We start from the raw sequence: 112,061 nt of genomic DNA, 5'->3' as shown, positions 1-112,061 counted from the left end.
CGGCCTTGTGTCCATGCCGGCGAACTCGCCGGCGGGACCGCGCAGTGCGCCGAACTTCACGCTGATGTGCACTTTTTCGCGCGACACATCCTTTAGGGCCTCGCGCACCAGCATCTCATTGTGGCCCATGGCGTAGAAATCGCCGGTGTCGAGCAGCGTGATGCCGGCATCGAGCGCCGCATGGACCGTGGCGATGCTTTCGCCGCGATCGGCGGGGCCATAGACCTCCGACATGCCCATGCAGCCGAGACCAAGGGCGGAGACGGTCGGGCCGGTTGAACCGAGTTTGCGCTGTTCCATGATGGCTCTCCTCGAAAAGGCGGCAGGCTGATTGCGCCGCGTGACGAGGCCAGATATGCGCCTGACCGATTAGGCCGATAAGCTGGACAATCCAGAATGGCTTGTTCATCATAACGAACAATGGCCGAGCCCGATCTGCGTGATCTCGACGTCTTCGTGGCGGTTGCCCGCACCCGCAATTTCCGGCGTGCGGCGATTGAAATTCGCGTGTCGGTGTCGAGCCTTAGCCAGCGGCTGCGGGACCTGGAGGAGCGCCTTGGCGTCCGCCTGATGAACCGCACCACCCGCAGCGTCGCGCTGACCGAGGCGGGCGAGCTGCTGCTGTCCCGCATCGCTCCGGCGCTGCGCGATGTCGGCGATGCCCTGGATCAGGTCCGCGGCTTGCGCGAGGTGGCCTCGGGCCGCCTGCGCATCAACGCGCCGCCGCCGGCGGTGGACCTCGTGCTGGCGCCGATGGTCGGGCCGTTCCTCGCGACCTACCCGCAGGTCGATCTCGACATCGTTTCCGAAAGCGGCTTCGTCGACATCGTCAGCGCGGGCTACGATGCCGGCGTGCGTTATGGCGAGCACCTCGCGCAGGACATGGTGGCGATCCCGCTGAGCGGTCCGCAGAGCTACGTCGTCGTCGCATCGCCCGATTACATCGCGCGCCGCGGCACGCCGAAGCATCCGAAGGATCTGCTCGACCATGACTGCATCCGCGCCCGCTACTCGAGCGGCGTCATGCATGATCTGGAGTTCGAGAAGGCTGGCCAGATCGTGAAGGTCGATCCGCCGGCAAAGCTGATCTCGACCAACATGGGCCTTGCCATGCGGGCTGCGCTCGACGGCGCCGGCATCTGGGCGACGCTCGATGGCTACGTCCATGACGCCGTGACGTCCGGTGCGTTGGTCAGCTTGATGGAAGATTGGTGCGAGCCGTTTCCGGGCCCGTTCCTGTACTATCCGAGCCGGCGCCAGACCCCGCCCGCGCTCCGCGCTTTCATCGATTTCGTCGCGGATTGGCGGAAGCGCAGGACGAGCGGAGACAGTTGATCCTCATGGTGAGGAGCGCGGAACGCGCGTCTCGAACCATGCAGGCCCGGCTCCCGCCCGCGGCCATCCTTCGAGACGCCGCTTCGCGGCTCCTCAGGATGAGGACGGAAGGCTTGTCACGCAGTCGGTTGGAAACTCAGAGCATGCTCGGCAGCACGCGGTCCGGCGGCTTGTGCGCGTCGAGGAAGGTGCGGATGTTGATGATCACCTTCTCGCCCATCTCGACGCGGCCCTCGATCGTGGCCGAGCCCATATGCGGCAGCAGCGCCACCTTGCCGGCCTTGGCGAGCCGCACCAGCTTTGGATTGACCGCGGGCTCGTGCTCGTAGACGTCGAGGCCCGCGCCGCCGATCTCGCCGCCCTCGATCAGCTTGATCAGTGTGTCCTCGTCGGTCACCTCGCCGCGCGCGGTGTTGACGATGTAGGCGTCCTTGCGGATCAGCTTCAGCCGCCGCGCCGACAGCAGATGATAGGTCGCCGGCGTGTGCGGACAGTTCACCGAGATGATGTCCATCCGCGCCAGCATCTGGTCGAGGCTTTCCCAATAGGTCGCCCCTAACTCTTCGGCGATCTTCGGGGCCACGGGGCGACGGTTGTGATAGTGGATCTGGAGGCCGAAGGCGCGGGCACGGCGCGCGACCGCCTGGCCGATGCGGCCCATGCCGATGATGCCGAGACGCTTGCCGCCGATGCGGTGGCCGAGCATCCAGGTCGGCGACCAGCCGGGCCAGGGCTTTCCTTCAGTCAGGATCGAGGCGCCTTCGATCATCCGGCGCGGCACGGCCAGGATCAGCGCCATGGTCATGTCGGCGGTGTCTTCGGTCAGGACTTTCGGCGTGTTGGTGACGGTGATGCCGCGGGCATGCGCGGCCTCGACGTCGATGTTGTCGACGCCGTTGCCGAAATTGGCGATCAGGCGGAGCTTGCAGTCGGGCTGGTTGACGATGTCGGCGGTGATGTGGTCGGTGACGGTCGGAACCAGCACGTCGGCGGTGCGCGCGGCCTCAGCGATCTGCTCGGCCGACATCGGTGTGTCCTCGAGATTGATCCGCGCGTCGAACAGCTCGCGCATCCGGGTCTCGATCGAGTCCGGCAGCTTGCGCGTCACCACCACGAGGGGCTTTTTCTTCACCGACATGTCATGCCCTCATGAGGCGCCGCAAGCCGCCTCTGTTACCAAAGGCCGGCCGTTGAGGCCTCATTAACCCGGTTGTTCGACACTGCCTTTGCCGTGTCGTCCCCGGCGCTTCCTTCAAGCTCTCCCGACATTTCCGACCGGAAAATCGGGGCAAACTGGTTGTTCAAGTGTCCGTCCTCTCTAGCAGAAGGCCGGGCCAAGACAAGAACCACGGGTTAAGGCTTCGGGAACACGGGTGATGGGCTTGCGCGGCAGGTTCGAAATTTAGGGTGAGGGCCCGGCGCGGCGGGGCCCTCGACAGGAGACGGGTTGATGGCGTTGGGGCGTTTTTGTTCGGTGATGGCGCTCGTTTGCACCTGGTTGAGCGCCTCGGTCAGCCCCGGGCATTCGGCGAAGGACAGCACCCCCCAGACCGCGAGCGGCCTGCCGGTGCCGCGTTATGTCAGCCTCAAATCGGATCATGTGAACGTGCGCGCCGGCCCGACCAAGGACAACGACGTCGCCTGGGTCTACACCCGCGCCGGCCTGCCGGTCGAAATCACCGCCGAGTTCGAGAACTGGCGCCGGGTGCGCGATTCCGAAGGCGCCGAGGGCTGGGTCTATCATTCGCTGCTGTCGGGCCGCCGCACTGCGGTCGTCACCATGAAGCACAAGGACGACCTCGCCCCGATCTACGACCGCGCCGATCTCGACAGCGCGGTTGCGGCCAAGCTCCAGGCCGGCGTCGTTACGCAGGTCAAGAAGTGCACTGCAAACTGGTGTCGCGTCACCGGCAACGGCTTTGACGGCTGGATCCAGCAGGAGCGCCTCTGGGGCGTCTATTCGGACGAGCAAGTCAACTGACCCGAAGGGTCATCCCGGGATCTCGAGATTCCCCGATGCGCAATTGCGCATCTGAGGTCTGGTCCTTCGGACCATCCCGGAATGACAGCGTAAAACGACAATGGCCGGGACAAGCCCGGCCATGACGACAAATTCAGCAGCTTTGGATCGATCTTCAGCGCTTCTTACGCAGCCGCACGACCATGTCGATGCGCGCGATTTCGTAACCCTCGGGCACCTCCGGCATCTTGGACAGCGCCAGATGCGGATCCTCGATATCGACTAGCTCGTGGCTATTCTCGAGGTAATAATGGTGGTGGGTGGTGACGTTGGTGTCGAAATAGGTCTTGGTGCCGTCGACGCTGACCTGGCGCAGCAGGCCGGCATCGGTCAGCTGGTTCAGCGTGTTGTAGACGGTCGCGAGCGACACCGGCACCTTGGCCAGCGTCGCCTCCTCATAGAGCATTTCAGCCGTGAGGTGGCGAGCACCCTTGCCGAACAGGAGCCAGCCGAGCGCCATGCGCTGGCGCGTCGGACGAAGCCCCGCGGACTGGAGCATTTCGTTGACGTCGTGCCACGGGCAGCCGGTCAAGGCCGGCTGGCGGCCGGACAGGAGGGCGGCGGAATGGACGTCGTCGTCGTGATGGGGCGCGGGATTCTCGCTCATTTCCAGATTTCGGGCACGCGTGGACACTGCATCTATATGCAATATATGGACAGATAGATGCAGATGCAAGTTTCTCGCAACTAGAGAGGTTCTAATGAGAAATGGAACCGGGCGAGCAGGTGGTCACTTTACCTTCATGAGATCGCTTTGCCACCAGAAATGCCTGTGTTAGAGAGCCCGCGGTTCCGCTTGGCCGATTATGGCGCAGCCGGGCATTGAGGCCCGGCCCGCAGTCCATCCTGGCTCGTGGCTGTCGCGCCGGATGACGGGAATTGGCGCGGCTTTCCGAACGAAACGGGGCCCATTTTCGCCAGAAACGCCGCTCAATCGGGATTTGAACAGAGGCTTCCGCATGCTGAACAGGCGCAACGGCTACGAATATGAAGATCTGCTGGCATGTGGCCGCGGCGAGATGTTCGGCCCGGGCAATGCCCAGCTGCCGCTGCCGCCGATGCTCATGTTCGACCGCATCACGGACATCAACGAGACCGGCGGCGAGTTTGGCAAGGGGGTGGTGCGGGCCGAGCTCGACGTGAAGCCCGACCTCTGGTTCTTCGGCTGCCATTTCAAGAACGATCCCGTCATGCCCGGCTGCCTCGGCCTCGATGCGCTGTGGCAAATGGTCGGCTTCTATTTGGGCTGGAGCGGCGGTGAAGGGCGCGGCCGCGCCCTTGGCCTGAACGAGCTGAAGTTCAGCGGCCAGGTGCTGCCCGAGGCCCGTAAGGTTGTGTACAACATCGATATCAAGCGCGTGATGCGTTCAAAGCTGGTGCTCGGTATCGCCGACGGATGGCTTTCGGTCGATGACCAGATTATCTATCGCGCGAAGGATCTGAAGGTCGGCCTGTTCAAGCAGGGCGTGAGCCTGGGCTGAGCGCATCACCAAGAAAGACAACGATTTAGGCGAGGCTGTCATGAGGCGGGTTGTGGTCACCGGGATGGGTATCGTCTCGTCCATCGGAAACAACACCCAGGAAGTGCTTGCGAGCCTTCACGAGGCGAAGTCAGGCATTTCGCGGGCTGAGAAATATGCCGAACTCGGCTTCCGTTCGCAGGTGCAAGGTGCGCCGACGATTGATCCTGCGACGGTCGTCGACCGGCGTGCGATGCGCTTCCTCGGCCAGGGCGCGGGGTGGAATCATATCGCGATGGAGCAGGCGATCCAGGATTCCGGTCTGTCGCCCGAAGATATCTCCAACATCCGCACCGGCATCATCATGGGTTCCGGCGGCCCGTCGGCCCGCACCATCGTCGAATCCGCCGACATCACCCGCACCAAGGGGCCGAAGCGCGTCGGACCGTTTGCTGTGCCGAAGGCGATGTCGTCCACGGCCTCCGCGACGCTCGCGACCTGGTTCAAGATCAAGGGCGTGAACTATTCGATCTCCTCGGCCTGCGCGACGTCGAACCATTGCGTCGGCAACGCCTATGAGACGATCCAGATCGGCAAGCAGGACATCATTTTCGCCGGCGGCTGCGAGGAGCTGGACTGGTCCCTCTCGGTGCTGTTCGACGCCATGGGCGCGATGTCGTCGAAGTACAACGACACGCCCGCCACCGCCTCGCGTCCCTATGACGTCAACCGCGACGGCTTCGTCATTGCCGGCGGCGCCGGCGTGCTGGTGCTGGAAGAGCTCGAACATGCCAAGGCGCGCGGCGCGCGCATTTACGGCGAGATCGTCGGCTACGGCGCGACGTCGGACGGCTACGACATGGTCGCGCCCTCCGGTGAAGGCGCCGAGCGCTGCATGCGCATGGCGATGTCGACGGTGAAGACCAAGGTCGATTACATCAATCCGCACGCGACCTCGACGCCGGCAGGCGATCCGCCGGAAATCGACGCGCTCCGTCGCGTGTTCGGTGCCGGCGAGAAGTGCCCGCCGATCTCGGCGACCAAGGCGCTGACCGGTCACTCGCTGGGCGCAACCGGCGTGCAGGAGGCGATCTACTCGCTGCTGATGATGAACAACGGCTTCATCTGCGAGAGCGCGCACATCCAGGAGCTCGATCCCGTGTTCGCCGACATGCCGATCGTGCGCAAGCGCATCGACAACGTCAAGATCGGCACCGTGCTGTCGAACTCCTTCGGCTTCGGCGGCACCAACGCCACGCTGGTGTTCAGCCGGCTGGATGTGTGACGTCATTGCGGACGCACTGGTAGTTTTTTCGTCATGGCCGGGCTCGTCCCGGCCATCCACGTCTTTGCTACCGGTTGCGGAAGAACGTGGATGCCCGGAACAAGCCCGGGCATGATGGAGAGCGGAGAGTAATTGCGAGATGGAAGGTCTAATGAAAGGCAAGCGCGGTCTGATCATGGGCATCGCCAATGATCATTCGATCGCCTGGGGCATGGCGAAGGCGCTGCATGCCCACGGTGCCGAGCTTGCTTTCACCTTCCAGGGCGAGGCGCTGGGCAAGCGCGTCAAGCCGTTGGCGGAGCAGCTCGGCGTGGAATTGGTGCTGCCTTGCGACGTCGAGGACATCGCCAGCGTTGATGCGACCTTCGCCGTGCTGCGCGAGAAATGGGGCAAGCTCGATTTCGTCATCCACGCCATCGGCTTTGCCGACAAGAACGAGCTGAAGGGCCGCTACGCCGACACCAGCCGCGAGAACTTTTCGCGCACCATGGTGATCTCCTGTTTCTCGTTCACGGAGGTCGCAAAACGTGCCGCCGAGCTGATGACGGAAGGCGGCAGCATGATCACGCTGACCTTCGGCGCCTCGGAGCGCGCGATGCCCAATTATAATGTCATGGGCGTGGCCAAGGCGGCGCTGGAGGCCTCCGTGCGCTACCTCGCCTCCGATTTCGGACCGCGCGGCATCCGCGTCAATGCGATCTCCGCAGGCCCCATCCGTACGCTCGCCGGTTCGGGCATCGGCGAGGCGCGTGCGATGTTCGGCTTCATGCAGAAACATTCGCCGCTCCGCCGCGGCGTCACGCTCGACGAGCTCGGCGGCTCGGCGCTGTATCTGTTGTCGGATCTCTCCGGCGGCGTGACCGGTGAGATCCACTATGTCGATTCCGGCTACAACGTCATCTTGATGCCGAGGCCGGACGATTTGAAATCGTCAGAGTAGTTCGTAGGTTGGGCAAAGGCGCAGAGCGCCGTGCCCACCATTTCTCCCCGATCGCGCAGACGTGGTGGGCACGCTCCGCTTTGCCCACCCTACGAGAGTTGGTTTATCCCGCCGCGATCTTTTCCGCCCGCTGGAACGCCGGCCGCGCCATGCAGCGCGCGAGATAGGCATCGAAGGCCGGGCGGGACGGCACCATCTTGAACAGGCGGACCGCAAAATTCAGGCCGGAGCCGACCGTGATGTCGGCGGCCGAAAATTCCTCGCCGAGGATCCACGGTCCCTTCGCGAGCGCAGCTTCCAGCACGTCGAACACCTGCGTGGCGCTGCCCCAGGCCGCGGTCGAGGTCGGGATCTCGATCTTGGTGAAGATCTGGATGATGGCGGGCTCGATGCAGCCCGGCGAGAAGAACAGCCATTGCAGATAGCGCGCACGGCGCGGATCGGTCACGGCAGGCGCCAGCTTCGTCTCGGGATAGCAGTCGGCGATGTAGGCGCAGATCGCGGCGGCTTCGCCGAGCGCGGCATCGCCGTCGCTGAGCGCCGGCACCTTGCCCATCGGATTGACCTTCAGATAATCCGGCGCTTTCTGTGCACCGGTCGAGATGTCTGTCAGCACGCGCTCATAGGGCAGGCCGCTCTCTTCCATCAGCCAGAGCGTCGTGAACGAGCGCGAGCGGGGTGACCAATAGAGCTTGATAATGGACGGAACCCTCCGTGGGCGTGAGGCAAATTGCGCGCAATTCATGCCGCGTTTGCCGCGTATTCGCAACGCACTACGCCTAGGCAAGAGGTCAGCTGCGCGAACGACATGTTGGTCAACGCGACCGGTTGACGGTGGCGTTCCCAAGCAGCGCGCAGGCTGTCCTAGTGCCGGAGCAAGGGCGGCAATGTCTTGTCGAGACTTGCCGTCAGCATGGCACGCACGCCGTCGCGCAATACCGGATTATTGACAACATCAGCAGGCTTCTCCGGAAACATTGTCCGATCCAGCTCGCGCGACGGTCCACCAAGCGGATTGCGCAGCAAGCGGTCGACGTAGGTGTCGTCAGTCATCAAGGCCTGCGCTTCCTTGATCAACGTAAAAGTCTCGCCGTCGTAAACACGGATGTACATTATCGCGTAGAGATGCACAGATCCGTCGTAGGGGTACCGCGAGATTCCAATGCCGTATTCGCGATGCGTTCCGCCGTGCCGGTGCACGACGACATAACGTTCGCAACGGAGTCTTGGTGCGAGAAACCGAACGAAGTCCGCGATGTCTCTTTCGGCACGGTAGAAGAACGGATTTTGCTCCCGCCGGCCTCCAGATTTCAGCTCCTCTCTGGTGTAGGTGGCTCTGCGCACGGAGCTGCCGGGCGCAGCCGCGCGAACGCGGGACACGACGAGGTCGTCGAGTGCCCACGCGGTCACGGAGGCCCGCGAGTATTTGTCGAGGAACTCCAGGGGACCGAAGTTCTTGATCATGAAGAGATCGCCGGCGATCGGGATGACGCCGATCTGACATGGGCCGCTCTCTGCTGGTGTCGTTGGGGACGCGTTCGATGACTTGGCCGTGCTCGTCTTTGACGCAGCCTGGGCCCCGGCTCCCGCCGCCGAGAGCAGATGAGTCGCGACGATCATTGCGAAGGCCTGCATCGCCTTGATCATCGCTTTCTTGCGAGCTTGGCTTCCTTTCAGCATCGTCACTGCGCGAAATACGGCGGCAAGATCTTGTCCAGCCGTTTGGTCAGGAAGTCGCGCGTGGTGTCGCGCAGGGCGGTGTTGTTGGCGGAGTCCGCGGCCGTCTCCGGAAACATGGACTTGTCCACCTTCTGCAAAAGCTCGTTCGAAACGAAGTTGTCTGCCATATGCTTCATGACACCTTCGAACGTCACGGCAGGGCCCTTCATGATTTCGAAGGTGCGGCCATCGACCCATGTCACGCCGATATAGGCGAAGACATACGCGTAGGAGATGAGACCGACACCCCGGCTGAAGATGCCGACGCCGCTGAGCGACTGATTGGTCCCGTCAAGCTGTCCTTCGCTGCGCATGACGACGAGATAGCGCTCGCAACCGGCATTGCCCGCGACCTGCCGGATCAGGTTCGACAGCTCCTCGCGCTGATTGCGAAACAGGCCGGATTTGGGGTGGTAGTAGGAATCGAGTGCACCCTTGGCATAAGTGATCCGTCGCACCGGCGTGTTGCCTGCCGCGGCCCGCGCCCGCGCAAAGACAAGATCGTCAAGGCCCCAGGATACCGGGACTTCTGCGTAGTCGTTGCCGAACACGGTCAGACCGATCTTCTGGACGACAAAGATGTCCCCGGTCCCCGCAATCACGCCGACGCCACAAGGACCAGCAGTTGCCGACTCCGCAGGCTTGGCTGTCGCCTTCGGCTTCGTCGTCGCTTTCTTGGCTGTCGGCTTTGCCTGTGGTGCGGTCTGAGCGGCGGGAGCGGTGGTTGCGGGAGGGGTTTGCGCTGCTGCCGAAGTCAGGAAGGACAGCAGGATGAGCACCGGGGCAGCAAGTCGAAACATGGATTCCAAGGATCAGAGGCGGGAGGTCATCGGATACGCCACACTAGGGTGGGATCGTGACAACCGCAAGCTGCAGCCCGGGATCGCTGTCTATCCGGTGGGCCGCTGCCGCTTCCACCGATAATACTTCATCACGAACCCATTCGACGGCTCGATCTCTTCCTTCTCGAACACAAAGCCTTCGCGCTCGTACCAGCGCCAGGCTTTTTCGTTTTCACGGACACAGCGCAGGTACATCTCATCGGGCATTTGCGTGCGCGTGAAGGCGAGCAACTGGCGTCCCAACGATTGGCCCTGGTAGGTGGGCCCGACGAAAAGCATGTCGAGATAGAGTTTTGGCAGATGCAGGGCCAGCATGGCGGCGATCGTGCCATTGTCGTCGGCCACGAACAGGCTCCAGCCGTTCTCGGTCTCGCGCCTGATGCGTGCGCGCAGATTTGCTAGCAGGAACTCACTCGCCTCGGCGAGGCCGGTCGAGACCCAGCTTTCCATCCAGACGCGGCCGATCTCGTCATATTCGTCGGTGCGCGCGGGACGGATGACGGGATCAGACATTGGTGCTCTCGGTTCGATCTGCCCGCCTTGCGCAGGGGCTCGCTTGAATGATCCCGGCTATTCAGGAAAATTCCCGCCTACCCACGTTGGCCGCGCGTGGCTTGCCGCGGGCGCGCCTTGCCGGCCGACAGGCACACCACTTCGGAGATCTGCAGCAGCTGCCGCGCCAGCGGGCTGGTCTTGCGCCAGACCATGCCGATGGTGCGCGAGGGCTCGGGATCGCGGAAGCGCGACAGCGAGACCGAGGCCGATCGCGTCTCCACCGACACCGCCATTTCCGGGATCAAGGTGACGCCGATGCCGGCGCTGACCATCTGGACCAGCGTCGACAGCGAATTAGCATCCAGCATCTCGCGCGGCGGCGCCGATTGCATGTTGCAGAACGACAGCGCCTGATCGCGGAAGCAGTGCCCCTCTTCGAGCAGCAGCAGTCGCATCTCGCGCATCATCTCGCGCGATGGCACCGGTGTGCCTTCGTCGGAGCCCGGCCGCACCAGCAGGAATTTTTCGTCGAACAGCGCGACCTCGGTGAGCGAAGGCTCGGACACCGGCAATGCAACGATGGCCGTGTCGAGCCGGCCTTCCACCAGTTCCTGGATCAGTCGCGGCGTCATCGTCTCGCGCACGCGGATGTCGAGCTCGGGATGCATGCGCGTGAGATTTTTGGTGATCTTGGGCAGCAGATAGGGCGCGATCGTCGGGATCATGCCGATCCGCAGCCGGCCCGCAAACCGGTCCTGCGAGGCGCGTGCGAAATCGCCGAGCTCATCGACCGAGCGCAGGATGTCGCGGACGCGCGGTGCGAGCTCCTCGCCGAACCGGGTCAGCGCCACCTGCCGGGCGCTGCGCTCCAGCAGCAGGCCGCCGAGCGCCTCCTCCAGTTCCTTGATCTGCATCGACAGGGCCGGCTGGGAGATCGAGCTTGCCTCCGCCGCGCGGCCGAAATGGCCGTGACGCGCCAGCGCGTCGAAATATCTGAGCTGGCGCATCGTCACGTTGGCCATCAGAAAATCCTATCGCAGCGATCATTAAAGTCAACTTCCCCTGATCGAATGCGAAGCCTAGAGTAATTCTACCTGGTCAAAGGCGCGAGTTCGACGCCACCAGAGGAGGTATTCATGGATGACACTTCGAAGTGCCCGTTTTCGGGCGGAAAACCCACGCGCGTGAACCGCGACTGGTGGCCGACCCAGCTCAGCATCGAGATGCTGCACAAGAATTCGACCCTGTCCGACCCGATGGGCAAGGAGTTCGACTATGCCAAGGAGTTCAAGTCGCTCGACCTGAATGCCGTCATCAAGGACCTGACGGCTCTGATGACGAACTCGCAGGAGTGGTGGCCCGCCGATTTCGGCCACTATGGCGGCCTCATGATCCGCATGGCCTGGCACAGCGCCGGCACCTATCGCACCACGGACGGCCGCGGTGGCGCCGGAGCCGGTCAGCAGCGTTTCGCGCCGCTCAACAGCTGGCCCGACAACGCCAATCTCGACAAGGCGCGCCGTCTGCTCTGGCCGATCAAGCAGAAATACGGCCGCAAGATCTCCTGGGCCGATCTGATGGTGCTCGCCGGCAACGTCGCGCTGGAATCGATGGGCTTCAAGACCTTCGGCTTCGCCGGCGGCCGCGCCGACGTGTGGGAGCCGGAAGAGCTCTATTGGGGTCCTGAAGGCACGTGGCTGGGCGACGAGCGCTACAGCGGCGAACGCCAGCTCGCCGAGCCGCTCGGCGCGGTGCAGATGGGCCTGATCTACGTCAATCCGGAAGGCCCGAACGGCAAGCCTGACCCGGTCGCCGCGGCCAAGGACATCCGCGAGACGTTCGCCCGCATGGCGATGAACGACGAGGAAACCGTCGCGCTGATCGCCGGCGGCCACACCTTCGGCAAGACCCACGGCGCGGGCGATCCGTCGCTGGTCGGTCCGGAGCCGGAAGCGGGCGCGCTCGAGGATCAGGGCCTCGGCTGGAAGAGCAAGTACGCTTCCGGCCTGGCGGGCGATTCCATCACCAGCGGTATCGAGGTGACATGGACGACGACGCCGACGAAGTGGAGCAACAACTTCTTCGAGAACCTGTTCAAGTACGAATGGGAGCTGACGAAGAGCCCGGGCGGTGCGAATCAGTGGACGGCTAAGGGTGCCGACGCGATCATTCCTGATGCCTTCGACAAGTCGAAGAAGCACCGGCCGACGATGCTGACGACCGACCTCTCGCTGCGTCTCGATCCGGCCTACGAGAAGATCTCGCGTCGCTTCTTCGAAAACCCGGATCAGTTCGCGGACGCCTTTGCCCGCGCCTGGTTCAAGCTCACCCACCGCGATATGGGTCCGATCCAGCGTTATCTCGGCCCGCTGGTGCCGAAGGAAACGCTGATCTGGCAGGATCCGATTCCGAAGGTGAACCACGAGCTGGTCGGCGACCAGGACATCGCTGCGCTGAAGACCAAGATACTGGCTTCGGGCCTCTCGGTCTCCGAGCTGGTCTCGACCGCCTGGGCGTCGGCTTCGACGTTCCGCGGCTCCGACAAGCGCGGCGGCGCCAACGGCGCGCGCATCCGTCTGGCCCCGCAGAAGGATTGGGAGGTGAACCAGCCGGCTCAGCTCTCCAAGGTTCTCGGCAAGCTCGAAGCGATCCAGAAGGACTTCAACGCATCGGCAGGTGCGAAGAAGGTCTCGCTCGCCGACCTCATCGTCCTCGGCGGTTCTGCCGCGGTCGAGAAGGCCGCGAAGGATGCCGGCGTTGACGTGAAGCTTGGCTTCACGCCGGGCCGCATGGATGCTTCGCAGGAGCAGACCGACGCGGAATCCTTCGCCCCGCTGGAGCCGCGGGCCGATGGCTTCCGCAACTACGTCGGCAAGAAGCATCAGTTCCTGCAGCAGGAGGAAGCTCTTGTCGATCGCGCGCAGCTGCTGAAGCTGTCCGGTCCCGAGCTGACCGCGCTCGTCGGCGGTCTGCGTGTGCTCGGCGCCAATGCGGGCGGTTCGAAGCACGGCGTCTTGACCTCGAAGGTCGGAACGCTGAGCAACGACTTCTTCATCAACCTGCTCGACATGAGCGCGCAGTGGACGCCGGCGGCTGACGGCACCTACGAGGCCCGCGACCGCAAGACCAACGCGGTGAAGTGGACCGGCACGCGCGCCGACCTGATCTTCGGTGCGCACTCGCAGCTCCGCGCCTTCGCCGAGGTCTATGCCTCGTCGGACGCCAAGCAGCAGTTCGTGCAGGACTTCGCCAAGGCCTGGACCAAGGTGATGAACCTCGACCGGTACGACCTCGCGGCCTGATCCCCGGGCCTAAGCAAGCGACAAACAAAAAGGGCGGCCGCGAGGCCGCCCTTCGTGTTTCTGATGTGCGGATCGATTACTCGCCGGCGGCTTCGCGCGGGGTCTTCTCGCCGTCGCCGCCCTTGCCTTCGAGGTCTTCGCCGGTGGTCTGGTCGACCACCTTCATCGACAGCCGGGTCTTGCCGCGGTCGTCGAAGCCGAGCAGCTTGACCTTGACCTTGTCGCCTTCCTTGACGACGTCGGAGGTCTTCTGCACGCGCGCCGAAGCGAGCTGGCTGATGTGGACGAGGCCGTCCTTGGAACCGAAGAAGTTCACGAAGGCGCCGAACTCCATCACCTTGACGACGGTGCCGTCATAGATCTGGCCGACTTCCGGATCGGAGGCGATCGACTTGATCCACTTGATCGCGGCCTTCATCGCCTCGCCATCGGAGGAGGCGACCTTCACGGTGCCGTCGTCCTCGATGTTGACTTTGGCGCCGGTCTTCTCGACGATCTCGCGGATCACCTTGCCGCCGGTGCCGATCACTTCGCGGATCTTGTCGGTGGCGATCTTGAAGGTCTCGATGCGCGGCGCGTACTCGCCGAGCTCGGCGCGGGCGTTGGTGAGCGCCTTGGCCATTTCACCGAGGATGTGGATACGGCCATCCTTGGCCTGACCGAGCGCCACCTTCATGATCTCTTCGGTGATGCCCTCGATCTTGATGTCCATCTGGAGCGAGGTGATGCCTTGCTCGGTACCGGCGACCTTGAAGTCCATGTCGCCGAGATGGTCCTCGTCACCGAGGATGTCCGAGAGAACCGCGAAGCGCTTGTCTTCGAGGATCAGGCCCATCGCGATGCCCGCGGTCGGCCGCTTCAACGGCACGCCGGCATCCATCAGCGCCAGCGAAGCGCCGCAGACCGAAGCCATCGAGGACGAGCCGTTCGACTCGGTGATCTCCGACACCACGCGCGTGGTGTAGGGGAACTCGTGATGCGGCGGCAGCACCGGGTGGATCGCGCGCCAGGCGAGCTTGCCGTGGCCGATCTCGCGACGCTTGGTGCCGCCGAGGCGGCCGGTCTCACCGACCGAGTAGGGAGGGAAGTTGTAGTGCAGCAGGAACGTCTCTTTGTACGTTCCGGACAGCGCGTCGATGTACTGCTCGTCCTCGCCGGTGCCGAGCGTGGTCACGACCAGCGCCTGGGTCTCGCCGCGGGTGAACAGCGCCGAGCCGTGGGCACGGGGCAGCACGCCGACTTCGGCGATGATGTTGCGCACGGTCTTGGAATCGCGGCCGTCGATGCGCTTGCCGGTGTCGAGGATGTTCCAGCGAACGATCTTCGCTTCCAGCTCCTTGAACACGCCGCCGATGCGCAGCTTGTCGTATTTCGGCTCCTGGCCTTCGGGGAAGTAGTGAGCGATCACCTTTTCCTTGACCTTGCCGACCGCGGCGTAGCGATCCTGCTTGATCGGAATGGCATAGGCGGCGCGCAGCTCCTGCTCGACGAGGCCGAGCATTTCCTTCTCGAGCGCCGAATTGTCGATCACCGTGACTTCGCGCGGCTCCTTGGCTGCCTTCTCGGCGAGCTCGATGATGGCGTTGATGACCGGCTGGAAGTGGCGGTGACCGAACATCACGGCGCCGAGCATGATGTCTTCGTTGAGCTCCTTGGCTTCCGATTCCACCATCAGCACGGCGTCGGCCGTGCCGGCGACCACGAGGTCGAGCTGGGTGTCGACCATCTCGTCGAGCGTCGGGTTGAGAATGAACTCGTCGTTGGCGAAGCCGACGCGCGCTGCGCCGATCGGGCCCTTGAAGGGCGCGCCGGACAGGGTCAGCGCGGCCGATGAGGCCACCAGCGCCACGATATCGGGATCGTTCTCCATGTCGTGCGACAGCACGGTGACGATCACCTGGGTCTCGTTGCGCCAGCCGTCGACGAACAGCGGACGGATCGGACGGTCGATGAGGCGGGAGACCAGCGTCTCCTTCTCGGTCGGACGACCCTCGCGCTTGAAATAGCCGCCGGGAATGCGGCCGGCTGCGTAGGTCTTCTCCTGGTAATCGACCGTCAGCGGCAGGAAGTCGACGCCTTCGCGCGGCGCCTTCGCCGCGACGACGGTGGCGAGCACCACGGTCTCGCCATAGGTGGCGACGACGGCGCCGTCGGCCTGACGCGCGATCTTGCCGGTTTCAAGCTTGAGAGGGCGTCCACCCCAGTCGATCTCGACTGAATGCTTATTGAACATAGATGTCTTCTTTCATGGGTTCTCGAAAGAAGGACGGCCCGAAAAACAAAAACCATGCGCAAGATTGCGGGACGTTGATCGAAGCGGGCGATCAGCGTCCTGCGATCCTGCCATGGTTTTCGGATTTCGGATGGCGTCCATCCTTTCGGGTCATACGGGCGCCTTGCCCGTTGTGCCCAGCCGCCGGATTGCTGCTGGACTGTCAGTCGGCACGAACGCGAACACCGGATTGCGGTCCTCGCCCATCGTGCCCCGGATGCGAATCATCATCGGCTCGCACCCGACACGCACGCAGCCTCGATCAAAAACCTTTAAACAAACGCTTTCGCTCGAAACCGCGCACAAAAACGCGCGCCAGTGGCGCGCGCAGGAACACTTAACGACGAATGTTGTGCTTCTCGAGCAGCGCCTTGTAACGCGCCTCGTCCCTCTTCTTGAGGTAGTCGAGCAGCGAGCGGCGGGTCGAAACCAGCTTCAAGAGGCCGCGACGCGAATGGTTGTCCTTCACGTGGGTCTTGAAATGGTTGGTGAGGTTGTTGATGCGTTCCGACAGGATCGCCACCTGAACCTCCGGCGAGCCGGTGTCGCCGGCCTTGTTGGCATTCGTCTTGATGACTTCCGCTTTGCGTTCTGCGGCAATCGACATCGTCAATTTCTCTCGTTGCGACCGGTGCTGGCAGTCAGACCGGTCAGGTTGAACACACGCTTGGGGATGATTTCGCCGTTGCCGACTTCAGCAAGCGCCAATAGACGGCCTGCCACCGTGACATAGACTGTGCCGCTACTAGTGGGCGCATCCCGTCCGCGCAATAAAACGGCCTGACCCCGATGGAGCCTTGCCGCATCAGCCCGAGTGACGGCCAGTGCCGGGATGTCGTCCAGCGCGGTCTCAACGGGCATAAGCGCGTCGGCGAGGCTGCCCTCGCCGGACGCGGCTCTATCGCATAAAGCCTCCAACTGATCCAGCGGAATCATGTCGTTCTCGTCAAATGGGCCGACCAGGGTCCGCCGCAGCGCGCAAATATGGCCGTAAGTGCCGAGAATCCGGCCCATATCGCGGGCCAGCGCCCGGACATAGGTCCCCTTGCCGCACTCCGCCTCGAACACCGCCCGGTCGTTATCCGGTTGATCCACAAGGGCTAAATGGTGAATTTCGACCGGACGGGGGGCCAGTTCCACGATCTCGCCGTCGCGGGCCAGGTCATAGGCGCGCTCGCCCTGGACCTTGATCGCGGAATAGCGCGGCGGGATCTGCTCGATCACCCCGGTGAAGCGGGGCAGCAGGGCCAGGATGGCCTCCCGGGTCGGGCGCTGGTCGGAGGTCGCGGTGACCCGGCCCTCGATGTCGTCGGTATCGCGCTCCTCGCCCCAGCACACGGTGAACTGGTAGCGCTTGCGGCCGTCCATCACGAAGGGAACCGTCTTGGTGGCCTCGCCGAGCGCGATCGGCAGGCCGCCGGAGGCGAGCGGGTCGAGCGTGCCGGCGTGTCCCGCGCGCTTGGCGTTGAACAGGCGCTTGAGCACGGCGACCGCTTGCGTCGAGGTCATGCCGATCGGCTTGTCGAGCACGACCCAGCCATGGACGTCGCGGCGGTCGCGGCGCGGCTGGTTGCCCTTCTGCTTGTTGGCGCGGGGATCGTTGTTGACGCGGCGCGGCTCCTGATGCGGCTGGGAATCGCCGGCGAGATCCGCAAAATTATTTTTCTGCACGTCGCGCTGATCGGTCTCTTCGCCGCCGATCGTGCCGTGAGCCGGGTCCATCGTCATCGCTCTTCTTCCCGATCCGAATCCGGATCCTGTTCCAGGTCCTTCTGCACCGCAGGTGTTCGCAAAAGCTTCTCGATCCGTTCCGCTTCGTCGAATCGTTCGTCGACGCGGAAACGAAGGTCAGGTGCAAATTTCAGGTTAACGCGCCGCGCGACTTCGCCGCGCAGGAATTTCTTGTTGCGCTCGAGCGCCGCGATGATGACCTCGGTGTCGCGGCCACCGAGCGGCATCACGTAAACCGTTGCGAGCTTCAGGTCGGGCGACATCCGAACCTCCGGCACGGTGATGATGTGACCTTCGAGGTCCGCATCATGCACATTGCCTTGCGCCAGAATCTCGGCCATCGCGTGGCGAACCTGCTCGCCGACACGCAACTGGCGTTGCGAGCCGCCCGGCGCGGAACTTTTCTTCTGATGGTGGCGGGGCATGGTTGAAAATCACCTCGTCGTGCCCGCGTTTGGGACACGAGCATTGTCATTTGTCCTGTTGAAACGAATGCGGCGCGGATGGCCGGAATAAATCCGGCCATCGCACTCCCGCAATTTCAGCTCAAAAAGATCCGGGCGCTTCGGTAAGATTTGGACTTACAGGGAGCGCTGGATCGTCTCCACGCGATAACACTCGATCACGTCACCGGCACGCATGTCGTGGTAGTTCTCGAAGGCCATGCCGCATTCCTGACCGGACTGCACTTCCTTCACTTCGTCCTTGAAGCGCTTCAGCGTCGACAGCTTGCCTTCGTGTACGACGACATTGTCGCGGATCAGGCGCACATTGGCGCCGCGTTCCACGGTGCCGTCGGTGACGCGGCAGCCGGCGACCTTGCCGACCTTGGAGATGTTGAAGATCTCCAGGATCGCGGCATTGCCCAGCATGGTTTCGCGCAAGGTCGGCGCGAGCAGGCCGCTCATCGCCTTCTTCACGTCGTCCACGAGGTCGTAGATGATGTTGTAGTAGCGGATCTCGATGCCGTTGCGCTTGGCGGCCGCAGCCGCCTCCTTGTTGGCACGAACCGAGAAGCCGATGATCGCGGCGTTGAAGCCTTCCGCGAGCGTCACGTCCGATTCCGAGATGCCGCCGACGCCGGCATGCAGGATGCGGGCTGCGACTTCGTCGGTGCCGAGCTTCTCCAGCGAGCCGAGGATCGCTTCCAGCGAGCCTTGCACGTCGGCCTTGATGATCAGCGGGAATTCCTTGCGGCCCGCCGTCTTCAATTGCGACATCATCTGCTCGAGCGAGCCGCGCATGCCGGAGATCGAGGCAGCCGCGTTCTCGCGCTTCTGGTGCGCGCGATAGCTGGTGACCTGGCGGGCGCGGGCTTCGTTCTCGACCACCGCGAGACGATCGCCGGCCTCCGGCGGACCGTTGAAGCCGAGCACCTCGACCGGAACCGAAGGACCGGCCTCATGCACCGTCTCGCCCTGATCCGAGATCAGCGCGCGGACGCGGCCCATCTCGGCGCCGGCGACAATGATGTCACCGACACGAAGCGTGCCGCGCTGGACCAGCACGGTCGCGACCGGGCCACGGCCGCGATCGAGCTTGGCTTCGATCACGGTGCCTTCGGCCGGACGCTCCGAATTGGTCTTCAGGTCGAGGATGTCGGCCTGGAGCGCGATCATCTCGAGCAGCTTGTCGAGATTGGTCTTGTTCTTGGCTGACACTTCCACGTCGACGACTTCGCCGCCGAAGGATTCGACCTGCACCTCGTGCTGGAGCAGCTCGGTGCGCACGCGCTCGGGCTTCGCATCGGGCTTGTCGATCTTGTTGATGGCAACGATGATCGGCACCCGCGCCGCCTTGGCGTGGTTGATGGCTTCGATCGTCTGCGGCATGACGCCGTCATCGGCAGCAACCACCAGCACGACGATGTCGGTCACCTTGGCGCCGCGGGCGCGCATCGCGGTGAACGCGGCGTGGCCGGGCGTGTCGATGAAGGTGATCTTCTTGCCGCTTTCGGGCGACAGCACCTGATAGGCGCCGATATGCTGGGTGATGCCGCCGGCTTCGCCGGAGACGACGTTGGCATGGCGGAGCGCGTCGAGCAGCGAGGTCTTGCCGTGGTCGACGTGACCCATCACGGTCACGACGGGCGAACGCGTCTCGGTGTCGGTGGAATCGTCGGTGGCGTCGAACAGGCCTTCTTCAACGTCGGACGCGGCAACGCGCTTGACGGTGTGACCAAGCTCTTCGGCGATCAGCTGCGCAGTGTCGGCGTCGATCACGTCGGTGATCTTGTGAATCGCGCCCTGCTTCATCAGCATGCGGATGATTTCCACCGCGCGCTCGGCCATGCGGTTGGCGAGCTCCTGGATGGTGATCGCTTCCGGAATGACCACCTCGCGGATGAGCTTTTCCTTCGGCTCGTTCGCGGCATGGCCCTTCAGGCGCTGAGTGCGGCGGCGGAACGAGGCGATCGATCGCTCGCGCACGTCGTCGGCATTGAATGCGGTCACGACCGTCAGGCGACCGCGCTCCTTCTGCGGGCCGGGTTTGTGGGTGGGCTTGGGGGCTACCACGGGACGCGCGGCGCCGCCGGGACCGCGACGGATCTGGCGCGGACCATCGTCCTCGTCCGGTCCGGCTGCGACCGCGGGAGCGCGACCCAACGGGCCGCCTCCCGGCCTCGCGGTGGTCGTTCCAGGGCGCGCGGTGGTTGTTCCCGGGCGTGCCGTGGTCGTGGTGGTGCCGGGGCGTGCTGCGGGCGCGCCAGGACGTGGCGCGGGAGCGGCCGGGGCGGCAGTTGCAGGGCGCGCGGCTGACGCCGGCTGTTCGCCTTCGCCAAAACGCTTCTTGGCCTCGGTTTCGGCCTTGCGCTTGGCTTCCTCTTCGTGGCGGTGGCGCTCATCCTCGGCCTTGCGGCGGGCCTCGGCGGCTTCGCGCTCGACGCGTTCGGCGGCTTCGCGGACAGCGCGGCGCTGGGCTTCGTCTTCGGCCTGGCGGCGCTCTTCGACTTCGCGCACCTTGGCGTCGGCCAGCGCGCTGGCGCGGGCGGAACGTTCGTCCTCGGTCAGCGTGCGCAGCACCACGCCGGAGCCGGCGTTGCGGGGCGGAGCCGGGCGTGCCGGAGCGGGAGCAGGCGCGGCCGGTGCCGGCTTTGCAACAACCGCGGGAGCTTGCGGTTCGGGGCTGCCGTCGACGCGGCGCTTGCCGCGCTTCTCGACCACGACCTGCTTGCTGCGGCCATGGCTGAAGCTCTGACGCACAGTGCCCGTTTCGACGCGCGGCTTGAGCGATAGCGTCTTGCTCGGAACGCTCAGCTTCTTGTCGTCAGGGGTCTTGGTATCAACCATTCAGCAGTCCTAATCCTGATCTTTGTTAACGTTGTGCGTTGCCGCACCGTCCTATCGGGTCGTCGTTGTCTCTCAGAAATCCTGGCCGGGCTTTTCGGCAGTCTTGTCATCGTCCGCCATCCGGTATCGGACCAGCATCTGGCTACGTGACAGGAATGACTTGCTCGCCGGGCCCGCGAGCAGGGCAGCATGTATCACATTTGACCGGGTAAGTGCCAAATCCAATTCTATCGATTTCAACGCAGTGACGACGGGAATCTGCGGCTTGGCGCCGCGATTCCCGCCATTTTGACGTGCCAGCATGTCCAATTTGCGGATTCCGTCCGCGGCCCCGTCGCTGGCATGGATCAGGACCTCGGCCGTGCCTTCCCGCAGGGCGCTTTCGACCTTGCCGAAGCCGGCCACAATCTGGCCCGCCTTGGCGGCAATCCCAAGGGCTTCCGTCACGCTCCGAACCAGGAGCGCCTCGATGTCGGCGGGAAGCGTCTGGGGAGTGCGCAGCTCGCGCTTGAAGGCTTTGCTAAATTGGTGACGCCGCACGGCTTCCGCAACCACCTCGCGCGAGGCGGTGACCCACATGCCGCGTCCGGGCAGCTTGCGCTTGAGATCGGGAACTATGTCGCCTTGCGGCGAAATGACGAAGCGGATCAGCTCGTCGATCGGCCGGACCTCGCGACTGACCGCGCACATCCGCATGGTCGCGGACCTTTCGGTCCGCGGTCCATGGTCGAGATCGTGGTCAGTATCTGCGAGCATCCGGGCGACATTCTCCTTCGTCCTTAAGCCGGCTGATCTTCGGTCGCCTCGGCCTCTTCGGCGGGCTTCGCGAGATCGGCTTCGGTGATCCAGCCGGCTTTGACGCGGGCCTGCATGATCATGGCTTCGGCATCGTCACGGGAGATCTCGATACCGTCGAGCGCACCAGGGAATTTGGTCTGCTCGCCGCCTTCCTTGCGCTCGGTCCAGCCGACCAGGTCGTCAGTGGCGCAGCCGGCGAGGTCTTCGACGGTCTTGATGTCGTTCTCGCCGAATTTCACCAGCATCTTGGAGGTGACGCCCGGCACGTCCTTGACGGCGTCCTCGACACCGAGCTCCTTGCGCTTGGCCTCGATCTCGGCCTCCTGCTGCTCGAGATATTCGCGGGCACGGTTCTGGAGCTCTTGCGCGGTCTCCTCGTCGAAGCCTTCGATGCCGGCGAGTTCCTTGAGGTCCACCATCGCGAGTTCCTCGACCGAGGTGAAGCCTTCGGACGCCAGCAGCTGGCCGACGACTTCGTCGACATTGAGCGATTCCATGAAGACGCGGGTGGAGTTCTCGAAGTCGGCCTGGCGGCGCTCCGATTCCTCCTGCTCGGTCAGGATGTCGATGTCCCAGCCGGTGAGCTGCGAGGCCAGACGCACGTTCTGGCCGCGGCGGCCGATCGCCAGCGAGAGCTGGTTGTTGGTGTCGGGCACGACGACCTCGATGCGCTCGCGGTCTTCGTCGATGACGACCTTGGAGACTTCGGCCGGCGCCAGCGCGTTGACCACGAAGGTCGCGATGTCGGGCGACCACGGGATGATGTCGATCTTCTCGCCCTGCAGCTCGTTCACCACCGCCTGCACGCGCGAGCCGCGCATGCCGACGCAGGCGCCGACGGGATCGACCGAGGAATCGCGGGAAATCACGCCGATTTTCGCGCGCGAGCCGGGATCGCGGGCCACCGCCTTGATCTCGACGATGCCGTCATAGATCTCAGGCACTTCCTGCGCGAACAGCTTCGCCATGAACTGCGGATGGGTGCGGGAGAGGAAGATCTGCGGGCCGCGGGTCTCGCGGCGGACGTCGAAGATGTAGGCGCGGACGCGGTCGCCGTTGCGGAACACTTCGCGCGGCAGCATCTCGTCGCGGCGGATGATGGCTTCACCGCGGCCGAGGTCGACGATCACACTGCCATATTCGACGCGCTTGACGACGCCGTTGACGATGTCGCCGATGCGGTCCTTGAATTCCTGATATTGCCGGTCGCGCTCGGCCTCGCGCACCTTCTGCACGATCACCTGCTTGGCCGATTGCGCGGCGATGCGGCCATATTCCAGCGGCGGCAGCGTATCGGCGATGGTGTCACCGACCTGGGCGCCGGGATTGGCGCGCTGCGCATCCACCAGCGAGATCTGGTTGGAATGATTTTCGACCTTCTCGACCACCAGCATGTGGCGCGACAGCCGCAGCTCGCCCTTCTTCGGGTCGATCTCGGCATGAACGTCAGTCTCGCTGCCGTAACGTGCCCGCGCCGCCTTGGCGATGGCGTCTTCCATCGCCGCGATGACGATGCCGCGGTCGATCGATTTCTCGCGCGCGACGGCATCGGCGATCTGGAGCAATTCAAGTCGATTGGCGCTGACTGCCATGGCTAGTCTCCTTCGTCAGGCTCGATCTCGCCCCGCCGCGCGCGTTCGGCGGCCAGGCGGTGCTTCTTCGTATTGGTTGGTGCCGGCTTCTTTTTTTGCGGCTTGGTGTTCTTGGTGATCTTCGCACTGATTTCCGCGTGCGGTGCAGCCGGCGGCTCGATGCCGAGATCGCGGCGCATCTGGCGCTCCTCGGCCTTGCCGCGGCGCATGGATTCCGCGATCAGCTCGTCGGTCAGCACCAAGCGTGCCTCACCGATGTCTTCCATCGTCAGGAGAACGTCGGGATTATCGTTCGCCTTGACGTCGTCGCGATGCAGGTGCACGCGGTCGCCTTCGACGGCACCGAGCATGCCACGGAACCGCTTCCGCCCCTCATGGGCGACCGCCATGTCGATCTTCACCAGATAGCCGGAATAGCGCTCGAAATCCGAGCGGCGCACCAGCGGACGGTCGATCCCCGGCGAGGAGATTTCCAGCCGATAAGCGCGGTCGATGGGGTCCGCGACGTCGAGCACGGGCGACAGCGCCCGCGAGATCGCTTCGCAATCCTCGAGCTGCATCGAGCCGTCCGGCCGCTCGGCCATGATCTGCACGGTGCAGCCGGACTCGCCGGAGATGCGGATCCGCACCAGGCGGTAGCCCATGCCCTCGAGCACCGGACCTGCGACCGCAGACACACGTGCCGCCACGCCCGGCTCGACCACGAGCCTCGGCTCGGCCAGCAACTCGGCATCCGTGGAACCAGTGTTCGGTTCGGTCATATCAGGGGTCAAGGCGCTCGATGGTTAAGGCTTGGTTAAGGACTTGAGCAGGTTAGGATCTGCAGAGCCTGTTTCGGAACTCTTTATCCCGGCAGCTCGCCGGGCCGCATATCTTCCACCAAGCCGCGCTCAGGTAATAAAAAAGAGCGGGTCCTTTCGGGCCCACTCTCACTACGCGGATCGTATGAGAAGATGAATTGGCGCTGATATAGCCCTTTCCGTCCTCCCGGACAAGGCCCATCGCGGGAAAGACGAGGCTTTTTGCGCCCGGCCTGTGGCCCCCCGCGCAACGCTTCCTTCATCTAGCAGGCCTAAATTCCCTGATTGTGGGGCGGCTTGGACCAAGGGCGCACCCGCGGCGTGCCCTGTACGAGTTGCGTTTTCATGACCGCTGCCACGTCGCTCATTCCCGGACTGGACGAGATCGTCAAGCGCGGCGACCCCCGGCGTCGCGGTGAGATCGCGCGCGCCATCGCCCAATTGTTCTTCCAGGACGCCGAGAAGCTCCGTCCCGATCTCGTCGATCTCTTCGACAATCTGCTGATCGATCTCGTTCCGCATGCCGAGCTTGCCTCGCGCGTCGACCTCGCCGAGCGCTTCTCGCGCCTGAACAATGCACCGCCGCATCTGGTGAGCCAGCTCGCGCGCGAAAACGAGATCATGGTGGCGGGTCCCGTGCTGCGCCGCTCGCCGGTGCTCGACGACGCCGCTCTCGTCGAGATCGCGCGGCTGAAGGGTCAGGGCCATCTGCTGGCGATGACCGAGCGCCCCGCGCTGTCGGCTGTCATCACCGACGTGCTGGTCGAGCGCGGCGATCGTGACGTGGTGCGTCGCGCCGCGGGCAATGCCGGTGCGGTGTTCTCGCAAGGCAGCTATTCCGAGCTGATCAAACGTGCGTCGCAGGACGGCGTGCTGACGCTCAAGATCGGCCAGCGCAACGATCTCTCGGGCGAGCACCTGAAACAGCTGCTCGACGGCACGCTCGACGTCATCCGCCGCCGCCTCTCGAGCGTGGTCAATCCCGTGCGCCAGGTCGAGATCAAGCGCGCCATGGCGGCGATCGAGGAGGCCGCGCTGCCGCCGGGGCCGCGCCGCGATTTCTCGGATGCACAGCGCACGGTGTTGACCTTGCATCGCGAGGGTCATCTCGGCGAGAGCGCGCTGCTCGGCTTCGCCAAGGCGCTCAAATATGAGGAATCGATCGCCTCGCTCGCGGCGATGTCCGGTGTCCGCCTCTCGATCCTCGATCGCCTGGTCGCGGGCGACCGCTACGATCCGATCCTGATTCTGGGGCGCGTGCTCAATCTCGGCTGGCCCACGGTGCGCGCGCTGATCCTGATGTGGTACGGCCCGCATCGCACGCCGGCCGATGCCGATCTCGAGCAGGCGCGCGTGAACTTCACGCGCCTGATGCCGTCAACGGCCGAGCGCGTCGTGAAATTCTGGCGCAACCGCCAGACGATCTAATCAAAGTACGGATCTTCGTCGTCATGGCCGGGCTTGTCCCGGCCATCCACGTTCTTGCTGCCCACAGGAGGAAAGTACGTGGATGCCCGGGACAAGCCCGGGCATGACGATTATCGATGGATCGCGCAAAGAATCTATGCGCGCCTGAACCGCAGATATGTCGTCTTGCGCCCTTCGCGCGTGGCCTTCCGGCCGTAGCGCGTCATGGTGTAGCCGTCCCATGGCCGACGGAAATCGTCGGCGCATTCGGCGAGCCACTGAAAATCCGTCGACCGCGACAGATGCATCAGCGTCCACGCGCAGTAATCGTCGATATCGCACACGAAACGGAATTCGCCGCCCGCCTTCAGCACGCGTGCCATCGCGGCGATGGTGCGGTCCTGGACGAAGCGCCGCTTCCAGTGCCGCCGCTTCGGCCAGGGATCGGGATGGATCAGGTCGATCCGCGACAGCGATGCCGGCGGCAGCCAGGCCAGCAGCTCGGCGGCATCGCCCGCGAACAGGCGGATGTTGCCGATGTTGGCGGCCTCGATCTGCGCGAGGATCTTTGCCATGCCGTTGACATAGGGCTCGCAGCCGATGAAGCCGGTCGTGGTGAAGTTCTGGGCCTCGGCCGCAAGATGCTCGCCGCCGCCGAAGCCGATCTCGAGCCGCACATCGTCGGCCGCGGGATCGAAGATCTCATTGGCATTCGCCGGCTTCTCACCCGCGATGTCGAGCGAAAGATGCGGCAGCAGATGATCGATCAGCTCGGCCTGGTGCTGCCTGAGCTTGTGGCCCTTGCGGCGACCGAAGAAGGCGCGCTCGCTGTCATCGCGATCGGGATCTGATTTTCGTTCGCTCATCGCAGCGTCTGGTACAGGCGATGGAGCAGCCGCGCGCGGGGTTCGAGCGACGAGACGTAGATCTGCTCATAATGGGTGTGTGCGCCCTTGCCGTCGACGCCGAGTCCATCGAGCGTTGCGGTGTGGGCGGCGGTGAAATTGCCATCCGAGCCGCCGCCGGTGTGGGTGTCGATCAGCTCGAAGCCGATCTCGGTGGCAAGCGACTTCGCATGCTCGTACAGCGAGGCGCCTGCATTGCTCTTCTCGTAGGGCGGACGGTTGAGCCCGCCCGTGACCTTGACGGTGACGCCATCCGTCTTCGATGTCAGCCCGAGGATCTTGCCGACGAACTCTTCCGCGTCGGCAAAGCTTGGCACGCGCAGATCGACTTCGGCAAAGGCCTCTTCCGGCGTGACGTTGGGGCGGGTGCCGCCGCGCGCCACGCCGACATTTACCGTAACGCCGCGTGCCAGATCGTTCATCGCTTCCAGCGCCAGGATGACGTTGGCAAGCTCGCGGATCGCGCTGCGGCCATCCTGGGGCCGCGTGCCGGCATGTGCGGGCACACCCTTGATGAATACTTCGAATCGTCCGACGCCCTTGCGCCCGGTGACGATCTTGCCGCCGTCGCGCGCGGGCTCCGTCACCAGCACGTATTTGGCCTTGCGCCCTTCCGCCTCGATCAGCGCGCGCGAGGTCGGGCTGCCGATCTCCTCGTCGGAGGTGAACAAATGGGTGATGCCGAGCGGCGAGCGATCGCCGGCGGCGCAGAGCGCGCGAAAGGCGTGATGGGCGATATAGGCGCCGCCCTTCATGTCGTAGATGCCGGGACCGAACGCGCTGTCGCCCTCGACCTTGAACGGCAGGCGCTCGATGAATCCCATGGGATGAACGGTATCGAGGTGGCTCAGCACCAAAATGCCCGGCCGGTCCTGGCCCCAGGTCGAGCGTGCAGCGAGATGATCGCCGCAGCCATCGACGCCGGCGACGCGCTCGAGCGTAACCGGCAGATCGCGGTATTGCTCCGCGACCACGGAGATCAGCTTGTTGACCTGTTCAGGTGTGTCCGTCGGCGTCTCGATCTCCACCCAGCGGCGGATGCCATCGAGAATAGTTTGTGAATCGAACCAATTGGACTTGGTCATGAACGCATCTGTGCCTTTGAACCGCATCATCGAAGAGGGCGCGCACCAAAAACGCGCCCGCAAATGACGACATAGGCCAGATTTGACGCAGTCTCAAATCGGATTGAGCCGTCGCGTCAGCGTTTGTCGGGACCTTCGCGGGCGGCGATCTGCTCGACGAGATCGACGATCGAGCGGCGCATCTTCGAATCAGTGATTCGGGTGAACGCCTTGGTCAGAGCGAGACCTTCGGAGGTCGCGAGGAAGTCCGAGACATAGGAAGGCGAGGCGCCTTCGGCGAAGCCGTCCGGGCCAGCTACGCCGCTCGGTCCGCCCTCGAACAGGAACGACACCGGCACCTGCAGAATCTCGGCGATCTGCTGGATGCGGCTCGCGCCGACGCGATTCGTGCCCTTCTCGTACTTCTGGATCTGCTGGAAAGTCAGGCCCAAAGCTTCACCGAGCTTTTCCTGGCTCATGCCCAACATGATGCGGCGCATACGCACGCGGCTGCCGACATATTTGTCAACAGGGTTGGGCGCTTTCGACATTTCCTCAGCCTCCAAACATCACCTTCGGCGCAATCACAAGAATGCCTCCGGTGCCAGCAGCGTCAAAATCAAACCCTGTTATTGGGAAACATTGCGGAGAAATTTAGCAACGCCCACTGTCTTTTGCAGCCGGTGCAGAATGAGGAGGGCGCGTGCAGTCTGTCAACCGTGGGACTACGGTTGTCAAAGGATTCCGGTCGCGGCGGCCGCGAGGCGTGATCAGGGGTGCCGTTTGGCAACACGTCGGCGGACCGCCAGAAACACGGCTAGCGCAACGAGCATGGCTGCGGGCACGTCGCCCACCCGCGCATAGACGGTCGGCGGAATTGCGGCGGGCAGGTTTGCATCCAAAATGCCTTCGACGCCGAGGCCGAGGCTGGCAACGGTTCGTCCCACCGGATCGATCACCGCTGACACGCCGGTATTGGCGGACCGGACCAGCGGCAATCCGAGCTCGATTGCGCGCATCCGGGCCTGCTCGAGATGCTGATAGGGACCGGTCGATATGCCGAACCAGCCGTCATTGGTGAGATTCACGATCCAGCCCGGACGCTCATTGCGGCCGGCGACCTCGCCTGGAAAAATTGCTTCGTAACATATCAGCGGCAGCGCGGGCGGCGCGCCGGGCACCGATAGCGCATGTCGCACGCTGCCCGGAATGAATCCGCCGCGCACGCGCGTGAGTTGCTCGAAGCCGAGCTTCTCCATCAGGTCCTGGTAGGGCAGGAATTCGCCGAACGGCACGAGGTGCAGCTTGTCGTAGACCGAGAGCACGCTGCCGTCGTGATCGATCACGTAGATCGAGTTATAGGCGCGCGTGATCGGCGTGCCCCGCGGCAGGTCGGGGGCGCGAACCGAGCCCGTGATCAGCACCGTGCCCTTCGGCAGCAGCTCGGCGATTTGCGCCATCGCGTCGGCTTCGCGGGTCAGGAAGAACGGAAAGGCGGATTCCGGCCAGATCAGGATGGTGGCATCGCGCACGCCGGTGGATTGCGGCCCCGAGGCGCGGTCCGACAGCGCCAGGTATTTCTTCATCACCTCCGCCTTGGCAGCGTAGTTGAATTTCGCATCCTGCTGGAGGTCCGGCTGCATCAGGCGCAGCTTCACGCCCGCGACCATCGTGGTCGGATGCAGCGACAGGCGGATCGCGCCGAAGATGCTCATGACAATCAGAAGCGCAATCGCAGCAGCCGGCGCGCGCCATGCCGGGCGGCGATCGGGCGTGCGGTCGATCAGCGCCGCGGGACTTGCGAAGATCGCGACGCTAAGGAACGTCATGCCCCACAGGCCGATCAGCGACGCCGTCTGCGCCAGCGGCAGTGGTTCGGACAGGGCATAGCCGAACGCGTTCCAGGGGAAGCCGGTCAATGCGTGACCGCGCAGCCATTCGGCGATGGTGAGACTTGCGGCGAGCGCGAGGATGCGCGTCGCATCCTTGGTCCAGAGCAGGCGGGCTAGCGCGAATCCGATCGCGGTGAAGATGGAGAGATAGGCCGGCAGGCCAAGCACGGCGAACGGTGTCAGCCACGCGAACACGTCGGCGTCGACGAAGAAGGCGTAGCCGATCCAGTAGAGGCCGGGGACGAAATAGCCGAGCCCGAACCAATAGCCCGTCAGTGCCGCGGCGGGGACGCCGCGATATCGTCCGGCGCCCGCGCCGTCGATCAGCCAGACCAACACCGGGAAGGTGATGAACAGCACCGGAAAGACATTGAATGGCGCCAGCGCCAGCACCGAGAGCGCACCGCATCCCATCGCGATGAGCGCACGCTTCCATCCCCAGGTGAGGATGATGGCAAGCGCAATCTGCCGAAACCGCTGGAACGGGCTCACTGCGAACCGGTCCCGTCGCTTGGCGGCGGGACGGGCGTGTCGCTGGAAGGCGGTTGACCGCTCTCCGGCGTGGCCTCGCGGCGGCGGCTCTCGCGTTGGGTACGCGGCGCGGGGCGCTCCTTCCGTGTCGAGATGCGCAACCGCTTGACGCGGCGCGGATCGGCATCGAGCACCTCGATCTCGTAGTTGCCGGGGCCGGAGATCACCTCGCCGCGCACCGGCAGGCGCCCGACGAAGCTGACGAGATAGCCGCCGAGCGTCTCGACTTCCTCACCCGCCTCGCCGGTGACGAAATCCTCGCCGATCACCGTGCGGACGTCGTCGAGACTGGCGCGGGCGTCTGCAATGAAGGCGTTGTCGGGCAGCCGCACGATCGAGGGCGGCTCGTCGCTGTCATGCTCGTCGTCGATCTCGCCGACGATCTGCTCGACGATGTCCTCGAGCGAAACCAGCCCGTCGCTGCCGCCATATTCGTCGACCACCAGCGCCAGATGAATGCGCGTGGCCTGCATCTGCGCCAGCAGGTCGATCGCCCGCATCGACGGCGGCACGTAGAGCAGCTTGCGGATGATGCGCGCATCCTGCAGCGGTAACGCCAGGTCGACCGTACGCAGGTCGAGACCGGCCGGCAGCGGCTTCTTGCGCTTGGTTTTCGTGGCCTCGGACACGCGTGCGCGCGCGGTCATGAAGGCGAGCAGATCGCGGATGTGGACGATGCCGACGGGGTCGTCCAGCGTCTCGTTGTAGACGACGAGGCGCGAATGGCCGGCGCTCTCGAAGCGGTCCATCAACTCGCCGAGCGGGATGTCGCGCTTCACCGCGATGATGTCGGCACGATGCACCATGACGTCGGCGATGCGGCGCTCGTGCAGACCGAGGATGTTGCGCAACATGGTGCGCTCGACGGTCGAGAAGCCGGTGTCTTCAGGCGTCGTGGCATCGAGCACGACCTGGAGATCGTCGCGCACCGATCCTGCCTTCCAGCCGAACAGGGTGCGAATGGCACGCAGCAGCCAGCCTTCCGCGGTCGGCCGCATCACCTCGCCTGATGTCACCACGACCGGCAAATTCGCGGTATTGCGCGGATTGTCGTGAATAGGGTCGGAATCGGGCATCTCAATGCGTCCCCGGGCGGTCTGCATAGGGATCGGGTATGCCGAGATGAGACAGGATCTCTCGTTCGAGCGCTTCCATCTCCTCCGCGTCGCCATCGTTCTCGTGGTCGTAGCCGACCAGGTGCAGGAAACCATGCACGGCGAGATGGCTCAAATGATGATCGAACGGCTTCTGTTCCTCGTCCGCCTCGCGCCGCATGGTCTCGTAGGCGATCGCGATGTCGCCGAGCATGCGCGGCGCATCGCCTTCCTTCCACTCGCCCTCTGGCTGGAGCGCGGGGAACGACAGCACGTTGGTCGGCTTGTCGATGCCGCGCCAGTTGCTGTTGAGCGTGCGGATGCCGGCATCATCGGTCAGCATCACGGCCACTTCGGCGTCGGCAACGTCCTCGTCGACACTCTCGGCGGCGGCCGCCACCGCACGCTGGATCACCGCTTCGGAATCGGGCTCGCGCTGCCAGCAATCGGCAACGACGAGGACCTCGGTCATGGGAAGGTTTGGATGTGACATCTTGTCTGTTCGGAACCAAAGGACGCCCTGTCCGCGCCCGTATGGTCCGGTTGTTGTCTCGCTAGGATTTACCGGCGGCCGGCCGCTGCGGCTGCCCCTCATAGGCAGAGACGATTCGCGCCACGAGCTCGTGGCGGATCACGTCCTCGGCTTTGAAATGAACTTGTGCAATACCTTCGACGCCGCCCAGCAGGCGCGTCGCTTCCGCAAGGCCCGAAGTCTGGCCGTTCGGCAGGTCGATCTGCGAGGGATCGCCGGTCACGATCATGCGGCTGTTCTCGCCGAGACGGGTCAAGAACATCTTCATCTGCATCGACGTGGTGTTCTGCGCCTCGTCCAGGATGATCGCGGCGTTGGTCAGCGTGCGGCCGCGCATGAAGGCGAGCGGCGCGATCTCGATCTCGCCGGTCTGGAGCGCCCGCTCGACGATGCGCGCGTCCATGAGGTCGTAAAGCGCGTCGTAGATCGGACGGAGATACGGATCGACCTTCTCGCGGAGATCGCCGGGCAAAAAGCCGAGCCGCTCGCCGGCCTCGACCGCCGGACGCGACAGGATGATCTTGTCGACTTCCTTGCGCTCGAACAGCTGCGCGGCATGCGCGACCGCGAGCCAGGTCTTGCCGGTGCCGGCAGGGCCGATGCCGAACACCAGCTCGTGGCGCTTCAGCGCGCGGATGTAGGAATCCTGCGCTGCGGTCCGCGCGCGCACCGGGCGCTTGCGCAGATTGATGCTGTCGAAGGTGGATTTGGCCGATTTGGCGTCGAATTCGAACAGCGAGCCCTGTGCGATCACGGCGCGGATCGCGCCTTCGACTTCGCCCTGGTCGAGATCCTGCCCCTTCACGGCCTGCGCGTAGAGTGTCTCCAGCACGCGGCGCGCGGCGTCGCAGCCGTCGCGCGTGCCGCCGATGGTGATGTGGTTGCCCTTGGAGTCGACCACGACGCCGAGCCGCCGCTCGATCTGGGCGAGATGCTGGCCGTAGGGGCCGACCAGCGCGGATGCGGCGCGGTTGTCGTCGAAGTCGATGACGACCTGGGTCTCGGGCGGAACTTGCATGTCGCGGTCAAATTTGCGGCTGGGAGCGAACGAAGACGAATCCGATGCGCTTTTTGGCAAGGGTTCAGGCTCCAATGGCTTGCGATAAAGCGGGCTCGCGCGCGTTACGCGGCGTCACGAGCTCACCGAGGAAACTATAGCGTTCGAGGCTGTCGATCCGGACCGGCAGGATCTGTCCGATGATGTCGGGCGAGGCCATCACATGCGCAGGCTGGAGGAAGGCAGTGCGGCCGACGATCTGGCCCTCCTTGCGGGCCGGACGCTCGAACAGCACATCGACCGTTGAGCCAATCGCAGCCTTGTTGAAGGCCGATTGCTGGCTGTCGATCAGTTCCTGGAGCCGCTCCAATCGCTGGTCCATCTCGGCGGGGGACACCGTCTCCTGCATATCCGCGGCCGGCGTTCCCGGCCGGGCGGAGTATTTGAACGAATATGCGGCAGCGTAGCCGATTTGCGTGACAAGCGCGAGGGTGGCGAGAAAATCTTGCTCGCTTTCGCCGGGGAAGCCCACGATAAAATCTGATGAAAAAGCAATGTCTTGGCGCGCGGACCGGAAACGGTCGATGACACGCCGATAATCATCGGCGGTATGTTTCCGGTTCATGGCGGCGAGAATCCGGTCCGAACCCGACTGCACTGGCAGGTGCACGAACGGCATCAGCTCGCCGAGATCGCGATGGGCTGCAATCAAACTGTCATCGACATCGCGGGGATGGCTGGTCGAATAGCGCAGCCGCGCAATGCCGGGAATCTTCGCGAGATGTTCGAGCAATCGGCCGAGCGGCCAGGCTTTTCCGTCCGGTCCCTCGCCGTGATAGGCGTTGACGTTCTGGCCGATCAGCGTGAGCTCGCGCACGCCGTTGTCGGCGAGCCGCTTCACGTCATCGACGATCTTCGCGACGGGGCGCGAGACTTCGGCGCCGCGCGTATAGGGCACCACGCAGAAGGTGCAGAACTTGTCGCAGCCTTCCTGCACCGTGACGAAAGCGGAAATGCCGCGCGCGCGAATCGCATCGGGTTTTGGCTGGGCCAGGAAGCCGAACTTGTCGGCTGCGGGAAACTCGGTCTCGATCGCACGGCCTTCGTCGCGCGCGCGCTTCAAAAGCTCCGGAAGGTGATGATAGCTCTGCGGGCCGACCACGACGTCAACCACCGGCGCACGGCGCGTGATCTCCCCACCTTCCGCCTGCGCCACGCAGCCCGCCACCGCGATCTGCATCGCCCGGCCCCCGCGCGCGGCCTCTTCCTTGGCGACCCGCAGCCGGCCAAGCTCGGAATAGACCTTTTCGGAGGCCTTCTCGCGGATATGGCAGGTGTTGAGGATGACGAGGTCGGCATCCTCCGCGTTGGCCGTCTCCACGAATCCTTCCGGAGCCAGCGTGTCCACCATGCGCTGGGCATCGTAGACATTCATCTGGCAGCCATATGATTTGATGTGCAGCTTGCGCGGCGGCGTCATGGAACCCGGAATTGAGGTGGAGGACGCCCCTCAGATATAGGCTGGAGGGGCGAAAATCCAGCGATTGACACCCAGCAGGGTGGTTCGGGGGCGCCCGCAAAGCGGGAGAACCCGGAATCCAGAGGTTTTGGCACGAGATTCCGGGTTCGCGCGCGTTGCGTGTGCCTGGGAATGACGACGAGGCCGAAATCAGCCCGCCCGGGTGTTCCCCGCGACCCGCCGGACCAGCTCCGGCAAGTGCCGCATATCGTCGAACGTCAATCCGGCGCCTGCGGCACGCAGCCTCTCGGCGTGACCCGGCGGGCAATGGCTGCCGCCGTGAAAGCCCAGCACGCTCATCCCGGCGGCATGCGCGCCGGTCACTCCGGGGACGCTGTCCTCGATCACGACGCACCGTTCAGGCGCGGCTTTCATCCGTTCGGCGGCAAACAGGAACAGATCGGGTGCGGGCTTGCCGCGAGCGACCTGGCTCGCGGAAAAGATGTTCGGGGCGAGCAGGTCGTAGAGCCCGGCGCATGTCAGGCCGTGATGGATCTTCTCCGGCGTGCCGCTCGATGCGACGCATTTCGGCAAATCGATTGCGGCAATCGCTGCGGCCACGTGGGTGATCGGCTGCAAATCGCTGGCGTAAAATTGCAGCGTGGCCGCATTCACTTGGCTCTCAAGATCGTCGGGGAGGTTGTGGCCGATTTCCTGTTCGACCATCCGCCGCGCGTCTTTCTCGGATACGCCGAGGAAGCGGACCAGCACCTGCTCCGACGTGATCGGATAGCCGTGCCGTGTCAGCACGTCCGCGTGTGCGCGACAGGAGATCACCTCGCTGTCCACGAGCACGCCGTCGCAATCGAAGATGATGAGATCTATAGGCACGAGGGCATGATCCGGAAAAGTGTGGAGCGGTTTTCCGACAAGATCATGCCACTTAAGACGTCGGCTTGTCGTCGTCGAGCGGGACGCAATAGAGCTCGAGCCGGTGATCGACCAGCTTGTAGCCGAGCTTGCGGGCGATCTCCGCCTGCAGCTTCTCGATCTCCTCGGAGGTGAACTCGATCACCTTGCCGTCGCGCAGATTGATGAGGTGGTCGTGATGGCTGTCGCGCATCGTCTCGTAGCGCGCGCGGCCCTCGCGGAAATCATGGCGCTCGATGATGCCGGCATCCTCGAACAGCTTGACGGTGCGATACACGGTCGAGATCGAGATCTTGTCGTCGACGGCGACACAGCGCCGGTACAGTTCCTCGACGTCGGGGTGGTCGACCGATTCCGCCAGCACGCGGGCGATGACGCGGCGCTGCTCGGTCATGCGCATGCCGGTGGCGGCGCAGCGTGCCTCGATGCCGGTCGCCTTGGAGGCGGATGAAGGTTTAAGTCCAGTCATAGTGTGTCTGCCTGACGGGGGCGCTTTCTGCCATCAATGTTACGACAAGTCACGTCGCATCAGAAGTGCGTTCAATTGTTCCCCGTTGGGCTGCTTATAGTAGCGTTCGCGGCGCCCGACCACCATGAATCCGGCCCGATCGTAGAGCCGCCGCGCCGGCTGGTTATTTTCCTCGACTTCGAGAAATATTGTGCGCACGCCGCGCCCTGCGAGGTGGCCGAGATGTGTCATCAGCAACGTGCCGGACAGCCCGCGGCCGCGGTGTGCCTGGTCGACCGCGATGGAGAGGATTTCCGCTTCGTCCGCGCCGATCCGCGAGACCGCGAATCCGATGGTCTTGCGGCCGAGCCGCAACCGGTGCACGAGCGTGTTGCGCTCGCCGATCATGCCTTCGAACTCGCCCTCGCCCCAGCCGCGGGCAAAGGATTGTCCGTGCAGCTGCGCCAGCCGCGCGGCGTCGCGCGTGGAGGCCGGCTCGACGGCGGCCGTGCCGCCGCGCCACCATTCCGAAAGCCATCTCATCATGAGGTTGCGGCTTGTGCGGCGAACGGTGGCTGTGCGGCCGGCTTTGCGTCGGGCGCCTTCAGATAGAACGGCCGCGCCGGCGTGGTTTCGGGATTGGCCGCGGCGCCGAGCCAGGCGACCCAGCCGATGTCGGGCGCGGGCTGGGCGTCGACCGCAACGGGTTGCGGACCGTCCTTCGGCCAGCGATCGGCGAGGATCTTTGCGGCATTGCCGACCAGATGCGGCGCACCGAATTGCGAGGCCGCGATCGCCGCGTCAATTGGCACGACGCTCGGCCGCACCAGCGGGCTGCCGTCGCCGGCTACGATCTGGAAGTAGACGTGATCGTGCCGCGCATCGATCGCCGAGATCACTGGCGCCGTTCCGCTCTGGCCGACGACGGTGGCGGCATAGGCCGAAAGCGTCGTCAGCCCGACGGCGGGCCGCTTCGCCGCAAGCGCAAGGCCGCGCGCCGCCGAAATGCCGACCCTCAGGCCCGTGAAGCTTCCGGGACCGACGGTGACGGCGATGCGGTCGAGCGAGGTGAAGGCAAGATCGGCCGATTGCATCACACGCGCGATCATCGGCATCAGCGCTTCGGCGTGGCCGCGCTTCATCAGAAGCGATTCCTCCGCAAGCAGCTGGACGGCGTCGGTGTCGAGAACGGCAGCCGCGCACGCTTCCAGCGCGGTATCGATGGCAAGGATCAGCATCGAATCAGCTTAGTCGGTCGAGCCGCGGTCGAACCAGTCCAAGTTTGATTTCTCGACAGGCGCACGATCGGCCCCGTAATTCTACGTGGACGCGAAGGCGACAAAATTTTCGCTCCCCATTTTCGATGCGGATGCATCAATTTGCAACCTTAGAGATAGCTAAGTGATTGAAATGTTGGCATTTTAAGTAATCATTAGCAAACCAATGACACCGTCAACGGGCGGGAGAGTGAGTCAACGACGACTCAGACGGGGCGCTTTGGCAGATCAAGCCGCGCCTGTTCGGTCATTTGGAAGGGTTCATTTATGTCTTTTTGGCGAAGCGGTTCTTCGGCTAGGGAGGCTTTGGCTCAGGTCATTGCACTCGGCAAGTCGCAGGCGGTCATCGAATTTAATCTCGACGGCACCATTATCACGGCCAACCAGAATTTCCTGGACGCGATGGGCTACCGGCTCGACGAGATCGCCGGCAAGCACCACAGCATGTTCGTGATGCCGGAGGAGCGGGGCAGCGCGGCCTATCGCGAGTTTTGGGCGCAGCTCGGCCGCGGCGAATATCAATCAGCCGAATACAAGCGGCTCGGCAAGGGCGGCCGCGAGATCTGGATCCAGGCGTCCTACAATCCGATCATCGACGAGGCCGGCAAGCCGGTGAAGGTCGTCAAGTTCGCGACCGACATCACCGCGCGCAAGATCCGCAGCCTCGAAGACGCCGGCAAGATTTCCGCGATCGGCCGCGCCCAGGCGGTGATCGAGTTTAATCTCGACGGCACCATCATCACAGCCAACGAGAATTTTTTGGCCACGGTGGGTTATCGGCTCGACGAGATTCAGGGCCGCCACCACAGCATGTTCGTCGGACACGGCGAGCGCGACAGTGCGGCCTATCGCGAATTCTGGGCCAAGCTCGGCCGCGGCGAATTTCAGTCCGGTGAGTACAAGCGCTTCGGCAAGGGCGGCAAGGAGGTCTGGATTCTCGCTTCCTACAATCCGATCCTCGATGAGACCGGCAAGCCGTTCAAGGTGGTGAAGTTCGCGACCGACGTCAGTGCGCAGAAGCTGTCGAATGCGAATTTTGCCGGGCAGATCGAGGCGATCGGCAAGTCGCAGGCCGTGATCGAGTTCAGCATGGACGGCAAGGTTTTGACGGCCAATGAAAACTTCCTCGGCGCGCTCGGCTATACGCTGTCCGAGATCGTCGGCAAGCATCACAGCATGTTCGTGGGCGCTGACGAGCGCGACAGCGAAGCCTATCGGGCCTTCTGGGCCAGGCTGAACGCCGGTGAATTCCAGTCCGGCGAATATCAGCGCATCGGCAAGGGTGGCCGGCAGGTCTGGATTCAGGCCTCCTACAACCCGATCCGCGACCTCAACGGCAATCCGTTCAAGGTCGTGAAATACGCCTCCGACACCACCGCCCAGGTGATCGCGCGCAAGCGCAGCGAGAAGGTGCGCGACATGATGGAATCGGTCGCCGCCGGCGCCGAGGAGCTCAACGCCTCGGTGCGCGAGATTGCCGAAGCAATGACGCGCTCGCGCGAGACCGCATCGACCGCGGTCGATCGGGTCGAGGCGGCGGACCATCAGGCGCAGCGGCTGACGCAGGCGGCGGAGTCGATGAGCATGATCGTGCAGCTGATCGGCAGCATCACCGGTCAGATCAATCTGCTGGCGCTGAACGCCACCATCGAATCCGCGCGCGCCGGCGAGGCCGGTCGCGGCTTTGCCGTGGTGGCATCTGAAGTGAAGAACCTTGCCAATCAGGCCAAGCAGGCCGCCGACCGGATCGAGCAGGAGATCGGCAATCTGAACGGCATCTCGGTCGACGTGGTCGCCGCGCTGGGGGCGATCCGGGGCGCGATCGAGGGCGTCAGCGAATATGTGTCGTCAACGGCCGCCGCCGTCGAGGAGCAGAGCACCGTCACCAGCGAAATGTCGGCGAGCATGCGCAAGGCCGCGGAAGAGGCGGCGAGCATCGGCCAGGCGGCGTAGGAGATATCTCGTAGGGTGGGCAAAGCGAAGCGTGCCCACCTCTTCTTCTCGCGATGATTGCACGGTGGGCACGGCGCAAGCGCGCCTTTGCCCACCCTACGGCACTTCGCCTACATCGGCCGGACTTCGACCACGTCAGGCACGAAATGCTTGAGCAAATTCTGGATGCCGTGCTGGAGCGTCGCGGTCGACGACGGGCAGCCGGCGCAGGAGCCCTTCATGTTGAGATAGACGATCCCGTCCTTGAAGCCGCGGAAGGTGATGTCGCCGCCGTCATTGGCGACCGCGGGCCGCACTCGGGTCTCGATCAGATCCTTGATCATGTCGACCGTCTCGGCATCGGACTCGTTGAAGAACTCATCCTCGTCGTCGAGATCGACATCGCTTGGAGCCGCGCCATCGGCGAGCAACGGCGCGCCGGACATGTAGTGCTCCATGATGGCGCCGAGGATCGCGGGCTTGAGCTGCTGCCATTCACCGTTCGCCTTGGTCACGGTGATGAAATCCGATCCGTAGAACACGCCGGTGACGCCGGGCACGTCGAACAGCTTTTCGGCCAGCGGCGAGCGCGTGGCCGATTCGCGGCTCGAAAATTCCATCGGGCCGCCGTCGACGACGACGCGGCCGGGAATGAACTTCAGCGTGGCGGGATTGGGGGTGGCTTCGGTTTGAATGAACATGGTTTTCTCCAGACGTCGCCGGTTCAAGGCCGGCGCGCAAGCTATCCAGTAGCAGATGGCGACGGGGAACGCACGGTCAAGGGGTGGGTAGGACGTTTCGTTGCGATATCAGCGGGTTAGGACACTTTAATATTCCCGCGCCGTCATGGCCGGGCTTGACCCGGCCATCCACGCCTTGCTTCGTGGCGCCAAGAACGTGGATGCCCGGGACAAGCCCGGGCATGACGGATATCTGGTTGGCCGCAGTCCAGATAGGGACGTCTACGACAGCGAATCCACGCTTCCATCGCTCAGCGCGCCCGAGATGATGGTCACCGGCACCGGGAACGTGCCCAGTTCATGCGCCAGCAGCGAGACCAGCGGTCCCGGACCCTCCGCGCCGGGATTGGCGGCGAGCACCAGCATGGCGATGTCAGGGTCCTCGTCGATCACGGCGAGCAGCTGTTCCATTGCATCGCCTTCGCGGATCACCCGCTCCGGCGTGATCGCGGCGATGCCGTTGGCGCGGCCGGCGGCGCGGTCGAGCGCGGCTTCCGCCGCCTCCTGCGCCTCGGCGCGCATGATCTCGGCCACCCCGAGCCATTCCTGACTCTGCTGCTCGGGCTCGATGATGCGCAGCATGACCACGCCGCCGCCGGCGCGGATCGCCCAGCGGCTGGCATAGTAGACCGCGCGATCCCATTCGGCGGTGTCATCGACGATCACGAGGCATTTGGGCTTGTGACCCGGCTCGAAGCAAAGTCGCTTGCTGGTCATGCATGTCCCGGAATGTGCGCGGCCGGCATGCTGCCACACTCCCTCACGCTTGGGGAGAGGAGAAGCGGCCGGCGCAGTGGGCGCCGGCCGGGTCTCGCAAATGCGGGGAATCAGCGCCGGCGGATGAAGCCGACGATGTCCTTCGAGAGCTTCATGGTCTCGTCGGCGATGGCGCGGGCCCGGTCGGCGCCATCGTTCAGGATCGCGTCGATATGGCCGGGGTCGGCGACGAGGCGCTTCATCTCGCCGGCGATCGGCGAGAGTTTTGTCACGCACAGATCCACCAGCGCATTCTTGAAGCTGGAGAACTGGCCGCCGCCGAATTCTCTGAGCACGTCGGCCTTGGAGCGGCCGGAGAGCGCGGCGAAGATACCGACGAGATTGTCGGCCTCGGGGCGCGCTTCCAGGCCCTTTTCCTCTGACGGCAGCGGCTCGGGGTCGGTCTTCGCCTTGCGCACCTTCTGCGCGATGGTGTCGGCGTCGTCGGTCAAATTGATGCGCGAATTGTCGGAGGCGTCCGACTTCGACATCTTCTTGGTGCCGTCGCGCAGGCTCATCACGCGCGTCGCCGGTCCCGTGATCAGCGGTTCCGGCAGCGGGAAGAACAGGCCGTCATTGGCGCCGAGGCTGCGGATCGAGTCACCAAAGTCGTTGTTGAACTTCTGCGCGATGTCGCGCGAGAGCTCGAGATGCTGCTTCTGGTCCTCGCCGACCGGAACGTGGGTGGCGCGGTACAGCAGAATGTCGGCGGCCATCAGCACGGGATAGTCGAAAAGGCCCACGGACGCGTTCTCGCGGTCCTTGCCGGCCTTCTCCTTGAACTGGGTCATGCGGCCAAGCCAGCCCATGCGCGCGACGCAGTTGAAGATCCAGGCGAGCTCGGCGTGACCCGAGACCTGGCTCTGGTTGAACACGATGTGCTTCTTCGGATCGATGCCGCTCGCGATGAACGCCGCGGTCACCTCGCGGGTGTTGCGCGCGAGCTCGACCGGTCCGCCCCAGACGTCCACGCCTTGCGTGATCGCGTGCATGTCGACGACGCAATAGATGCAGTTGTGGGTTTCCTGCATCTTCACGAAGTTCACGATCGCGCCGAGATAATTGCCGAGATGCAGATTGCCCGTCGGCTGGACGCCCGAAAAGACCCGTTCAACGAATGCCATGGTAAGCCTTCCTGGAAGGTATTCGGCCGTCGTTTCCAACAGCGGCGCTGCCCCGTCAAGGGTAATTCGATGGCGTCACGGCTCGGACTCGGTCCGGGCCGGGCGCTTCAGCACGTTAGCCGCCTCGCGCCATGAGGCCGCGCCGAGGACCTGCAGGAGCACGCCATAGACGGCGATTCCGGCTGCGATCTGCGCGCCCAGGACGATGAAGCGGATCAGCCCATGCGCCTCGGCGGGCGACAGGCCGGTCGTCAGCCAGAGCAGGGCGCCCATGGCGGCCGCGGCAAGCACGATCCGCGGCAGCCGGTTGCGGGCGGCCGCATCGACCGAGAAGCCGAACTCGCTGGTGCCTTTCCGCAGCAGCGAGATCGCACTGCTCCAGGCCCCGGCCGCGATGCTGGCAGCGATTCCGCTCGCGCCAAGGACATGTCCGAGCACGACAGCGAGGGCGATCGCGACCACAAAGCCCTTGGCGGTCGCCAGCAGCGGCGTCATCGTGTCGCTGCGGGCATAGTAGGCCGGCGACAGCGCCTTGATCAGCACATGCGCCGGAAGGCCCAGCGCCAGCCACATCAGCGCATGCGCGGTGGCCGTGCTGTCGTCCGCGCCGAACGCGCCATGCTCGAACAGCAGCCGCACGATCGGCTCGGCCAGCACGACGAGGCCGAGCGTCGCCGGCAGCGCCAGCCCGGTCGCAAGCTCCAGCGCGCGCGATTCCGCATGCGCCACGGCGTCACGGTCGCCGCCACGCACCGCGCGCGTCAGCTCCGGCACCAGCACCGTGCCCATGGCGACACCGACGATGCCGAGCGGCAGCTCGATCAGGCGGTTGGCGAAATAGAGCCAGGACACCGCGGAAGGCGTGGCGGAGGCGATGATCGCGCCCGCGACCATCAGCCATTGCGGGCCCGAGCTTGCGATCATGCCGGGGATGGCTTTGGCAAAGAAGGCGCGCATCTCCTTGTCGAATCTGACATGCAGCGGCGTGGCCAATTGCGCACTTCGCTGCGACAGCAGCATCAGCAATTGCAGCAGTCCGGCGACGCCGACGGTCGCGGCCAGCATCCATGCTGCGAAGCCGGCGTCGGCATGCCAGACGAGCAGCATCGCAATGGCCGCAATCAGCGCGATGTTGAACAGCAGCGGCGAGAATGCCGTGAGTGCAAAGCGCCCCTGCGCATTGAGCAGCCCCATCAGCACGGTGACAGGTCCGGCGAAGGCGAGATAGGGCAGCATCAGCCGCGCGTTCGCGACGGCGAAATCGAGCGTGCCGCTACCCAGAAATCCGGGCGCGATCACCGTGATGATCAGTGGCATCAGCAGCGCAATCACGATCGAGATCGCGATCAGCGCCGCGCTGACCGTGCCGAGCACGCGTCCCGCGAAGGCGGAAGCGGCCTCTTCGCCATCACGGTCACGGACGCGCAGCCAGGCCGGGATCAGGGCCGCGTTCAGCGCCCCCTCGCTGAGCAGCCGCCGCACCACATTGACGAGCTGGAACGCCGCCAGAAACGCATCGGCCACGGCGCCCGTGCCCAACAGAGCGGCAATCATGGAATCGCGCGCAAAGCCCAGCAGCCGCGAGGCCAGTGTTCCCGTTGAAACTGTCAGGAAAGAGCGGATCATTGCGCCGACATAATACCGTTGCTTGCCCGCTTGGGGCCGGTCGTGATAGGCCGCGGGCCAGATTTCAGACCGACAGGAAGCGGATTTCCGCGGGTATCGCAATCCGCCAAACAGGATCAAGGTGAATGGCTGACGTGAAATATGACGTTCTTGGCATCGGCAACGCGCTGTTCGACGTGCTGGTCAGGACTGACGAGGCCTTTTTGGGCAAGCACGGCATGACCAAGGGCAGCATGTCCCTGATCGACGAGGCGCGGGCCGCCGCCATCTACAAGGACATGGGCCCGGCGACGGAAGTCTCGGGCGGCTCTGCCGCGAACACCATCGTCGGCATCGGCAGCCTCGGCGCACGCGCGGCCTATGTCGGCAAGGTCAAGGACGACCAGATCGGCAAGCTCTATGTCCACGACATCCGCGCTGCCGGCGTCGCCTTCAACACGCCCGCTGCGAAGGATGGCCCTGCGACCGGCTGTTCCTACATCCTGGTCACCGATGACGGCGAGCGCACCATGAACACCTATCTCGGTGCCGCGCAGGATTTGTCGCCCGCCGACATCGATCCGGCCGAGATCGCTGCCGCCGGTATCGTTTATCTCGAGGGCTATCTCTGGGACCCCAAGAACGCCAAGGACGCCTTCGTCAAGGCGGCGCAGATCGCGCATGATGCCAAGCGCAAGGTGGCGCTGACGCTGTCGGATTCGTTCTGCGTCGATCGCTATCGTGACGAATTCCTCGGGCTGATGCGCAACGGCACCGTCGACATCGTGTTCGCCAACGAATCCGAGCTGCATTCGCTCTACACGACCTCGGATTTCGACACCGCGCTGAAGCAGCTGCGCAACGACGTCAAGCTCGGCGTGGTCACCCGCAGCGAGAAGGGCTGCGTGGTGGTGACGCCGACTGAGGCCGTCGCAGCGCCGGCCTCACCGATCGCGAAGCTGGTGGACACCACCGGCGCCGGTGATCTCTTCGCCGCCGGCTTCCTGTACGGTCTCGCGCGCAACCTTGCGCACAAGCAGTGCGGCGAGCTCGGCGCGCTCGCGGCCGCCGAAGTGATCCAGCACATCGGCGCGCGTCCGCAGGTGTCGCTGAAGGAGCTGGCGCAGCAGCGCGGGTTGACGGTTTAACTCCGCTTTCTCCCCGTCATTGCGAGGAGCGTAGCGACGAAGCAATCCAGACTATCTCCGCAGAGGCAGACTGGATTGCTTCGCTGCGCTCGCAACGACGCCGTACCCTAAGCCGTCTTCGCCGCCTTCAATCCCAGCCGCTGCTCCACAGCATCGCGCATCACGAATTTCTGGATCTTGCCGGTCACGGTCATCGGAAACTCGTCGACGAACTCCACATAGCGCGGGATCTTGTTGTGCGCGATCTGGCCGTCGCAGAACGCGCGAACCTCCTCGGCCGTCAGCGTCTCGCCCGGCCTGACGCGGATCCAGGCGCAGAGCTCCTCGCCATAGCGGGTGTCGGCCACGCCAAAAATCTGCACGTCCTGAATCTTGGGGTGGCGATACAGGAATTCCTCGATCTCGCGTGGATAGAGGTTCTCGCCGCCGCGGATCACCAGATCCTTGATGCGGCCGACGATGTTGCAATAGCCCTCGTCGTCGATGGTGGCGAGATCGCCAGTGTGCATCCAGCCATTGGCATCAAGCACGTCCGCCGTCTTTTCCTTCTCCTCCCAATAGCCCAGCATGATGCTGTAGCCGCGGGTGCAGAGCTCGCCGCGTTCGCCGCGCTTGACGATCCTGCCCTCGAGATCGATGACCTTGACCTCGACATGCGGATGAATCCGCCCGACGGTCGAGACGCGCCGTTCGAGCGGGTCGTTCGTCGCGCTCTGGAAGCTGACCGGACTGGTCTCGGTCATGCCGTAGGCGATGGTGACCTCGCGCATGTTCATCTCGGTGTTGACGCGCTTCATCACCTCGATCGGGCAGGGTGCGCCCGCCATGATGCCGGTGCGCAGCGATGTCAGGTCAAACTTCGGGAATTCGGGGTGATCGAGCTCCGCGATGAACATCGTCGGCACGCCGTACAGCGCCGTGCACTTTTCCTGCTCGACCGCGCGCAGCGTCGCGAGCGGATCGAAACCCTCGCCGGGATAAACCATCGTCGTGCCGAGCGTGACGGAGGCGAGGTTGCCCATCACCATGCCGAAGCAGTGATAGAGCGGCACCGGAATGCAGATGCGATCCTGCTCGGTCAGGTGCATCGCACGGCCGGTGAAATAGCCGTTGTTGAGGATATTGTGGTGCGTCAGCGTCACGCCCTTGGGCGATCCCGTGGTGCCGCTGGTGAACTGGATGTTGACGGGATCGTCGAATTGCAAGGCAGCGCCGAGTGCAATGAGCTGCTCGCGATGCTGCGCTCCGCCCATGCGCGCGACCTCTTCGAACGGGATCGTGCCTGATGCCGCGGGGCCACCGATCTGGATCACCATCCGCAAGTCCGGCAGTCGCGCTGCGTTTAGTTGTCCGGGCTTGGCGCTGGAGAGTTCCGGCAGCAGCGTGTTGAGCATCTCAATGTAATGACTGGTCTTGAACACGGTCGCCGTGACGATCGCCTTGCAGCCGACCTTGCGCAGCGCGAACTCCAGCTCGCTCAAGCGGTAGGCGGGATTGATCGTCACCAGGATCAGGCCGGCCTTGGCGGCGGCGAACTGGGTCAGCGTCCATTCCGGCCGGTTCAGCGACCAGATGCCGATCCGCTGCCCCCGCTCGAGGCCGAGCGCGAGAAAGCCGGCGGCGAGCGCGTCGACCCGTTCGGCGAATTCGGTCCAGGTCCATCGCACGCCGTGGCTAGGCGAGACCAGCGCCTCGCGATGGCCCCAGCGCCGCACGGCGCGGTCGAGGCTGCGACCGATGGTTTCGCCGAGCAGCGGCGTGTCCGAGATGCCGCAAACATAGCTGTCGGCTTTATCAGCCAAATTGTCCGCCAAGCTCGTCTCCTCAAAGCTCTTGCCTCGTGCCTGAAGCCGATGGCCTTGGCACGAGGTTATCCATTGCAGCGAAGGCGCGCGACGCCGCGCGCCTCATACTAAGGGGTTAGGCCGCCTTCTTCCCGCTGCCCGCATCGAGCCCGGCATAGACACCACGCTCGAAGCCCGCGAACGTCTCCAGGCACTTTCCGTCCGCAAACGGCAACAGCTGCATCAGGATCACGCCGGTGACGTCGCGCGCTGGATCGATCCAGTAATAGGTGTTGGCGAGGCCCGCCCAGGCGAGGCTGCCTGCGCTGCGGCCTTCCGCCGTCCTGGCGGTGTTGATCATGAAGCTGAGGCCCCATTTCTTCGCCTGCTCCGGGTAGAGATCGACGTCGTTGGTGTAGATCGGCGCCGCCGTCGCCAGCTTGGTCATGTTGAGATCGCCCATCTGGTTCTGCCCCATCATGGCGATCGTCTCGGCCTTCAGCACCTGGTTTCCGTTGCCGCGGCCCTTGTTCAAGATCATCTGGGTGAACTTGATGTAGTCCGCCGCGGTCGAATAGAGGCCGCCGCCACCCATGTGGAATTCGGGGTTCTGCTCGAGCTCGAACGGAATCGCGCCAAGCTGACCGTCCTCGCCGCGCGCATGCATGCCGACCAGCCGCTTGCGCATGTCGTCGGTGATCTTGAAGCCGGTGTTGCTCATGCCGAGCGGGGCGAACAGATTGTCGCGCAGATATGCGTCAAGCCGCTTGCCGCTGACCGCTTCGACGGCCTTGCCGACGAAATCGATATTGGTGCCGTATTCCCAGCGCGTGCCGGGATCGGTCATGATCGGCGTCTTCAGTGCGGCGTTCTGGCAGGTGATAATCCCGGGCGTTCCGGTTTTCTCCATGTAGGTGCCGAAATCGGCATTCCACATGTCGTAGCAAAAGCCGGCGGTGTGGGTCATGAGCTGGCGCAGCGTGATCGCGCCCTTCGCCGGTCGCAGCTTCGGCTCGCCCTTGGCATCAAAACCTTCGAGCACTTGCGGCTTGGCGAGGTCGGGCAGCACCGAACCGATCGGCGCATCCAGCGACAGCTTGCCCTGCTCGACGAGCTGCATCGCGCCTGCTGAAGTCACCGCCTTCGTCATCGAGGCGATCCAGAACACGCTGTCGTCCGTCATCGCATCGGGCTTGGACAGGTCGCGCTTGCCGAACGCGCCTTGATAGATCACGTCGTTGCCGCTGGCGGCGATCGCGACGACGCCGGGAATCTCCTTGGCGTCGCTCTTCTGGCGCAGGATCTCGTCGATCTGGGCTTTGCTTTGCATACGCATTTCCTCCGGTTTGATTATTGTTGGAAGTGAATGATTGTCCTCCTGCACGGTCCGCGCGGCAAGCGCGTCCAGATGCCCGCGCCGGTCGCGATGTCGTGACTTGACGGTGCGTGGCGTGCGCAGGACGAGAGAGGGCTGAACTGCAACACTCCGTCACAATCTGCGGTGGATGGCCGCAACTCACCGTGACCGTGGATGGGCTCTGGCGATATGTTTCACGTGTTTGAAGCACTTGAAACATTTTGTGCGTTGCGGCGTTTCCGCACGCGGCCAATCGACGGCCAACGTTAAGACTTGAAGCAAATATTGGCGGTCGTTCATGACCGCGAGGGGGACCTCAGATGATTTCGACCTGGAGCGAATGGAAGCGCTATCCCCGTCCCGGACGGGGCGACAATCTCGAGGCGCCGATTTCGCCCGGCATTTACGAGGTCCGGATCGCCGGCACCGGCGCGCTCTATTCGTTCGGCGCCGTCGACAATCTGGCGCAGGCGCTGGCGCTGCTGCCGGTGGGCTCGAAATCCTGGTTCGGCCGCCGCGACACCTCCGACGTTCCCGATCTCGAATACCGGACGTGCGCGACGTCCTCGAAGGCCGACGCCAAGGCGGCCGCCGAGCGCATGATCGGCCGGCGCGAGACCTATATGAGTGGCGCGGCATAACCGCGCCGTTGCCACTTTAACTCCCAGCAGATGTGCGTTGCGGGACGGTGCATTGCGCGCCGTCTGTCCCTATATTCGGGGCCGATCCGATCGCGCCCCGAGGAGTAACGCCATGACCCCGACTGCCGCCGCACGCGCCCCGCAAGCCACGTCCAATCTGCGCGACCGGTTGAAGGATCCGTCGTTGCTGAAGGAGGCCTGCTACATCGACGGCGCCTGGGTCGGCTCGCCGGTCTTCGCGGTCAACAATCCCGCGACCGGCATCGAGCTCGCGAAGGTTCCGCAGCTTGGTGCGGACGATACGACCAAGGCGGTCGAGGCCGCCGAGCGCGCCTTTCCGGCCTGGGCCAAGCACACCGCCAAGCAGCGCTCCAACATCCTGCGCAAATGGTTCGAGCTGATCATCGCCAACCGCGAGGATCTCGCGCTGATCCTCACCTCCGAGCAGGGCAAGCCGCTCTCCGAGGCGCTCGGCGAGGTCGATATCGGTGCCGCCTATATCGAGTTCTTCGCCGAGGAAGCCCGTCGCGTCTATGGCGAGACCATCCCGACCCAGCGGCCCGATGCGCGGCTGCTCGCGATCAAGCAGCCGATCGGCGTCTGCGGCGCCATCACGCCGTGGAATTTCCCGAACTCGATGATTACCCGCAAGGTTTCGCCGGCGCTGGCGGCCGGCTGCACCGTGGTGCTGAAGCCCGCCAACGAGACGCCGCTCTCGGCGCTGGCGCTGGCCGTGCTCGCCGAGAAGGCCGGCGTGCCCAAGGGCGTGCTCAACATCATCACCGGTGACGCGCCGCCGATCGGCAAGGTGCTGTGCGAGCATCCGGCGGTGCGCTTCGTCGGCTTCACCGGCTCGACCGCGGTCGGCAAGATCCTCTACCAGCAGGCCGCCGTCGGCGTGAAGCGGCTCGGCCTTGAGCTCGGCGGCAATGCGCCGTTCGTGGTATTCGACGATGCCGATATCGATGCCGCGGTCGAAGGCGCGATCGTCTCGAAATACCGCAACATGGGTCAGACCTGCGTCTGCGCCAACCGCATCTACGCCCAGGACAAGATCTACGACGAGTTCGTTCAGAAGCTCTCGAAGAAGGTCGCGGCGATGAAGATCGGCGATGGCACCGAGAGCGGCGTCACGCAGGGCCCGCTGATCAATTTGAAAGCGGTCGACAAGGTCGAGCGCCACATCGCGGACGCCGTCAAGCGCGGCGCCAAGGTCGTCACCGGCGGCAAGCGCAGCGAGCTCGGCCGCTCCTTCTTCGAGCCGACGGTGCTTGCCGACGTCAAGCCGGACTCGCTGGTGGCGCAGGAAGAAACGTTTGGCCCGCTCGCGCCGGTGATCCGCTTCAAGGACGAAGCCAATGTGATCGCGATGTGCAACGCCTCGCCGTTTGGCCTGGCCTCCTACTTCTACTCCCGCGATCTCGGCCGCGTCTGGCGCGTCGCCGAAGCGCTGGAATCCGGCATGGTCGGCGTCAACACCGGCCTGATCACGACCGAAGTCGCGCCCTTCGGCGGCGTCAAGGAAAGCGGCCTTGGCCGCGAAGGCTCGCGTCACGGCATGGAAGAATATGTCGAGATCAAATACGTGATGATGGCGGGGGTGTAGGGCCTCGCCGATCAGTCCTTGCTTCGACGTAGTTCGCTGGGACTGCGTCCGAGCTCGCGTCGCATCCATTTGGCCAGATGGGACTGATGGGCAAAGCCCGCTTCGAGGGCAACATCGCTTAGCTTGCGATCGCCTTGAAGGAGGAGCTGGCGCGCGTGCTCCACTCTCCTTCTCAGGATGTAGCGATGAATCGTGACATCCATGGCCGCCTTGAACCAGGTCCGTAGATGCGAGCTGCTGACGCCGGCCTCGCGGCTGAGAATGTCGATTGTGAGCGGCTGGTCGAGATTTGCATCGATATAGGCGAGGACTCTCTGGAGCTGCGCGTTCGAGAGGCGGATGGCCTCTCCCGGCGGATCATTCGCCAGGTTGATCAATTCGACCGCCAGGGCCATTCCCACGTTTTCGGCAAACAACGGGCCGCTCGGCGAGCCCGCTTTCACGTCGCTTTCGAGAGCCTGTCCAAGCAGAACGATGCGGTCATTCCGCAGCATATGATGATGCGTGAGCCGGGCGGCTGCCAATTGTCGACTCCTTGATGCTGCATGGTCCAGCATGCCTGGTGCGAGCCGGATCTGAAGCGACTGGTAGGGCGTCTCAGCCACGAAGCCGCCGATGGCGCCGGACGGAATCACATCGATATCGCCGGCCTGACGTAGAAACTGCTCCCCGGTCTCGAGACAGAATGAGCGCGTCGCCCGGCTGAGGTGGATGATGATGCGGTGATCGCCGATCGGCTCCAGCGCAACGGCGTCAGGCTCGGTTCGCCTGGCCGCAGCGGTGGCGCCGGCCGATGTTGACGCCGAACTCGATCTCGCACGCATGGGTCAGGCTCCAGATCTTGGCGGAACGTGTTCGATATTTGGCGGATCGTGCGCGATTTTCAACGGCGCCGGCGTCAAAGAACTCATCTGTCGTTTCCCGACAAATGAGGATGCCAAGTGAGTCACTACGTGATTGTGGGAGCCGGCCCGGTCGGGCGCGAAACCGCGCGCCTTCTGGCGGAAGAAGGGCACAGTGTCATCCTGACCAGCAGGAATGCCGGATCGCTCAATGCCGGCGATGTGCGTACGGTTTCGTCGGATGCCACCGATGCCGCTCAGCTCGCCGCGCTCAGCAAGGGCGCAGATGCGATCTTCATGTGCGCCATGGCGGCCTATCATCGATGGCCGACCGACTTCTTTCCGATCATGGACGGAACGGTCAAAGCGGCCGAGCAGGTTGGTGCCAGGCTGCTCGTGGCCGGGAATGTCTATGGCTACGGCGTGGCCGCCGTGAGCCCTCTTACTCCGGACCTGGAACCGGACCCGTCCAGCCGAAAGGGCATCACCCGGCACATCATGTGGCAGCGCGCACTGCGATCGAGCGTTCCTGCTATCGAAGTCCGCGCAAGCGACTATCTGGGCCAAGGTGCGGTCGCGTATTTCTCGCTACTGGCACTGCCATCGTTGCTCAAGAACGAGCCGGTATCTTTCCCCGGCGATCCCGACGTGGCGCATGCCTGGTCCTTCACCAAGGACACCGCGAAGACGCTGGTTGCGGCGTCGCGCTTCACTGGAGAATGGGGCCGCGCCTTTCACGTGCCGTCGCAGTCGGCGTCGGTGCGCGAACTGGTACGGAGATTCGCAGCCGTGCTGAAGATCGACGCTCCTGGCCTGTCGCGACTCGCCCCGGCTGAGCTGGAAGGCATCGGCTTCAGCGAAGGGATCGAGATGGCCTATTTGTTCGAAAAGCCGCTTTTGCTCGATGCCGGCGATACAGAGAAACTGCTGGGCGTCACCGCGAGCAGTCTGGACCCGATGGTTCGCGACACACTTTCGCAAGTAGCAGACATGGATGCGACAGGGAAGGAAGCAAAATGAGTGAACAGGTGACCAATCTCGTCCAGAACTACATCGGGGTCTGGAACGAGAGAGATGCCGGGAAGCGCCGGTTGCTGATCGAGAGAGTCTTCAGCGACGCGTGCGTCTATATCGATCCTAATGACTCGGTGGCTGGAAAGGATGCGATCGAGCGCCTGGTGCAAGCCTTGCAGGCGAGACTTCCGGATCTCCGCTTCACGCTTGCCGGTCACGTGAACGCGCATCACGATCAGGTCCTGTTCGGCTGGACGCTGGCTGCGCCCGGAGCCGCAACACCTGCCGCCACAGGCGTCGACATGGCGGTGTTGGACGGTGATCGCATTCGGCAGCTTCATGGATTTGTAAATCCGCGGGACCAATAGCGTGTAGCCCGGACTGCGCTCCGCTCCATCCGGGCCGCGCGCCCGTCACCGCCGCAGCACCGCAATCGTCCGGTTCGCGAACGTCAGCCGCTCGGCCATGATCGACACGAAATAGGTCAGCAGCTTGTGGCTGAGCGCGGGGTCCTCATCCCTGATGGCGTCGAACTGGAGCGTGTTGAGCACGTAGAGCACGCTGGCGACCTCGGCCTGGATCGTCGCGCTGCGCGGCGTGTTCGACACCAGTCCCATCTCGCCGATCGTGGTGTAGCGCCCCAGGCTGCGCACGCGCGTGGTGCGGTCGTCGTCGGCGGGGACCATGATGCCGACGCGGCCGTCGAGGATGAAATGCATGGAATCGGCGGGGTCGCCGGCCTGCACGATGATGTCGCCGGCCTCGACCTCGAGGCGCTGGCAGCGGTGGATCAGCGCGTCGGCGTCGGCCTCGCTGTCGAGTATCCCCGTGAACCAGTCGCGCAGGCTGGCTTCTTCCTGCTCCCGCCCCTGATGCTGCGAGATGATCTCGTTCTCGCACCATTCCAGCGCATGATCGAGCTCGGGAATGATGGTGACGCCCTCGCCGACGAAGTCGCTGGAGCGCAGCACCTTCTCGGCCGCCGCGGACAGGTGCACCATGATCAGCTCGACGCCGAGATCATGCGCGCTGCGCTTGATCTGGGCGAAGCTGTAGGCGGCCGAGGAGTCGACGCCGGTGACGAGCTTGAAGTCGAACAGCAGATAACGGCACTCCGGGCGCTCCTGGAGCAGCTGCTTGACGTGCTGGTAGAGCCGGTTGGCGGAGCCGAAGAACAGATAGCTCTGCAAGTTCAGGCCCTGGATGTTGCCGCCATGAGCCAGCAGCACGTCCTGGTCGTCGCGCGAGCGGTCGAGCGAGGAACGATATTCCGAGCCGTCGAAACTGTACTTGATCGACTCCACCCGTGCGGCGCTGAACGCAAACGTCGCGCAGCCGATGATCACGCCGATCAGGATGCCCGGCACGAAGCCCCAGGCGACGATGATCGCGATGATGGCGATCAGCGAGAGATATTCGAGCTTCGAAAGGCGCTTGCGCGACTCGATGATCCATTTGTGGAGCTGGTCGGCGCCGAGATAGAGCAGAAGGCCGCCGATGACGAATTTCGGGATGATGCCGAGCAGATCGGGCGCGACGGCAAGCATCAGCAGGGACAGCGCCGCGACCGTGAGGCCGGACAAGCGCCCGCGGCCGCCGCTGGAGAAATTGAGGATCGTGCGGCTGATCGAGCTGCAACCGGCATAGCCACCCAGCATGCCGGTCAGGATATTGGCGGCACCGGTGACGTTCAGCTCGCGCTCGAGATTGGCCTCGCGGTGCACGGCGACCTCGATGCCGGTGGTGTTGAACAGCGTGCTGGAGGCCGTGACGAAGATGACGGCAACCACGTTGCCGAGCAGGTCCGGCACGGCAAACCAGGGATAACGAGTGAGATCGTCGGTGTGCCAGGGCAGCATGAAGACCGCCTGCGGCGGCGGCTGAAACGTCCAGCCCAGGGCGCGAGCGTGATCGAATGAAACGCCGGTGATCCAGAACACCAGATGCGCCGTGAGCACGCCGCCGATCAGGATGATCGGCAGTCCGAACGGGCTGCGCGAGCGATGCCAGGTCAGATACAGCACCAGCGCCATCGCGCAGGCGGCGCCCAATTCCAGCAATGTGGTGCCGTTGGTGAAGTGCGTCAGCGTCGTGAGCTGGAGCGGGTGGTTGGTGATCACCCGCACCGCGCCCAGGGCGATGAGAAGTCCGGTGGCGCCAAGGAAGCCACCGACGACGGGATAGGGCACGTAGCGGATGGCGCGGCCCAGCCGCGTCAGGCCCAATCCGCACAGCACCAATCCGGTCAGCACCGTCGACAGGCCGAGCGTGATGAGAACCGGCGAGAGCAGCGGTGCCGACAGGTTCGCCGTCTCGAGGCGCTCGACTACCGAGGCTGCCAGGATTCCCGTCACCGCCGCGGTCGAGCTGTCGGGAGCACCAATTGCGAAGGGCAGGGAGCTGCCGAGCCCGATGACGACCGCAAGCACCGCGGAACTGACGAAAGTCGCCGTGATTCCGTAGGACAGGTAAGGCGAGAGCGGCCCGGCGAAGATCAGCAGCGAATAGGACAGCCCGAAGGTGACGGTCAGGACGCTGGCCGCCGTTCCGCCGAATATATCATTCAACGCACGCTTGAGGGCCGGATTGAATCGCGAAGCCGGGCTGAGAATAATTGCTGGATCGGTCACGCCGTTGCGCTCGCCCCTGAAAAGTCCCGTCCCGAGACGTAGACGAGTACGGGCTTAGCGCAACTGGATTCTTGTAACTGTGAAACATCCGACAGTTTTGCGGCGGTTTGGCGTGTGAACGGCCAATCACACGCGGCGGGCCATCCACGTCATTGCGAGCGCAGCGAAGCAATCCAGTCTGTGTGTTCCTCATCCTGAGGAGCGCGGAACGCGCGTCTCGAAGGATGAAGGCCCCGCTGGTGGCCTCGCCCTTCGAGACGCGCGCAAAGGGCGCGCTCCTCAGGGTGAGGAGCAGCAGCTCTGGATTGCTTCGCTTCGCTCGCAATGACGGAGCGAGACGAAACAGCCGGGCTTAGATCTTCAGCTCTTTCCCCGTCACGCGCCTGTAAGCTTCGAGATAGCGCTTGCTGGTTGCGTCCACGACGCTGGCGGGCAGCGGGGGCGGCGGCGCGTCGCCGTTCCAGCGGCCGGCGTGGCGCTCGACGTCGAGATAATCGCGCAAGGGCTGCTTGTCGAAGCTCGCCTGCGCTTGGCCGGGCTTGTAGGCATCGACCGCCCAGAAGCGCGAGCTATCCGGCGTCATGACTTCGTCGATCAGGATGATGCGGCCGTCCTTGTCGCGGCCGAACTCGAACTTGGTGTCGGCGATGATGATGCCCTGCTCGCGGGCGAGCTCCTCGCCGAGCGTATAGACCGCGCGCGTCATGCTCTCGAGCGTGTAGGCGACCTCGTCGCCGACGACTTCGCGCATCTTCGCGATGGTGATGTTCTCGTCATGGCCGGTCTCGGCCTTGGTCGCCGGGCTGAAGATCGAAGGCTCCAGCTTCTCGCTCTCGACGAGGCCCGCCTTCAGCTTCTCGCCGGCCAGCGTGCCGCTGGCGGCATATTCCTTCCAGGCGGAGCCCGAGAGGTAGCCGCGGATCACGCATTCGATCGGGAAGACGGTGGTGCGGCGCGACAGCATGGCGCGGCCGAGGATCTCGGCGCGATGCGGCTTCAAGGCCGGCACGGCGGCAATGATCTCGTCGGCGTCGGCGCTGATCATGTGATGCGGCACCACGCCTTCGAGCTCGTTGAACCAGAATGCGCTGATCTGGGTCAGCACCGCGCCCTTCATCGGGATGGTCTCGCCCATCACGACGTCGAAGGCGCTGATGCGGTCGGTGGTGACGAGCAGCAGGCGGTCGTCGTCGACGGCGTAGATATCGCGCACCTTGCCGCGTCCGATCTTGGGCAGGGGCAGGTCGCTGGAGAGCATGGCGGTCATCGGCAGGGCCTTCGCAGACAAGTCCATCGGACAGGAGATTCAGGCCGCACTGGATGGTACGGCCTAAATCGGGATAGCCTATTCCGGCAGCGGAATGAACTCATGTTCCTGCGGAACCGCGGCGAAGCGGCCGGTTTTCCAGTCCTCCTTGGCCTGCTCGATCCGCTCCTTGCTGGAGGAGACGAAATTCCACCAGATGTGGCGCGGGCCTTCCAATGCATCGCCACCGAGAAACATCATGCGCGTCGCTTTCAACGCCTTCACGGTGATGTGGTCGCCGGGCCGGAAGATCAGGAGCCGCGGCCCCTCGTACCGCTCGTTCGCGATCTCGACCTCGCCGTCGACGACGTAGATGGCGCGCTCCTCGTGGTCGGGGTCGAGCGGCACGCTGGCGCCCGCGACCGCCGCGACCTCGGTGTAGAACCAGGGCGACACCATGGTAACCGGCGAGGTGATGCCGAAGGCGGAGCCCGCGATCACCCGCGCGGTAAAATCGCGCTCGGAAATCATCGGCAGATCGCCCGCTCCGTAATGCTGGAACGACGGCGCGATCTCCTCGGATCCGGCCGGCAGCGCGATCCAGCTTTGCAGGCCCAGCATCTGCTGGCCCGAGGCGCGCTGCGCGTCCGGGGTGCGCTCGGAATGGGCGATGCCGCGGCCGGCGGTCATCAGATTCATCGCGCCGGGCGCGATCTCCTGGACATTGCCCTCGCTGTCGCGATGCATGATCGAGCCGTCGAACAGATAGGTGACGGTGGCAAGCCCGATATGCGGATGCGGCCGCACGTCCATGCCCTTGCCGGAGACGAACTGCACCGGGCCGAAATGATCGAAGAAGATGAAGGGCCCGACCATTTGCCGCCTGCCATGCGGGAGCGCGCGCCGCACCACGAACCCGTCGCCGAGGTCGCGGGTGCGTGGCACGATGACGAGATCGAGTGCGTCGCAGGACATGGGATCGCCGAGCGCGGGATCGTTCGAGGGTTGCCAGCTCATCTTGGTCTCCTGTTTCTTGCTGGTATGATCGTAACAGAACAATGTCGGGAACGGGAGAAGACCGATGATCCCACCGCTCAAGCCAGGCGCCAGGCTGCTCGAGGTCAAAGGCCCCCGAATCGAGACGGAACATTTGATCCTGCGGCCATGGCGCGCGGGCGATATTGCACCGAACGCCGCGATGCTGTCCGATCCCGGCACCGCCCGCTTCATCGCCGCCGACGGCAAGCCGGTCACGACCGAGATTGCCGGCTGGCGTAACGCGGCCGTGATCTCCGGACACTGGGCGCTCCACGGCTTCGGCATGTTTGCGGTCGAGGAGAAATCGAGCGGCAGCTACATCGGGCGGGTTGGTCCGTGGTGCCCGCCGGGCTGGCCCGGCTTCGAGGTCGGTTGGGGCATCGCCAGGGATTTCCGCGGCAAAGGTTATGCGGTGGAAGCGGCCAGCGCATCGATCGACTGGGTGTTTGACAGCTTTGAGATCGACGAGATCATGCACTGTATCGAGAGCACGAATACGCCGTCGCAGGGCGTGGCGCGCAGCCTGGGCGCCCGGAAGGAGCGCGAAATCGATCTGTTCGGCAAGCCGGCCGACGCCTGGATCACGTCGCGCGCCGCGTGGACCCGGCGAAATTGAATCGGTCTTTGATCTGAACTAGGTTCGCGTCACGCGCGTGCGTGCGCGATCGGGTCGACCGGATGCTGCTTGCCAATCTCGAACTTGCCTTTCGCGCCGGCGCCGTGGCGCTGCTGTTGGTGTTGGCGGCATCGTTGTTCGCGGACTTCCGCAACGTGCTGGCGGCTCGCCTCGGCGCCGCCTTCGCGCTCGGCTCGGCCGCGCACGCGGTGAGCTATTCGGTCGGCGTGACGTCGCTAGTGCCGGCCTGGCATGCGCCGCTGATCGCACTGTCGACCGGCAATATCGTGGTGTTCTGGCTGTTCACGCGCGCGCTGTTCGACGACGATTTTCGCCTGCGCTGGTGGCATGGGCTGGTCTGGGGACTGGTGACGGCCTTCAGCTTCGCCGGGTGCGTCTGGATCGCGCCGGGCGGCCATGTGCGGTTCTCCGTCACCGTGGTGAACCTGATCGTGCTCGGCTTCATCGCGCTCGCGGTAGGGCAGACGATCGCGTCGTGGCCGGCGGATCTGGTCGAGCGCCGGCGGCGTGCCCGCGTCTTCATCGTCTGCGCCGCCGCGCTCTATGGCGGACTGAACGCGCTGCTCCAGATTGCCGTTGCCGGCAGTGACGTCGGCGATGTCGCCAACACCATCAATGCCGGCGTGCTGGCCTGCGTCGTTGCGGCCATCGCCTACGCGATGATGCGCGTCGATGGTGCGGACCTGTTTCCGGCGAACGCGGGCGTCACGCCAGCGGTCATTCTGAGCCATCCCACAGCCACCGATGAAGCCGCCGACCAGAAGCTGATCGACGCCCTGATGCGCCTGATGGCGGATGAGCGGATCTATCGCCAGGAGAACATCACCATCGGCGTGCTGGCGGGCCGGCTGAAAATTCCCGAATACAGGCTGCGCCGGCTCATCAACCAGCGGCTCGGCTACCGCAATTTCAATGTGTTCCTGAACAACCACCGGATCGAGGAAGCCAAGGCCGCGCTCGCCGATCCCGCCCAGGCCGAGGTCCCCGTCATCACCATCGCGATGGACGCCGGCTTCCAGTCGCTCGGTCCCTTCAACCGCGCCTTCAAGGCGGTGACGGGCGTGACGCCGACGGAATATCGGCGGCTGAAGGTGAGTGCGGCGTAAGTTCTAACCCTTTCCAATCACGCCGAAATTCCAGAATCGACCAGCCCGGTTCAGTTTCAGCCAGTCCATTTTCCAAATCCGGCGAGCACTCCTCCGCCCGCTCCGGCTTCCTGCCCGGCACGTTCCCCGAAGCCGGAGAAAGCCCGTGACCCGCCGCCGCAAGATCATCCTCCTCACCACCACCGTCGCCTGTATCGGCCTCGCATTCGGCGCGGCTCGCGCGCGCAACGCGCCGCAGGTCGCCACCGGCTTCCTCGCCGACATCCTCTGCGCTGAGACATTTGTCTCCGGCCTCGATCCGCAGCGCACCTTCACCGAGACCACCGACGCGATGCCGGGCTCGGGCCTGATCACCTGGGCGATGGACTACCGGATCGACCGGGTGCGCAAGGACGTCACCGTGACGCTGTTCGGCCTCGGCCGTAGCCATGCCGTCTATCGCGAGGGGCTGGGCTGCACGCTCGAGCACGGCGCTGATATCGCCGATGTCGCGCCGCCGGCGGAGGACAAGCAGCCCGCATTGCTCCCCGAGATCGCGGGACCTTCGATCGTGCCGCCGCAAAGCGAGGGGCTATCGGCCGCACTCGATCGCGCCTTCACCGAACCCGCGCAACCGCCCACCCGCCGCACCCGCGCCATCGTGGTCATGAAGTCAGGTCGCGTCATCGCCGAGCGCTATGCGGATGGCGTCGGACCGGAGACGCCGTTGCTCGGCTTCTCCATGACGAAGTCGGTGATCTCGGCGCTAACAGGCATTCTCGTGCGCCAGGGCAAGCTCAAGCTCAACGGGCCCGCGCCGGTCGCCGCCTGGAAAAACCCGGACGATGCCCGCCACGCCATTACCGTCGACCAGCTGCTGCGGCACACTGCGGGCCTCGCGCTCGGCAGCTCGCTGCAGGCTTCGCTCGGCTCCGCCTTCGAGCCGGTCAATCGCATGAAATTCATCGAGGACGACATGGCCGCCTATGCCGCGAGCATGCCGCTTGCGACCGCGCCGGGCACGGTGTGGAATTATCACGACGGCAACACCATCATGCTCGCGCACCTGATCCGCAACGCCGCCGGCGGCAACCCCGCCGACGCGCTGCGCTTCGCGCGCCGTGAATTGTTCGCACCGCTCGGCATGCGCCAGGTCACGCTCCAGCTCGACGGCGCCGGCACGATCGAGGGATCGAGCGAGATGCTGGCCTCCGCGCGCGACTGGGCGCGCTTCGGTCAGCTCCATCTCAATGACGGCGTCGCCGGCGGCAAGCGCATCCTCCCCGAGGGCTGGGTGAATTACACGGCGTCAGCCACGCCGAATGCCTGGGTCGGCATCGGCGCCGGCTTCTGGACCAACCAGGGCGACAGCTTTGGCGCGAATTTCCGCGTGGAGCACGGCTGGCCGCGCGATGCCTTCTTCGCCAAGGGCACGATCGGGCAGTACACGATCATCATTCCCTCGGAACAGCTTGTGATCGTGCGGCTGGGCCGCTCGCCGAACTGGCCACCGGAAGCCGATGGCGTGTTCGATCTGGTGCGGGATGTGGTGGCAGCCACGCGCGAGAAGGGGAAAATGGCGGGGGTGGATTGATGACAGCAGCGGAGCGCGGTCTCTTCTTCCTTCTCCCCTTGTGGGAGAAGGTGGCGCGAAGCGCCGGATGAGGGGCCTCTATCCGCGAATTAGACCGCTAGAGAGTCGCGCGCGGAGAGAACCCCTCACCCGGCTGCGCTTCGCGCATCCACCCTCTCCCACAAGGGGCGAGGGTGCACCGTCTGCGCGGAGGGAATCTCCTACCTCCCCAGCTCCGTGGCCTTCGCCACGCGGTCGAACCGCTCCAGCGTCATGATCGCGTCGGCAAATTTCTCCGCGCGCGCGTTCAACACTGGGCGCGCCAGCGTCAGAAACTTCTGCTGCATCGCCTGCGCATCGGGGAACGAGGTCGGCTCGCCCGAGGGGTCGGCATAGAGCCGCTCATGCACGCCATCGTCCGTCGTGATGCTGACGCGCGCGCCGAACGGATGAGTGCGGCCGACCTCGAGCCGGTCGTCCTGCACCACGTCGAACTTGTCGGCGAGCGCGTCGATGGCGGCGTCGCCCAGGCGGTTGTAATCGTCCCAGCCGAAGGAGCCCTGGTCGAGCGCGAGCGCGCCGGTGAAGAACATCGAGAACTGGCCGCCGACGATCGAGGTCGGATGCCGCTTGGTCGCGGCATCGCCGGTCAAGGTGATGCCGTTCCGATGCAAACCGATCTCGACGCGCTTGACCTGATCGGGCGTCAGATTGTGCTCGCGCCGCATCGCGATCAGCGCGTCGATCGCCGCGTGGGTGTAGCGGCAGCTCGGATACGGTTTGACGCCGATCTTCATGGTCTCATAGGTCTTGCCGAGCTCGGCCACCGCCTTGTCGGGATGCGCATCGTCGGTGTAGCCGGCGAGCAGGCCGTGCTTGCCCTCGACCGATTCCGTCGCGCCGACGAACTCGTTGCGCGCCAGCGTCGCGGCGATCACGCCATTCATCGCGGCGGCGCCGACCTGGTAGCGCTTGTTCCAGGCGCCGTTGACCAGGAATTGCAGCGAGCCCGCGGCCTGGCTGCCGGAGACGCCGAACGCGGCGATGATCTGCTGCTCAGACAGGCCGAACAGTTTGCCGGCGGCGGCCGCCGCGCCATAGGTGCCGGCGGTCGCGGTCGGATGGAAGCCGCGCGCGTAATGCGAGGTCGGGTCGAGCGCGTTGCCGAGCCGGCAGCAGACCTCATAGCCCGCGACGATCGCGGTCAGCACGTCTCGGCCCGAGGCGCCGACCATCTCGCCGACGGCGAAGGCGGCCGGAACCACCGGCGCGCTCGGATGCAGCGAGGAATCCGCGTGGGTGTCGTCGAAGTCGAGGGAATGGCCGAGCGCGCCGTTGAGGAGGGCGGCGACCGCCGGCGTCCAGGTCTTGCTGTCGCCGAACACGGTGGACTCGCCCTTGGTGTCGAGCGCGAGCGCTTCCAGCATCTTCAGGATCGAGGGGGTGGATTCCGCCTCGCTGCGGGCCCGGATGGCACTGCCGAGGAAGTCCAGCGTCAGCACCTTGGCGCGATCCAGCACCTCCGCCGGAATATCCTGGTATGTCAGATTAACGACATAGGCGGCGAGCGTTGCGGTTTCGTGAGCCATCGTGTTTCCTCGTTTTGGCGCGCAAGTTAGGCGGGCTGATTTGGCCTTTCAAGCGGCCTTGGGGCCGCGGGCATCAGCCATGCTTTTGGCAGGCTCCAAGAGGATCGGATCGGGACATTCGACGATGGCACTCGCAAGACAAATGTTCGAGCGGATCCGATCACGGCGGACGCAGCTGGGGCTGGCGATCCGGGTCACGGTGGCCGCGGTGGCGGCCTATGCGATCGCCACCGCGCTGCATCTGTTGCTGCCGCTCTGGGCGGTCCTGACTTCGCTGATCGTGACCCAGATGAGCGTCGGCCGCTCGCTGAAGGCGACGCGCGACTACGTGCTCGGCACGATCGGCGGCGCCATCTATGGCGGCGCCATCGCGATCCTGATCCCTTATTCCACCGAGGTGGGCCTGTTGGGGCTGCTGGTGCTGGCGGTCGCGCCGCTCGCCTTCGTGGCTGCGATCAACCCAAGCCTCAACGCCGCCACGGTGACGGCGATCATCGTGCTGCTGGTTCCGACCATGCATCATTCCGATCCCCTGGCGTCGGCGATCGACCGCGTCAGCGAGGTCGGGGTCGGCGCCATCACTGGCCTGCTGGTCTCATTCCTGGTGCTGCCGTCCCGCGCCGTGCGGCAGATCCGCGCCAGCGCGGCCACGCTGCTCGAACTGATCGCGGATGCCTTCACCGAACTGCTCGCGGGGCTCACGCGCGGCCGCGACAACGACGCGTTGCACCGGATCCAGGACGGCATCGGCACGGCAATGGTGGGCATGAACGCGATCGGCGCCGAAGCCGAGCGTGAGCGCTCCGTGCGACTGTCGAGCGGGCCCGACACCGGCCCGCTGCTGCGCACCGTGCTGCGGCTGCGCCATGACGTCGTGATGATCGGCCGTGCCACGGTGGTGCCGCTGCCGGCCGAGGTGCAGATGCGGCTTGCAGGCCCGCTGACGGAAGTCTCGACCGTGATCGCGCGATTCCTTCGCTCCGCCGCTGCTGCCTTGCGCGAGGGCGCCGGCGCGCCGGCGATCCATTCCGTCCACGTCGCGCTCCAGCATTACGCCGAGGCCGTTGCCGCCGTCCGTCATGACGGCCTGATCCGCGGCCAGCCCGGCGACACCGCCGAGCGCTTCTTCGCCATCGGCTTCTCGCTGGAGCAGATGCACCAGAATCTCTGCGACCTCGATCGCGTCGTCGGCGAATGGTCGGAGGCCTCGACCGACAAGTCCGCGCGCGTGGCGGAGTGAGTCGCGTTACAGATCGAAGAACGCGAGTTGGGTTGCGTCGCGCCGCTCGATGCCATCGGTCAGCGTCTTCAGCGCGACGTCAAAACCCGGCTGCTGCTGCTCCAGCTCCCACGCGCCGTCATGGTCCCACTGAAAGCACTGGCCATAGCGTTCGCCGGGCTCGACATGGAGCAGCAGGCAGCGGCTGAGCTGCGACGGCTCGGCAACCGGCACCAGATGTTTCAGCGAGACGCCGTATTCCTGACGGAAATAGGCGCAGGCCTCTTCGAGCTCGTCCTCGGAATGAGCAATGAAGTCGAGGACGTTGCGCAGCTGCGTGGCGAGTTCATCAGGCGCATAGAAGCGAAGTTCGGACGATGATTCAGGCAGCCGCACCAGCAATTCGGTCTCGCCGCGCGTCAGCAGGAACTTGCGATAGTCATCGGGCAGGCGGACGCCGAGCGCCTGCTCCGCTTTGCTCACGTCCACTTCGCTCGCCGGCGTACCGGGTTTCCAGCGCCAGCCTTTGCTTGATGTTCCCGCCTTGCGCTGGGCCTCGTAGTCCTCATAGCCGGGAAACGCCATGATGTCCTCGTAGCCGCCAAACCGCGACCATTGAAAGGCGTCGTCAAAGGCTTCTTCCCGCCGCTCGGGAAAATAGCCGCAGAGCAGCTCGGCGCGCTTGAGGATGCGCGTGTGGTTCGGGGCGGTCTTGCAAAGATGCTCGATCGTCTTCAGTGATGCCTCGGGATTGTCGGCCTGAAGATAGACGTCGCTCAACAATTCCAGGATGCGCCCCTCGAGGTCGTTCTCATAGATGGACCACGCATAATGCGGCTGCCCGGCAGCGCGCCGCGCAACGAGCGTATCGCGCGCCTGTTCGGCAAAGCGCACCGCCTGTGCGAGATCTTCACCGGCGACCTTGCCGCGGCGAGCGGCGTGCCAGAGATACAGCGGCTCGTGCTGGGCCGGCGTGCCCTTGAGGGCGTCGAGCTGCGCGGCCTGCTCTGCCATCGGCGCGCTGAGCGCCAGGATCATCAGCTCGTCCAGCCCCTTCTGCCAGTCCGGCTTGGCTCGCGGATTGGGCCCGAGGTCGCGCAGCGTGTAGTTGGTATGATCCGTCTCGACATAGCCGGCCGCGACCAGCTTGGCGACATGGCGGCGGAAAGCCGCTGCGGCGCCGGCGATATCAGGAAATTCCTTGCGCAGAAATTCGTTCGCGTCGGGATCGCCCTTCCAGTTCATGTGAACGCCGATCACCATGGGATCGCTGCCCGGGACCAGCATCAATTCGCGATCGTCATCGCCGGGTGCGCGGTGGAAGAATTTTGCCAGATACATGCGACCCCCCGAACGCGCCGCCGGGATCGGGGCGCCACGTCTCAGTCGCAGTTTCAGGGAAACCGGTTCATGGCCGGCCAAAGCGTTTTCGAGCGAAGTGGGTACCGGTTCGCGTTAAGAAACGCGTCAGAAAAAACGACTCTAGCGCTTCGCCAGGCCCTTGCCCTGCATGCGCCAGACCAGCAGATCGATGCGGTCCTGGCCGAAGAACGGCTCGTTCTCGAACACGAAGGTCGGCACGCCCCAATGACCGGAGGCGGCATGGTCCTTCTCGTTCTCGGCGATCACCCGCTCGTAGCGATCGGGGTCGGCGCTGATCGCTTCGTCCATCGCGGCGAGATCGAAGCCGGCCGCCTCAGCGGCGCGCGCGAGGTGATCGCCTTCGTTCCATCCCGCCACCGAGCCATCCCACAGCACGCGCGCGATCGCATCGGTGAATGCGAGCGAACGGCCTTCGAGCTGCGCCATCGCGCCCAGCCGGGTCAGGCGGTGGATGTAGGGCTGCTCGGCCGCGACATCGAACGTCGTCTTGTCCTGCACGATCGGATCGGGCCTCGGAAAGCGGAATGGGATGCCCTCGTGCTGCGCCACGCGCGTGCTGTCGAGCACCACATAGCGAATGAAGTTCGGGCTGGCCTTCTTGAAGAAGCCGGGCACGCGGACGGCGAGCGGATAGACCGGCCGCAGGTTCACCGCGAGATCGTACTCTTCGACGAGCTTGAGCGTCTTCGGCAGCGCCAGATAGCTGAAAGGACTGCGGTAGGAGTAGAAGAGGTCCACGGACAGGGTCATCGCACCGGCTCCATGATCCCGATCATCCCGCCAGTCTGCGCGCCAGCATGCGGAAGCGCAAGATCAGGAGGCCGGCATAGACGAACGTGCCGGTCGAGAACCCGATCCAGACGCCGACCGCGCCGAGCCCGGCATTGAAGGCCAGCACCCAGGCGATGGGAAAGGCGACGCACCAATAGCCGATCGCCGCGAACAGCAGCGTCATCCTTGTATCGTTGATGCCGCGCAGCGCGCCGGCCATGATGGTCTGGAGGCCGTCGGCGATGAAGAAGGTCGCGCCAACCAGCAGCAGGGTCGCCGTCAGTTCGACAGTCGCCGCGCTGGCCTCGCTGCTCCCGAAGAACAACCGTCCGAGCTCGTAGCGGCCGAGGATGATGGCAACGGTCAGGGCCGAGACCAACGCTACGCCAAGCACCGCCGCGACGAGGCCCGCGCGCCTCACCGCGGCCGGGTCGTCGCGGCCGAAAGCGTGGCCGACGCGGACCGTCGCCGCCATGCCGATACCAAGTGGGACCATGAACAGCACGGCCGTGACCTGGAGCGCGATCTGGTGCGCGGCAAGGGCCGTGGTCGAGATCAATCCCATCAGCAGCGCGGCGGACGAGAACAGGCCATATTCCAGCAGCAGGGAAAACGAGATCGGCGCGCCGACCGCGATGAGCTGTCGCATCAGGGGCCAGTCGATCCGCCACAGATGAGCGAGCGGGCGGTAGTCCGCGAACGGCTTTCGCCATGCGGCGATGGCGAGCACGGCGAGGAAGGTGCCGAGATTGACGAGCGTGGTCGCAAGCCCCGCGCCGAACAGGCCGAGCTCCGGCAGGCCGAACAGGCCGTGGATCAGGCAATAGACCAGCGCCGCGTTGGCGGGGATCGCTGCAACGGTGATCCACAGCGGCGGTTGCGGCCGGTTCACCGCGCTCATCATGCTGCGCAACGCGATGAAGCCGAGCGCCGGCGCGATGCCCCAGGCCAGCCCGTTCAGATAGCGCTGCGCGAGCGCGGCCGATTGCGGTGCCTGTCCGAGCGCCAGCAGGATGCGCTCGCCATAGAGCGGCGAGGCCATCATCGGCAGCGAGATCAGGAGTGCGACCCACAGGCCGGCGCGTAGCGAGCGGCGGATGCGCTTGACGTCGCCGGCGCCGAACGCCTGCGCGGCCAGCGGCGACACCGCGGCCATCAATCCGAGCCCGAAGGTGAAGCTGACGAAATAGACCGTATGCGCCAGCGCGGCGGCCGCGACCGCATCCTCGCCGAGCCGCCCGATCAGCGCGAGATCGGTCGTGATCATCGCGATCTGCCCGAGCTGCGTCAGCATCATCGGCACGGCCAGCCGCAGCGTCTCGACGAACTCTTCGGCGAGATGGTTTTGCGGCACGCCGGCTTGCGGCTGCGGACGAGGCTGGACGGTGTCGAGCATGGCGGTTGCAATAGCACAGCCGCACGTCGAAAACATGGCCCCGAGTGCGAGATGCTTCTTCACCCTCTCCCCTTGTGGGAGAGGGTGGCTCGCCGCGCAGTGGCGAGACGGGTGAGGGGTATGTCTCCGCGAATTCAAATCAGAGTGGATTCGCGGAGAAAACCCCTCATCCGGCGTTTCGCGCCACCTTCTCCCACAAGGGGAGAAGGAAGAAACAAGCCTCAGCCCTTCCTTTCCGGCACGCGCCTGATCTTCGCGCCGAGCGCGTTCAGGCGTTCGTCGATGCGCTCGTAGCCGCGCTCGATCTGGTCGGCGTTGTTGATCGTGGAGGTGCCCTCGGCGCACACCGCCGCCAGCAGCATCGCCATGCCGGCGCGGATGTCGGGCGAGATCATCGATGCGCCACGCAGGCGGCTGGGGCCGGCGATGATGGCGCGATGAGGATCACAGAGAACAATTCGCGCGCCCATGGCGATCAGCTTGTCGACGAAGAACATCCGCGATTCGAACATCTTCTCGAACATCAGGATCACGCCGTCGCATTGCGTGGCGGTGACGATCGCGATCGACATCAGATCGGCCGGGAAGGCCGGCCAGGGCTGATCTTCCAGCTTCGGCACGTGACCGCCGAAATCGTCCTGGATCTTCAGCGTCTGGTTCGAGGGCACGATGAGATCGTCACCCTCGATGCGGCAGACGATGCCGAGCCGCTCGAATCCCATGCGGATCGAGCGCAGATGCTCGACGCCGGCGCGCACGATGCGAAGCGGGGAGCGCGTGACGGCCGCAAGCCCGATCAGCGAGCCGACCTCGATATGGTCGGGCTGGATCCGGTAGGTCGTGGCGCCCAGCGTCGCCGGTCCATGCACGATCATGGTGTTGGTGCCGATGCCCTCGATTCGCGCGCCAAGCGCGACCAGGAAATTGGCGAGGTCCTGCACATGCGGCTCGGAGGCCGCGTTGCGCAAATGGGTGACGCCGTCGGCGGCGACCGCTGCGACCAGCGCGTTCTCGGTTGCGGTGACGCTCGGCTCGTCCAGAAACACGTCGGCACCGGCGAGCTTTGCCGCGCGGAATTCGAGCCGGTCGGTGGCGGTGACCTTGGCGCCCAGTTGTTCGAGCGCGAGCACATGGGTGTCCAGCCGACGGCGGCCGATGACGTCGCCGCCGGGCGGCGGCAGCATCACTTCGCCGCAGCGGGCGAGCAGGGGGCCCGCGAGCAGGATCGAGGCGCGGATACGGACGCAGAGCTCGGGGTCGAGGTCGGCGGCGCGGATGCTCTTGGCGTGGATGTGCAGCGTGTTGCGGGCAGTCCATTCCGCCGCCGCGCCGACCGAGCGGATCAGCTCGACCAGCGTCTCGGTGTCGCGGATCCGCGGCACGTTCTCCAGCGTCACCGGATGTTCGGTGAGCAGGGCGGCGGCGATGATCGGCAGCGCGGAATTCTTGTTGCCGGACGGCTCGATCGAGCCCGAGAGCCGGTGACCGCCCTCGACAATGTACTGGATGGGCGCCACGGGGTTCTCGCTGTCCTGTTGGGTGGGGCTGTTTCGGGCGGAAACTACAGAGAATTGAGCGCGGGAGCAATTGCGGCGGCCGCCGGCCGTTGCCGATCCGTTAGCCTCGGAGAGGCTGCCAATCCCTCATGGTGAGGCGCGCGGAACGCGCGTCTCGAACCATGAAGGCCCGGATATCTCGCCCGCGGCCATCCTTCGAGACGCCCGCTTCGCGGGCTCCTCAGGATGAGGCTGGGTGCTTGTAGGCGCGGGTGGTCAGAACAGCCCGATGATATTCGCGACCACATAGAGGATCGCGATCAGGATCAGCGCGCCGATCATGACGAAGGAAATCTCGATCGCGATGGCGCCGGTGCCGAGCGTCGCGGCCACGGCAGCAAGAAGCCGCTCCTCCCGAAAGATCAGCGCGAGGACCGAGAGCAGGATGGCGAGCAGGCCGAGCGAGATCGCGGTGGCCGAAGCGGTTTCGCTCCAGCTCCGTCCAGCCGATTTCTCGACCTTCGGCGTCTGATACTCCACGCCCTTCACCCGCGCGATCACGCGGTCCTTGATGCGATGGCCGGTGTCGACGATGACCTGGTCCGCCGGGGGTGGCGGGAACACCATCGGCACCACCCAGTGCGGCAACACAGCCGCCATCAGCGCCAGCACACCGACAATGCTGCCGATGATGCCGAGACGGCGGGAGGGGAGGGCGGAACTGGTGGTCGCAGAGCTGGTCATGCGTGGCGCATCCCGGCCGGAATTGGCCTTACGGGTTCATGCCACTTCGTCGCGATGGTGGGGGGTGAGGTTCAGCGATGCTGGGATCGGCCTAGCCGTCATGCCCGGGCTTGTCCCGCCTGCGCGGCCGAAGCCGCTTCGGCGAGGCGAAGGCCCGGGCATCCACGTTCTTTGTTCCGCGGAGCAAGGCGTGGATTGGCCGGGACAAGCCCGGCCATGACGCTGCGGAAGCAGCGCGCCTCAGATATCGATCGTCGCGCTCAGCGAATGTTCCTGGATGAAGTCGCGGCGCGGTTCGACCACGTCGCCCATCAGCTTGGTGAAGATGTCGTCGGCCTCGTCGACCTCCTTGACCTTCACCTGCAACAGCGAGCGCGCATCGATGTCCAGCGTCGTTTCCCAGAGCTGCTCCGGGTTCATCTCGCCCAGACCTTTGTAGCGCTGCAGCGTGATGCCCTTGCGGCCGGCGTCGGTGACCGCTTCGAACAGGTCGACCGGGCCGTAGACCATGTGCTCGATGTCCTTGCGCCGCAGCTTGCCAGGGCGGGCATAAACGTCCTGGAGCTTCACGGTGTATTCGTCGAGCTTGCGGGCTTCGACCGAGCCCAGGAAGGCGGCGTCGATGACGGCGGCTTCCTTGACGCCGCGCACGGTGCGCTCGAACTGGAAGCCCTGGCCTTCCACGTACTGGCCGACCCAGCCGCGCTCCACCTCCTCGGCCTGGTTGTCCAGCCGTCCCGCGATGTATTGTGCCGCTGCGGCGGCTTTCTCGGGATCGCCGTAGATCGCCTTGTTGAGCACGCCGGTGATGGCGGCCTGCTCGATCACCTTGCGATTGTAGCGGCTGTGCAGATTGCGCAGGACGCTGCGGACGGTGCGGGCGTCGTCGACCAGCGAGCGCAAATCGCGGCCGGTGCGATCACCGCCGACGCCGGGAATGAAGACGCAGTCGTCGAGGCCTGTGTCGATCAGATAATCCTCGAGCGCCCGCTCGTCCTTCAGATACTGCTCGGACTTGCCGCGGCTGACCTTATAGAGCGGCGGCTGGGCGATATAGAGGTAACCGCCGTCGATGATGTCGCGCATCTGCCGGTAGAAGAAGGTCAGCAGCAGCGTGCGGATGTGGGCGCCGTCGACGTCGGCGTCCGTCATCACGATGATCTTGTGATAGCGCAGCTTCTCGATCGAGAACTCGTCGCTGATGCCGGTGCCGAGCGCGGTGATCAGCGTGCCGATCTGCTCGCTGCCCAGCATCTTGTCGGGGCGGACGCGCTCCACGTTGAGGATCTTGCCGCGCAGCGGCAGCACCGCCTGGAATTCGCGGTTGCGGCCCTGCTTGGCGCTGCCGCCTGCCGAGTCGCCCTCGACGATGAAGAGTTCGGATTTCGCCGGGTCCTTTTCCTGGCAGTCGGCGAGCTTGCCGGGCAGCGAGGAGACCGAGAGCGGGCTCTTGCGCGTCAGCTCACGCGCTTTTCGCGCGGCTTCACGCGCGGCGGCGGCCTGGATCACCTTGCCAACGATCATCTTGGCTTCGCTAGGGTGCTCCTCGAACCAGGCCTGGAGCGCCTCGTTGAGGACGTTCTCGACCACGGGACGCACTTCCGAGGACACCAGCTTGTCCTTGGTCTGCGACGAGAATTTCGGATCGGGCACCTTCACCGAGAGAACGGCGGTGAGGCCTTCACGGCAATCGTCGCCGGTCAGCGCGATCTTTTCCTTCTTGGCATTGGCCTCGGCATAGCCGTTGACCTGGCGCGTCAGCGCGCCGCGGAAACCGGCCAGATGGGTGCCGCCGTCACGCTGCGGGATGTTGTTGGTGAAGCACAGCACGTTCTCATGGTAGCTGTCGTTCCACCATAGTGCGGCCTCGACGCCGATGCCGTTGGCCTCCGCGCGCACCATGATCGGCGCCGGCACGATCGCCTTCTTGTTGCGGTCGAGATATTTGACGAACTCCTCGACACCGCCGGAATAGTGCATCTCCTCGCGCTTCTCGACCGCATGGCGCATGTCGGAGAGGGCGATGTTGACGCCGGAATTGAGGAAGGCGAGCTCGCGCAGCCGGTGCTCCAGCGTCGCAAAATCATATTCGATGTTCTTGAAGGTTTCCGTCGAGGCCTGGAACGTCACCTCGGTACCGCGCTTGCCCGGCGCGTCGCCGACCACCACCAGCGGTGCGACCGCATCGCCATGGGCGAACTCGATGTAGTGCTCCTTGTTGTCGCGCCAGATGCGCAAGCCGAGCTTGCTCGACAGCGCGTTGACGACGGAGACGCCGACGCCGTGCAGGCCGCCGGAGACCTTGTAGGAATTCTGGTCGAATTTTCCGCCGGCATGGAGCTGGGTCATGATGACCTCGGCCGCGGAGATGCCTTCGCCCTTGTGGATGTCGACGGGAATGCCGCGACCGTCGTCGCGCACCGTGACGGAATTGTCGGCATTGAGCACGACGTCGACGCGCGTGGCGTGGCCCGCGAGCGCCTCGTCGATCGCGTTGTCGACGACCTCGTAGACCATGTGATGCAGGCCGGAGCCGTCGTCGGTGTCGCCGATATACATGCCCGGGCGCTTGCGGACGGCGTCGAGACCCTTGAGCACGCGGATCGATTCCGCCCCGTAATCGCTCGGATTTGAGGGCTCGTTTTCGGCAGGCGTCTGCCGAGCAGGTTCTGTCATGAGAGGCCTTCGAGATGTCGCCCGAATCAGCCGCGCAAAAGGCGCTGATTTGCAGGCTATTTGTGCCATGAAAGACCGCTTGCGCCTAGCGCAAAGTATCTTCCGGCAACCCTTTGACGAAATAGGGATTTTTTGCCGGTTTTCAAGGCTCTCGAAGGCCGATTCTGGGGCTTGCGAAAAGGGCGATTCGAGGTCCTGTTTTTAGCTCTTGAAGGCGTGGATTTTGCGGGGCGGAGAAGCGCGTTCCCAGGCGCCGTGGCGCCTCTGAACAGGCCACTGGGTTCAGTAGATCTGATCCGGCTTCTTGTCGTCGTCGCCCAAGCTGAGGGACCAGGCCTCGCCTGAGGCCACGGTGATGGTATCGGTGCGCACCGCATAGCCCGACACGACCAGCTTGTAGGAATATTTGCCGGGCGGCAGATCCAGCGTTTGTGGGTGATTGACGCCGCCCGCGATCTTGATGGTCTGATCGTTGATCGTGAGCGAAGCCGTGTCCGGCGCGAGATAGCCGAATATCAGCCGCGCTTGTCCTGCTATCGGCAGGAAATTGGCCTTGGCCGAGGCCTCCGTATTCCGCTGCACCAGGCTGACAATGGTCTCGTCCTGCGCGCGGCCAAGCTTCAGGGTGGCCGGCCCCTTGGGGGAGGCGAAGGCGAGCTGCACATGATCGGCGGCAACCAGAGTGCTTTCAGGCCTTTCCTCCCAGCCGCGCTTTGCGAGCTCCGTGCGGTAGAAGGCGAGCACATCGCCAAGCTGGGCCGGCACATGGGCTTCGAGCCCGACCCGCAGCGGGATTTCGATGCCGGTCATATGGGTGGTGTTGGAGCTGGAGAAGTTGTGTTGCTTCGGCACCGGCATCTCGGCGTCTGGATCCGCCGGTGTGAGTGCGGCCGAAGTTTGCGGTGACGGGTGCGGCAGCCATCCGCCGGCGCCTGCGGCGACCAGGCCGCCCGCGAGAAGAGCGAGGCCGCACGCGAACAGCCGCCATCGTGCCGGGACCTTCGTTCTGCGCCTCACCTCGTCATGCCGCTCTCCAGGGATGTCGCGCGTTGTAGTCTTCGCGCGATGCAGCGGCTGCGACACAGTCGCCGCTGCCTCCGGACGACTAGTCGCCTCGCGAACCGGACAGGTTCAACCTGGCCGTTACAGGCACAGGCGGCGGGATCAATACATCTGGAGCGGAAGCACCTCGCCGGTCGGCCCCACCAGGAGGCCCCAGGCGTCGCCGGCGGCAACGGTCAGGGTTTCGGTGCGGACGGGCTGCCCGGGCAGGCGCAGCGCGTACTGATACTTGCCGGGCGGTAGATCCAGCATCGGGCCTTTCGGCGATTGCGGGCCGCCGGCGCCGGCAACGCATCCAGCGCGCCAAATGAAGAATCCACTGCCGGCACTCCCTTCTATACGCGATGATATTTCGCGCAGGCTTTCGAAGCGGATCCGCCGAACGATTTCCTAGCGAAGAAGGATAAGTCGTGGCATTGGCCACGACTTGTCGCGCTTAGTCCCTCGCTCTTTCGAGCGCGTGTCGAATGACCTTTTGCTCATCCTCCGTCATCTGCGTCGCGCCAAGCTTGAAGGTCAGCTTGTCGATCTTGCCGGTGAAACGGAAGGGCAGCTTATAGCTGTCGTCCACCGTCGTGCGGGTGTCGCTGCCGATGTCAAACGTTTCGTCGATGGCCATAAGAAACGGAATCGTGTGCGGGATCGTCTTTGCGGCCACCAGCTTGCCATCGGCCGTCAGTACACCGGTGCCACCCTTGCCCGGGCCGGGTCCGTTGTACTTGAAGTCGAATACAATGGTGTGCTTGCCCGGCTTGAGCGCATCGGTAAACAAGTCGCGACCGCCAATGCCGCCTTCCCAGCGGTACCGTTCTAGATCGAGCAGGTTGTAGACGAAGACCGGCTTGCCTTTGAGCAGGTAGAGGGCGTATCCGCCAAAGCGACCGCCTAGAGTTGCGATCATTCCTTCCGCGCCGCCCTTAGGAACGGTAACCTCGGCCGTGATCGTGTAATCCTTATTGAGAAGGCTCGGAGCGTTAGCGTCAGGGATGCCAGCGTTCTCACCAGAATATGTGAAAACGGTTCGTCCGGCGGTCGCGCTTGGGCGCGGTGTCACAATGCGGGGCAGGACCGAGTTGTCCAGCGGAAAGACCTGGTATTTCGCCGCCTCCGACAGGAACAACGCTTGCAACTCCTTGAGCTTGTCGGGATTCTTGGCTGCGAGGTCATTGGCCTGCGAGTAATCCTCGGCGATGTTGTAAAGCTCCCACTTGTATTCATTGATCCCCGGCAGCTTGGCGGTGCCCAGAAGCCAGGGAGGCGCAGGCGGCGTCGTACATGCATACCAACCATCGTGATAGATGCCGCGGTTCGCGAACATCTCGAAATACTGCGTGTCGCGCTTTGACGGCGCGTTGGCGTTAGCCTGGTCGAACGTATAGGCCATGCTGACGCCCTCGATGGGCCTTTGCTTGATGCCATTGACGGTGTCGGGAGCCTGAATGCCTGTGGCTTCCAGAATCGTCGGCACGATGTCGATCATGTGATGGAATTGGCTGCGGATGCCGCCGACGTCCTTGATGTGGCCGGGCCATGAGATGGCCATGCCTTGCCGGGTGCCGCCGAAGTGCGATGCCACCTGCTTGGTCCATTTGAACGGGGTATCGAAGGCCCACGACCACGCCACCGACATATGCGGGTAGGTCTTGTCGGAGCCCCAATCCTCGTAGTGCAGCATCAGCTCGGTTTCGGGCAGTTTCAGAATGCCGTTGTAGGCGGTCATCTGGTTCGGCGTGCCCTCGAGGGTGCCTTCGGCGCTGGTGCCATTGTCGCCGCTGATGTAGATGATCAGCGTGTTGTCGAGTTTGCCCATGTCCTCGACCGCCTGGATGACGCGGCCGATTTCGTAGTCGGTATAGGCCGCATAGCCGGCAAACACCTCGGCTTCGCGCGCGTACAATTTCTTCTGGATGAACGAGAGCGAGTCCCATTTCGGCAGCGTATCCGGCCAGGCGGTGAGCTGGGTATTCGCCGGGATAACCCCGAGCCGCTTCTGGTTGGCGAAGATCTGCTCGCGCAGCTTCTCCCAACCCATGTCGAACTTGCCCTTGAACTTCTCGCTCCATTCCTTCTTCGGCTGATGTGGCGAATGGGTGCCGCCGGGCACGTAGTAGACGAAGAACGGCTTTTCGGGCGCCGCCGCGTTCAGTCCGTTCATGTAGTTGATGGCGTCATCCGCCATGTCGGTGATGAGGTTGTAGCCGGTCTTGCCGACCCATGGAAAAACCTGGCTCGTGTTGCGGAAAAGGTAAGGCGTCCACTGGTCGGTCTCGCCGCCCATGAAGCCGTAGAAATATTCGAATCCCATTCCGACCGGCCATTGGTCGAACGGCCCGGCCGAGCTGTACAGATAGGTTGGGGTGTTATGGTTTTTGCCGAACCACGAGGTGGCAAATCCGTTATCCCGCAGAATGGTCCCGATCGTCGCACTTTCCTGGCCAATGACGGAATCGTAGCCCGGATAGCCGGTGGACATTTCACCGATCACGCCAAACCCGACCGAGTGGTGGTTGCGGCCGGTGATCAGCGCTGCCCGCGTCGGCGAGCAGAGCGCTGTCGAGTGAAACTGCGTGTAACGCAGGCCCGCCTTGGCGATGCGATCCATGTTCGGGGTCGGGACCACCCCACCGAAGGTGCCGGTCACGCCATAACCCTGGTCGTCGGTCATGATCAGCAGCACGTTCGGCGCGCCTTTGGGCGGCACAACGGACGGTGGCCAGTATGGCTTGGAGTCCGCGGCATCTTCCTTGATCACGCCTTCGAACTTCGGAGGTTCAGGCGGAAGCTGCTTGCCATCGATGGTTGTCGTGGCGCTCGGCGAACCCGGCGTGCCGGTGGTTTGCTGCGCGCGGCAGGTCGTCTCCAGCGCACACAGCCAAAAAGCGACGGTCAGTGCGGTGCCACAAAGCAGCAAGTTGCGGTGGTTTAGTAAGCGGCTTTCTGGCTTTGAGCTATCGTCAACGTGACGGGTACGCGTCATTGCAAGCTCCCTCTTGGAGACGTCAGAACCCTGTTGACGCCTATTCGGGAGGCAATGCCGCAACGCTCTGTTGATCTAGATCAACTCTCCGCCCACGGGTCCGAAACGCCGGTTGCGCGTGGGCGCACCTGCTTCGTCGCACCTCAATACATTTGCAGCGGAAGCACGTCGCCGCTTGGCCCCACCAGGAGGCCCCAGGCATCGCCGGCGGCAACGGTGAGGGTGTCGGTGCGGGCGGGCTGACCGGGCATACGCAGCGCGTACTGGTACTTGCCGGGCGGCAGGTCGAGCATCGGGCCTTTCGGCGATTGCGGGCCGCCGGCGCCGGCCGCGATCTTGATGGTCTGCTTGTTGATCGTCAGCGACGCCTCCTTCGGCCCGATATTGCCGAGCATCAGCCTGGCCTGGCCCGCCTTGGGCATGATGTCGGCCTTGGCCGCGGCCTGCGGATTCCGCTGCACCAGGCTGACCGTTGTCTCCTCCCTGGCGCGGCCGAGCTTCAGCATGGCCGGACCCTCCGGCGAGGTGAACGCCAGCTCCGCCCGCTCGGCAGTAACAGTCGCGCCGTCAGTCTTTTCCTGCCAGCCGCGCTTGGTGAGCTCTGCGCGATAGAAGGCAAGGACATCTGAGAGCTCAGCCGGAATGCTGGCTTCAAGCTCCTTGCGGAACGACTGGTCGCTGCCGGGGAATTTCGTCGAGCTGATCCCGCTCGAGCTGCGCTGCGTCGGCACCGGCAGGGCGGAATCGGGATCGGGCTTCAGCGGCTCGGTCGATTTTGCTTGGATCGGCTTTGCTTCTGCCGATTTGGTCGCAACCGGCTTCGCCGCAGCCACGACCAGGCCGGATCCGGTGGCGCTGACATTCACCTTCGGGCCCATCTGCATCACGGTCATCGAGATCGATTTGCCGGCCTTGGAGAATTCCATCACCGCCATGTTGGGCTGGTTGATGACGGAGGGCTGCTCTTTCCAGCCCGCGTTCTTCAACGATGCGCGGTAGAAGCTGCCGAGAGCCTTCACGCTCGACGTGGAAGAGAATTCGAGCCGGCCGTCGCCGCCTTCGAACGTCACGCCTTCGGCGGTCTCGGGCAGCGGCACCGGTGTCTTGCTGTCGGCGAGCGCATTGAGCGGCGCATCGGAGAGTCCGGCGGCCTGCACTTTGCGCCGCGCTTCGTCGGCGGCGATGAGTTGCTTGGCCGCACCGAGCGCGTCACCAAGGAATTTCTCATCGGCTTCTTTCTTCGCCTTGGCGCGGGCGGCCAGCGCGGATTCTTTCACCTGCACGTTCAGGCTGATCATGGTGAAATCATATTTGCGGCCAAGCCGCAGCACGCCGGTCTCCTCGGCGTTGGAGACTTTGATTGCGACTTCGTCGCCGGGCGCGAGCGGCGCGCTGCCATCTTCCTGCCAGCCGCGCGCGGCGAGCTCGCGATGATAGAAGGCGAGCACGGCGGGCAGCTCGGCCATCGCGGCGGCCGACATCTCGCGCTTGTTGGAGTCGGCGCTGCCGAGGCCCCTGGCCGTCTTGGTCGGATTCGGCCGCGGCAGGCCGGCAAGATCGCCATCGGCCTTGAGTTCGCCGGGCAGGGCGAACGGCGCCACCCGGATGTCGATATTGGTGCGGCCGTCGTCGCGGCGTGTCAGCGTCAGCATCACCGGCTTCTGCTGGTAGAAGCCGCCTTCCTTGCTATCAGCGTGCGCATAGAACGCGCGAAAACCGTTGGGAACGGTCTCATCCAGGCTGGTCGTCCAGCGCGCGGCGGTTTCCGGCGTGAGTTTTTGCCAGCCGATCGCGGCCATCTGGCTGGCGTAGAAATCCGACGTCACATCGAGCGCGCTCGGCGCAATGCAGCCGAGATAGGGCCGGGTCCCATCGAACATGATGTCGCTCGCGCCGTCCGGAAACGGCACGTTCCCGTAGATCCGGTCGGTCGTGTAGTAGACCACGGATTGATCGGGCCGGCCGAGGGCCTGCGTGAAGTGAACCGAAAGGCCCTGCCGTCCCTTCTTGAAGTTCAGATTGGTGCTCTTCTCCTCCAGTGGCCTCACATAGGGCACCCAGCCGTCGGCGCTGAGGAGTTTCTTCACCGCCGGCGATGTCACGGCTTCCGGCGTCGGCATGCGGTATTCGACGCGGTAGGGATCGGGGCGCGAGGTGTCTTCCACCGCGCCCTCGAGCTGCGGCAGCGCATGGACGTCGACGATGCCTCCGTCGGCGGCGGCCGCGGTCGAGCAGCTCGCCATCAGGACAAGGCCGCAGGCAAGCAGCTGCCATCGTGCCGGGACTGGCGTCCCGCGCGGGATCATCGACATCGTCACGTCTCCAGGATATCGCGCACGGCTCAGGCGTGCGCATTTGCAGGCTGCGACACCGTCGGCGCGGCCTCAGACGAGAAGTCGCGGCAGAAACCCGGGAGGTTCAATACAGCAGGAGCGGCGACCATGCCTCTCCGTCGCGCCCGACCGTAAGCTCCCAGGTATCGCCGGCAGCGAAGTTGAGGATGTTCGTCGTGGCCGGATGGCCCGGCACGCTCACCTCGTAGGAATATCTGCCGGGCTGCAGATCCAGCGAAACCGCGTAGGCGCCGGCGGCGTGCTTGATGGTCCGGTCGTTGATCGTGAGCGAGGCTTCCGTTTCGCTGATATTGGAGAACACCAGCTTCGCCTGGCCGGGCTCGGGCATCACGTTCGCATTGGCCGCGACAGATGCATTCTTCTGCACGAGATTGACGGCGGTGCTGGCGTCTTTGCGGTCGAGCGCCAGCATGCCAGGTCCGAGCGGGGAGGCGAAGGCGAGCTTGACGTGATCGGCGGAGACCACCGCGCCATCGCGCTGCTCCTGCCAGCCGAGCTTGCTGAGCTCGGTGCGGTAGAAGGCGAGGACGTCGCGGAGCTCGGCGGGCACGGTGGCCTCCAGCCTTGTGCGGAGCGGCGTTTCAACGCCCTTGACGACGGTGGTGTGCGTTCCTCGGTAGCTGTAACGGGTTGGCGCGGGCAGCTTGGCAGCGGGGTCCGGCGTGAGCGCCGACGCGAACAGCGGCGACAGATGCGGCACCCAGGCGCTGGCGCTTGCTGCGAGCATGCAGACCGCGAGCAAGAGCAGGCCGCACGCAAACGCCAGCCATTGAGCCGGGACTCGCGCCCCGGTCCTTACCGTCCGCATCTCATTCTCCAGGGTTTTCGCGCGTGATGTCATTTGCGCGCTGGCGAAGGCCGTGACAGGCATCGCCGCGGCCTCAAAGGCTAGTCGCGATTGCAAACGGCCGGGTTCAACGGCGCGGTCTATCGCCGGGCAGAGACACGTCCGCTCTCGACGTCAAAGACATCGCCGCCTGCGCCAATGTCGGCAAAGGCGGCGGGGTCGGCGCCGGTCAGCCACACCTGCGCGCCGAGCTTGCGCAGCTCCTCGAACAGCGCCGCGCGCCGGTTCGGATCGAGATGCGCGACGACCTCGTCGAGCAGCAGCAGCGGCACGATGGCGGTCATCTCGGCGACCAGGCTCGCATGCGCCAGCACGAGGCCAATCAGCAGCGCCTTCTGCTCGCCGGTCGAGGCATCGCGCGCCGGCATGCTTTTCGGCGCATAGATCACCTGGAGATCGGTGAGGTGCGGGCCGTCGGTGGTGCGGCCGGCGATGGCGTCGCGCGGGCGGTTGTCTCGCAGGATCTGGCGGTAGCGGTCCTCGACCGACGTCGCGGTCTCGTTGAGCAGCGCGTTCTCCATCCAGCCATCCAGCGCGATTTGCGCGGACGGAAAGGCGGATGCCTGCGCGCGGGCGTTGAGCATGCCGGTGAGCCGCGCTGCGGTCTGGCCGCGCGTTGCGGCGACCGCGACCGCAAGCTCTGCGGTCTCGCGCTCGATCGCGTCACACCAATGGTCGTCGTAATTGCGCGTCTCGAGCAGGCGGTTGCGCGACCGCAGGGAGCGTTCGAGCGCGGAGATGCGGCTGGAATGCTCGCTGTCGATCGCCAGCACCAGGCGGTCGAAGAAGCGCCGCCGTTCGGAGGCCGCGCCCATGAACAGCCCGTCCATCGCCGGCGTCAGCCACACCATGCGGATATGGTCGCCGAAGGCGGTGGCCGAATTGACCGGCTCGCGGTCGATGCGGCAGCGCCGGCTGACTGCGGCGTCCGCGCGTGGCGCGTCGATGCCGGTACCGAGCGTGGCGAGCCCCAGCGCGCCCTCGACCTGCGCCGACACCGCCCAGGAGCCGTCGCCCTGGTTGTCGGCGACATCTTCCAGCGTGGCGCGCCGCAAGCCGCGGCCCGGCGACAGGAACGAGATCGCCTCGATGCAATTGGTCTTGCCGGCCCCGTTCGGCCCGACCAGCGCCACCATGTCAGCCGCCGTCTCGAGCCCCGCCGCCCGATAATTGCGAAAATGCGTCAGCGTCAGGCGTTGAATGCGGGAGGGGGTCATCAGTTCTTCGTCATGGACGCGATTCTTCCCCTCCCCCCTTGTGGGGGAGGGTGGCGCCTCACGAAGTGAGGCGACGGGTGAGGGGTATCTTACCGCCCGGCAAGCTTTGCAAGGATGTCTTCCAACACAGAAGTGGGTTGCTGCAGCACGTCATTGTTCCAGTAGCGCGCTATGGCGAAACCTTCGGCGGACACGGCCGCGTCACGAGCTGCGTCGCTTTCTGATTCGGCATGTTGGCTTCCGTCAATCTCGATCACGAGTCTTTTCTCGAAACAGACAAAGTCGAGAATGTAGTTCTTGAACGGCTCCTGTCGGCGAAACTTGAATGTGGAGAGCCGACGATCCCTCAGCAAGCGCCACATTGCCCTTTCGGCGTCAGTCGGCTCGTGCCGCATCTTCCGTGCAAATTGGCGGAGAGGCGGGGAGGTCGGTCGATGGGACGGGTCTCGTGGCACCAACCCCTCACCCAAGTGAGTTTGCGTCAAACACCGGTGCAGCCCTCTCCCACAAGGGGAGAGGGCGCAGTAACGTGCATCGCGCTTGGTTCTAAAGGCAGTGTGCGCTGGCGAGAGGACACGTCCCTCACACCCGCATCGGCATCAGCACGTAGAGCGCGCTCTTGTCGTCCTTGTCCTGCACCAAGGTCGGCGAGCCGGGGTCGGCGAGCTTCAGCGTGGCGACGTCGCCTTCAATCTGGGCGGCGATGTCGAGCAGGTAGCGCGAGTTGAAGCCGATATCGAGGGCGTCGGAGGCGTATTCGACTTCGAGCTCTTCGGTCGCGCTGCCGGAATCCGGGTTGGTGACCGATAGCACCAGCTTGCCTGGCGACAGCGAGAGCTTCACGGCCCGGCCGCGCTCGCTGGAGATGGTGGAGACGCGGTCGACCGCGTTCTCGAAATCCTTCTTGTCGACGACGAGTTCCTTGTCGTTGCCCTGCGGGATCACGCGGCCATAGTCGGGGAAGGTGCCGTCGATCAGCTTCGAGGTCAGCACCACATTGCCGATGGTGAAGCGGATCTTTGCCTGCGACAGCTCGATCGTGACTTCGGCCTCGTTGTCCTCGATCAGGCGCTGCACCTCGCCGACGGTTTTCCGCGGCACGATCACGCCGGGCATGCCGTCGGCGCCCTTGGGCTGGACCAGGTCGAGCTGGGCGAGCCGGTGGCCGTCGGTGGCAACGCCGCGCAGGGTGGCGGCCGTGGCCGTGCCCGCGGCATGCAGATAGATGCCGTTGAGATAATAGCGCGTCTCTTCGGTCGAGATCGCGAACTGGGTGCGGTCGATCAGCCGCTTGACGTCCTTGGCGGCGAGCGAGAACGAATGCGACATGTCGCCGGCGGCCAGATCCGGGAAATCATTCTCCGGCAGGGTCTGCAGCGTGAAGCGCGAGCGGCCGGCGCGGATCGCCAGCACGGCGCGGTCGCCGTCGGCCTCCAGCACGATCTGCGAGCCATCAGGCAGCTTGCGCACGATGTCGTAGAACATGTGCGCCGGCACGGTGGTGGAGCCCGCGGTCGCGGTTTCGGCCGGGAGCGTCTCGGTCACCTCGAGGTCGAGGTCGGTCGCCTTCAGCGACAATTTCGCGTTCTCGGCGCGCACCAGCACGTTGCCGAGGATCGGAATGGTGTTGCGGCGCTCGACCACGCGGTGGACATGACCCAGCGATTTCAGGAGTTGCGCGCGTTCGACCGTAACCTTCATTGCACTACTCGCCCGATCCCCAAGGAAACACAACGTTGGAAAAGCCGGGCGGCGGGACGCGCGCCACGGCATCGAAGACCCCGAAAAGCCGGATCATCCAGCCGATATGACCAAAGCCGTCAGGGTCGCGCAAGGTGGCGCGGAAAGCCATCCGTTTCAAGGGATTGGGGGGTGGTTCCCCACGATTTACAGCCCAAAAGGAGGGCGGCCGTCCCGGCAAGCGAACACCGCCGCCCAGGCATGGCCGGGGCGGCGGGAGAATGGCAGGAGCCTTAGGCGTTTATTCCTGAAGCTGGCGCTTCAGCGACTCGACTTCCTCGGACAGCGCCGTGTCTTTGTTGACCAGCGCCTCGATCTTGCGCACGGCGTGAAGCACCGTGGTGTGGTCGCGCCCGCCGAAGCGGCGGCCGATCTCGGGGAGCGAGCGCAGGGTCAGCGTCTTGGCGAGATACATCGCCACCTGGCGCGGACGGACCACGTTGGCGGTGCGGCGCGAGGACAGGAGGTCGGAACGGCTGACATTATACTGCCGCGCCACCACGCGCTGGATGTCCTCGATCTTGATCCGCTTCGGCTCCTGCGGCCGGACCAGATCGCGCACCTCGCGCTCGGCCATCTCCAGCGTCACCGGCTGGTTGTTCAGCTTCGAATGCGCAAGCAGCCGGTTGATCGCGCCTTCGAGGTCGCGGCCGTTATGGGTGATGGTGCGCGCCAGATAGAGCAGCACCTCCTCCGGCACGTCGAAGGTGGCGTGATGGGCGCGGGCCGCGGCGACGCGCGACTTCAGGATGCCATGTCGCAGCTCTTCGCCGAGCGAGCCCATCTCGACCACGAGACCGCCGGCGAGGCGCGAGCGCACGCGATCGTCGAGGCTTTCGAGGTCGGACGGCGGACGGTCGGCCGCGATCACGACCTGGCGGCCGGCATCGATCAGCGCGTTCAGCGTGTGACAGAACTCGGCCTGGGTCGACTTGCCCTGCAGGAACTGGAGGTCGTCGATCACGAGCACGTCGATGCCGCGCAGCGCTTCCTTGAAGGCGAGCGCCGTCTGCGTCTTCAGCGCGGCGACGAAGCCGTACATGAATTTTTCCGCGGTGAGATAGAGCACCTTGCGCTCGTTGCCGGAATTGCCGGCCCAGGTCACGGCCTGCAACAGATGCGTCTTGCCGAGGCCGACACCGGCATGGATGTAGAGCGGGTTGAACATGACGGGGTCGCCGCGACGCCCTTCGGCGACCTGACGCGCCGCCGCATGCGCCAGCGTGTTGGAGCGGCCGACGACGAAGCTTGCGAAGGTCAGACGCGGATCGAGCGGCGAGCCGCCGAGCGCGTCGTGGTTTGCGGAGACCGGCGCAGTCGCCGTCGAGCGCAGTTCCGGCGCGGGCGCGCGGCGTGTTTCGACCGGCGCAGGCGTCTCCTTCTGCTGCACGACCGGGCGCACCGCGGAGCGAACGGTAAGATCGATGCGATGAACTTCCGGCGCCTCGGCCTGCCAGCACGACAGTACGCGCTCGGCATAATGCGCCTGAATCCAGCTCTTCAGGAAGCGCGTCGGCACCGAGAGCCGCACGCTCTCCTCCTGCACGCCTTCTAGATCCATACGGGCGAACCAGCTCGTATAGACGTCTTCGCCTACGTTCGAGCGCAGCCGGCTCTTCACGCGTGACCAGCGATCCTGTTCCGATGTGTTCATCGTCAAAAAACTTCTATTGAGAGATAAAGTTGCGTTGTGAGTGCCATGAAGGGGTCCCGGCAGGATCCTTCAAAGGGCACGACCTCAAGCGATTCCATCGTCGGACACAGCTCCGCCGTTCGGCGCGAACGCCGCGGGTCGGATTGGCGATGTCAGAGATGGAGGGGTCGCGAGGTCAGCGCGTACTCGGCGCTCCGTCACACGCGGGAGGCTGGAGGTTGGGCTGATCTAAACCGGCATCGTTGGAGTTGGTGGCTTGTTTCAATACCGCGTTGAGTCCGTAAGACATGATACCCTCCCCGTCCTGCCGTGATTGCTCACGGCAAGGTCCTGCGTGTCCTGAAGACAACTGCGACTGAAGTCGCCGATGTCCCGCCCGTCTGCACTGTTCGTCCGCTCGGCTACGCCATCACGTGTGTCGCGGTAGTTTCATGACATCTCTCGTTTGCGTCTGGCGCGAGCGGGATCGAAGATCCCACTTGGAGACATTCAGACAAAGAGCTACCGTTCCCATATTGCTATGGGTTTTGAACCGACAATCGCTTGTTGAAGCGTCGCCTACGTGCACACCGCCGCCGATTTGCACGCTCGCCCCGTTTCTAAAACCGCGCTGGTCTTGAGATCGTGGGCGCTGCGGACGACTTAAGGAATACACTATGCGGAAAGACTCGCAACGAAATTGATTCACACTTGAGGCGACTAAAAACTTGACCAGCGTTAACGGCGCGCGGGAGTTGTGCACAGGCTTGCGAGCAAGAGTTTGAATCCGTGCACAGATTCGAAGGCGCCGCGCGTCATGTGACAAATCTCCGCCACCGCCAAAAATTTTTTACAAAAGCGTCACGCGCACGCCTTGCGGGCAATTTTTCCAAATGCTTGTCGGCGCTATGTCGATAAGTGATTATTGAGACACCGCTTTTTGAGTCTCGTTTCGCAGGGTAACTCCATCGCGAGCCGGTTCCGGGAAAACTACGGTGTGCAGAACTCTCGCGCGCGCGGATTCAACTTAAGCCCGCCCCGCAGGGGTTTTTCGCAGCGCAGTGAAAGTTTCCGCTGTTGCAAAAACATCCGCCAGTGAAATTACGGGCGCAGCGCAGCGCAGCGAAGACGACACGAGTCTTCCAACGGAAGAGCGGTCGCCCAACGACCGCAAGCGTGAATTGTGACAGGCAACAAAAAGCCCGGCGCGAGCCGGGCTGATTGACGAGCGCGATGTCGATCCGATCAGTCGATCGGATGACTCGACGAGCTTACTTCGCGAGCTTGGCGATCTGCGCGGTGAGCCGGGAGACTTTGCGGCTCGCGTTGTTCTTGTGAACGATGTTGCGCTGCGCGGCCTGCATCAGCGCGGGCTCGGCGCTCGCCATCGCCTTCAGCGCGGCGGCGCGATCGCCGGTGGCGATGGCTTCTTCGACGGTACGCACGGCACCGCGCATCTGGGTGCGGCGCGACTTGTTGACGGCAGTGCGGCGGGCGATCTTGCGCGTCGCTTTCTTGGCGGAAGTGGTATTGGCCATGGTCTCAATATCCTTTGCGGTACCGGTCGCGTCATGTTCGGGTAGCGCCGGCTGCTTGACCGCTTAATCGACGCTCGGATTTAGGGTGTTCGGTTGCTGGGCTGTTCCCGGAACATGAGCGACGGCCTTGCGGTCGTCTCTGAGGCTCCAAGCCCTTAAAGCTCAGGGAGCCTGCAACTGCTCAAAGAACAGCGGCGGCAGGATTGCGCCCACCGCCAGTTGGCGCCCTTATAGAGGGGGTCTGCGGCACCGTCAACGCTTTCCGGGGCTGGAAAACAGGCCTCGGGCGCTCCAGCGCGCGCCGTAACGCCCTGAAGAGGTTGAATTTCTGCCGTCGCCCGGCTATTGGCTGGCGGCATTGCAGAGGTCGTCCGATCGGACGACCATATAGGTGAGGCATGATCCGCGGCATTTTCCGACTGATTGGGCTGTTGCTGCTGGCCGGCGGGTTCATCTTCATGGTCTATGACGGCGCCCGCTGGGTGGCCGACCAGACCCTGCGGTTCACCCGGTTCGGCCAGTTCTGGAACGACATCAACCAGGCCAGCCAGACGGCGTTCCGCACCTGGGTCGAGGCCAAGGCGCCCTGGCTCTGGACCTCGGTGATCCGCCTCGTGCTGGATCAGCCGGTTTTCGCCGTGCTCGGCATTTTGGGCATCCTGCTGATGATCCTGTTCCGCCCGCGGAAGCCGCTGATCGGTTATTCCCGGGATTGATCTTTCAATTCCCGCCGAGACTGAACCTCGCGTTGACGGCAGCCGTAACAGGGCTGCCACCTCCTGCGTAGATACCTATATTCCCACCAAGATCGCGAGCGCGCCGCCTGAGCCCTTGGCTTGTTGCATTGGCTCAAGCGACGGACAGCTCGCCTCGGAGAGCCAATCATGCTGTTCATGCGCAAGACCACCGCATTGCCGAGCGCCACGGAGGCGCTGCCGGGCCGTGCGCAAGCCATTTCCACCGCGACCACCCATTTCGTCAACGGCGCGAAGTTGCAGCCGCCTTATCCGGCGGGCCTCGAGCAGGCCGTGTTCGGGCTCGGCTGCTTCTGGGGCGCCGAGCGCAAATTCTGGCAGCTCGGCGACGGTGTTTACGCGACCGCTGTCGGCTATGCCGGCGGCCACACGCCGAACCCGACCTATGAGGAGACCTGTTCGGGACGCACCGGCCACACCGAAGTGGTGCTGGTCGTGTTCGATCCGAAGAAAATCTCTTACGCGAAACTCCTGAAGACGTTCTGGGAGAGCCACAACCCGACGCAGGGCATGCGCCAGGGCAACGATGTCGGCACGCAGTACCGAAGCGCGATCTACACTTACTCTGATGCGCAGAAGAAAGCGGCCGATGAATCGAAGGCGCTCTATCAGAAGGCGCTTGCCGCAAAAGGTCTCGGCGCCATCACCACCGAGATCGCGCCCGCCGGCGCGTTCTATTTCGCCGAGGACTACCATCAGCAATATCTGGCGAAGAACCCCGCCGGCTATTGCGGCCTCGGTGGCACCGGCGTGTCCTGCCCGATCGGCGTGGGCGTGAGCGCGTAAGTTCGCCACGAACAACTCGTCATGCCCGGGACAAGCCCGGGCATGACGGAGTGCGTGGTGCCATCGCATCCGCATTGCCGCGCTGCCCCCCTCAACGCTTTGTTAACCATAACCGGTGCAAGACTGGACCGTCTCGTTTCGAGGGATAGGTCCTGTGCCGGTTGCACGCGCGTTTCGATGGTCGATCTTGACAGCCTCCTTGGCAGCGTCCGCCGCGCTTGCCCTCGGCGGCTGCATGCAGACCGCCGGTCCCGTCGCGGTCATGCAGCCCCGTGCCGATCTCGACTCCATGGCCTATGGTCAGCCCTATGGCGCACCACAGCCCGTCGTCGTCGCCGACGGTGGCGGCGCCATCGGCGCGCTGCGCAATTCCTTTGCCTCGTCGCCTGCGCCCATGCCGGTCGGCTACGCTGCGCCGATGGCGGCGCCGGCGCGCTACGACTCCTCCTATCATCTCGATGCCGGCGACAGGCTGCGCGTCGTGGTCTACGGCCAGGAAGGCCTCACCAACAGCTACGCCATCGATGCCGGCGGTTCGATCACCATGCCGCTGATCGGCGGGGTGCCGGCCCGCGGCCGCACCCCGGCGGGTCTCGCCGGTGAAATCGCCGCGCGCCTCCGCAACGGTTACATCCGCGAGCCCTCGGTCGCGGTCGAGATCGAAGCCTACCGCCCGTTCTTCATCCTCGGCGAAGTCACCGCACCCGGCCAATATCCTTATGTGCCGAACATGACGGTCGAAAGCGCGGTCGCGATCGCCGGCGGATTCTCGCCCCGCGCCAAGCGCGACGTGGTCACCGTGACGCACACCGAAGCCGGCGGCGCGATGCGCGCCATCGTCCCACTCGGCACCCCCTTGAGCCCCGGCGACACCGTGTTCGTCGGCGAGCGCTGGTTCTAGCTCACCGCCGAAAATCCAGCCGCCCGTTTGGAAAGCACCCGTCGATCCGCGCGGCATCGACCACGAGCCCGACCCATGGCCGCGTGATCGCAGGCGTGGTCAGGTTGATGTACTTTCCGGCCAGGCGCGCGCCCTCGCGCGCAGCATCGATCAGGCCGTGCCGGCGGCCATGGTCCCAGTCGAAACGCAGATAGATCCGGCTCCCCGCGATGCGGATTTCCGCGCGCCCGTCTTTCCATCTGTCCGGCGTATCGCCTGCAATGGTCGGATCGGCGCCACCATTCCATCTGCTAGCCCAGATGCCTTCGAGCGGATCGGAGAGGGCGGCAATGGATGTCCATGCCGCCGCGTTGATGTCGGCCGCATCGCCGGCCAGCGTGGCGGTCGCCGCGTAGTCCATGACTTCAGTATCGTCCGGGCCCGGGACGTCCATGGTTCCGAACGGATTGCGAATGACGAGGTGCGTGATGGCTTGCTGCATGGCGATCTCCCGGCGCGAGTTGGCTTGATCGGCCAGCTCTATCGCCGGGTGCCGTGATGCAGCCACCCGATTCCTGCTTTGAGTGGCGCGCGCTACTTCGTCAGGTGCTTCGCGAAAAACGCCAGGCTGCGCGGCCAGGCGACATCCGAGCTCGCCTTGTCGTAGCTCGGCCGCTCGTCGCAATGGAAGCCGTGCTGGGCGCCCGGGTAGATGAAGACTTCCACATCCGGCCGCTTCGCCTTGACGGTCTCGACGTCGGTCAGGGGAATGCCGGCGTCCTTCTCGCCGAAATGCAGTTGCGTCGGCACCTTCGGCTTCTCGTCGGCGAAGCGCACCACGGCGCCGCCGTAATAGCCGATCGCGGCCTTCAGGCCCGCCAGCCGCGTCGCCGCGACAAAGGCGACGCTGCCGCCCAGGCAAAAGCCGATGATGCCGACCGGCCCGACGCTCTTCACCGCGTCGATCGCGGCCTGGGTGTCGCGCAGCATCGCGTCCCAGTCGGGACTGGCGACGAACTTGCGCGCCTCGGCGATCTCGTCGGGCGTGTAGCCCGACTGGAAGTTCGGCGAGGTCCGGTCGAAGATCGACGGCGCGATCGCGACATAGCCTTCCCTAGCGATGCGGTCGCAGACCGAGCGGATGTGATGATTGACCCCAAAGATCTCCTGGATCACCACCACCGCGCCCTTCGGGGCGCCTGAGGGATCGGCGCGATAGGCGCCGAGCTGGAAATGGTCGGAAGCCGTCAGCTTGATGTCCTGTCCCACGCGGGTTGTCCTTCTTTGTTGTCGATCCGAAATTTCAGCTCTCTGCCCTCATCCTGAGGAGCGCTCCAACGGAGCGCGTCTCGAAGGATAGAGGCCCGTGAACGCATCAGCGTGGCCTTCATCCTTCGAGACGCTTGCTCCGCAAGCTCCTCAGGATGAGGGGAGGCGGCTGTGCGTCGCTCTCACTCCCACATCCAGTTCTCGCCGTAGTCTTCCTTCCATCCCGCCAGCCGTCCGTGACGGAACTGCAGGAACAGGCGATGGCGGTAGGGGATCAGACCGCTGCCGCCGAGGTTGCGAAGCGCGAGATAGATCTCGTTGCCGGGCCGCCCGCGCACATATTGCAGCGGCTGCCCCAGTGCCCGCGCGGTCTGCTCGGCATCCATGCCGAAGGCGAGCGGCGTGTTGTTCGACAAGGTCGCAACGAAGGGCCGGCGCGGCGGCGTGCCGCCAAACGGCTCGGCCTGCGCAGACATCGATAGCAGCACCGCGCTCGCAGCCAGTATCGCTTGCTTCATTGCCAGTGTCCCTGTCCGACCGTCCTATCCCGGCAAGTTCTTCAGGAAAGGCGTCACCGCGTCAATAAAAGCCTTGGGCTGATCGATGTTGACGGCGTGACCGGCGGCGGGGATCACGACCTTTTGTGCGCCGGGAATCTTTGCGGCCATGTAGTCGGACGCGGCGAGGAACGGCGCGTCGTCGGCGCCGACCACGATGAGGCAGGGCACCTTGATGTCGGGGAGCAGCTCGATCACGCGGGCGTCGCGCTGGGTCAGCATGCCGCGTGCGGCGAGCGCCAATCCCCTGGCATTGCGATGGCTCGCGGTGGCGCGCTCGCGTGTCGCCGACTTCAGCATGTCGAGACCTTCATGGTCGAGCTTGTCGGCAGTCGCAAGCGCCCGTGCATTCCAGGCCTCGCGCGCGTCGTCCTTCTTGAAGCCGGGGCCGGTGTCGATGATCAGCAGGGCACGGGTGCGTTGCGGATAAGCGCGATAGAACGCGAGCGACATGTAGCCGCCGAGGGAGAGCCCGCCGATGATGGCACGCTCGGTGCCGACCGCATCCAGGATCGCGGCCATGTCGCCGATGGTGAGCGCTTCGCTATAGGCATGGGGATCGTCGGGATAGTCGGACTGGCCGTGGCCGCGCATGTCCCACAGCACGAGCTTGTGGTCCTTCGCGAGCGCGTCGATTTGGCCATGCCACATCGCCGAGGTCGAGGAATAGCCGTGGGTGAGCAGCAGCGGCGGACCCGCGCCGTGAACCTCGTAGTAGATCCCGACGCCGTCCCGATCGATTTTTGGCATGTCTCCCGCCTCTTTATGCTGGTTGTTGTTTTCGCGTCGATCCTAGCCCGACGGGTTACCTGGAAGAAACTGCCTGAACGCGATGGCACGCATGCCTGATGCATTCTCTGTTGCGTCCAGTCGCTGCATCGGGTGCCGTTGTCGCAACGCACAACACTGAGCTGCCGCGATAGTTTCGATCGATTCCAAATTGCATTTGCCTCTGGCTGCGAACCCGATCATTCTTGCGATCAAGGTGGGCGCCAGCCCGGTGGGCGTCCACTGTTCAAGTTGCCGCCGTAAGCGGCTTCATGCACCGGCAGGGGAAGACGCCTATGCCAACTCTCACCATCAACGGGCGGAGTCTGTCCGTGGATGCGGCGAACGACACGCCGCTCCTCTGGGCGATCCGCGAGCAATTGCAGATGACCGGCACCAAGTTCGGCTGCGGTGCCGGGCTTTGCGGTGCCTGCACCGTGCACGTCAACGGCGAGGCCGTGCGCTCGTGCCAGACCATGGTCGGCGACGTCGCCGGCAAGAAGATCACCACCATCGAAGGCCTTTCCGCCAAGGGCGATCATCCGCTGCAGAAGGCGTGGATCGCCGAGCAGGTGCCGCAATGCGGCTACTGCCAGTCCGGGCAGATCATGCAGGCGGCCTCGCTGCTGGCCAAGAATGCCAATCCGACCAAGGAGGAGGTCGTGGCGCATATGGACGGCAATCTCTGCCGTTGCATGACCTATTCGCGGATCCAGAAGGCGATCATGCGCGCCGCTACCGAGATGCGCACCGCATCCGTCTCCGGCAACGAACGGAGGCCCACATGAATAAGCACGTGAACACCATTACACCCGAGACGACCGATCTCAGCCGCCGCTCCTTCCTGGTCGGCACGGCAGCGACCGGCCTCGTGCTCGGCTATGCCGGCGTACCCGGCATCGGTGAGGCGCTTGCTGCGCCTTCGAACTTCGAGCCGAGCGTCTGGTATGCGATCGCGCCCGATGGCCTGGTCACCGTGACCTGCGGCAAGGCCGACATGGGCCAGCACATCGCCTCCACCATGGCGCAGATCGTCTGCGAGGAATTGGGCGCGAAGTGGAGCGACATGCGCGTCGCGCTTGCCTCCAACGATCCGAAGTTCAACGACCCCGTGCTGGGTGCGCAGATCACCGGCGGCAGCTGGTCGACCATGATGAACTTCGACGCGATGAGCCGGGCCGGCGCAGCCGGACGGACGGCATTGACGGAAGGCGCGGCCGCCGCGATGGGCGTGCCGGCGTCGGAGCTCGTGGTGCGCGATTCCGTGATCTCGCATCCGAAGTCGAAGAAGCAGATGTCGTTCGCCGATGTCGTGAAGAGCGGCAAGGCGACCAAGACCTTCACGCCGGACGAGCTGAAGGCGATCAAGCTGAAGACGCCGGATCAGTACACCATGATCGGCGTGTCGGTGCCGCAGCTCGACATTCCCTCCAAGACCAACGGCACGGCCAAGTACGGCATCGACGTGATGCTGCCGGGCATGGCCTATGGCGCGGTGGTGACGCCGCCGGTGCGCTTCGGCGCCACGGTGAAGTCGGTCGACGACTCGGCTGCGAAGAAGGTGCCGGGCTTCATCAAGGCCGTCACCCTCGACGACAAGACCGGCACGACAACCGGCTGGGTCGTCGCGGTCGCGAGCACCTACGCCAATGCCAAGAAGGCGGCCGCGGTGCTCAAGATCGCCTATGACGGCGGTCCGAACGCGAAGGTCTCGAGCGAATCGCTGCTCGACGAAGCCAAGCGGCTTCAGAAGCTCGAGGATTCCGGCCAGTTCTTCGTCAAGGACGGCGATCCCAACGCGGCGTTCGGCTCGGCCGCAAAGGTGCTGGAGGCGGAGTACACCACCAGCATCAACATCCACGCGCCGATGGAGCCGATGAACGCCACGGCGGAGTTCAAGGGCGACATCCTGCACATCTATTCCGGCAACCAGTTCGCGACGCGCTCCGGCGCGATCGCGGCAGGAGCCGCCGGGATCGATCCGAAGTTCGTGGTGATGCACCAGATGTGGCTCGGCGGCGGTTTTGGCCGCAGGCTCGATGCTGACATGATGGTGCCGGCGGTGCAGGCGGCAAAGGCCATCGGTAAGCCGGTGAAGGTGATCTATACGCGCGAGAACGACATGACGATGGATTTCTCGCGTCCGCTCACCTACCAGAAGGTCAAGGCCGGCGTGGATGGCGACGGCAAGCTCGTCGCGCTCAGCCACGACGTCGTCTCGGCCTGGCCGACGGCGCGCTGGGGCATCCCCGACTTCCTGACGCCCTCGGTCGACAAGAAGGGCCCGCTCGATTCCTTCACGGTGAATGGGGCCGACTTCTTCTACACGGTGCCCAACCATTATGTGCGCGCGATCAAGAACGAGCTCGCGCACAATGCGACGCCGTCCGGGCAGCTTCGCTCGGTGGCGCCCGGCTGGACGTTCTGGGCGGTCGAAAGCATGATCGACGAGATCGCGGCTGCGACCGGCAAGGACCCGGCGCAGTTCCGCATCGCGCTGCTCGACGGCAAGGGCAAGAACGACGGCGGCGCGCAGCGGCTGCGCAACACGCTGCTCGCCGCGATGGGGCTGTCCGGCTACGGCACCAAGCAACTGCCGAAAGGCGAGGGCATGGGCGTCGCCTGCGTCTCCTCGCAGGAACGCGCGACCGCGAGCTGGACGGCGTGTGTCGCCCATGTTGCGGTGGCGCCGTCGGGCGAGGTGACCGTGAAGAAGCTCACGGTCGCAACCGACGTCGGCACGCAGGTGCATCCCGACAACATCCGTGCCCAGGTCGAGGGCGCGGCGCTGTGGGGCCTGTCGCTGGCGATGTACGAGAAGGCGACGCTCAAGGACGGTGGCATCGAGCAGACCAATTTCGACAGCTACACGCCCTTGCGCATGAGCCAGATGCCCGAGGTCGCCGTCGCCGTGATCGCCAACGGCGAAAAAGCCACCGGCGTTGGCGAGCCCGCGGTGACGGTCATCGCCCCGGCAATCGGCAACGCCATCTTCAACGCCTCAGGCGCCCGCATCCGGGCCCTGCCGATCACGGCCGAGGCCGTGAAGGGGGCGATGAAGGCGTGAGGCGAGGCGTAATTGCCAAGTAAGCTGATCCGCCGGAGGGCAACTTCCGGCGGATTTGTTTTGGTAGGCGTCTCCACAATCTCGCTGTCATGCCCCGCGAAAGCGGGGCATCCAGTCCGCCGCGGCCTCTCGGTCCGGCCGCGCCGCCTCGGCGTACTGGGTCGCCCGGTCAAGCCGGGCGACGACAGCGGAGAGTGGGTGAGAGCGCCCAAAATTCCCGTTTCCCATCAATGCCCGTTCTACTGTGCATGGGGTTGTTTTCGCCGTTTTCGACTGGAACCGTGCCGGGACCCAAAATCCCTAAAATTGCGCGCAATTCCGCAGGGTTTCATTGGGCACGCCTCTTAAGGGCCGGAGAACCTGATCCGGCTTAGGCTGACGCCAAATCCAGTCCCGTGCTCTGGGGAAGCCATGAACGCGCCAGCCAAATCCGCCGCCAAACGCCGGCTCTTGCTCGCTTCCGACCGGAGCGACGAGAGCACCGAGCTTGCCAGCATCCTGAAGGCCGTGGGCGACGTTTCGACGGTGACGACGCAGGACATTCCCGAGCAGCCGTCGCGCGATCTGTCCGGTCTCGTGGTCGACATCAATCTGCGCTCGCCCGAGAGCGTGCAGCGGGTGCGCAACAAGCTGCGCGGCGATGCCTATCGCACGATGCCGCGGCTGTTCGTGCTCGCCGATGCCCTGCATCACGGCACCATGCAGGCCTGGGCACTGGGCGCCACCGACACGATCTCGCGGCCGCTGCAGCCCGATGCGATTCTTCAGCGCATCCGCGCCGCGTTCCCCGACACCGCCACTTACGACGCGACCGATCGCGGCAAGACGCTCAACCGCGGCGTCGAGGCGGCGCATGCGGTGCTGAGGAAGATGTTCGAGAAGCTGCCGCTCGGCGTGCCCCTGACCTTCGACGACGTCATCGCCGCCGAGAGCAAGATCCTGAAGGCGATCAAGCATTCATCGCTGCGCGAATGGCTCACCACCGTCGGCTGCCATCATGTCGGCAGCTATCGCCACTGCCTGTTCGTCACCGGCTTCGCCGTCGCCTTCGCGCAGCATCTCGGCATGCGCGAGGACGACCAGCGTCGCCTGACCCGCGCCGCGTTGCTGCACGACGTCGGCAAGGCCTTCGTTCCCTCCGTGCTGCTCGACAAGCCGGGCAAGCTCACCGACGAGGAGATGGCCGAGGTCCGCCAGCATCCGCGCCGCGGCTATGACGCGCTCGCGGAGCAGGGCGGCTTCCCGCCGGAGATGCTCGACGTCGTGCTGCATCACCACGAATTCCTCGACGGCTCTGGCTATCCGAACGGCCTGTCGTCGAACCAGATCAGCGATATCGTGCGGGTCACGACGATCGTCGACATCTACGCGGCGCTGGTGGAGAAGCGCGCCTACCGCATGCCCTTCACCCACTCGCGCGCCTTCACGATGATGGAAGGCATGGGCGGCAAGCTGGATCAGCAACTGCTGCAGGCGTTCCGGCCGGTGGCGCTGGGATCGTTCTGAATTCGGTCTCGTAGGGTGGGCAAAGGCGCAAAGCGCCGTGCCCACCATGCTTCCTCAATTGCGACCCAAATGGTGGGCACGCTTCGCTTTGCCCACCCTACGGCAGTTCGTCGTTTGGCGCGGCCGCTCACCCCACCATCTTCCGCAACTCCGCCTTCGCCACCTTCTCCAGCGTCGAGCGCGGCATGTCGTCGACGAGCCTGATTTCGCGCGGCACCTTGAAATCCGCGAGTCCCGCGCCGCAGGCCGCCATCACGCGATCATGCAGATCGGGCGCAGCGCCCGCGACGCCGCCGTGCGGGATGATGAAGACAACAGGCACCTCGTCCAGCATCGGATGCTTCTTCGCCACCACCGCGGCTTCGCGCACGCCTGCTACCACCGCGATCACCTGCTCGATCTCGGAGGCCGCGACGTTCTCGCCGCCGACCTTCAGCATGTCCTTGGCGCGGTCGCCGAACCTGATGAAGCCGTTCTCCAGCCGCTCGACGCGGTCGCCGGTGAGAAAGAAGCCGTGCTCGTCGAAGCTTTCGCGCGTCGCCTTTTCATTGTGCAGATATTCGGCGAACAGCGACAAGCCGGGGATGCCCTTGATTGAAAGATTGCCGGTATCGCCGACTTCAGTCGGCCGTCCATCGTCGTCGGTGATGCGGATCTGATATTCGGGCGCGGCGCGCCCGATCGACATCGGGATGTTGGGCTGGTCGACCTCGCCGATGATGCCGTGGGTGATGGTCTCGGTCATGCCCCACCAGCCGATCATCTTGACGCCGAACGCAGCGAAGGCCGGCGGTTCGTTGATGGCGGTGCCCCACAGGCGGAATTTGTGGTCTTTCGGGATCTCCTGCTCGAGCAGCGCCTTCATGCAGAACGGAATCGTCGAGGTCCAGGTCGAGCCGTGCTCGCGCGCGACGGCCCAGAAGCGGCTTGCGGAGAACCGCGGCTGGATCACGCAGGTGGCGCCGACCCACAGCGTTGCCAGCATCGAATAGGCCAGCGCATTGGTGTGGAACAGCGGCAGATAGGTCTGGTGCACGTCGCTGGCGTGGAGGTCCTCATGCGCGGCGTTGATCTTGGCGCCCCACAGCGCGTTGGCATGGGTCCACAGCACCGCCTTCGGGCGCGAGGTCGTGCCTGACGTGTACTGCACGCTGCACGGCGCGAACGGGTCGGTCGCGCGCCTGGGACGGTCGGCGCTGTCGGCGAACAGCGATTCAAAACTGTTGCCGCGCGAGACCGCTTGCGCGGGCGCCGCGCCTGCATCGTGCGAGGTCACCGCCAGCCAGCGGATGTTGCGGCAGCTTTGCGCGACGAGCTCGGCATAGACCGGCTGCGTGATCGCGGCGACCGCGCCGCAATGATCGGCGAAATATTCCATCTCCGCCGGTGCCGAGCGGGTGTTGGTGGTCACCGCGATGGCGCCCAGTTCGACGCAGGCGAACCAGGCCAGCAGCGCCTCGATGCAATTGTCGAGATGAATGAGCACATATTCGCCCGGCTTCACGCCGCGCTTCGCCAGCCCCGCCGCGAGCGCGCCGACGCGCTCGTGAAACTCGCCATAGGTCCAGCGCCGCGCCGGCGCGCCGAACGGCGCCCAGATCAGGAACGCATGATCGCGTCGCACTTCTGCGCGCAGCTTCAGCAGCCAGGGCACGTCGAGCCCGTCGAACGGTCCTACGAGTCCGGCTGCGGTCTGTTGGATAGGCATGAATCCTCCCCGTGCAGCCTGCATCTTGATGGCGGCTGGTTTTTGATTATTGCGTCTTCCTGCCATCGGAAGGCGCGGGGAGCAAATCGGCGGGGCATTTGCGGCAGTACGCGCTTTCTCCCCCGTCATTGCGAGCGCAGCGAAGCAATCCAGACGGTCTCCGCGGGGGGCAGTCTGGATTGCTTCGTCGCAAGGGCTCCTCGCAATGACGATGGGGCAGGCGGCGCGGCCTACCGACCACCGTCCTCGTACGACGAAATCTCAATCAGACTGCCATCCGGATCCCTGCAATAGACCGAGCGCAGCGTGCCGCGGGCACCCTGCTTGGGAACCGGGCCTTCCTCGATCGCGACGCCATGTGCCTTCAAATGCGCCACGACTTCGTCGGGCGATGCAGACGTGAGGAAGCACAGATCCTCGCTGCCGGCGGTCTGATGGTCCGCGGTGAACCACTCCACCTTGTCGGCATCGCGCGGCCGGACGTTGATCTTTTGGTTACCGAATTGCAACGAAGTCCGCGGCGCTTTGCCGCCACCGGGGTCGAACACCTTGACTTCCATGCCGAGAATCTTGCGGTACCACTCGGAGGTCACTGCGACGTCGGCGACGTTGATTACGAGATGATCGAGGGCTTCGACCTTGACCGGCATGCCTTAATCCTTTCGTCGTGATGCGCCCGGCGCACTTTCCGCCTGCAGCAAGCTTTGTTACAACCGCGTCGACGCCACTTTGAAGCCATCTGGCTTTCAAGAACAACACGTTGGGAGAATCCTTGAGATGATCACTCGCCGTACCGCGCTGGGCCTGCTCGCCGCCAGTCCGCTTGCAGCAACCCCGCTGTCGAAGGCCTTTGCCGCCGACTATCCGGCCCGGCCCGTGAAATGGGTGGTCGGCTATCCGCCGGGCGGAGCCACCGACATCCTGGCGCGGCTCATCGGTCAGCGGCTGTCGGAACGGCTCGGCCAGCAATTCGTGATCGAGAACAAGCCCGGCGCCGGCAACAATATCGGCACCGAATCGGTCGTCAATGCCGAGCCCGACGGCTACACGCTGCAGCTGGTCAATCCGGCCAACTTCATCAACGCTTCGCTCTACACCAACCTCAAATTCAACTTCGTGCGCGACATCGCGCCGGTGGCCTCGTTCCAGCGGGTGCCGAACGTGATGACCGTCAACAAGGACGTTCCGGCCAAGAACGTCGCCGAGTTCATCGAATATGTGAAGGCCAATCCCGGCAAGGTGAACATGGCTTCGTCCGGCAACGGCACCTCGGTGCATCTGTCCGGCGAGATGTTCATGGCGCTGACCGGCTGCAAGATGCAGCACGTGCCCTATCGCGGCGCGGCGCCGGCGATCACCGACATGCTCGGCGGCCAGGTGCAGGTGATCTTCGACAACATGCCCTCGATCATCCAGCACATCCGCTCCGGCTCGCTTCGCGCGATCGGCGTCACCACCACGGAGCGCTCGCCGCAGCTGCCCGACGTCCAGGCGATCGCCGAGACCGTGAAGGACTACGAGGCCAGCGCGCTGTTCGGCATGGGCGCGCCGAAGAACACTCCCAAGGAGATCATCGCCAAGCTCAACAATGAGATCAATACGCTCATGAAGGAGCCCGACATGACCAAGCGCCTGGTCGAACTCGGCGGCGAGCCGCGGGTGCAGACGCCGGAGGCGTTCGGCGAGGAGATCAAGGCCGAGACCGAGAAGTGGAAGAAGGTCGTCGAGTTCGCCGGCCTGAAGGTCGAGTAGCGATCTTGTGATCCCTGAGATTGGAGCCCTGCCGCCTGGCAGGGCTTTTTTCTTGCGTACTTCGTTCGGTTGATCTGGAATAAAACGGCGCGGCGAAACCTGATGATACATGGCGCGTATCTCGCCCTGTGAAGAGAGGAGTCTGGATCATGCGCAAGACGCAATTGGCGCTGCTGACGCTGGGCGCGACGGTCCTTGCCGGCTTCGTCACCGTCACGCCCGCGGCGGCCCGCGACTATCCCTGGTGCGCCCAGGGCGGCGAGTATGACTATCCCGGCGAATGTGCCTACAGCACCTATGAGCAATGCCAGGCCAGCGTCTCCGGCCGCTTGCTGTACTGCGGACCCAATCCGCTTGTGGCCTATGGTCAGGCGCCGCAGCCGCAACCTCGGCCGCACCGTCGCGCGCGGCCCGTTGCACCGTACTAGCCGCGCGCACATTGCGCAGCCGCGTATTTTTGCGCGATCGCTCCGGAATAAACCGGCTCCGCGAGCCTTTCACTCTGTGAGGTCGGATGTCGCGCGGCGAACATGGGAGGTCGGTCATGGGCAAGGCGCAATTTGTGCTGGGCACCATAGTCCTTGTGTGGCTCGCTGGCGGGAGCCCGGCGCGCGCGGACTATGATTACGCGTGGTGCATTCAGAACTCGGAATACGGCTATCCCGGCGACTGCTCCTATCAGACCCGCGAGCAGTGTCAGATGAGCGCGTCGGGCCGCAAGGGCTATTGCGCGCAAAATCCTGCCCAGGTGGCCGTACGGCCTCCGCTTCAGCCGTCACTACGCGGTCGGTACGTTCGTCCGTATTAGTCGCGCCTCACACTGAGCACTGCCTGATCACGCAGTCGTGCGGATCCGGACGCGCGGGTTCCTGCTTGACGCCTTCTCGCTCACGTCTATACTAAACCAAATGGTTAAGTATAGAGACGAGACGCTCGACCGGACCTTTGCGGCGCTGTCCGATCCGACGCGGCGTGCCCTTCTCGCGCGGCTCGGCGAGCGGGACGGCCTGTCGGTGAGCGAGCTGGCCGCGCCGTTTCCGGTCTCGCTGCCGGCGATCATGAAGCATCTCGACGTGCTCACGGATGCGGGCCTGATCGTGCGGGAGAAGACCGGACGCACGGTGTCCTGCCGGCTCACCGCGCAGCCGATGGAGCAGGCGATGAACTGGCTCAATCGCTACGCGCAGTTCTGGTCCGAGAAGTTCGACCGCCTCGCCGCCTTCGTGGAGGACAAGACATGGCCAACGCAGCCGTCAACGCCGATCCCCGCACAGCCGAACGTCCAAGCGAACGTCCAAGCCTCACGCTCACGCGCCGGCTCCGCGCACGGCCGGAGAAAGTCTACGCCGCCTGGACGCAAGCCGCGCAGCTAGTCCAGTGGTTCGGGCCGCCGAACATGAAGCCGGCGACGCTGGACGCCGAGCTCGATGTCCGTACCGGTGGCCGCTACCGCATCAGCTTCACCGGTGACGACGGCGAATATTTCGAGGCCGGCGGCATCTATCGCGAGGTCGTGCCGAACGAGCGGCTGGTGTTCACCTGGGCCTGGCATTCGACGCCGGAGCGCGAATCGCTGGTGACGATCACGCTGAAGCCGGATAGCGCCGGCACGCTGATGATCTTCCATCACGCCCAGTTCTTCGACGAAACCGCACGCGACAATCACCAGCGCGGCTGGAGCTCGTGCCTCGACAAGCTCGACGCTTTCGTCGCCTGACACCATGGAGGATATCGTGCAGCAACATCAGATCGTCTCGCGCGAGCAATGGATCGCGGCCCGCAAGGCCCACCTGGCGCATGAGAAGGAGCTCAGCCAGGCCCGCGAGCGCCTCGCCGAGCAGCGCCGCGCGCTGCCCTGGGTGAAGGTCGAAAAGAACTATGTGTTCGACGGACCGAACGGCAAGGTGACGCTCGGCGATCTCTTCGGGAGCCGCCCGCAGCTCGTGGTGCAGCATGTGATGTTCGCTCCCGACTGGGAGGCCGCGTGCAAGAGCTGCTCGTTCTGGGCCGACGGTCTCGATCGCATCGTGCCGCACCTCGCCGCGCGCGACACCTCTACGGTTGCGATCTCGCTGGCACCTAGCGCCAAGCTCGAGGCCTTCAAGAAGCGAATGGGCTGGACCTTCGACTGGGTCTCGTCAGGGAGCAACGACTTCAACTACGACTACGAGGTCTCGTTCACGCGCGAGCAGATCGACAAGGGCGTGCCGAAATACAATTTCGGCACCACGCCGTTCTACGGTCCGGAGCTGCCCGGTATCAGCGTGTTCTACCGCAACGAGGCCGGCGAGATCTTCCATACCTATTCATGCTTCGCGCGCGGTCTCGACATGATGAACGCGGCCTATCAATATCTCGACCTCACCCCGCTCGGTCGTCACGAGGACGGCCTGCCCTATCCGATGGACTGGGTCCGCCTGCGCGACCAGTACGAGCCGCAGGCGAAGGGGGCGTGCTGCCACGGGTGAGACGGCGGGTGCGCCGGATCCTCATCAAAGGTGTCATCGCCCGGCTTGACCGGGCGATCCAGTACTCCGAGACGGTCGTGTCGAATCTAGAAGCCGCGGCGTACTGGATGCCCCGCCTTCGCGGGGCATGACAGCGGAGGCTGAAGCGCAGTCTACCGCTTCGCGTCGGCCTGCTCCGTGCCATTGCACGAGATCAGCATCGTGTACGGCCGCGCGTTGCCGGCGATGTCGGTGGTCTTGAGCTCGCCCTTGGGCTCGGCGGTCTGGTAGGGCACCACGGAATTGTCGAGGAAGTCGCGCAGCATGCCGGTCTTGATGGCGAAGTTGATGTTCTCCGGAATGTTGCCGGTCGCAGCGACGATGCGCAGCGCGGGGATCTTTGCGGTGACCACGCCCACGATCTGACCGGTGGTGTCGAACAGCGGGCCGCCGCTATTGCCGGGCTGCACCGGCGCGCTGATTTGCAGGAAACGCGTGTCGTTGCGCATGCCGCTGAGCGAGCTCGCGATACCGGTCGTCACGGTGAAGTCCGACGTGAGCAAGCCATGGAAGGGAAAGCCGATTACGATGACGGAATCGCCGGAGCGAATCGAGCGATCGCGGATCCGCGCAAAGTCCTTGAATGTCGTCGTCGACGGCGCCTGCAACAAAGCGAGATCGTTGTTGACGTCGCTCGATACGACGCGCAGCACCATCGCGGCCTCGCCGGTGAGGTTGCCCTTGATGTCGCCGACACAGCCGTCGATCACGTGGTTGTTGGTGACGACATGGCCGTTCGCACTGACCACGAAGCCGGTGCCGGTCTTGGCCCTGGCAACTTTGCTGCCGGCCGACGGCGCCTGCTTGTCCGGCGCAGGCTGCGGCTTGGCGGCCATCTTGGTGAAGTCGCCGGCCTTGTCGAGCCCGTCGGCTTTCACCTTGGTCACGCAATTGGCCAATGCCGCGATCACCGGCCCGGTCGAGGTCAGATCGAAATTCAGAACGGCGCGGCCGGCCGTCGCCACCATCAGGCTCGCCTTCTGGAATGTACGCACAACATTGACCGGCATGATGGCCGTGAGCATGTTAGGCTGGTACGCCGTGGCGAACAGCCTGGCTTGCTCCTGCCCGTCAAAGGTCACGTCGATCGCGGCGTTCTCGCCCTTGTTGAAGCGGTAGCTGGGACTCGCAAAGGCGAGCGACCATGTGCCGGCGGCATTTTGGCTCACGACGAGGATGACGCCGTTCGCATAAGGCGTCGTCGCGGCGCAATGGGAGAAAGCGCCCGTCTCGTCATTGCTGAAGGCGCCGCCGATCCAGTTGCCGACATTGACGCTGCCGAATGGTCCTTTCGCATGCGCGATGCCGGCGACGCTCACCTGCAACAGAGACGCAACGACAAATAACTTGAGCCACATACTTCCTTCCCCCCGGAACGCTTTTGAAGCCATCTTATCCGGCCGAGGTCGTGCGGCGCAACCGGCAGTTGTCTGCGTGGATCGGACCATCCGGCGGCGACTTCCGGGCTTGCCTTTACTTTGCGGTGCGATATACTTTGCGATACAAAGTGACGGGGCGGGCGGTCCCGGTTAATTGGGCGGAGCGGGGTTTTGGCGTTGCCAATGCGCGATCTCGACAAGGCACTGGCCGACATCGTGGCGATCCGCAACCAGATTGCAGCGGGCACAGCATTCCGCGGCTATGGCCCGGCGACGATCGCTGCGACGGGCGTCGTCGCGCTTCTTACCGCAATCCTCCAATTCTGGCTGCTCGGCGATCCCACAAGCGAGCCGGTCGGCTTCTTCTTCGGCTGGTTCATGGCCGCGGTGCTCTCTGTTCTGATGATCGGCATCGAGATGCGCGCGCGCTCGCGCCGCCATCACTCGGGCCTGGCCGATGCCATGATCCATCAAGCGGTCGAGCAGTTCCTGCCCGCAGGCGTCGCCGGCGTGCTGCTCGCGGTGGTGATGTGGAAGTTCGCGAGCGAGACGCTGTGGCTGTTGCCCGGCCTGTGGCAGATTCTAGTGTCGCTCGGCATTTTCGCTTCCGTCCGCTCGCTGCCGCGCACCGTCGCGCTCGCCGGCGCCTGGTATTTTATTTCCGGCTTCGCGGTCGTGGTGCTCGCGAGCCGGACTCACACGCTATCGCCATGGACCATGGGACTGCCCTTCGTGATCGGGCAGTCGGTGATGGCGGGCATTCTGTATTTCGCGTCCGGAGACCATGATGTCGAAGACTGACAGCGCACCCTTTTCCTATGAAGGGCTCGACCGCGTCATCCACGAGAAGGCGAGGCTCGGGCTTCTGACTTCGCTGATGGCGCATCCGAAGGGTCTGGCATTCGCCGACCTCAAGCAGCTCTGCGGCCTCACCGACGGCAATCTCAGCCGGCATCTCGCCGTGCTCCAGGAGGCCGGCCTCGTCGAGGTGACCAAGGGCTATGAGGGCAACCGCCCGCACACGACCTGCCGCCTGACCAAGGCCGGCCGCCGCCGCTTCCTCGACTATCTCGCCGTGCTCGAGCGGCTGGTGCGTGACGCCGCCAAGGCCGCCGGCCGCGACGCGCCGCCGCTCGGCCGTCTCGGTATCATCTCGACCTGATCCCCCCTTTTTTGACCGGAGACTTTGCAATGCAAAGCGACATGACCTCTCGCAACGAGAAGCTTCACGTCGGCATCATCATGGACGGCAACGGCAGGTGGGCGACGCGCCGCGGCTTGTCGCGCCTGCGCGGCCACGAGGCCGGCGTGGAGGCGATCCGCCGCATCGTCGAGGCCGCACCCAAGCAGGGCATCGGGACGCTGACACTTTACGCCTTCTCCACCGACAATTGGCGACGGCCGAAAACCGAAGTCGCCGCGCTGATGACGTTGCTGCGCTTCTATCTCGCCAACGAGGTGCAGAGCCTCGCCAGGAACGGCGTGCGCCTCACCGTGATCGGCCGCCGCGACCGTCTGCCCGACGGCATCGCCAATGCGATCGCGCGCGCGGAAGACGCCACCGCGCACGGCAGCGCGCTTCACCTGCGCATTGCGGTCGACTATTCCGCGCGCGACGCGATCCTCAACGCCGCAGCGAAGGCGGCGGCATTGACGAGCCTCACCCGCGAAGCCTTCTCGCAGCTCGTTACCGGCGAAGCCGGCCTTCGCGACGTCGATCTCATCATCCGCACCTCCGGCGAGAAGCGGCTGTCGGACTTCCTGCTCTGGGAAGGCGCCTATGCCGAGCTGCACTTCACCGAGCGGATGTGGCCCGAATTCGACGCGGGCGATCTCTCCGCGGCTCTGGCGTCCTTCCACGGCCGCGAGCGCCGCTTCGGCGGCCTCCAGGCGATCATGCCCGACGAGGTGCCGTCACTCTCCCGTGTGTGATGCGCGGCACGGGACAACGAGCTGTTCGTTTTCAGCCGCATGATTGGCAGTGGTGTCCAAGCCGCGGAAGCGCGGTCTCGGTTAGGTGTGCGGTCCACGCAACCTGCCGAGAGCATCACGCATGTCACAGCTGTTTCCGGGAGCCGTCGTTGAGGCGCTCGAACTGGCCGAAGCGAAGGGCATGGTCTGCATCAGGACCGCCAGCGTATCCGACGTCGAGAACCTGTCGGTCTATTTCACCGGCCTGTCCACGACGTCGCGCAACAAGCGCTTCATGGGCGCGCGTACCGACTTCGCCCTGGTCGCTGCCGAATGCGCGGCGAGGACGGGCCGTCCCGGTCATTTCACCCTGCTCGCCGAAGTCAGGCAGGGAGGGCAGCACACCATCATCGGCGAAGCGAACTACGCCTATGATGCGACTGCACGGCATGGCGAGTTCGCCATCTCGGTCGCCGATGCGTTCCAGCGCCTGGGCCTCGGCTTGCAGATGATGACGGCGATGGAGACGCGTGCGACCGATCTTGGCCACGAGATGATTGCGGCCGAGACTGCGCGGACAAATGCCGAGATGCGCGGTCTGGCAAAGAAGGCGGGCTTCCGGGATACCGGCCTCGGGGACTGGCAGTCGGTTCACCTCGCAAAGCGCTTGTCGCGATAGCTGTCCGCGCGTTGCCGCCTGGCACGGATCGTGCTTTAGTATCGCCTGGATTTCCCCAGCGATGGGAGCTTCGGCGATGCGCGCAGTTCTGGATCATTGCACCGGCGGAACGGAGCGGCAGGTCAAGGCCGGCACGTCGGTCGTCACCGAGGGCGGCACCAGCAGCGGCCACCTCTACGTGCTCGTCGAGGGCAAGCTCGAGGTGCTCAAGAGCGACACGGTGGTCGCGACCATCACCGAGCCCGGCGCCGTGTTCGGCGAGATGTCCGTGCTGCTCGGGCTGCCGCACACCGCGACGGTGCGGGCCAGCTCGGATTCGGTGATCTATGAGTTCGAGGACGCGGCGTCATTCCTCATCCAGCGGCCCGAGGTCGCGCTGCTGCTCGCGCGCACGCTGGCGCAGCGGCTCAACGTCGCCAACACCTATCTCGCCGATCTCAAGCGGCAATATGCCGGCCACGGCACGCATCTCGCCATGGTCGGCGAGGTGCTCCAGAGTATGATCAACCTGCCGCCGCTCGAGGTCTCGCCAGGCTCGGATCGGCAATCCGATCCAAGGATGTGAGCCAGTCCGGCGGCTCCTCGACGGTGTTTGCGGGCCGCTTCAGCGGTGCGCCGAGGTCGATCCACTGCGCTTCGCCCGCTGCCAGCCAGAACGCCTTGTCCGCATCGAGATCCAGCACGACATGCGTCGGCGGCCGTCCCGGTTGCAGGCCGGCGTTGAACACCCATGTCTGCCCGAGCCGGTCGAACCACGAGCCGTCGGCGATGAAGGGTGACTGGTGCACATGGCCCGAGATCACCATCGACGGCTGATACTGCATGATCCACTGCACCAGATCGACATCGCCGAAGAAGCGCTTGCCGCCCCAGCTCGTCGGTGAATTCGCCGGCGGCGCATGATGCGCCCAGATCCAGCGCTGCGGGCGATTGGCGGCGGCGTCGCGCAGCTGCGCGACGATGCGCTGCTTGACCAGCGGGCCATCCCACCACGGGCACACCGTGAACAGCGTGTCGCCGATGGGGAGGCTGTCGCCGTCGCAAGTGATCCCGAGCTCCCGCACCTCCGAGATCCAGCGCGAGATCTTTTCGCCCTCCGCATTGCGTTCGTCGAGGTCGTGATTGCCGGAGCAGAGGATCACGCGGGTCTGCGTCGCCAGCAGCGCGAGGTATTTCTTCACCACCACGATCTGCGCGCGAAAATCCACCATCGAGCCGATGTCGAGGGCATCGCCGGCGAAGATCACGAGGTCGAACTGCGGCGCCGCGCTGACCAGCCAGTCGAGCTGCGGCAGCGAGTAGTGCAAATCGGCCACGACCAGGCAGCGCATTGAAAATCCATGGGCGGGTTTGAAAAGGTCTGGGAATTCCAAAACGTCATTTATAAAGCAAGAAGCAGACCAGAATGGCTGCTCTCTTCGTCAGGCCAATGGCCGGCCGCATGCTGCGGTGCATTGGCGTGCGCAAGTAGCCTGGCACCGCGGGGCTGGACCGTGTCATCGAATTCTGATGTCGTGGCGCATCCTCAAACGCCCGTATCCGCATGATCTCCTTCAAGACCATTCGTGCTCGCGCCGAGAAACGCAAGGGCGGCCCCAAGGCGCTGGACAAGCTGATGCCCGAAAAGCCCGACCTGAAGGGGCTGGCCAAGCTCGGCGACGATCGCATCCTCGCCGAGATGACCAGGCGGGTGTTTTGCGCGGGCTTTGCCTGGAGCGTGATCGATTCGAAATGGGACGGCTTTGAAGCGGCGTTTTTGCATTTCCAGCCGGCCAAGCTCACCTTCCAGCCGGAGGACTATTGGGAGGGCCTCGTGCGCGACGCGCGCATCGTGCGCAACGGCGCCAAGATCATGTCGGTGCGCGACAACGCCAGCTTCGTCCAGGAGATCGCAAAAGAGCACGGCGGCTTCGGCAAGTTTCTGGCGAAATGGCCGCCATCCAACGAGGTCGGCCTGCTCGATCTCCTGACCAAGCGCGGCAGCCGGCTCGGCGGCAACACCGGGCAGATGCTGCTGCGCTTCGTCGGCTGGGATGGTTTTGTCACCTCCAGGGATGTCGTCGCCTGCCTGCGCGATGCCGGCCTCGACATCGCCGAAGAGGTCAAATCAAAGGGCGATCTCGCAAAAGTGCAGGCACAGTTCAACGCCTGGGCCGAGGAGACCGGTCTGCCATACACATATCTGTCACGCATCTGCGCGCTCTCGGTTGGCGAGAACCGAAGCGAGCATTAGGTCACGAGAACAAGGAGAAACAAAATGGCAAAAGCCTATTGGGTTGCGACCTACCGCGCGATCAAGAGCCCCGACGCCATGGCGGCCTACGCCAAGCTGTCGCGTCCGGCCATCGAGGCCGCCGGTGGACGCGTGCTCGCGCGCGGGATGCCGGTTGCGACCTACGAGCACGGCCTGATGGAACGCGTCGTTCTCATCGAGTTCGACAGCGTCGAGCGTGCCAGGGCGGCGTATGAAAGTCCCGCCTACAAGGCCGCTCACGACCTGCTCGGCGACGGTGCCGACCGCGACATCCGGATCGTCGAAGCCGTCGAATAACGCCATCGACAGGCAGATCGTGTGCATCGTGTGGCGATCCCGTGCCGTGAGCGCGGCAGATGAAACTCGCGATCACGAAATGCATTTTTCCGGAACATTCGTGCGCAACACCCGTTCGGGAATTTGAGCCAGGCGACACAGGCGCAGGGAACGCCCGTTTTGGCTCGACTCACTGAAACCCGGCACGACAGAAACGGAGCAGCTCATGAAGCTCACATCCGAACAGGTGAAGCAGACCGTCAACCAACTCGGCGCCCAGGTGCTGCCCGACGAACATCCCGCCATGCCGCAGCTCAACAGCATGTTCGGCGAACACACCTTCTTCGTCGACGAAACGGGCCTGAAGGTGCTCGAGCCGACGCCGTCGGTCAGCGCCGAGCGCCAGACCGGCGAAGTCGTCAGCCTCGCCGACTGGAGCGATGCCGACCTCACGCGCCTGATGGCCCATGAGCCGGAGCCGACGGGTGTGATCGTCGTGTTCGAGCATGTGAGGCATTGATCGGCCCGAGCGGATCGGCCTTCATCGGTGGCGGGTCTGAAAATCCCGCCACCTTCCATGACTGGTCTGGGGCCGCGCCGCGGACAAGGATCTCGCGTTCGCGGCGGGGCTTTCCAGGCTGGCTCAAATGCCGAAAGTCAGCTGCGGCTCCGCATCGTCGCTGTCCTGGAGGGCAGACAGCGATACCCCCAGGAGCCTGACGCGCTTGGGCAGCGGCATCTCGGCTTCGAGCAGGCCGCAGGCCAGCCGCTCCAGATCGTCCCGGCCTGCAACCGGCGGCGTGACGGACCTGCTGCGCGTGATGATCTCGAAGTCGGCGAATTTGATCTTCAGGGTGACGGTGCGGCCGCGGTTACCGGTCGTCTCGCAATGGCGCCAGACCTTGTCGACGAGCGGCTTGAGCTCGGCGGCCAGCGCGCCGTATTCGTCGAGGTCGGTCGAGAACGTCGTCTCCGCGCCGATCGACTTGCGAATCCGGTTAGCCCGGACCGGTCGATCGTCGACGCCGCGTGAGATCCAATAGTAGTACGCGCCCGACTTGCCGAAATTCGCATTCATGAACTCCAGCGTCTGGTTGCGGATGTCGAGGCCGGTGAACAGGCCGAGCGCATTCATCTTCGCACTGGTCGCCGGGCCGATCCCGTGGAACTTGCCGACGGGCAGCGTCTCGACGAAGGCGGGTCCCATCTCCGGCGAGATCACGAACTGACCGTTGGGCTTGCGATGATCGGAGGCGAGTTTTGCAAGAAACTTGTTGTAGGAGATGCCCGCCGAAGCATTGAGGCCGGTCTCGGCCTTTATCTTCTCACGGATCAGCAAGGCGACGTCCCGCGCCAGCGGGATGCCTTGCAAATTTTCCGTCACGTCGAGATAGGCCTCGTCGAGCGACAGCGGCTCGATGATGGGCGTGTGCTCGGCAAAGATGTCGCGGATCTGCCTGGAGATCGCCTTGTAGACCTCGAAGCGCGGCCTGACGAAGATCAGGTCGGTACATTGCCGCTTCGCGGTCACCGAGGGCATCGCAGAGCGAACGCCGAACTTGCGGGCCTCGTAGCTCGCGGCCGCGACGACGCCGCGTTCCGCGGAGCCGCCGACCGCGACCGGCTTGCCGCGCAGCTCCGGATTGTCGCGTTGCTCCACGGACGCATAGAAGGCATCCATGTCGATATGGATGATCTTGCGGACGGGCGAGGCCTCGCCAGTCGCCGTGCCGGATTCGCTCATGGGACGATGATACAATTGCCCGAAGAGAAGCGCGAGGTGATGGATGCTTCAGTTGTTGGTCTTCGTCGTCGGTGTGGTCGGCATCGGCTGGCTGATCGGCGCGACCAATCTTCCGGGAGAGTGGTATGCGGCCCTTGCCAAGCCGGGTTTCGTGCCGCCGAACTGGGCGTTCCCGGTGGCGTGGACTATCCTTTACATCATGATCGCGGTTGCGGGCTGGCGGACTTTTCGCCGTGAGCCGTCGGGTCGAGCGATGCAGGTCTGGGCCGCGCAGCTGGCGCTGAATTTCGTCTGGTCCCCGGTGATGTTCACGATGCACCAGATCGGCGCCGCGCTCGTCATCCTCATCTGTCTGTTCGTCGCGATCGTGACCTACATCAGTCTCGAGACATCACGGGACAGGCTGGCCGCTGCGTTGTTCGTGCCTTACGCAGCCTGGGTCGCCTTTGCCGGCCTGCTCAATGCGGCCATCTGGCGCTTGAATTGAGGCGATCTGTCCAAGGTTCATCAAAGAGCAATCTCAGGCTTGTGAGTGGCGAGCCTAGGCACGCGTTCCTATATGGGAGCGCGGAGGACAGCCAATGCAATACAGCTCCGAGCTCATTCAGACCATGCGCCAGGCGCTCGAGACCGTGATGGCGAGCGTGCCCGCCGATCAGTCGGTGTTCGGTCTGAAAGCCGCTGTCGCCGAATGCATTTTGAAGGCCGCCGCGCACGGTCATACGTCGTATGACGCCCTGGTGACGTCCGCCTCCGATCAGATCCAGTCGATCATCTCGATGCTGACGTGAGTGCTTGTTCTGAGAGGCCGGCGGCAGATCCGGAGTTCATGCCGACGGAGGCGCCCATAGGAACTCAGGACGAATGCCCTGCTGGATGAGGTCCGTGCCAAGCGACTGAAGTGTGAACATGGCGCCGATGCTGGGTCTTGTACCGCTTGTCCAGCAAGTTTGAAGGCCGATCAAGAGCTGCGACAGGGCCTGATTGAACGCAAGCGACGGACTCGGTGTGACGGTCGATTGCTGAAAATCGAACCAGGTCGGAAACGGGATTGGTGCTCCCGTAAAGCTCCAGTGGCCCGCCGCATCCTGCACCAGCGTTTTCTCGGTGTAGATTTCCTTGAAGACATAATAGTGGGCGAATGTTGCATTGCCGGTTGGGGGTTGGTTAGGAGAGCCTTCCGTACCTTCACCTTCGCCCTTGATCAGCTGGATCGCCGCCTGCGCATCGGCGATGCTCTTGATCGGCGTTGCTTCCCCCGAATTGACCGCGAAGGCGCTGGCATTGATCGCGGGATTGACTGTGGTGAAACCCTCGGCGATCGCATCGTAGAAATCACCGATCGTCGCGGGTCCCGTTCTTGCGGCGAGCGCAACCGGTGGAAATTCCGGATACTCGATCTGCATGAAGACCTGAACTTGATCTGGCGTAAGCGGCTTCAGATCAACGGGCAACTTTTGCAGAATTTCTCCGGGCAGGACATTGGTCGGGTAGCTCGGAATGAAGGCCGCATTGGCAATGGATGGCACGCCGCCGATCGCGGTCAGCATGTTGCCTGCCAGGGCAAAGTGATACATCTCTTGCACCACAATGTCCTCAATCATACCGCCGACGCCGCCCGGGTCGCTGTTGATCGACCATTGCGCGCAAAGATAAGGCGGGATGGTGGAGAACTCCAATTGCATCGCGGTCTGGAGTGCGTCTTTCAGGTCGGAAAGCGTCGTAATGCGATCCTCGACGAACTGGGCGATGGTTTTCATCTGAAGCACCCCTCCCGACTCGGTTGATTGCGAAGCCCTGTTCCTGGCGCCGCCACTGGATCGACGTCGTCAAGCAGGTTCCGTGTTGGCTCATTGCTTGCGGGACGAGCGCTCCCGGGGTGGTTCAGTCCGACAATAACCGGATATCGGTCTGCGGCATCACGCCTACAATCGGACCTGCCCCGATGATCGCGACCAGAAACATGCTGCGATCAGGCTCATTTTCCGCACCCCATAAACAGTAGTGCAATTTAAGGGTGCAATCAATTGCGCAGTTGATCAGAGATTTGTGACCGTTTTTCCATTCGACATGCTTAGCCGGACGCGCGCGCCGTTGCGAAGGCCAGATTGCGAGCCGCAACATTTGATGGATGGTGCCGTCACAGCGTCAAAAGCCGGCACACAATCTCGGTCCGGCACACAGTCTCGGTAAAGAGTAAGGAGACTGGCGCACCCGACACGATTCGAACGTGTGACCTTTGCCTTCGGAGGGCAACGCTCTATCCAGCTGAGCTACGGGTGCTAGTCGAGGTTCATTTAGCCGATTGGCGGGGGGTGGGCAACCGCTTCTCTGGAGAGCCTCCTTCGGCAAAGGTCACACGTTCGAATCGTGTCGGGTGCGCCATCCAGATACTCGTCAGTGCCGCAGCTGTGGCTGCAACTACTAATTGCTAAATTCTTGGCTTATTCTCAAGGAGAGAATAAGGCTTGCGGGAGCGCGAATCCAGCGGCTGCGCCAGGAAAGACGAGCTGTTGCGGGATGTGCCATCTGCGCAGGTTCGGCGTTTGGCCGTCTGAGTCGCCTTTCGAAGTCCATGACACCTCGAGGCCCAGCTTCCTCATTCCCTAACAGCTACATAGAACCGTTTATAAATGTAAATAACCCGCCGAGGGTTGTATTGACCGTCGACATCAACTGAGCTTCTGTTCCCGACCAATGGGCAGACAGGGTCTCCGAGTGCCGGACGAGAAACTTTCAGATGTGGCAGCGCGCTGGTGCGCTGCGCGAGGCGAAGCTTGGACGGTCAGCGGAGAGGCGGGCGATGGCGGAACCTCTGAGGTTTTTGCTGTTCAGTCGCCAGATGGTGACCGGGCCCTGAAACTCTACAATCGAAAGTTCTCGTCGGGTTCCTTGGGCACAATAGAAAAGAAGAGGATCGAAGCTCAGCTCGAGCTCGGCATAAATGACTGCCCTTATCTCGTTGATGTGTTCGAGGGCGGGGAGTTCGAAGGACACCTTTACTTGCTTATGAATCGCGCCCCTGGCCGCGAACTCGCCAAGCGCCTTACGGACATCCCCAGAGAGAAGATTAGGTCAATAGTAGATCAGATCGCACAAGCTCTGATCTTTCTCCGCTCGCGCGGACTCTGCCATCGCGACGTCAAATCGGCGAACGTGTTTATTTCGGACGATTTCAATCACGCCACCCTGCTCGATCTCTCAGTAACGCGCAACGTGAATGATCCTGTTGGTCTGGGGACGGACCAAGATAACCAGTTACCGGTTGTTGCGACGGCACGGTATTCCCCGCCCGAATACCTCTTCCGCTTGCTCCAACCTGCTCCGGAAGCTTGGCACGCCCTGGACATCTATCAGCTTGGGGGCCTGCTTCATGACCTAATCATGCGAAAACAATTATTCGAAACAGAGTTCCAAAAGTCGAGAGACAACCGATACCGCTTTGCATGGATCGTCGCGACCGTTGCACCAACCGTAAACGCAACCGATGTCGATCGCGATCTGATTTTCTTGGTAAGGCGTGCGCTGGACAAGGATTGGGAAAAGCGAGCTCTGATGAAATTGGAAGACTTCCTGGCAGATAACGAAAGGCAGCAAGCATTAGCCCTAAACGTTCTCGGATTCGCCGGTTCACATCGAGTCGCTCCGAGCACGCCAAGCTTGAACGAATTACGACGGCGGGTCGGCAAAGTGGCGGAAGCTCTCGAGCTAAGGATGCACGAGTTTCTGAAACGTCAGGGTCTGACTGCGACCCACCACAACGAAGCCGGGAGAACCGATTGCTCTAAGATACTACGCTTCGCTTGGGACGCCGAAAAGGACACACCTTTAACCGGAAAAATTCAGCTTACGACTGATCTTCATTTGAAGATCACACCTCAGGGTCAGTCGTTTGAATGTAAGGCATCTTTACACAGCAGCATCAACGGTCTCGACGTATCGAGCGATATTCAGTTTCCGGACGTGCCGGATGATGCGGGCTCGAGCGACCAGCTTGGGGAGCAAATAGAGGCTTCGCTCGGCTCTCTTGCCACATCACTTCTAAGAGTTTCGTAGATTTAGAGGGGGAAACGGAATGTCATTATGGTGGGCTCGCCGAGAAAATCTCGATAAGGACCAAGTTGCTCTGATTGAGAACTTGTCTCTTCAAGAGCATCATCTCGTTTTAGGCCCCCCGGGATCCGGAAAAACAAACGTGCTGTTGCGCCGAGCGCAATATGTCCGATCTCAAGGTCTCCCGAACGTCCTGGTTCTTAGCTTTACCCGCTCCCTGACAGAGTTCATTAAGACGGGGTGTTTCGACGCGCAGGGCAGAGAAATCTTTCCACAAAGCTGTGTCAGCACTTTGGAATCGTGGATCCGGGGCCTTTACACCCAGCACGGCACATCGCTACCCCCCACACAGCGATCCCTTACCGACTGGAAACGGACCCTTGCATCCGGGGC

General features: G+C 64.3%; 105 protein-coding genes, 1 tRNA gene and 2 pseudogenes (2 of these 108 only partly in view). 42 read left to right on the top strand and 66 right to left on the bottom strand.

The window, feature by feature from the left end:
- A protein-coding gene (locus ABIA90_RS30825) for an aldo/keto reductase (protein ID WP_354119142.1) crosses the window boundary here: on the bottom strand, positions 1–300 show its 5' portion. 708 nt of this gene lie to the left of the window's left edge; only the first 300 of its 1,008 coding nucleotides appear in the window; the start codon lies at positions 298–300; the stop codon falls past the left edge of the window.
- Positions 301–420: 120 nt separating this feature from the next.
- On the opposite strand from ABIA90_RS30825, the gene ABIA90_RS30820 reads away from it, so the two are divergent.
- Positions 421–1,335 carry a LysR family transcriptional regulator gene (locus ABIA90_RS30820; protein WP_354119141.1) on the top strand — a complete coding sequence of 305 codons (915 nt, stop codon included), beginning with the start codon at positions 421–423 and terminating at the stop codon, positions 1,333–1,335.
- A gap of 136 nt (positions 1,336–1,471) precedes the next feature.
- On the opposite strand, the gene ABIA90_RS30815 is transcribed toward ABIA90_RS30820, so the two are convergent.
- Positions 1,472–2,473: a 2-hydroxyacid dehydrogenase gene (locus tag ABIA90_RS30815; protein WP_014490950.1), complete on the bottom strand. Its 1,002-nt coding sequence runs from the start codon at positions 2,471–2,473 to the stop codon at positions 1,472–1,474.
- A 312-nt stretch (positions 2,474–2,785) separates the two neighbouring features.
- Here ABIA90_RS30815 and ABIA90_RS30810 point away from each other — a divergent pair, with 312 nt between their 5' ends.
- Entirely contained in the window at positions 2,786–3,316 is a 531-nt protein-coding gene (locus ABIA90_RS30810) for an SH3 domain-containing protein (protein WP_071908916.1), read from the top strand.
- 154 nt (positions 3,317–3,470) lie between these two features.
- Here the strand turns inward: ABIA90_RS30810 and irrA are convergent, their stop codons facing one another.
- Positions 3,471–3,962 carry an iron response transcriptional regulator IrrA gene (gene irrA / locus ABIA90_RS30805; RefSeq protein WP_063980150.1) on the bottom strand — a complete coding sequence of 164 codons (492 nt, stop codon included), beginning with the start codon at positions 3,960–3,962 and terminating at the stop codon, positions 3,471–3,473.
- Positions 3,963–4,314: 352 nt separating this feature from the next.
- Here irrA and fabA point away from each other — a divergent pair, with 352 nt between their 5' ends.
- The 3 genes from fabA (at position 4,315) to fabI (ending at position 7,040) form a co-directional block, all read left to right on the top strand.
- Positions 4,315–4,836, top strand: a complete 522-nt coding sequence (gene fabA / locus ABIA90_RS30800; RefSeq protein ID WP_071908917.1) for a bifunctional 3-hydroxydecanoyl-ACP dehydratase/trans-2-decenoyl-ACP isomerase — start codon at positions 4,315–4,317, stop codon at positions 4,834–4,836.
- Positions 4,837–4,876: 40 nt separating this feature from the next.
- Complete coding sequence (fabB, locus tag ABIA90_RS30795) at positions 4,877–6,100, top strand: beta-ketoacyl-ACP synthase I (RefSeq protein ID WP_166347414.1); 1,224 nt, start codon at positions 4,877–4,879, stop codon at positions 6,098–6,100.
- A gap of 139 nt (positions 6,101–6,239) precedes the next feature.
- Positions 6,240–7,040 carry an enoyl-ACP reductase FabI gene (fabI, locus tag ABIA90_RS30790; RefSeq protein WP_354119140.1) on the top strand — a complete coding sequence of 267 codons (801 nt, stop codon included), beginning with the start codon at positions 6,240–6,242 and terminating at the stop codon, positions 7,038–7,040.
- Between the two features lie 103 nt (positions 7,041–7,143).
- Here fabI and ABIA90_RS30785 read toward each other — a convergent pair whose 3' ends face one another.
- From ABIA90_RS30785 to ABIA90_RS30765, 5 genes are all read right to left on the bottom strand, one after another.
- Positions 7,144–7,740 carry a glutathione S-transferase family protein gene (locus ABIA90_RS30785; RefSeq protein WP_354119239.1) on the bottom strand — a complete coding sequence of 199 codons (597 nt, stop codon included), beginning with the start codon at positions 7,738–7,740 and terminating at the stop codon, positions 7,144–7,146.
- Between the two features lie 164 nt (positions 7,741–7,904).
- Positions 7,905–8,726, bottom strand: coding sequence for a hypothetical protein (locus ABIA90_RS30780; protein ID WP_354122490.1), 822 nt, complete (start codon positions 8,724–8,726; stop codon positions 7,905–7,907).
- Positions 8,723–9,559 carry a hypothetical protein gene (locus tag ABIA90_RS30775; RefSeq protein WP_354119138.1) on the bottom strand — a complete coding sequence of 279 codons (837 nt, stop codon included), beginning with the start codon at positions 9,557–9,559 and terminating at the stop codon, positions 8,723–8,725. Before ABIA90_RS30775 ends, ABIA90_RS30780 begins: the two co-directional genes overlap by 4 nt.
- Before the next feature lie 90 nt (positions 9,560–9,649).
- Positions 9,650–10,114: a GNAT family N-acetyltransferase gene (locus tag ABIA90_RS30770; protein ID WP_354119137.1), complete on the bottom strand. Its 465-nt coding sequence runs from the start codon at positions 10,112–10,114 to the stop codon at positions 9,650–9,652.
- Positions 10,115–10,191: 77 nt separating this feature from the next.
- Positions 10,192–11,118 (bottom strand): hydrogen peroxide-inducible genes activator, encoded by a 927-nt coding sequence (locus ABIA90_RS30765; RefSeq protein ID WP_028150571.1) that lies wholly within the window; start codon positions 11,116–11,118, stop codon positions 10,192–10,194.
- Positions 11,119–11,232: 114 nt separating this feature from the next.
- On the opposite strand from ABIA90_RS30765, the gene katG reads away from it, so the two are divergent.
- Positions 11,233–13,398: a catalase/peroxidase HPI gene (katG, locus tag ABIA90_RS30760; RefSeq protein WP_354119136.1), complete on the top strand. Its 2,166-nt coding sequence runs from the start codon at positions 11,233–11,235 to the stop codon at positions 13,396–13,398.
- A 76-nt stretch (positions 13,399–13,474) separates the two neighbouring features.
- Here katG and pnp read toward each other — a convergent pair whose 3' ends face one another.
- The 8 genes from pnp to rimP all read right to left on the bottom strand — a co-directional run bounded on the left by pnp (position 13,475) and on the right by rimP (position 23,842).
- Complete coding sequence (gene pnp / locus ABIA90_RS30755; RefSeq protein ID WP_354119135.1) at positions 13,475–15,631, bottom strand: polyribonucleotide nucleotidyltransferase; 2,157 nt, start codon at positions 15,629–15,631, stop codon at positions 13,475–13,477.
- 376 nt (positions 15,632–16,007) lie between these two features.
- Positions 16,008–16,277 carry a 30S ribosomal protein S15 gene (rpsO, locus tag ABIA90_RS30750; protein ID WP_008131787.1) on the bottom strand — a complete coding sequence of 90 codons (270 nt, stop codon included), beginning with the start codon at positions 16,275–16,277 and terminating at the stop codon, positions 16,008–16,010.
- 2 nt (positions 16,278–16,279) lie between these two features.
- A complete protein-coding gene (truB, locus tag ABIA90_RS30745) occupies positions 16,280–17,398 on the bottom strand; it encodes a tRNA pseudouridine(55) synthase TruB (RefSeq protein WP_354119134.1) in 1,119 nt (372 codons plus the stop codon).
- A complete protein-coding gene (gene rbfA / locus ABIA90_RS30740) occupies positions 17,395–17,826 on the bottom strand; it encodes a 30S ribosome-binding factor RbfA (protein ID WP_028150575.1) in 432 nt (143 codons plus the stop codon). Before rbfA ends, truB begins: the two co-directional genes overlap by 4 nt.
- Positions 17,827–17,982: 156 nt before the next feature.
- Positions 17,983–20,691 carry a translation initiation factor IF-2 gene (gene infB, locus ABIA90_RS30735; protein WP_071908927.1) on the bottom strand — a complete coding sequence of 903 codons (2,709 nt, stop codon included), beginning with the start codon at positions 20,689–20,691 and terminating at the stop codon, positions 17,983–17,985.
- 72 nt (positions 20,692–20,763) lie between these two features.
- Positions 20,764–21,447 (bottom strand): RNA-binding protein, encoded by a 684-nt coding sequence (locus ABIA90_RS30730; protein WP_071908928.1) that lies wholly within the window; start codon positions 21,445–21,447, stop codon positions 20,764–20,766.
- Between the two features lie 23 nt (positions 21,448–21,470).
- Positions 21,471–23,081 carry a transcription termination factor NusA gene (nusA, locus tag ABIA90_RS30725; RefSeq protein ID WP_028150578.1) on the bottom strand — a complete coding sequence of 537 codons (1,611 nt, stop codon included), beginning with the start codon at positions 23,079–23,081 and terminating at the stop codon, positions 21,471–21,473.
- A 2-nt stretch (positions 23,082–23,083) separates the two neighbouring features.
- Positions 23,084–23,842, bottom strand: a complete 759-nt coding sequence (gene rimP / locus ABIA90_RS30720) for a ribosome maturation factor RimP (protein WP_354119133.1) — start codon at positions 23,840–23,842, stop codon at positions 23,084–23,086.
- 384 nt (positions 23,843–24,226) lie between these two features.
- On the opposite strand from rimP, the gene ABIA90_RS30715 reads away from it, so the two are divergent.
- Positions 24,227–25,309 (top strand): DUF2336 domain-containing protein, encoded by a 1,083-nt coding sequence (locus ABIA90_RS30715; protein ID WP_071908931.1) that lies wholly within the window; start codon positions 24,227–24,229, stop codon positions 25,307–25,309.
- A 134-nt stretch (positions 25,310–25,443) separates the two neighbouring features.
- Here the strand turns inward: ABIA90_RS30715 and trmB are convergent, their stop codons facing one another.
- From trmB to tsaB, 12 genes are all read right to left on the bottom strand, one after another.
- Complete coding sequence (trmB, locus tag ABIA90_RS30710; RefSeq protein ID WP_354119132.1) at positions 25,444–26,154, bottom strand: tRNA (guanosine(46)-N7)-methyltransferase TrmB; 711 nt, start codon at positions 26,152–26,154, stop codon at positions 25,444–25,446.
- The gene (locus ABIA90_RS30705) at positions 26,151–27,308 is read right to left on the bottom strand and encodes a M20 family metallopeptidase (protein ID WP_166347474.1); all 1,158 of its coding nucleotides are present in this window, start codon (positions 27,306–27,308) and stop codon (positions 26,151–26,153) included. Before ABIA90_RS30705 ends, trmB begins: the two co-directional genes overlap by 4 nt.
- Before the next feature lie 86 nt (positions 27,309–27,394).
- On the bottom strand, positions 27,395–27,808 hold the full coding sequence (locus ABIA90_RS30700; protein WP_008131807.1) for a helix-turn-helix domain-containing protein: 414 nt from the start codon (positions 27,806–27,808) through the stop codon (positions 27,395–27,397).
- Between the two features lie 219 nt (positions 27,809–28,027).
- Positions 28,028–29,641: an apolipoprotein N-acyltransferase gene (lnt, locus tag ABIA90_RS30695; RefSeq protein WP_354119131.1), complete on the bottom strand. Its 1,614-nt coding sequence runs from the start codon at positions 29,639–29,641 to the stop codon at positions 28,028–28,030.
- Positions 29,638–30,756: a hemolysin family protein gene (locus tag ABIA90_RS30690; RefSeq protein ID WP_354119130.1), complete on the bottom strand. Its 1,119-nt coding sequence runs from the start codon at positions 30,754–30,756 to the stop codon at positions 29,638–29,640. Before ABIA90_RS30690 ends, lnt begins: the two co-directional genes overlap by 4 nt.
- A 1-nt stretch (position 30,757) precedes the next feature.
- On the bottom strand, positions 30,758–31,246 hold the full coding sequence (ybeY, locus tag ABIA90_RS30685; protein ID WP_223153827.1) for an rRNA maturation RNase YbeY: 489 nt from the start codon (positions 31,244–31,246) through the stop codon (positions 30,758–30,760).
- Positions 31,247–31,328: 82 nt separating this feature from the next.
- Positions 31,329–32,324, bottom strand: coding sequence for a PhoH family protein (locus ABIA90_RS30680; RefSeq protein ID WP_063980131.1), 996 nt, complete (start codon positions 32,322–32,324; stop codon positions 31,329–31,331).
- Positions 32,325–32,388: 64 nt separating this feature from the next.
- On the bottom strand, positions 32,389–33,783 hold the full coding sequence (gene miaB, locus ABIA90_RS30675; RefSeq protein WP_354119129.1) for a tRNA (N6-isopentenyl adenosine(37)-C2)-methylthiotransferase MiaB: 1,395 nt from the start codon (positions 33,781–33,783) through the stop codon (positions 32,389–32,391).
- A 189-nt stretch (positions 33,784–33,972) separates the two neighbouring features.
- Positions 33,973–34,653 (bottom strand): HAD family hydrolase, encoded by a 681-nt coding sequence (locus ABIA90_RS30670; RefSeq protein WP_354119128.1) that lies wholly within the window; start codon positions 34,651–34,653, stop codon positions 33,973–33,975.
- Between the two features lie 52 nt (positions 34,654–34,705).
- The gene (locus tag ABIA90_RS30665; RefSeq protein WP_028150589.1) at positions 34,706–35,161 is read right to left on the bottom strand and encodes a Fur family transcriptional regulator; all 456 of its coding nucleotides are present in this window, start codon (positions 35,159–35,161) and stop codon (positions 34,706–34,708) included.
- Positions 35,162–35,200: 39 nt separating this feature from the next.
- Positions 35,201–35,686, bottom strand: a complete 486-nt coding sequence (gene rimI / locus ABIA90_RS30660) for a ribosomal protein S18-alanine N-acetyltransferase (protein WP_063980127.1) — start codon at positions 35,684–35,686, stop codon at positions 35,201–35,203.
- A complete protein-coding gene (tsaB, locus tag ABIA90_RS30655; RefSeq protein WP_063980126.1) occupies positions 35,683–36,378 on the bottom strand; it encodes a tRNA (adenosine(37)-N6)-threonylcarbamoyltransferase complex dimerization subunit type 1 TsaB in 696 nt (231 codons plus the stop codon). The genes rimI and tsaB overlap by 4 nt, the downstream gene beginning before the upstream one ends.
- Before the next feature lie 306 nt (positions 36,379–36,684).
- Here tsaB and ABIA90_RS30650 point away from each other — a divergent pair, with 306 nt between their 5' ends.
- Entirely contained in the window at positions 36,685–38,370 is a 1,686-nt protein-coding gene (locus ABIA90_RS30650; RefSeq protein WP_354119127.1) for a methyl-accepting chemotaxis protein, read from the top strand.
- Positions 38,371–38,480: 110 nt separating this feature from the next.
- On the opposite strand, the gene ABIA90_RS30645 is transcribed toward ABIA90_RS30650, so the two are convergent.
- The 4 genes from ABIA90_RS30645 to murJ all read right to left on the bottom strand — a co-directional run bounded on the left by ABIA90_RS30645 (position 38,481) and on the right by murJ (position 42,595).
- A complete protein-coding gene (locus ABIA90_RS30645) occupies positions 38,481–39,050 on the bottom strand; it encodes a NifU family protein (RefSeq protein ID WP_354119126.1) in 570 nt (189 codons plus the stop codon).
- 261 nt (positions 39,051–39,311) lie between these two features.
- Positions 39,312–39,806, bottom strand: coding sequence for a universal stress protein (locus tag ABIA90_RS30640; protein ID WP_063980124.1), 495 nt, complete (start codon positions 39,804–39,806; stop codon positions 39,312–39,314).
- 110 nt (positions 39,807–39,916) lie between these two features.
- On the bottom strand, positions 39,917–40,969 hold the full coding sequence (gene trpS / locus ABIA90_RS30635; protein WP_085405057.1) for a tryptophan--tRNA ligase: 1,053 nt from the start codon (positions 40,967–40,969) through the stop codon (positions 39,917–39,919).
- Between the two features lie 75 nt (positions 40,970–41,044).
- Entirely contained in the window at positions 41,045–42,595 is a 1,551-nt protein-coding gene (gene murJ / locus ABIA90_RS30630; protein WP_354119125.1) for a murein biosynthesis integral membrane protein MurJ, read from the bottom strand.
- Between the two features lie 125 nt (positions 42,596–42,720).
- Here murJ and ABIA90_RS30625 point away from each other — a divergent pair, with 125 nt between their 5' ends.
- Entirely contained in the window at positions 42,721–43,722 is a 1,002-nt protein-coding gene (locus tag ABIA90_RS30625; RefSeq protein WP_354119124.1) for an adenosine kinase, read from the top strand.
- Between the two features lie 107 nt (positions 43,723–43,829).
- On the opposite strand, the gene ABIA90_RS30620 is transcribed toward ABIA90_RS30625, so the two are convergent.
- On the bottom strand, positions 43,830–45,524 hold the full coding sequence (locus ABIA90_RS30620; protein ID WP_354119238.1) for an AMP-binding protein: 1,695 nt from the start codon (positions 45,522–45,524) through the stop codon (positions 43,830–43,832).
- 118 nt (positions 45,525–45,642) lie between these two features.
- Positions 45,643–46,836, bottom strand: coding sequence for a serine hydrolase domain-containing protein (locus ABIA90_RS30615; RefSeq protein ID WP_354119123.1), 1,194 nt, complete (start codon positions 46,834–46,836; stop codon positions 45,643–45,645).
- A 347-nt stretch (positions 46,837–47,183) separates the two neighbouring features.
- On the opposite strand from ABIA90_RS30615, the gene ABIA90_RS30610 reads away from it, so the two are divergent.
- Both ABIA90_RS30610 and ABIA90_RS30605 read left to right on the top strand, forming a co-directional pair.
- Positions 47,184–47,504: a hypothetical protein gene (locus ABIA90_RS30610; RefSeq protein WP_028150598.1), complete on the top strand. Its 321-nt coding sequence runs from the start codon at positions 47,184–47,186 to the stop codon at positions 47,502–47,504.
- A gap of 112 nt (positions 47,505–47,616) precedes the next feature.
- On the top strand, positions 47,617–49,110 hold the full coding sequence (locus ABIA90_RS30605; RefSeq protein WP_354119122.1) for an NAD-dependent succinate-semialdehyde dehydrogenase: 1,494 nt from the start codon (positions 47,617–47,619) through the stop codon (positions 49,108–49,110).
- Positions 49,111–49,121: 11 nt separating this feature from the next.
- On the opposite strand, the gene ABIA90_RS30600 is transcribed toward ABIA90_RS30605, so the two are convergent.
- Positions 49,122–49,934, bottom strand: a complete 813-nt coding sequence (locus ABIA90_RS30600; RefSeq protein ID WP_354119121.1) for a helix-turn-helix transcriptional regulator — start codon at positions 49,932–49,934, stop codon at positions 49,122–49,124.
- A gap of 117 nt (positions 49,935–50,051) precedes the next feature.
- On the opposite strand from ABIA90_RS30600, the gene ABIA90_RS30595 reads away from it, so the two are divergent.
- Both ABIA90_RS30595 and ABIA90_RS30590 read left to right on the top strand, forming a co-directional pair.
- The gene (locus ABIA90_RS30595) at positions 50,052–50,972 is read left to right on the top strand and encodes an NAD(P)H-binding protein (protein WP_354119120.1); all 921 of its coding nucleotides are present in this window, start codon (positions 50,052–50,054) and stop codon (positions 50,970–50,972) included.
- Positions 50,969–51,334 carry a nuclear transport factor 2 family protein gene (locus tag ABIA90_RS30590; RefSeq protein ID WP_354119119.1) on the top strand — a complete coding sequence of 122 codons (366 nt, stop codon included), beginning with the start codon at positions 50,969–50,971 and terminating at the stop codon, positions 51,332–51,334. The genes ABIA90_RS30595 and ABIA90_RS30590 overlap by 4 nt, the downstream gene beginning before the upstream one ends.
- 45 nt (positions 51,335–51,379) lie before the next feature.
- Here the strand turns inward: ABIA90_RS30590 and ABIA90_RS30585 are convergent, their stop codons facing one another.
- The 3 genes from ABIA90_RS30585 to ABIA90_RS30575 all read right to left on the bottom strand — a co-directional run bounded on the left by ABIA90_RS30585 (position 51,380) and on the right by ABIA90_RS30575 (position 55,859).
- Positions 51,380–53,596 carry an SLC26A/SulP transporter family protein gene (locus tag ABIA90_RS30585; protein WP_354119118.1) on the bottom strand — a complete coding sequence of 739 codons (2,217 nt, stop codon included), beginning with the start codon at positions 53,594–53,596 and terminating at the stop codon, positions 51,380–51,382.
- A gap of 352 nt (positions 53,597–53,948) precedes the next feature.
- Entirely contained in the window at positions 53,949–54,863 is a 915-nt protein-coding gene (locus tag ABIA90_RS30580; protein ID WP_354119237.1) for a phosphoribosylaminoimidazolesuccinocarboxamide synthase, read from the bottom strand.
- Positions 54,864–54,941: 78 nt separating this feature from the next.
- Positions 54,942–55,859 carry a pirin family protein gene (locus ABIA90_RS30575; protein WP_354119117.1) on the bottom strand — a complete coding sequence of 306 codons (918 nt, stop codon included), beginning with the start codon at positions 55,857–55,859 and terminating at the stop codon, positions 54,942–54,944.
- Between the two features lie 64 nt (positions 55,860–55,923).
- On the opposite strand from ABIA90_RS30575, the gene ABIA90_RS30570 reads away from it, so the two are divergent.
- From ABIA90_RS30570 to ABIA90_RS30560, 3 genes are all read left to right on the top strand, one after another.
- Positions 55,924–56,496, top strand: coding sequence for a GNAT family N-acetyltransferase (locus ABIA90_RS30570; RefSeq protein ID WP_354119116.1), 573 nt, complete (start codon positions 55,924–55,926; stop codon positions 56,494–56,496).
- 62 nt (positions 56,497–56,558) lie between these two features.
- A complete protein-coding gene (locus ABIA90_RS30565) occupies positions 56,559–57,623 on the top strand; it encodes a helix-turn-helix domain-containing protein (protein ID WP_354119236.1) in 1,065 nt (354 codons plus the stop codon).
- A 145-nt stretch (positions 57,624–57,768) separates the two neighbouring features.
- Positions 57,769–59,196, top strand: coding sequence for a serine hydrolase domain-containing protein (locus ABIA90_RS30560; protein WP_354119115.1), 1,428 nt, complete (start codon positions 57,769–57,771; stop codon positions 59,194–59,196).
- A gap of 200 nt (positions 59,197–59,396) precedes the next feature.
- On the opposite strand, the gene ABIA90_RS30555 is transcribed toward ABIA90_RS30560, so the two are convergent.
- A complete protein-coding gene (locus tag ABIA90_RS30555; RefSeq protein ID WP_354119114.1) occupies positions 59,397–60,764 on the bottom strand; it encodes an MmgE/PrpD family protein in 1,368 nt (455 codons plus the stop codon).
- Positions 60,765–60,888: 124 nt separating this feature from the next.
- On the opposite strand from ABIA90_RS30555, the gene ABIA90_RS30550 reads away from it, so the two are divergent.
- Positions 60,889–62,004, top strand: coding sequence for an FUSC family protein (locus ABIA90_RS30550; RefSeq protein WP_354119113.1), 1,116 nt, complete (start codon positions 60,889–60,891; stop codon positions 62,002–62,004).
- A 6-nt stretch (positions 62,005–62,010) separates the two neighbouring features.
- On the opposite strand, the gene ABIA90_RS30545 is transcribed toward ABIA90_RS30550, so the two are convergent.
- The 16 genes from ABIA90_RS30545 to rpsT form a co-directional block, all read right to left on the bottom strand.
- Positions 62,011–63,324, bottom strand: coding sequence for an SMI1/KNR4 family protein (locus ABIA90_RS30545; protein ID WP_354119112.1), 1,314 nt, complete (start codon positions 63,322–63,324; stop codon positions 62,011–62,013).
- A 141-nt stretch (positions 63,325–63,465) separates the two neighbouring features.
- Entirely contained in the window at positions 63,466–64,116 is a 651-nt protein-coding gene (locus tag ABIA90_RS30540; protein ID WP_354119111.1) for a 2-hydroxychromene-2-carboxylate isomerase, read from the bottom strand.
- A 22-nt stretch (positions 64,117–64,138) separates the two neighbouring features.
- Positions 64,139–65,533 carry an MATE family efflux transporter gene (locus tag ABIA90_RS30535; RefSeq protein ID WP_354119110.1) on the bottom strand — a complete coding sequence of 465 codons (1,395 nt, stop codon included), beginning with the start codon at positions 65,531–65,533 and terminating at the stop codon, positions 64,139–64,141.
- 221 nt (positions 65,534–65,754) lie between these two features.
- On the bottom strand, positions 65,755–67,050 hold the full coding sequence (gene murA, locus ABIA90_RS30530; RefSeq protein ID WP_014491005.1) for a UDP-N-acetylglucosamine 1-carboxyvinyltransferase: 1,296 nt from the start codon (positions 67,048–67,050) through the stop codon (positions 65,755–65,757).
- Positions 67,051–67,305: 255 nt separating this feature from the next.
- Positions 67,306–67,773 carry an inner membrane protein YidI gene (yidI, locus tag ABIA90_RS30525; protein WP_354119109.1) on the bottom strand — a complete coding sequence of 156 codons (468 nt, stop codon included), beginning with the start codon at positions 67,771–67,773 and terminating at the stop codon, positions 67,306–67,308.
- 240 nt (positions 67,774–68,013) lie between these two features.
- Entirely contained in the window at positions 68,014–70,449 is a 2,436-nt protein-coding gene (gene gyrB, locus ABIA90_RS30520; protein ID WP_063980103.1) for a DNA topoisomerase (ATP-hydrolyzing) subunit B, read from the bottom strand.
- A gap of 282 nt (positions 70,450–70,731) precedes the next feature.
- Positions 70,732–71,307: a peptidase associated/transthyretin-like domain-containing protein gene (locus ABIA90_RS30515; protein ID WP_354119235.1), complete on the bottom strand. Its 576-nt coding sequence runs from the start codon at positions 71,305–71,307 to the stop codon at positions 70,732–70,734.
- A 306-nt stretch (positions 71,308–71,613) separates the two neighbouring features.
- Positions 71,614–71,763, bottom strand: a complete 150-nt coding sequence (locus ABIA90_RS30510; RefSeq protein WP_354119108.1) for a hypothetical protein — start codon at positions 71,761–71,763, stop codon at positions 71,614–71,616.
- Positions 71,764–71,947: 184 nt separating this feature from the next.
- On the bottom strand, positions 71,948–74,488 hold the full coding sequence (locus ABIA90_RS30505) for an arylsulfatase (RefSeq protein ID WP_354119107.1): 2,541 nt from the start codon (positions 74,486–74,488) through the stop codon (positions 71,948–71,950).
- 143 nt (positions 74,489–74,631) lie between these two features.
- A complete protein-coding gene (locus tag ABIA90_RS30500) occupies positions 74,632–76,800 on the bottom strand; it encodes a hypothetical protein (RefSeq protein ID WP_354119106.1) in 2,169 nt (722 codons plus the stop codon).
- A 106-nt stretch (positions 76,801–76,906) separates the two neighbouring features.
- On the bottom strand, positions 76,907–77,650 hold the full coding sequence (locus ABIA90_RS30495) for a hypothetical protein (RefSeq protein WP_354119105.1): 744 nt from the start codon (positions 77,648–77,650) through the stop codon (positions 76,907–76,909).
- A gap of 119 nt (positions 77,651–77,769) precedes the next feature.
- On the bottom strand, positions 77,770–78,906 hold the full coding sequence (recF, locus tag ABIA90_RS30490; RefSeq protein ID WP_354119104.1) for a DNA replication/repair protein RecF: 1,137 nt from the start codon (positions 78,904–78,906) through the stop codon (positions 77,770–77,772).
- 89 nt (positions 78,907–78,995) lie between these two features.
- Complete coding sequence (locus tag ABIA90_RS30485) at positions 78,996–79,361, bottom strand: endonuclease domain-containing protein (protein WP_354119103.1); 366 nt, start codon at positions 79,359–79,361, stop codon at positions 78,996–78,998.
- A gap of 127 nt (positions 79,362–79,488) precedes the next feature.
- Positions 79,489–80,607, bottom strand: coding sequence for a DNA polymerase III subunit beta (gene dnaN / locus ABIA90_RS30480; protein WP_014491013.1), 1,119 nt, complete (start codon positions 80,605–80,607; stop codon positions 79,489–79,491).
- 280 nt (positions 80,608–80,887) lie between these two features.
- Positions 80,888–82,300 (bottom strand): chromosomal replication initiator protein DnaA, encoded by a 1,413-nt coding sequence (dnaA, locus tag ABIA90_RS30475; protein WP_063980098.1) that lies wholly within the window; start codon positions 82,298–82,300, stop codon positions 80,888–80,890.
- A gap of 1,250 nt (positions 82,301–83,550) precedes the next feature.
- Positions 83,551–83,817: a 30S ribosomal protein S20 gene (gene rpsT, locus ABIA90_RS30470; RefSeq protein ID WP_028151115.1), complete on the bottom strand. Its 267-nt coding sequence runs from the start codon at positions 83,815–83,817 to the stop codon at positions 83,551–83,553.
- Positions 83,818–84,215: 398 nt separating this feature from the next.
- Between rpsT and ABIA90_RS30465 the strand changes: the two genes are divergently transcribed.
- The 3 genes from ABIA90_RS30465 to ABIA90_RS30455 all read left to right on the top strand — a co-directional run bounded on the left by ABIA90_RS30465 (position 84,216) and on the right by ABIA90_RS30455 (position 86,259).
- Positions 84,216–84,533: a hypothetical protein gene (locus tag ABIA90_RS30465; RefSeq protein ID WP_208083689.1), complete on the top strand. Its 318-nt coding sequence runs from the start codon at positions 84,216–84,218 to the stop codon at positions 84,531–84,533.
- A 168-nt stretch (positions 84,534–84,701) separates the two neighbouring features.
- On the top strand, positions 84,702–85,358 hold the full coding sequence (gene msrA, locus ABIA90_RS30460; RefSeq protein WP_354119102.1) for a peptide-methionine (S)-S-oxide reductase MsrA: 657 nt from the start codon (positions 84,702–84,704) through the stop codon (positions 85,356–85,358).
- Positions 85,359–85,512: 154 nt separating this feature from the next.
- A complete protein-coding gene (locus ABIA90_RS30455; protein WP_354119101.1) occupies positions 85,513–86,259 on the top strand; it encodes a polysaccharide biosynthesis/export family protein in 747 nt (248 codons plus the stop codon).
- A gap of 1 nt (position 86,260) precedes the next feature.
- Here ABIA90_RS30455 and ABIA90_RS30450 read toward each other — a convergent pair whose 3' ends face one another.
- The 4 genes from ABIA90_RS30450 to ABIA90_RS30435 form a co-directional block, all read right to left on the bottom strand.
- Positions 86,261–86,740: a hypothetical protein gene (locus ABIA90_RS30450; protein WP_354119100.1), complete on the bottom strand. Its 480-nt coding sequence runs from the start codon at positions 86,738–86,740 to the stop codon at positions 86,261–86,263.
- Between the two features lie 92 nt (positions 86,741–86,832).
- Positions 86,833–87,507, bottom strand: coding sequence for a dienelactone hydrolase family protein (locus tag ABIA90_RS30445; protein WP_354119099.1), 675 nt, complete (start codon positions 87,505–87,507; stop codon positions 86,833–86,835).
- 182 nt (positions 87,508–87,689) lie between these two features.
- On the bottom strand, positions 87,690–88,025 hold the full coding sequence (locus tag ABIA90_RS30440) for a hypothetical protein (protein WP_028151120.1): 336 nt from the start codon (positions 88,023–88,025) through the stop codon (positions 87,690–87,692).
- 24 nt (positions 88,026–88,049) lie between these two features.
- Positions 88,050–88,814 (bottom strand): alpha/beta fold hydrolase, encoded by a 765-nt coding sequence (locus ABIA90_RS30435; protein ID WP_354119098.1) that lies wholly within the window; start codon positions 88,812–88,814, stop codon positions 88,050–88,052.
- Positions 88,815–89,128: 314 nt separating this feature from the next.
- Here ABIA90_RS30435 and ABIA90_RS30430 point away from each other — a divergent pair, with 314 nt between their 5' ends.
- The 3 genes from ABIA90_RS30430 (at position 89,129) to ABIA90_RS30420 (ending at position 93,405) form a co-directional block, all read left to right on the top strand.
- On the top strand, positions 89,129–89,620 hold the full coding sequence (locus ABIA90_RS30430) for a (2Fe-2S)-binding protein (protein WP_014491023.1): 492 nt from the start codon (positions 89,129–89,131) through the stop codon (positions 89,618–89,620).
- The gene (locus tag ABIA90_RS30425; RefSeq protein ID WP_354119097.1) at positions 89,617–91,899 is read left to right on the top strand and encodes a xanthine dehydrogenase family protein molybdopterin-binding subunit; all 2,283 of its coding nucleotides are present in this window, start codon (positions 89,617–89,619) and stop codon (positions 91,897–91,899) included. Before ABIA90_RS30430 ends, ABIA90_RS30425 begins: the two co-directional genes overlap by 4 nt.
- A 411-nt stretch (positions 91,900–92,310) precedes the next feature.
- Positions 92,311–93,405, top strand: coding sequence for an HD-GYP domain-containing protein (locus tag ABIA90_RS30420; RefSeq protein WP_166066153.1), 1,095 nt, complete (start codon positions 92,311–92,313; stop codon positions 93,403–93,405).
- A gap of 127 nt (positions 93,406–93,532) precedes the next feature.
- On the opposite strand, the gene ABIA90_RS30415 is transcribed toward ABIA90_RS30420, so the two are convergent.
- Positions 93,533–95,113, bottom strand: a complete 1,581-nt coding sequence (locus tag ABIA90_RS30415) for an ATP-dependent acyl-CoA ligase (RefSeq protein ID WP_354119096.1) — start codon at positions 95,111–95,113, stop codon at positions 93,533–93,535.
- Positions 95,114–95,343: 230 nt separating this feature from the next.
- Positions 95,344–95,763 (bottom strand): VOC family protein, encoded by a 420-nt coding sequence (locus tag ABIA90_RS30410; protein WP_354119095.1) that lies wholly within the window; start codon positions 95,761–95,763, stop codon positions 95,344–95,346.
- 127 nt (positions 95,764–95,890) lie between these two features.
- On the opposite strand from ABIA90_RS30410, the gene ABIA90_RS30405 reads away from it, so the two are divergent.
- The 6 genes and pseudogenes from ABIA90_RS30405 (at position 95,891) to ABIA90_RS30380 (ending at position 99,333) form a co-directional block, all read left to right on the top strand.
- On the top strand, positions 95,891–96,865 hold the full coding sequence (locus ABIA90_RS30405) for a Bug family tripartite tricarboxylate transporter substrate binding protein (protein ID WP_063980089.1): 975 nt from the start codon (positions 95,891–95,893) through the stop codon (positions 96,863–96,865).
- Between the two features lie 149 nt (positions 96,866–97,014).
- Positions 97,015–97,293: a DUF3551 domain-containing protein gene (locus ABIA90_RS30400; protein ID WP_247305812.1), complete on the top strand. Its 279-nt coding sequence runs from the start codon at positions 97,015–97,017 to the stop codon at positions 97,291–97,293.
- Between the two features lie 86 nt (positions 97,294–97,379).
- Positions 97,380–97,673: a DUF3551 domain-containing protein gene (locus ABIA90_RS30395; RefSeq protein WP_321576601.1), complete on the top strand. Its 294-nt coding sequence runs from the start codon at positions 97,380–97,382 to the stop codon at positions 97,671–97,673.
- 100 nt (positions 97,674–97,773) lie between these two features.
- Positions 97,774–98,238 (top strand): ArsR/SmtB family transcription factor, encoded by a 465-nt coding sequence (locus tag ABIA90_RS30390; RefSeq protein ID WP_354119094.1) that lies wholly within the window; start codon positions 97,774–97,776, stop codon positions 98,236–98,238.
- Between the two features lie 11 nt (positions 98,239–98,249).
- Positions 98,250–98,582: pseudogene (locus tag ABIA90_RS30385) on the top strand (SRPBCC family protein); the annotation flags it as partial.
- 16 nt (positions 98,583–98,598) lie between these two features.
- A complete protein-coding gene (locus ABIA90_RS30380) occupies positions 98,599–99,333 on the top strand; it encodes a DUF899 domain-containing protein (protein WP_354119093.1) in 735 nt (244 codons plus the stop codon).
- A 152-nt stretch (positions 99,334–99,485) separates the two neighbouring features.
- On the opposite strand, the gene ABIA90_RS30375 is transcribed toward ABIA90_RS30380, so the two are convergent.
- Positions 99,486–100,730, bottom strand: a complete 1,245-nt coding sequence (locus ABIA90_RS30375) for a S1C family serine protease (protein WP_354119092.1) — start codon at positions 100,728–100,730, stop codon at positions 99,486–99,488.
- 204 nt (positions 100,731–100,934) lie between these two features.
- Between ABIA90_RS30375 and ABIA90_RS30370 the strand changes: the two genes are divergently transcribed.
- The 5 genes from ABIA90_RS30370 (at position 100,935) to ABIA90_RS30350 (ending at position 103,906) form a co-directional block, all read left to right on the top strand.
- Positions 100,935–101,552: a hypothetical protein gene (locus tag ABIA90_RS30370; protein WP_354119091.1), complete on the top strand. Its 618-nt coding sequence runs from the start codon at positions 100,935–100,937 to the stop codon at positions 101,550–101,552.
- Positions 101,539–101,913 (top strand): winged helix-turn-helix domain-containing protein, encoded by a 375-nt coding sequence (locus tag ABIA90_RS30365; RefSeq protein ID WP_063985952.1) that lies wholly within the window; start codon positions 101,539–101,541, stop codon positions 101,911–101,913. The genes ABIA90_RS30370 and ABIA90_RS30365 overlap by 14 nt, the downstream gene beginning before the upstream one ends.
- A 29-nt stretch (positions 101,914–101,942) precedes the next feature.
- Positions 101,943–102,683 carry a di-trans,poly-cis-decaprenylcistransferase gene (locus ABIA90_RS30360; RefSeq protein ID WP_063980082.1) on the top strand — a complete coding sequence of 247 codons (741 nt, stop codon included), beginning with the start codon at positions 101,943–101,945 and terminating at the stop codon, positions 102,681–102,683.
- Between the two features lie 121 nt (positions 102,684–102,804).
- Complete coding sequence (locus tag ABIA90_RS30355) at positions 102,805–103,341, top strand: GNAT family N-acetyltransferase (RefSeq protein ID WP_354119090.1); 537 nt, start codon at positions 102,805–102,807, stop codon at positions 103,339–103,341.
- 76 nt (positions 103,342–103,417) lie between these two features.
- The gene (locus ABIA90_RS30350) at positions 103,418–103,906 is read left to right on the top strand and encodes a Crp/Fnr family transcriptional regulator (RefSeq protein WP_071917051.1); all 489 of its coding nucleotides are present in this window, start codon (positions 103,418–103,420) and stop codon (positions 103,904–103,906) included.
- Here ABIA90_RS30350 and ABIA90_RS30345 read toward each other — a convergent pair.
- Positions 103,845–104,672, bottom strand: a complete 828-nt coding sequence (locus ABIA90_RS30345; protein ID WP_354119089.1) for a metallophosphoesterase family protein — start codon at positions 104,670–104,672, stop codon at positions 103,845–103,847. The two genes, ABIA90_RS30350 and ABIA90_RS30345, sit on opposite strands and share 62 nt — an antisense overlap.
- 212 nt (positions 104,673–104,884) lie before the next feature.
- On the opposite strand from ABIA90_RS30345, the gene ABIA90_RS30340 reads away from it, so the two are divergent.
- The 3 genes from ABIA90_RS30340 to ABIA90_RS30330 all read left to right on the top strand — a co-directional run bounded on the left by ABIA90_RS30340 (position 104,885) and on the right by ABIA90_RS30330 (position 106,391).
- Positions 104,885–105,574 carry a DNA-3-methyladenine glycosylase I gene (locus ABIA90_RS30340; RefSeq protein ID WP_354119088.1) on the top strand — a complete coding sequence of 230 codons (690 nt, stop codon included), beginning with the start codon at positions 104,885–104,887 and terminating at the stop codon, positions 105,572–105,574.
- Between the two features lie 24 nt (positions 105,575–105,598).
- Positions 105,599–105,892: a DUF1330 domain-containing protein gene (locus ABIA90_RS30335; RefSeq protein WP_354119087.1), complete on the top strand. Its 294-nt coding sequence runs from the start codon at positions 105,599–105,601 to the stop codon at positions 105,890–105,892.
- A 205-nt stretch (positions 105,893–106,097) separates the two neighbouring features.
- The gene (locus ABIA90_RS30330; protein WP_166066167.1) at positions 106,098–106,391 is read left to right on the top strand and encodes a hypothetical protein; all 294 of its coding nucleotides are present in this window, start codon (positions 106,098–106,100) and stop codon (positions 106,389–106,391) included.
- A 123-nt stretch (positions 106,392–106,514) separates the two neighbouring features.
- Here the strand turns inward: ABIA90_RS30330 and dinB are convergent, their stop codons facing one another.
- The gene (gene dinB, locus ABIA90_RS30325) at positions 106,515–107,615 is read right to left on the bottom strand and encodes a DNA polymerase IV (protein WP_354119086.1); all 1,101 of its coding nucleotides are present in this window, start codon (positions 107,613–107,615) and stop codon (positions 106,515–106,517) included.
- Positions 107,616–107,658: 43 nt separating this feature from the next.
- Here dinB and ABIA90_RS30320 point away from each other — a divergent pair, with 43 nt between their 5' ends.
- Positions 107,659–108,102 (top strand): TspO/MBR family protein, encoded by a 444-nt coding sequence (locus ABIA90_RS30320; protein ID WP_175617967.1) that lies wholly within the window; start codon positions 107,659–107,661, stop codon positions 108,100–108,102.
- A 94-nt stretch (positions 108,103–108,196) separates the two neighbouring features.
- A complete protein-coding gene (locus tag ABIA90_RS30315; protein ID WP_014491045.1) occupies positions 108,197–108,406 on the top strand; it encodes a hypothetical protein in 210 nt (69 codons plus the stop codon).
- Between the two features lie 36 nt (positions 108,407–108,442).
- On the opposite strand, the gene ABIA90_RS30310 is transcribed toward ABIA90_RS30315, so the two are convergent.
- Both ABIA90_RS30310 and ABIA90_RS30305 read right to left on the bottom strand, forming a co-directional pair.
- On the bottom strand, positions 108,443–109,375 hold the full coding sequence (locus ABIA90_RS30310; protein WP_354119085.1) for a ferritin-like domain-containing protein: 933 nt from the start codon (positions 109,373–109,375) through the stop codon (positions 108,443–108,445).
- Positions 109,376–109,821: 446 nt separating this feature from the next.
- Positions 109,822–109,898 (bottom strand) — tRNA-Arg (locus tag ABIA90_RS30305).
- A 25-nt stretch (positions 109,899–109,923) separates the two neighbouring features.
- Between ABIA90_RS30305 and ABIA90_RS30300 the strand changes: the two are divergent.
- The 3 genes and pseudogenes from ABIA90_RS30300 to ABIA90_RS30290 all read left to right on the top strand — a co-directional run.
- A pseudogene (locus ABIA90_RS30300) lies at positions 109,924–110,000 on the top strand.
- Positions 110,001–110,333: 333 nt separating this feature from the next.
- Positions 110,334–111,671 carry a protein kinase domain-containing protein gene (locus ABIA90_RS30295; RefSeq protein ID WP_354119084.1) on the top strand — a complete coding sequence of 446 codons (1,338 nt, stop codon included), beginning with the start codon at positions 110,334–110,336 and terminating at the stop codon, positions 111,669–111,671.
- 19 nt (positions 111,672–111,690) lie between these two features.
- A protein-coding gene (locus tag ABIA90_RS30290; protein ID WP_354119083.1) for an AAA family ATPase crosses the window boundary here: on the top strand, positions 111,691–112,061 show its beginning. It continues 793 nt past the right edge of the window; the window shows 371 of its 1,164 coding nt (coding positions 1–371); it begins with the start codon at positions 111,691–111,693; its stop codon lies off the right edge, out of view.

Source organism: Bradyrhizobium sp. LA6.8, assembly GCF_040547935.1.
Taxonomy (GTDB): Bacteria; Pseudomonadota; Alphaproteobacteria; order Rhizobiales; family Xanthobacteraceae; genus Bradyrhizobium; species Bradyrhizobium barranii.
This window is presented reverse-complemented; position numbering and strand designations above follow the sequence as displayed.

What these genes read in the sequence shown, in the direction of transcription:
- ABIA90_RS30820 (WP_354119141.1), top strand. Translation starts at nt 421, where the DNA reads ATGGCCGAGCCCGATCTGCGTGATCTCGACGTCTTCGTGGCGGTTGCC.
- ABIA90_RS30815 (WP_014490950.1), bottom strand. Translation starts at nt 2,473, where the DNA reads ATGTCGGTGAAGAAAAAGCCCCTCGTGGTGGTGACGCGCAAGCTGCCG.
- ABIA90_RS30810 (WP_071908916.1), top strand. Translation starts at nt 2,786, where the DNA reads ATGGCGTTGGGGCGTTTTTGTTCGGTGATGGCGCTCGTTTGCACCTGG.
- irrA (WP_063980150.1), bottom strand. Translation starts at nt 3,962, where the DNA reads ATGAGCGAGAATCCCGCGCCCCATCACGACGACGACGTCCATTCCGCC.
- fabA (WP_071908917.1), top strand. Translation starts at nt 4,315, where the DNA reads ATGCTGAACAGGCGCAACGGCTACGAATATGAAGATCTGCTGGCATGT.
- fabB (WP_166347414.1), top strand. Translation starts at nt 4,877, where the DNA reads ATGAGGCGGGTTGTGGTCACCGGGATGGGTATCGTCTCGTCCATCGGA.
- fabI (WP_354119140.1), top strand. Translation starts at nt 6,240, where the DNA reads ATGGAAGGTCTAATGAAAGGCAAGCGCGGTCTGATCATGGGCATCGCC.
- ABIA90_RS30775 (WP_354119138.1), bottom strand. Translation starts at nt 9,559, where the DNA reads ATGTTTCGACTTGCTGCCCCGGTGCTCATCCTGCTGTCCTTCCTGACT.
- ABIA90_RS30770 (WP_354119137.1), bottom strand. Translation starts at nt 10,114, where the DNA reads ATGTCTGATCCCGTCATCCGTCCCGCGCGCACCGACGAATATGACGAG.
- ABIA90_RS30765 (WP_028150571.1), bottom strand. Translation starts at nt 11,118, where the DNA reads ATGGCCAACGTGACGATGCGCCAGCTCAGATATTTCGACGCGCTGGCG.
- katG (WP_354119136.1), top strand. Translation starts at nt 11,233, where the DNA reads ATGGATGACACTTCGAAGTGCCCGTTTTCGGGCGGAAAACCCACGCGC.
- pnp (WP_354119135.1), bottom strand. Translation starts at nt 15,631, where the DNA reads ATGTTCAATAAGCATTCAGTCGAGATCGACTGGGGTGGACGCCCTCTC.
- rpsO (WP_008131787.1), bottom strand. Translation starts at nt 16,277, where the DNA reads ATGTCGATTGCCGCAGAACGCAAAGCGGAAGTCATCAAGACGAATGCC.
- truB (WP_354119134.1), bottom strand. Translation starts at nt 17,398, where the DNA reads ATGACGATGGACCCGGCTCACGGCACGATCGGCGGCGAAGAGACCGAT.
- rbfA (WP_028150575.1), bottom strand. Translation starts at nt 17,826, where the DNA reads ATGCCCCGCCACCATCAGAAGAAAAGTTCCGCGCCGGGCGGCTCGCAA.
- infB (WP_071908927.1), bottom strand. Translation starts at nt 20,691, where the DNA reads ATGGTTGATACCAAGACCCCTGACGACAAGAAGCTGAGCGTTCCGAGC.
- ABIA90_RS30730 (WP_071908928.1), bottom strand. Translation starts at nt 21,447, where the DNA reads ATGCTCGCAGATACTGACCACGATCTCGACCATGGACCGCGGACCGAA.
- nusA (WP_028150578.1), bottom strand. Translation starts at nt 23,081, where the DNA reads ATGGCAGTCAGCGCCAATCGACTTGAATTGCTCCAGATCGCCGATGCC.
- rimP (WP_354119133.1), bottom strand. Translation starts at nt 23,842, where the DNA reads ATGACCGAACCGAACACTGGTTCCACGGATGCCGAGTTGCTGGCCGAG.
- ABIA90_RS30715 (WP_071908931.1), top strand. Translation starts at nt 24,227, where the DNA reads ATGACCGCTGCCACGTCGCTCATTCCCGGACTGGACGAGATCGTCAAG.
- trmB (WP_354119132.1), bottom strand. Translation starts at nt 26,154, where the DNA reads ATGAGCGAACGAAAATCAGATCCCGATCGCGATGACAGCGAGCGCGCC.
- ABIA90_RS30705 (WP_166347474.1), bottom strand. Translation starts at nt 27,308, where the DNA reads ATGATGCGGTTCAAAGGCACAGATGCGTTCATGACCAAGTCCAATTGG.
- ABIA90_RS30700 (WP_008131807.1), bottom strand. Translation starts at nt 27,808, where the DNA reads ATGTCGAAAGCGCCCAACCCTGTTGACAAATATGTCGGCAGCCGCGTG.
- ABIA90_RS30690 (WP_354119130.1), bottom strand. Translation starts at nt 30,756, where the DNA reads ATGCCCGATTCCGACCCTATTCACGACAATCCGCGCAATACCGCGAAT.
- ybeY (WP_223153827.1), bottom strand. Translation starts at nt 31,246, where the DNA reads ATGACCGAGGTCCTCGTCGTTGCCGATTGCTGGCAGCGCGAGCCCGAT.
- ABIA90_RS30680 (WP_063980131.1), bottom strand. Translation starts at nt 32,324, where the DNA reads ATGCAAGTTCCGCCCGAGACCCAGGTCGTCATCGACTTCGACGACAAC.
- miaB (WP_354119129.1), bottom strand. Translation starts at nt 33,783, where the DNA reads ATGACGCCGCCGCGCAAGCTGCACATCAAATCATATGGCTGCCAGATG.
- ABIA90_RS30665 (WP_028150589.1), bottom strand. Translation starts at nt 35,161, where the DNA reads ATGACTGGACTTAAACCTTCATCCGCCTCCAAGGCGACCGGCATCGAG.
- rimI (WP_063980127.1), bottom strand. Translation starts at nt 35,686, where the DNA reads ATGATGAGATGGCTTTCGGAATGGTGGCGCGGCGGCACGGCCGCCGTC.
- tsaB (WP_063980126.1), bottom strand. Translation starts at nt 36,378, where the DNA reads ATGCTGATCCTTGCCATCGATACCGCGCTGGAAGCGTGCGCGGCTGCC.
- ABIA90_RS30650 (WP_354119127.1), top strand. Translation starts at nt 36,685, where the DNA reads ATGTCTTTTTGGCGAAGCGGTTCTTCGGCTAGGGAGGCTTTGGCTCAG.
- ABIA90_RS30645 (WP_354119126.1), bottom strand. Translation starts at nt 39,050, where the DNA reads ATGTTCATTCAAACCGAAGCCACCCCCAATCCCGCCACGCTGAAGTTC.
- ABIA90_RS30640 (WP_063980124.1), bottom strand. Translation starts at nt 39,806, where the DNA reads ATGACCAGCAAGCGACTTTGCTTCGAGCCGGGTCACAAGCCCAAATGC.
- trpS (WP_085405057.1), bottom strand. Translation starts at nt 40,969, where the DNA reads ATGGCATTCGTTGAACGGGTCTTTTCGGGCGTCCAGCCGACGGGCAAT.
- murJ (WP_354119125.1), bottom strand. Translation starts at nt 42,595, where the DNA reads ATGATCCGCTCTTTCCTGACAGTTTCAACGGGAACACTGGCCTCGCGG.
- ABIA90_RS30625 (WP_354119124.1), top strand. Translation starts at nt 42,721, where the DNA reads ATGGCTGACGTGAAATATGACGTTCTTGGCATCGGCAACGCGCTGTTC.
- ABIA90_RS30615 (WP_354119123.1), bottom strand. Translation starts at nt 46,836, where the DNA reads ATGCAAAGCAAAGCCCAGATCGACGAGATCCTGCGCCAGAAGAGCGAC.
- ABIA90_RS30610 (WP_028150598.1), top strand. Translation starts at nt 47,184, where the DNA reads ATGATTTCGACCTGGAGCGAATGGAAGCGCTATCCCCGTCCCGGACGG.
- ABIA90_RS30605 (WP_354119122.1), top strand. Translation starts at nt 47,617, where the DNA reads ATGACCCCGACTGCCGCCGCACGCGCCCCGCAAGCCACGTCCAATCTG.
- ABIA90_RS30600 (WP_354119121.1), bottom strand. Translation starts at nt 49,934, where the DNA reads ATGCGTGCGAGATCGAGTTCGGCGTCAACATCGGCCGGCGCCACCGCT.
- ABIA90_RS30590 (WP_354119119.1), top strand. Translation starts at nt 50,969, where the DNA reads ATGAGTGAACAGGTGACCAATCTCGTCCAGAACTACATCGGGGTCTGG.
- ABIA90_RS30580 (WP_354119237.1), bottom strand. Translation starts at nt 54,863, where the DNA reads ATGACCGCCATGCTCTCCAGCGACCTGCCCCTGCCCAAGATCGGACGC.
- ABIA90_RS30575 (WP_354119117.1), bottom strand. Translation starts at nt 55,859, where the DNA reads ATGAGCTGGCAACCCTCGAACGATCCCGCGCTCGGCGATCCCATGTCC.
- ABIA90_RS30570 (WP_354119116.1), top strand. Translation starts at nt 55,924, where the DNA reads ATGATCCCACCGCTCAAGCCAGGCGCCAGGCTGCTCGAGGTCAAAGGC.
- ABIA90_RS30565 (WP_354119236.1), top strand. Translation starts at nt 56,559, where the DNA reads ATGCTGCTTGCCAATCTCGAACTTGCCTTTCGCGCCGGCGCCGTGGCG.
- ABIA90_RS30555 (WP_354119114.1), bottom strand. Translation starts at nt 60,764, where the DNA reads ATGGCTCACGAAACCGCAACGCTCGCCGCCTATGTCGTTAATCTGACA.
- ABIA90_RS30550 (WP_354119113.1), top strand. Translation starts at nt 60,889, where the DNA reads ATGGCACTCGCAAGACAAATGTTCGAGCGGATCCGATCACGGCGGACG.
- ABIA90_RS30545 (WP_354119112.1), bottom strand. Translation starts at nt 63,324, where the DNA reads ATGTATCTGGCAAAATTCTTCCACCGCGCACCCGGCGATGACGATCGC.
- ABIA90_RS30540 (WP_354119111.1), bottom strand. Translation starts at nt 64,116, where the DNA reads ATGACCCTGTCCGTGGACCTCTTCTACTCCTACCGCAGTCCTTTCAGC.
- ABIA90_RS30535 (WP_354119110.1), bottom strand. Translation starts at nt 65,533, where the DNA reads ATGCTCGACACCGTCCAGCCTCGTCCGCAGCCGCAAGCCGGCGTGCCG.
- yidI (WP_354119109.1), bottom strand. Translation starts at nt 67,773, where the DNA reads ATGACCAGCTCTGCGACCACCAGTTCCGCCCTCCCCTCCCGCCGTCTC.
- gyrB (WP_063980103.1), bottom strand. Translation starts at nt 70,449, where the DNA reads ATGACAGAACCTGCTCGGCAGACGCCTGCCGAAAACGAGCCCTCAAAT.
- ABIA90_RS30515 (WP_354119235.1), bottom strand. Translation starts at nt 71,307, where the DNA reads ATGCCGGTGCCGAAGCAACACAACTTCTCCAGCTCCAACACCACCCAT.
- ABIA90_RS30510 (WP_354119108.1), bottom strand. Translation starts at nt 71,763, where the DNA reads ATGCTGGATCTACCGCCCGGCAAGTATCAGTACGCGCTGCGCCTGCCC.
- ABIA90_RS30505 (WP_354119107.1), bottom strand. Translation starts at nt 74,488, where the DNA reads ATGACGCGTACCCGTCACGTTGACGATAGCTCAAAGCCAGAAAGCCGC.
- ABIA90_RS30500 (WP_354119106.1), bottom strand. Translation starts at nt 76,800, where the DNA reads ATGTCGATGATCCCGCGCGGGACGCCAGTCCCGGCACGATGGCAGCTG.
- ABIA90_RS30495 (WP_354119105.1), bottom strand. Translation starts at nt 77,650, where the DNA reads ATGCGGACGGTAAGGACCGGGGCGCGAGTCCCGGCTCAATGGCTGGCG.
- recF (WP_354119104.1), bottom strand. Translation starts at nt 78,906, where the DNA reads ATGACCCCCTCCCGCATTCAACGCCTGACGCTGACGCATTTTCGCAAT.
- dnaN (WP_014491013.1), bottom strand. Translation starts at nt 80,607, where the DNA reads ATGAAGGTTACGGTCGAACGCGCGCAACTCCTGAAATCGCTGGGTCAT.
- dnaA (WP_063980098.1), bottom strand. Translation starts at nt 82,300, where the DNA reads ATGAACACATCGGAACAGGATCGCTGGTCACGCGTGAAGAGCCGGCTG.
- rpsT (WP_028151115.1), bottom strand. Translation starts at nt 83,817, where the DNA reads ATGGCCAATACCACTTCCGCCAAGAAAGCGACGCGCAAGATCGCCCGC.
- ABIA90_RS30465 (WP_208083689.1), top strand. Translation starts at nt 84,216, where the DNA reads ATGATCCGCGGCATTTTCCGACTGATTGGGCTGTTGCTGCTGGCCGGC.
- msrA (WP_354119102.1), top strand. Translation starts at nt 84,702, where the DNA reads ATGCTGTTCATGCGCAAGACCACCGCATTGCCGAGCGCCACGGAGGCG.
- ABIA90_RS30450 (WP_354119100.1), bottom strand. Translation starts at nt 86,740, where the DNA reads ATGCAGCAAGCCATCACGCACCTCGTCATTCGCAATCCGTTCGGAACC.
- ABIA90_RS30440 (WP_028151120.1), bottom strand. Translation starts at nt 88,025, where the DNA reads ATGAAGCAAGCGATACTGGCTGCGAGCGCGGTGCTGCTATCGATGTCT.
- ABIA90_RS30435 (WP_354119098.1), bottom strand. Translation starts at nt 88,814, where the DNA reads ATGCCAAAAATCGATCGGGACGGCGTCGGGATCTACTACGAGGTTCAC.
- ABIA90_RS30430 (WP_014491023.1), top strand. Translation starts at nt 89,129, where the DNA reads ATGCCAACTCTCACCATCAACGGGCGGAGTCTGTCCGTGGATGCGGCG.
- ABIA90_RS30425 (WP_354119097.1), top strand. Translation starts at nt 89,617, where the DNA reads ATGAATAAGCACGTGAACACCATTACACCCGAGACGACCGATCTCAGC.
- ABIA90_RS30420 (WP_166066153.1), top strand. Translation starts at nt 92,311, where the DNA reads ATGAACGCGCCAGCCAAATCCGCCGCCAAACGCCGGCTCTTGCTCGCT.
- ABIA90_RS30415 (WP_354119096.1), bottom strand. Translation starts at nt 95,113, where the DNA reads ATGCCTATCCAACAGACCGCAGCCGGACTCGTAGGACCGTTCGACGGG.
- ABIA90_RS30410 (WP_354119095.1), bottom strand. Translation starts at nt 95,763, where the DNA reads ATGCCGGTCAAGGTCGAAGCCCTCGATCATCTCGTAATCAACGTCGCC.
- ABIA90_RS30405 (WP_063980089.1), top strand. Translation starts at nt 95,891, where the DNA reads ATGATCACTCGCCGTACCGCGCTGGGCCTGCTCGCCGCCAGTCCGCTT.
- ABIA90_RS30400 (WP_247305812.1), top strand. Translation starts at nt 97,015, where the DNA reads ATGCGCAAGACGCAATTGGCGCTGCTGACGCTGGGCGCGACGGTCCTT.
- ABIA90_RS30395 (WP_321576601.1), top strand. Translation starts at nt 97,380, where the DNA reads ATGTCGCGCGGCGAACATGGGAGGTCGGTCATGGGCAAGGCGCAATTT.
- ABIA90_RS30390 (WP_354119094.1), top strand. Translation starts at nt 97,774, where the DNA reads ATGGTTAAGTATAGAGACGAGACGCTCGACCGGACCTTTGCGGCGCTG.
- ABIA90_RS30375 (WP_354119092.1), bottom strand. Translation starts at nt 100,730, where the DNA reads ATGTGGCTCAAGTTATTTGTCGTTGCGTCTCTGTTGCAGGTGAGCGTC.
- ABIA90_RS30370 (WP_354119091.1), top strand. Translation starts at nt 100,935, where the DNA reads ATGCGCGATCTCGACAAGGCACTGGCCGACATCGTGGCGATCCGCAAC.
- ABIA90_RS30365 (WP_063985952.1), top strand. Translation starts at nt 101,539, where the DNA reads ATGTCGAAGACTGACAGCGCACCCTTTTCCTATGAAGGGCTCGACCGC.
- ABIA90_RS30360 (WP_063980082.1), top strand. Translation starts at nt 101,943, where the DNA reads ATGCAAAGCGACATGACCTCTCGCAACGAGAAGCTTCACGTCGGCATC.
- ABIA90_RS30355 (WP_354119090.1), top strand. Translation starts at nt 102,805, where the DNA reads ATGTCACAGCTGTTTCCGGGAGCCGTCGTTGAGGCGCTCGAACTGGCC.
- ABIA90_RS30350 (WP_071917051.1), top strand. Translation starts at nt 103,418, where the DNA reads ATGCGCGCAGTTCTGGATCATTGCACCGGCGGAACGGAGCGGCAGGTC.
- ABIA90_RS30345 (WP_354119089.1), bottom strand. Translation starts at nt 104,672, where the DNA reads ATGCGCTGCCTGGTCGTGGCCGATTTGCACTACTCGCTGCCGCAGCTC.
- ABIA90_RS30340 (WP_354119088.1), top strand. Translation starts at nt 104,885, where the DNA reads ATGATCTCCTTCAAGACCATTCGTGCTCGCGCCGAGAAACGCAAGGGC.
- ABIA90_RS30335 (WP_354119087.1), top strand. Translation starts at nt 105,599, where the DNA reads ATGGCAAAAGCCTATTGGGTTGCGACCTACCGCGCGATCAAGAGCCCC.
- ABIA90_RS30330 (WP_166066167.1), top strand. Translation starts at nt 106,098, where the DNA reads ATGAAGCTCACATCCGAACAGGTGAAGCAGACCGTCAACCAACTCGGC.
- dinB (WP_354119086.1), bottom strand. Translation starts at nt 107,615, where the DNA reads ATGAGCGAATCCGGCACGGCGACTGGCGAGGCCTCGCCCGTCCGCAAG.
- ABIA90_RS30320 (WP_175617967.1), top strand. Translation starts at nt 107,659, where the DNA reads ATGCTTCAGTTGTTGGTCTTCGTCGTCGGTGTGGTCGGCATCGGCTGG.
- ABIA90_RS30315 (WP_014491045.1), top strand. Translation starts at nt 108,197, where the DNA reads ATGCAATACAGCTCCGAGCTCATTCAGACCATGCGCCAGGCGCTCGAG.
- ABIA90_RS30310 (WP_354119085.1), bottom strand. Translation starts at nt 109,375, where the DNA reads ATGAAAACCATCGCCCAGTTCGTCGAGGATCGCATTACGACGCTTTCC.